This window comes from Methanosarcina siciliae T4/M (assembly GCF_000970085.1).
GTDB lineage: Archaea > Halobacteriota > Methanosarcinia > Methanosarcinales > Methanosarcinaceae > Methanosarcina > Methanosarcina siciliae.
Genome location: NZ_CP009506.1, coordinates 4,554,881 through 4,670,223, shown reverse-complemented (window position 1 = coordinate 4,670,223; position 115,343 = coordinate 4,554,881). Strand labels below are relative to the sequence as shown.

90 protein-coding genes and 4 tRNA genes (1 of these 94 cut by a window edge) are annotated in these 115,343 nt (G+C 44.3%); 38 read left to right on the top strand and 56 right to left on the bottom strand.

What is annotated here, in order from left to right:
- Positions 1 to 181: 181 nt before the first annotated feature.
- From MSSIT_RS19570 to tgtA, 3 genes are all read right to left on the bottom strand, one after another.
- Complete coding sequence (locus tag MSSIT_RS19570) at positions 182 to 1,339, bottom strand: NAD(P)/FAD-dependent oxidoreductase (protein ID WP_048174117.1); 1,158 nt, start codon at positions 1,337 to 1,339, stop codon at positions 182 to 184.
- Between the two features lie 17 nt (positions 1,340 to 1,356).
- Positions 1,357 to 2,298 (bottom strand): UbiA family prenyltransferase, encoded by a 942-nt coding sequence (locus MSSIT_RS19565; RefSeq protein ID WP_048174115.1) that lies wholly within the window; start codon positions 2,296 to 2,298, stop codon positions 1,357 to 1,359.
- Between the two features lie 260 nt (positions 2,299 to 2,558).
- On the bottom strand, positions 2,559 to 4,031 hold the full coding sequence (gene tgtA / locus MSSIT_RS19560; protein WP_048174114.1) for a tRNA guanosine(15) transglycosylase TgtA: 1,473 nt from the start codon (positions 4,029 to 4,031) through the stop codon (positions 2,559 to 2,561).
- A gap of 122 nt (positions 4,032 to 4,153) precedes the next feature.
- On the opposite strand from tgtA, the gene mntA reads away from it, so the two are divergent.
- Together mntA and hepT are read left to right on the top strand one after the other, a co-directional pair.
- The gene (gene mntA / locus MSSIT_RS19555; RefSeq protein WP_231590066.1) at positions 4,154 to 4,609 is read left to right on the top strand and encodes a type VII toxin-antitoxin system MntA family adenylyltransferase antitoxin; all 456 of its coding nucleotides are present in this window, start codon (positions 4,154 to 4,156) and stop codon (positions 4,607 to 4,609) included.
- Complete coding sequence (gene hepT / locus MSSIT_RS19550) at positions 4,610 to 5,149, top strand: type VII toxin-antitoxin system HepT family RNase toxin (RefSeq protein WP_231590065.1); 540 nt, start codon at positions 4,610 to 4,612, stop codon at positions 5,147 to 5,149.
- Positions 5,150 to 5,293: 144 nt separating this feature from the next.
- Here hepT and MSSIT_RS19545 read toward each other — a convergent pair whose 3' ends face one another.
- The gene (locus MSSIT_RS19545; protein ID WP_048174109.1) at positions 5,294 to 5,881 is read right to left on the bottom strand and encodes a pyruvate kinase alpha/beta domain-containing protein; all 588 of its coding nucleotides are present in this window, start codon (positions 5,879 to 5,881) and stop codon (positions 5,294 to 5,296) included.
- Positions 5,882 to 6,310: 429 nt separating this feature from the next.
- Between MSSIT_RS19545 and MSSIT_RS19540 the strand changes: the two genes are divergently transcribed.
- Together MSSIT_RS19540 and MSSIT_RS19535 are read left to right on the top strand one after the other, a co-directional pair.
- Positions 6,311 to 7,069, top strand: a complete 759-nt coding sequence (locus tag MSSIT_RS19540) for a proteasome assembly chaperone family protein (RefSeq protein WP_082089077.1) — start codon at positions 6,311 to 6,313, stop codon at positions 7,067 to 7,069.
- 4 nt (positions 7,070 to 7,073) lie between these two features.
- Positions 7,074 to 7,463, top strand: coding sequence for a DUF473 domain-containing protein (locus MSSIT_RS19535; RefSeq protein ID WP_048174107.1), 390 nt, complete (start codon positions 7,074 to 7,076; stop codon positions 7,461 to 7,463).
- Positions 7,464 to 7,826: 363 nt separating this feature from the next.
- On the opposite strand, the gene thsB is transcribed toward MSSIT_RS19535, so the two are convergent.
- The gene (gene thsB / locus MSSIT_RS19530) at positions 7,827 to 9,455 is read right to left on the bottom strand and encodes a thermosome subunit beta (protein ID WP_048174105.1); all 1,629 of its coding nucleotides are present in this window, start codon (positions 9,453 to 9,455) and stop codon (positions 7,827 to 7,829) included.
- 511 nt (positions 9,456 to 9,966) lie between these two features.
- On the opposite strand from thsB, the gene MSSIT_RS19525 reads away from it, so the two are divergent.
- Genes MSSIT_RS19525 through MSSIT_RS19515 form a run of 3 tightly spaced genes read left to right on the top strand, consistent with a single transcriptional unit; the run spans position 9,967 to position 11,150 of the window.
- Positions 9,967 to 10,434: an IS110 family transposase gene (locus MSSIT_RS19525; RefSeq protein ID WP_048174103.1), complete on the top strand. Its 468-nt coding sequence runs from the start codon at positions 9,967 to 9,969 to the stop codon at positions 10,432 to 10,434.
- A 31-nt stretch (positions 10,435 to 10,465) separates the two neighbouring features.
- Complete coding sequence (locus MSSIT_RS19520) at positions 10,466 to 10,774, top strand: hypothetical protein (protein ID WP_156158913.1); 309 nt, start codon at positions 10,466 to 10,468, stop codon at positions 10,772 to 10,774.
- Entirely contained in the window at positions 10,746 to 11,150 is a 405-nt protein-coding gene (locus MSSIT_RS19515; protein ID WP_156158912.1) for a transposase, read from the top strand. Before MSSIT_RS19520 ends, MSSIT_RS19515 begins: the two co-directional genes overlap by 29 nt.
- A 350-nt stretch (positions 11,151 to 11,500) precedes the next feature.
- Here MSSIT_RS19515 and MSSIT_RS19510 read toward each other — a convergent pair whose 3' ends face one another.
- On the bottom strand, positions 11,501 to 12,082 hold the full coding sequence (locus MSSIT_RS19510) for a hypothetical protein (protein ID WP_048174100.1): 582 nt from the start codon (positions 12,080 to 12,082) through the stop codon (positions 11,501 to 11,503).
- A gap of 287 nt (positions 12,083 to 12,369) precedes the next feature.
- On the opposite strand from MSSIT_RS19510, the gene MSSIT_RS19505 reads away from it, so the two are divergent.
- The gene (locus tag MSSIT_RS19505) at positions 12,370 to 12,669 is read left to right on the top strand and encodes a hypothetical protein (protein WP_156158911.1); all 300 of its coding nucleotides are present in this window, start codon (positions 12,370 to 12,372) and stop codon (positions 12,667 to 12,669) included.
- A 562-nt stretch (positions 12,670 to 13,231) separates the two neighbouring features.
- On the opposite strand, the gene MSSIT_RS19500 is transcribed toward MSSIT_RS19505, so the two are convergent.
- The 11 genes from MSSIT_RS19500 to MSSIT_RS19445 form a co-directional block, all read right to left on the bottom strand.
- On the bottom strand, positions 13,232 to 16,282 hold the full coding sequence (locus tag MSSIT_RS19500) for an FAD-binding and (Fe-S)-binding domain-containing protein (protein WP_048174098.1): 3,051 nt from the start codon (positions 16,280 to 16,282) through the stop codon (positions 13,232 to 13,234).
- Between the two features lie 165 nt (positions 16,283 to 16,447).
- Entirely contained in the window at positions 16,448 to 17,065 is a 618-nt protein-coding gene (locus MSSIT_RS19495) for a 4Fe-4S binding protein (RefSeq protein ID WP_187151821.1), read from the bottom strand.
- Positions 17,066 to 17,070: 5 nt separating this feature from the next.
- A complete protein-coding gene (locus tag MSSIT_RS19490) occupies positions 17,071 to 17,430 on the bottom strand; it encodes a helix-turn-helix domain-containing protein (RefSeq protein ID WP_048174097.1) in 360 nt (119 codons plus the stop codon).
- A 230-nt stretch (positions 17,431 to 17,660) separates the two neighbouring features.
- Entirely contained in the window at positions 17,661 to 17,852 is a 192-nt protein-coding gene (locus MSSIT_RS19480; RefSeq protein ID WP_048174095.1) for a hypothetical protein, read from the bottom strand.
- A 329-nt stretch (positions 17,853 to 18,181) separates the two neighbouring features.
- On the bottom strand, positions 18,182 to 19,405 hold the full coding sequence (locus tag MSSIT_RS19475) for a SufB/SufD family protein (RefSeq protein WP_048174094.1): 1,224 nt from the start codon (positions 19,403 to 19,405) through the stop codon (positions 18,182 to 18,184).
- The gene (locus tag MSSIT_RS19470) at positions 19,387 to 20,130 is read right to left on the bottom strand and encodes an ABC transporter ATP-binding protein (protein ID WP_048174093.1); all 744 of its coding nucleotides are present in this window, start codon (positions 20,128 to 20,130) and stop codon (positions 19,387 to 19,389) included. Before MSSIT_RS19470 ends, MSSIT_RS19475 begins: the two co-directional genes overlap by 19 nt.
- Before the next feature lie 377 nt (positions 20,131 to 20,507).
- Positions 20,508 to 21,170: an MBL fold metallo-hydrolase gene (locus MSSIT_RS19465; protein ID WP_048174092.1), complete on the bottom strand. Its 663-nt coding sequence runs from the start codon at positions 21,168 to 21,170 to the stop codon at positions 20,508 to 20,510.
- Between the two features lie 30 nt (positions 21,171 to 21,200).
- Positions 21,201 to 22,175, bottom strand: coding sequence for a DUF128 domain-containing protein (locus MSSIT_RS19460; RefSeq protein WP_048174091.1), 975 nt, complete (start codon positions 22,173 to 22,175; stop codon positions 21,201 to 21,203).
- 445 nt (positions 22,176 to 22,620) lie between these two features.
- Positions 22,621 to 23,148 carry a DUF5817 domain-containing protein gene (locus MSSIT_RS19455; protein WP_048174090.1) on the bottom strand — a complete coding sequence of 176 codons (528 nt, stop codon included), beginning with the start codon at positions 23,146 to 23,148 and terminating at the stop codon, positions 22,621 to 22,623.
- A gap of 6 nt (positions 23,149 to 23,154) precedes the next feature.
- Positions 23,155 to 23,829: an undecaprenyl diphosphate synthase family protein gene (locus MSSIT_RS19450; protein WP_048174089.1), complete on the bottom strand. Its 675-nt coding sequence runs from the start codon at positions 23,827 to 23,829 to the stop codon at positions 23,155 to 23,157.
- Positions 23,830 to 23,949: 120 nt separating this feature from the next.
- Positions 23,950 to 25,134 carry a redox-regulated ATPase YchF gene (locus MSSIT_RS19445; RefSeq protein ID WP_048174088.1) on the bottom strand — a complete coding sequence of 395 codons (1,185 nt, stop codon included), beginning with the start codon at positions 25,132 to 25,134 and terminating at the stop codon, positions 23,950 to 23,952.
- 172 nt (positions 25,135 to 25,306) lie between these two features.
- Here MSSIT_RS19445 and MSSIT_RS19440 point away from each other — a divergent pair.
- From MSSIT_RS19440 to cdhA, 3 genes are all read left to right on the top strand, one after another.
- Positions 25,307 to 25,378: transfer RNA gene (locus tag MSSIT_RS19440), tRNA-Arg, on the top strand.
- Positions 25,379 to 25,489: 111 nt separating this feature from the next.
- Entirely contained in the window at positions 25,490 to 25,909 is a 420-nt protein-coding gene (locus MSSIT_RS19435) for a cupredoxin domain-containing protein (RefSeq protein ID WP_048174087.1), read from the top strand.
- 432 nt (positions 25,910 to 26,341) lie between these two features.
- Positions 26,342 to 28,762 (top strand): CO dehydrogenase/acetyl-CoA synthase complex subunit alpha, encoded by a 2,421-nt coding sequence (cdhA, locus tag MSSIT_RS19430; RefSeq protein ID WP_048174086.1) that lies wholly within the window; start codon positions 26,342 to 26,344, stop codon positions 28,760 to 28,762.
- A gap of 987 nt (positions 28,763 to 29,749) precedes the next feature.
- Here cdhA and MSSIT_RS23760 read toward each other — a convergent pair.
- From MSSIT_RS23760 to MSSIT_RS19345, 15 genes are all read right to left on the bottom strand, one after another.
- Entirely contained in the window at positions 29,750 to 30,814 is a 1,065-nt protein-coding gene (locus tag MSSIT_RS23760; protein WP_156158910.1) for a hypothetical protein, read from the bottom strand.
- A 1,171-nt stretch (positions 30,815 to 31,985) separates the two neighbouring features.
- Positions 31,986 to 33,158 (bottom strand): hypothetical protein, encoded by a 1,173-nt coding sequence (locus MSSIT_RS19420; RefSeq protein WP_048174084.1) that lies wholly within the window; start codon positions 33,156 to 33,158, stop codon positions 31,986 to 31,988.
- Between the two features lie 457 nt (positions 33,159 to 33,615).
- Positions 33,616 to 34,602, bottom strand: coding sequence for a hypothetical protein (locus MSSIT_RS19415; RefSeq protein WP_148706046.1), 987 nt, complete (start codon positions 34,600 to 34,602; stop codon positions 33,616 to 33,618).
- A gap of 1,572 nt (positions 34,603 to 36,174) precedes the next feature.
- Entirely contained in the window at positions 36,175 to 36,963 is a 789-nt protein-coding gene (locus tag MSSIT_RS19410; RefSeq protein WP_048174082.1) for a helix-turn-helix transcriptional regulator, read from the bottom strand.
- Positions 36,964 to 37,326: 363 nt separating this feature from the next.
- Positions 37,327 to 38,112, bottom strand: coding sequence for a helix-turn-helix transcriptional regulator (locus MSSIT_RS19405; RefSeq protein WP_048174081.1), 786 nt, complete (start codon positions 38,110 to 38,112; stop codon positions 37,327 to 37,329).
- A 140-nt stretch (positions 38,113 to 38,252) separates the two neighbouring features.
- Positions 38,253 to 40,181 carry a hydantoinase/oxoprolinase N-terminal domain-containing protein gene (locus MSSIT_RS19400; RefSeq protein WP_048174080.1) on the bottom strand — a complete coding sequence of 643 codons (1,929 nt, stop codon included), beginning with the start codon at positions 40,179 to 40,181 and terminating at the stop codon, positions 38,253 to 38,255.
- A gap of 156 nt (positions 40,182 to 40,337) precedes the next feature.
- Positions 40,338 to 42,353, bottom strand: coding sequence for a hydantoinase/oxoprolinase family protein (locus MSSIT_RS19395; RefSeq protein ID WP_048174079.1), 2,016 nt, complete (start codon positions 42,351 to 42,353; stop codon positions 40,338 to 40,340).
- Positions 42,354 to 42,859: 506 nt separating this feature from the next.
- Positions 42,860 to 43,828, bottom strand: a complete 969-nt coding sequence (locus MSSIT_RS19390; protein WP_052721731.1) for a cation diffusion facilitator family transporter — start codon at positions 43,826 to 43,828, stop codon at positions 42,860 to 42,862.
- A gap of 387 nt (positions 43,829 to 44,215) precedes the next feature.
- A complete protein-coding gene (locus MSSIT_RS19385) occupies positions 44,216 to 44,797 on the bottom strand; it encodes an acetate uptake transporter (RefSeq protein ID WP_048174078.1) in 582 nt (193 codons plus the stop codon).
- Between the two features lie 52 nt (positions 44,798 to 44,849).
- On the bottom strand, positions 44,850 to 46,235 hold the full coding sequence (gene mtaB / locus MSSIT_RS19380) for a methanol--corrinoid protein co-methyltransferase MtaB (protein ID WP_048174077.1): 1,386 nt from the start codon (positions 46,233 to 46,235) through the stop codon (positions 44,850 to 44,852).
- A gap of 14 nt (positions 46,236 to 46,249) precedes the next feature.
- A complete protein-coding gene (mtaC, locus tag MSSIT_RS19375; protein ID WP_048174076.1) occupies positions 46,250 to 47,026 on the bottom strand; it encodes a methanol--corrinoid protein MtaC in 777 nt (258 codons plus the stop codon).
- A 1,081-nt stretch (positions 47,027 to 48,107) separates the two neighbouring features.
- Complete coding sequence (locus tag MSSIT_RS19365) at positions 48,108 to 49,211, bottom strand: CobW family GTP-binding protein (RefSeq protein WP_048174074.1); 1,104 nt, start codon at positions 49,209 to 49,211, stop codon at positions 48,108 to 48,110.
- Between the two features lie 577 nt (positions 49,212 to 49,788).
- Complete coding sequence (locus tag MSSIT_RS19360) at positions 49,789 to 51,396, bottom strand: TCP-1/cpn60 chaperonin family protein (protein WP_048174073.1); 1,608 nt, start codon at positions 51,394 to 51,396, stop codon at positions 49,789 to 49,791.
- A 324-nt stretch (positions 51,397 to 51,720) separates the two neighbouring features.
- A complete protein-coding gene (locus MSSIT_RS19355) occupies positions 51,721 to 52,092 on the bottom strand; it encodes a hypothetical protein (RefSeq protein ID WP_048174072.1) in 372 nt (123 codons plus the stop codon).
- Between the two features lie 298 nt (positions 52,093 to 52,390).
- Positions 52,391 to 54,286 carry a uroporphyrinogen decarboxylase family protein gene (locus MSSIT_RS19345; RefSeq protein ID WP_048174070.1) on the bottom strand — a complete coding sequence of 632 codons (1,896 nt, stop codon included), beginning with the start codon at positions 54,284 to 54,286 and terminating at the stop codon, positions 52,391 to 52,393.
- Between the two features lie 1,212 nt (positions 54,287 to 55,498).
- On the opposite strand from MSSIT_RS19345, the gene MSSIT_RS19340 reads away from it, so the two are divergent.
- On the top strand, positions 55,499 to 56,197 hold the full coding sequence (locus tag MSSIT_RS19340) for a helix-turn-helix transcriptional regulator (RefSeq protein WP_231590063.1): 699 nt from the start codon (positions 55,499 to 55,501) through the stop codon (positions 56,195 to 56,197).
- A gap of 246 nt (positions 56,198 to 56,443) precedes the next feature.
- On the opposite strand, the gene MSSIT_RS19335 is transcribed toward MSSIT_RS19340, so the two are convergent.
- The 4 genes from MSSIT_RS19335 to mtaA all read right to left on the bottom strand — a co-directional run bounded on the left by MSSIT_RS19335 (position 56,444) and on the right by mtaA (position 61,108).
- Positions 56,444 to 57,610, bottom strand: coding sequence for a GTP-binding protein (locus MSSIT_RS19335; protein WP_048174069.1), 1,167 nt, complete (start codon positions 57,608 to 57,610; stop codon positions 56,444 to 56,446).
- Between the two features lie 540 nt (positions 57,611 to 58,150).
- Entirely contained in the window at positions 58,151 to 59,770 is a 1,620-nt protein-coding gene (locus MSSIT_RS19330; RefSeq protein ID WP_048174068.1) for a methylamine methyltransferase corrinoid protein reductive activase, read from the bottom strand.
- A gap of 34 nt (positions 59,771 to 59,804) precedes the next feature.
- A complete protein-coding gene (locus tag MSSIT_RS23755; RefSeq protein WP_156158909.1) occupies positions 59,805 to 59,987 on the bottom strand; it encodes a hypothetical protein in 183 nt (60 codons plus the stop codon).
- Between the two features lie 101 nt (positions 59,988 to 60,088).
- A complete protein-coding gene (mtaA, locus tag MSSIT_RS19325; protein ID WP_187151965.1) occupies positions 60,089 to 61,108 on the bottom strand; it encodes a methylcobamide:CoM methyltransferase MtaA in 1,020 nt (339 codons plus the stop codon).
- A gap of 576 nt (positions 61,109 to 61,684) precedes the next feature.
- Here mtaA and MSSIT_RS19320 point away from each other — a divergent pair.
- The 4 genes from MSSIT_RS19320 (at position 61,685) to MSSIT_RS23750 (ending at position 68,631) form a co-directional block, all read left to right on the top strand.
- Positions 61,685 to 64,474, top strand: coding sequence for a cation-translocating P-type ATPase (locus MSSIT_RS19320; protein ID WP_048174066.1), 2,790 nt, complete (start codon positions 61,685 to 61,687; stop codon positions 64,472 to 64,474).
- 425 nt (positions 64,475 to 64,899) lie between these two features.
- Positions 64,900 to 67,986: a response regulator gene (locus tag MSSIT_RS19315; RefSeq protein WP_048174065.1), complete on the top strand. Its 3,087-nt coding sequence runs from the start codon at positions 64,900 to 64,902 to the stop codon at positions 67,984 to 67,986.
- Positions 67,958 to 68,323, top strand: coding sequence for a response regulator (locus MSSIT_RS19310; protein ID WP_048174064.1), 366 nt, complete (start codon positions 67,958 to 67,960; stop codon positions 68,321 to 68,323). Before MSSIT_RS19315 ends, MSSIT_RS19310 begins: the two co-directional genes overlap by 29 nt.
- Positions 68,324 to 68,439: 116 nt before the next feature.
- Complete coding sequence (locus tag MSSIT_RS23750; protein ID WP_156158908.1) at positions 68,440 to 68,631, top strand: hypothetical protein; 192 nt, start codon at positions 68,440 to 68,442, stop codon at positions 68,629 to 68,631.
- Positions 68,632 to 68,687: 56 nt separating this feature from the next.
- Here the strand turns inward: MSSIT_RS23750 and MSSIT_RS19305 are convergent, their stop codons facing one another.
- From MSSIT_RS19305 to MSSIT_RS19295, 3 genes are all read right to left on the bottom strand, one after another.
- A complete protein-coding gene (locus MSSIT_RS19305; RefSeq protein ID WP_048174063.1) occupies positions 68,688 to 69,473 on the bottom strand; it encodes a helix-turn-helix transcriptional regulator in 786 nt (261 codons plus the stop codon).
- 138 nt (positions 69,474 to 69,611) lie between these two features.
- Positions 69,612 to 69,749: a hypothetical protein gene (locus tag MSSIT_RS19300; protein ID WP_156157507.1), complete on the bottom strand. Its 138-nt coding sequence runs from the start codon at positions 69,747 to 69,749 to the stop codon at positions 69,612 to 69,614.
- 152 nt (positions 69,750 to 69,901) lie between these two features.
- Positions 69,902 to 70,573 (bottom strand): dihydrofolate reductase family protein, encoded by a 672-nt coding sequence (locus tag MSSIT_RS19295; protein WP_048174061.1) that lies wholly within the window; start codon positions 70,571 to 70,573, stop codon positions 69,902 to 69,904.
- Positions 70,574 to 70,687: 114 nt separating this feature from the next.
- Between MSSIT_RS19295 and MSSIT_RS19290 the strand changes: the two genes are divergently transcribed.
- Positions 70,688 to 71,599 carry an ABC transporter ATP-binding protein gene (locus tag MSSIT_RS19290; RefSeq protein WP_048174060.1) on the top strand — a complete coding sequence of 304 codons (912 nt, stop codon included), beginning with the start codon at positions 70,688 to 70,690 and terminating at the stop codon, positions 71,597 to 71,599.
- Positions 71,592 to 72,845, top strand: a complete 1,254-nt coding sequence (locus MSSIT_RS19285) for an ABC transporter permease (RefSeq protein WP_231590062.1) — start codon at positions 71,592 to 71,594, stop codon at positions 72,843 to 72,845. Before MSSIT_RS19290 ends, MSSIT_RS19285 begins: the two co-directional genes overlap by 8 nt.
- Positions 72,846 to 73,508: 663 nt before the next feature.
- Here MSSIT_RS19285 and MSSIT_RS19280 read toward each other — a convergent pair.
- The 6 genes from MSSIT_RS19280 to MSSIT_RS19255 all read right to left on the bottom strand — a co-directional run bounded on the left by MSSIT_RS19280 (position 73,509) and on the right by MSSIT_RS19255 (position 80,611).
- Complete coding sequence (locus MSSIT_RS19280; RefSeq protein WP_082089075.1) at positions 73,509 to 74,117, bottom strand: cobalamin B12-binding domain-containing protein; 609 nt, start codon at positions 74,115 to 74,117, stop codon at positions 73,509 to 73,511.
- Positions 74,114 to 76,051: a right-handed parallel beta-helix repeat-containing protein gene (locus MSSIT_RS19275; protein ID WP_048174058.1), complete on the bottom strand. Its 1,938-nt coding sequence runs from the start codon at positions 76,049 to 76,051 to the stop codon at positions 74,114 to 74,116. The genes MSSIT_RS19280 and MSSIT_RS19275 overlap by 4 nt, the downstream gene beginning before the upstream one ends.
- Before the next feature lie 384 nt (positions 76,052 to 76,435).
- Positions 76,436 to 77,968, bottom strand: a complete 1,533-nt coding sequence (locus MSSIT_RS19270; RefSeq protein WP_331456198.1) for a PAS domain-containing protein — start codon at positions 77,966 to 77,968, stop codon at positions 76,436 to 76,438.
- Between the two features lie 603 nt (positions 77,969 to 78,571).
- Complete coding sequence (locus MSSIT_RS24395; protein WP_048174056.1) at positions 78,572 to 79,567, bottom strand: PEP-utilizing enzyme; 996 nt, start codon at positions 79,565 to 79,567, stop codon at positions 78,572 to 78,574.
- Between the two features lie 28 nt (positions 79,568 to 79,595).
- The gene (locus MSSIT_RS24390; protein WP_231590568.1) at positions 79,596 to 80,207 is read right to left on the bottom strand and encodes a PEP/pyruvate-binding domain-containing protein; all 612 of its coding nucleotides are present in this window, start codon (positions 80,205 to 80,207) and stop codon (positions 79,596 to 79,598) included.
- Between the two features lie 331 nt (positions 80,208 to 80,538).
- Positions 80,539 to 80,611, bottom strand: a tRNA-Gln gene (locus MSSIT_RS19255).
- 1,710 nt (positions 80,612 to 82,321) lie between these two features.
- Between MSSIT_RS19255 and MSSIT_RS19245 the strand changes: the two genes are divergently transcribed.
- From MSSIT_RS19245 to MSSIT_RS19235, 3 genes are all read left to right on the top strand, one after another.
- On the top strand, positions 82,322 to 82,645 hold the full coding sequence (locus MSSIT_RS19245; protein ID WP_148706030.1) for a hypothetical protein: 324 nt from the start codon (positions 82,322 to 82,324) through the stop codon (positions 82,643 to 82,645).
- Positions 82,646 to 82,772: 127 nt separating this feature from the next.
- A complete protein-coding gene (locus tag MSSIT_RS19240) occupies positions 82,773 to 83,885 on the top strand; it encodes a methylcobamide--CoM methyltransferase (RefSeq protein WP_048174052.1) in 1,113 nt (370 codons plus the stop codon).
- A 499-nt stretch (positions 83,886 to 84,384) separates the two neighbouring features.
- On the top strand, positions 84,385 to 86,163 hold the full coding sequence (locus tag MSSIT_RS19235) for an alkaline phosphatase (RefSeq protein ID WP_048174051.1): 1,779 nt from the start codon (positions 84,385 to 84,387) through the stop codon (positions 86,161 to 86,163).
- 41 nt (positions 86,164 to 86,204) lie between these two features.
- On the opposite strand, the gene MSSIT_RS19230 is transcribed toward MSSIT_RS19235, so the two are convergent.
- Positions 86,205 to 86,396, bottom strand: a complete 192-nt coding sequence (locus MSSIT_RS19230; protein ID WP_048174050.1) for a type II toxin-antitoxin system HicB family antitoxin — start codon at positions 86,394 to 86,396, stop codon at positions 86,205 to 86,207.
- A gap of 292 nt (positions 86,397 to 86,688) precedes the next feature.
- Between MSSIT_RS19230 and MSSIT_RS25135 the strand changes: the two genes are divergently transcribed.
- The 3 genes from MSSIT_RS25135 to MSSIT_RS19220 all read left to right on the top strand — a co-directional run bounded on the left by MSSIT_RS25135 (position 86,689) and on the right by MSSIT_RS19220 (position 89,456).
- Positions 86,689 to 86,868: a hypothetical protein gene (locus MSSIT_RS25135; protein WP_231590056.1), complete on the top strand. Its 180-nt coding sequence runs from the start codon at positions 86,689 to 86,691 to the stop codon at positions 86,866 to 86,868.
- Positions 86,853 to 87,248, top strand: a complete 396-nt coding sequence (locus tag MSSIT_RS25130; RefSeq protein ID WP_231590054.1) for a transporter permease — start codon at positions 86,853 to 86,855, stop codon at positions 87,246 to 87,248. Before MSSIT_RS25135 ends, MSSIT_RS25130 begins: the two co-directional genes overlap by 16 nt.
- Positions 87,249 to 87,353: 105 nt before the next feature.
- Positions 87,354 to 89,456, top strand: coding sequence for a methyltransferase domain-containing protein (locus MSSIT_RS19220; RefSeq protein WP_048174049.1), 2,103 nt, complete (start codon positions 87,354 to 87,356; stop codon positions 89,454 to 89,456).
- A gap of 203 nt (positions 89,457 to 89,659) precedes the next feature.
- Here the strand turns inward: MSSIT_RS19220 and MSSIT_RS19215 are convergent, their stop codons facing one another.
- The 3 genes from MSSIT_RS19215 to ilvE form a co-directional block, all read right to left on the bottom strand.
- Positions 89,660 to 90,754, bottom strand: a complete 1,095-nt coding sequence (locus tag MSSIT_RS19215; protein ID WP_048175111.1) for an OBG GTPase family GTP-binding protein — start codon at positions 90,752 to 90,754, stop codon at positions 89,660 to 89,662.
- Between the two features lie 686 nt (positions 90,755 to 91,440).
- A complete protein-coding gene (locus tag MSSIT_RS19205) occupies positions 91,441 to 93,381 on the bottom strand; it encodes a molybdopterin biosynthesis protein (protein ID WP_048174047.1) in 1,941 nt (646 codons plus the stop codon).
- 328 nt (positions 93,382 to 93,709) lie between these two features.
- A complete protein-coding gene (ilvE, locus tag MSSIT_RS19200) occupies positions 93,710 to 94,588 on the bottom strand; it encodes a branched-chain-amino-acid transaminase (RefSeq protein WP_048174046.1) in 879 nt (292 codons plus the stop codon).
- Between the two features lie 346 nt (positions 94,589 to 94,934).
- Between ilvE and MSSIT_RS19195 the strand changes: the two genes are divergently transcribed.
- Together MSSIT_RS19195 and MSSIT_RS19190 are read left to right on the top strand one after the other, a co-directional pair.
- A tRNA-Arg gene (locus MSSIT_RS19195) sits at positions 94,935 to 95,009 on the top strand.
- 325 nt (positions 95,010 to 95,334) lie between these two features.
- The gene (locus MSSIT_RS19190; RefSeq protein WP_231590049.1) at positions 95,335 to 95,691 is read left to right on the top strand and encodes a class I SAM-dependent methyltransferase; all 357 of its coding nucleotides are present in this window, start codon (positions 95,335 to 95,337) and stop codon (positions 95,689 to 95,691) included.
- Between the two features lie 268 nt (positions 95,692 to 95,959).
- On the opposite strand, the gene MSSIT_RS21465 is transcribed toward MSSIT_RS19190, so the two are convergent.
- From MSSIT_RS21465 to MSSIT_RS19155, 7 genes are all read right to left on the bottom strand, one after another.
- Positions 95,960 to 96,523 (bottom strand): PspC domain-containing protein, encoded by a 564-nt coding sequence (locus MSSIT_RS21465; protein WP_052721729.1) that lies wholly within the window; start codon positions 96,521 to 96,523, stop codon positions 95,960 to 95,962.
- A gap of 94 nt (positions 96,524 to 96,617) precedes the next feature.
- A complete protein-coding gene (locus MSSIT_RS19180; RefSeq protein ID WP_048174045.1) occupies positions 96,618 to 97,874 on the bottom strand; it encodes an SO_0444 family Cu/Zn efflux transporter in 1,257 nt (418 codons plus the stop codon).
- A complete protein-coding gene (locus MSSIT_RS19175; protein ID WP_048174044.1) occupies positions 97,871 to 98,218 on the bottom strand; it encodes an ArsR/SmtB family transcription factor in 348 nt (115 codons plus the stop codon). Before MSSIT_RS19175 ends, MSSIT_RS19180 begins: the two co-directional genes overlap by 4 nt.
- A gap of 112 nt (positions 98,219 to 98,330) precedes the next feature.
- Positions 98,331 to 99,104 carry an energy-coupling factor transporter transmembrane component T family protein gene (locus MSSIT_RS19170; protein WP_048174043.1) on the bottom strand — a complete coding sequence of 258 codons (774 nt, stop codon included), beginning with the start codon at positions 99,102 to 99,104 and terminating at the stop codon, positions 98,331 to 98,333.
- Positions 99,105 to 99,179: 75 nt separating this feature from the next.
- Entirely contained in the window at positions 99,180 to 100,016 is an 837-nt protein-coding gene (locus tag MSSIT_RS19165) for an energy-coupling factor transporter ATPase (protein WP_048174042.1), read from the bottom strand.
- Positions 99,992 to 100,816, bottom strand: a complete 825-nt coding sequence (locus MSSIT_RS19160) for an energy-coupling factor transporter ATPase (RefSeq protein ID WP_048174041.1) — start codon at positions 100,814 to 100,816, stop codon at positions 99,992 to 99,994. The genes MSSIT_RS19165 and MSSIT_RS19160 overlap by 25 nt, the downstream gene beginning before the upstream one ends.
- A gap of 80 nt (positions 100,817 to 100,896) precedes the next feature.
- The gene (locus MSSIT_RS19155) at positions 100,897 to 101,460 is read right to left on the bottom strand and encodes a biotin transporter BioY (protein WP_048174040.1); all 564 of its coding nucleotides are present in this window, start codon (positions 101,458 to 101,460) and stop codon (positions 100,897 to 100,899) included.
- Positions 101,461 to 101,923: 463 nt separating this feature from the next.
- Here MSSIT_RS19155 and MSSIT_RS19150 point away from each other — a divergent pair.
- The 12 genes from MSSIT_RS19150 to aglJ all read left to right on the top strand — a co-directional run.
- Positions 101,924 to 102,001, top strand: a tRNA-Arg gene (locus tag MSSIT_RS19150).
- A gap of 17 nt (positions 102,002 to 102,018) precedes the next feature.
- Positions 102,019 to 102,234, top strand: a complete 216-nt coding sequence (locus tag MSSIT_RS24385; protein WP_197080303.1) for a hypothetical protein — start codon at positions 102,019 to 102,021, stop codon at positions 102,232 to 102,234.
- Positions 102,209 to 102,664, top strand: a complete 456-nt coding sequence (locus MSSIT_RS19140; RefSeq protein WP_082089074.1) for an N-acetyltransferase — start codon at positions 102,209 to 102,211, stop codon at positions 102,662 to 102,664. Before MSSIT_RS24385 ends, MSSIT_RS19140 begins: the two co-directional genes overlap by 26 nt.
- Before the next feature lie 258 nt (positions 102,665 to 102,922).
- Positions 102,923 to 103,588 carry a metal-dependent transcriptional regulator gene (locus tag MSSIT_RS19135; protein ID WP_048174038.1) on the top strand — a complete coding sequence of 222 codons (666 nt, stop codon included), beginning with the start codon at positions 102,923 to 102,925 and terminating at the stop codon, positions 103,586 to 103,588.
- A gap of 44 nt (positions 103,589 to 103,632) precedes the next feature.
- Positions 103,633 to 105,612: a ferrous iron transport protein B gene (gene feoB / locus MSSIT_RS19130; protein WP_048174037.1), complete on the top strand. Its 1,980-nt coding sequence runs from the start codon at positions 103,633 to 103,635 to the stop codon at positions 105,610 to 105,612.
- Positions 105,613 to 106,273: 661 nt separating this feature from the next.
- Positions 106,274 to 106,453 (top strand): hypothetical protein, encoded by a 180-nt coding sequence (locus MSSIT_RS19125; protein WP_231590046.1) that lies wholly within the window; start codon positions 106,274 to 106,276, stop codon positions 106,451 to 106,453.
- Positions 106,454 to 107,256: 803 nt separating this feature from the next.
- Positions 107,257 to 108,216: a hypothetical protein gene (locus MSSIT_RS19120; RefSeq protein WP_048174035.1), complete on the top strand. Its 960-nt coding sequence runs from the start codon at positions 107,257 to 107,259 to the stop codon at positions 108,214 to 108,216.
- A 52-nt stretch (positions 108,217 to 108,268) separates the two neighbouring features.
- Positions 108,269 to 111,796, top strand: coding sequence for a chromosome segregation protein SMC (smc, locus tag MSSIT_RS19115; RefSeq protein ID WP_048174034.1), 3,528 nt, complete (start codon positions 108,269 to 108,271; stop codon positions 111,794 to 111,796).
- A complete protein-coding gene (locus MSSIT_RS19110; protein WP_048174033.1) occupies positions 111,789 to 112,865 on the top strand; it encodes a segregation and condensation protein A in 1,077 nt (358 codons plus the stop codon). The genes smc and MSSIT_RS19110 overlap by 8 nt, the downstream gene beginning before the upstream one ends.
- Positions 112,866 to 112,910: 45 nt before the next feature.
- Positions 112,911 to 114,026 carry an SMC-Scp complex subunit ScpB gene (scpB, locus tag MSSIT_RS19105; protein ID WP_048174032.1) on the top strand — a complete coding sequence of 372 codons (1,116 nt, stop codon included), beginning with the start codon at positions 112,911 to 112,913 and terminating at the stop codon, positions 114,024 to 114,026.
- Positions 114,027 to 114,220: 194 nt separating this feature from the next.
- The gene (locus MSSIT_RS19100) at positions 114,221 to 114,772 is read left to right on the top strand and encodes a TATA-box-binding protein (RefSeq protein WP_011024211.1); all 552 of its coding nucleotides are present in this window, start codon (positions 114,221 to 114,223) and stop codon (positions 114,770 to 114,772) included.
- Positions 114,773 to 114,897: 125 nt separating this feature from the next.
- Positions 114,898 to 115,343, top strand: partial view of an S-layer glycoprotein N-glycosyltransferase AglJ gene (gene aglJ / locus MSSIT_RS19095; protein ID WP_048174031.1) — the start only. It continues 472 nt past the right edge of the window; the window shows 446 of its 918 coding nt (coding positions 1-446); the start codon lies at positions 114,898 to 114,900; its stop codon lies beyond the right edge, outside the window.

The following is a 115,343-nucleotide window of genomic DNA, read 5'->3' as shown; positions in this document are numbered from 1 at the left end:
TTCCCTGCATCTGGTTTTCTGGCGGTATTTTTTCTTTTCTGTAGTTTCGGGTCCATTTGTTCTGACTTTGCTTTATTTCAGTTTTATTTTCCGTTTTGTATTTCTACTTCATTTCCCGCTTTATTTTTTCCTTTTTATTTCCGTTCTATCATTTCCAGTTTGTTCTGTTTTGGTTCCCGGTTTACTTATTCCTCAGGAATGCTCTGTATTTCAGCATGGCTGAAGGCTTCTTTTTTAGCATGAATGTAAAAACCTGCAGAGCTTGTTCAAATGCGCTGCCGTGGATGAAGGAGAGGTCTTCTTTTTCAAATACCTTTGTCATCTCATCGATTTCCCTGTCCGTCATCTTCCTCAGGGTCTCAAGCCCCATGCGGCCAATGTAGTGCTCGACCTTAAATTCACCCTCCCAGATTTTTCTGTATTCCGAAAGGGCACTGCTTGAGACGTCCCCTTTTTTAACAGCATCTGCTGCCACATCTCCACATATCTGGCCTGCCCTCATCGCATACCCTATCCCGGACTGCCCTGCCGCTCCTCCTACTACCATTATCCCGTCAGTTATGTATTCGCCCGGAATGGTGACAATAGGGTCTCCGCCGGAAAGTTTTCTTACAACCTCTATTTCTTCGAGCCCCTTTATCTTTTTGAAACGCTCTACCCACGCATTAAGGTAAGGAGTTGCATCTTTTCCGCACCTGCGAACATATGCTCCAATCGCGGCGTTATCTCCTCCTCTGGGCGCATACGTGGTCTTCCAGCCGGGGGCATGGTTCCCCACATAATACTCAAAAAACTCAGGCTTGCCCAGGCCGGGTGCCCTGATATCCAGTTCGGTTCCCCAGGCGATATCCTCAGGGTGCTTCATCGTCTTCAGACCCAGAAGAGAAGCCATTTTCGAATTTATGCCGTCGGATATGATTACAAGTTTCGATCTGAATCTCCCCGCCGAAGTGCTGACAGCAAATTCCTCTCCTTCTCTCCAGATATCCTTTGCTTCTATTCCTTTCCTGATATCAACTCCGGTTTTCATTACTTTTTCAGCATAAAACCGGTCAAACTTTGTTTTGTCAATAGAATAGCCTGGAGTCTCTACTATTACCTCGCATCCTCCCGGAGAGATGATCTTCATTCCTTTGAGGTAGTGTACAACATAAGAAGGGTCTGCCTTTTCTCCGCACCTGTCAAGCATCCCTTTAAAAAAAGAGTTTGCAGGGTGGGGTGGATTTCCTATCTCTTTCTTTCTTTCCAGCAAAAGGACATCCGCGCCCTTTTCACAGGCGTTTCTGGCAGCCATGAGCCCTGCAGGGGACGCCCCTATTACAATAATGTCCGCATCCATTTTTTCCCAATCCTTTTTTACCAGATAATAGAGGTATAAGATCCAAGATATATGCAGAGCACCACGTCCAGGATCATTGACCCGAACATTATTGCCCTGTAGTTTGAGCCGTTAAGGAAAAGCGCACCTCCCCTCTCAGGCGTCGGGTGTTTGATGAAGTCAAAGCACTGGGCGAGCATCCAGAGCCCTGAGGCAAGAGCCCCTGCAAAAAAGACAGGTCCAAGCCTGGCTGACCAGCCTATTATGACGGAAGCAATAACTCCAACAATCCACCAGAAGGTCACAAACTTTGCGGTAAAGGGGATTCCATAAGTTACGGGCATTGTTGGAGCCCCTTTCAGCCGGTCTCCTTCAACATCTCTGGCAACGCCTCCCAGAGTAAAAGCCCAGTCCGTAACGCACATCATAAGCCCGAAACAGATTGCAGGAAGGGGAAGGATTACTCCGTCGCTGCCCTTCAAAATCCCTGCGGGGTCAAACGCAAGCCAGATTCCTATAGGGACAAGCCCGTAGGAGATCCCCACTGGAAGAAAGCTCAGGAAGGTGCTGCGCTTTGCAAAGATTGAGTAAATGGTGATAGTCGCAGCTGCGATAAAGAGGACTACAAGAGATTCCGGGTTAAGGTACATGGCTGCGGCACCTGCGATAAGCAAAAGCAAAAAAGCGTACATCATCGCCGAATTTTTCGAGACTCTCGAAGAGGGCAATGGACGGTCAGGGATATTGATGGTGTCTATATCGACATCGCAGCAGTCATTGAAAACATATGAACTGGTTATGGCCGCAAAGCCTCCTATTACGGCAATCAGGAAGGGTACAAGTAAGGGCAGCCCTCCGGTTGCCAGGTAGGAAGCAAGGATTGCACTTGCAGCGGGGAGGGTCAGGTCCATGTAGTAGAGTTCGGGTCTCAGCAACCGGAGGTAGGGGCTGAGTCCCCCGATTCTTGCTGTAAGGGACAATAGTTTCACCTGTGATTTTCTGGTTTGTATTGAGGGTTGGTTGTATTATAGAATTATCGGGTTTTTCATTGTTATCAGGGGTTTTTACAGTTAGTCCTATAAACATTGGCATCTCAAAAAAGTTTCCTTTTTCTCTTTTTCAGGAGAATTCTGTCCTTTAAAGGTAATCCGGGAGTTCATGAGGTGCCTGAGAGCCCCCTGAGCCACTATGAACCTGTAAAATGACCCCCGGTGGGCTTCCTGAGGGGGCTGTGAGATGCTTATTCTTTTTTCCAGGTTTCCCGGTATACAAGCTTTGCTCTCTTCCCTATTTCTTTAATTAACGGGTGCTCAAACTCCTTTTCACAGATAAAGGTAAATTCTGCTTTGGGGTTCAGGTCTATCAATTTAAGGGTATTCGAGAGAGCTGTGTTGAGAGCTTCATAATCCGGGAACTTCGGAACCTCGGCATTGAAGGGGTATACCTCTTCCATTTCTACAGGAAAAGCCCCGAAGGGCGCTTTGAATGTCAGAACCCGGTCATAACCCTTTTCTCCCTTAATAGGGGCTGTGCGGATAATTGCCGAACCTTCAAGGCTGAACCTGTCCAGCCGCTTTCCGAAGCGCAGGACTTCCGGTCTGGAGGAGGACTCCGGCCCGCAGTAAAAGTATGTACTCTTGGTTGCAGGGTCAAACTGTTCCAGCCATACAGAGTGAGTGTAGAGCCTTTTCAGCCCGTCAAGAAGTTTCGGATGGGCACGGCAGCGCTGTTCGACAAGCTCAAGCAGTTTTCCGTCCTTTATGGACTGCTTGATCAGCCGGATTTCTGCAAAGGTTGCATAAAGGTTGTGCCTTCCGAGAAGTTCTTCCTTATTTTTGGCTTTTCTCAACTCGTCGGCAGTATATCTGGAACAAACGGGGCAGGAGCAGGGTAGGTAGTTCAGTTTTTCCAGGTGATACGTCCCGTTTGCAGTAATATAACGTCCGTCCTTTGCATAGAGGGCATAAGCTGCCGAGTCAAAAAGGTCGCAGCCAAGAGCGACTGCAAGAGCAAACATCATGGGGTGCCCTGCCCCGAAGAGGTGTACAGGTGAGGTTGGAGAAAGTCCTTTTTTGGATGCGGCAATTACATCCACAAGCTCTGAGTAGCGATAGGATTCCATTAGCGGGACAACCGCTCCCAGGGGATAAACCTCAAAGTCCAGGGCTTTTAAGTGAGATGCCGCCTTTTCCCTGAGTTCGGGATAAGTCGAGCCCTGGACCGGACCTGCCAGGAGCTGTTCGCCCTGGACGAATTTGCGGGCAGCTTCAAGGCGTTCGGCAGTGATTGCAAGTTCTTCTTCGGCTCTCCTGAAGTGGACGTCCGGAGGGGTCGGGATGTCAAGTGGGACTATGATATCGCTCCCTATTTTCTGCTGGAAGCCGAGGATCTCTTCGTTTGTAACTTCCACTGAACCGTATACTGAAAGCTGGAAAGAGCCCGAATCCGTCATAATTGGCCCGTCAAAGCCAAGGAGCCCGTGAAGTCCTTTTTCAAGGGCAACAGTTCGCAGTTCTTCTTTCCGGTAGATAATGTAGGAATTGGTGATAAGAATTTCAGCCCCGAAGCTTTTCATTTCTGTCGGGGAGATAAGCTGGATGTTCGGATTGATAACAGGCATGACTGTGGGGGTCTCAACTATCCCGTGGGGAGTCCTGAGTTTCCCTATCCTGCCGCCTGCATCTTTATCGAGAATTTCAAATATCGCTGACATGCCGGGGGTATAGATGCCTCTCAGATATATTTATCTTTGGGGGCTTGCAGGAGATTAGGATAAGGTAGAAAGAGACACCTTTTCTGCACAAGTTATAAACAGTGGTAAGAATAAAGTCATAGGTGATTGATGATATGTCGCCTGCCATGCCACAATTAAATCTCAAACAGCTTGAACAGGAGCTAAGGGAATTTTTCTCCGGAGTCGAGTATGTTACATTAGCCTATCTTTTCGGCTCAACCGTCCGGGGAGAAGCTAACAGCCTGAGCGACATAGATATTGCTGTGCTTTTTGATTATACTCTTTTACAAAAGGATACTTTTGACCTTCAGCTGGAATTAATAAGTGAACTTACAGGTCTTCTTAAAACTAATAATATAGACCTTGTGCTGCTCAATGATTCACCTCTTCTTTTGACGTATAACATCATACGTAACGGGATCATTTTAAAGGCTGATGAACCTTTAAGGGTAAAGTTTGAGACTAAAATCATGTCCAGGTACCTGGATGAGCGATACCACATTGAAAGGCATGCAAAAGAGAGCTTGAAAAGGATAGCAGAGAGTGGATTTCGATGATTGAAGACATTAACTTCAAGCTGGACCACCCGAATTGCGCCTCGGGAGTACGCGGTCCTTTTTTCTCGCTACGCTTGCTCAAGCGGACTAATTTTGGGGCAGGAAAAGTGTATTTCGATGATTGAAGAAATTAACTTCAAGCTGGAACAACTTGGAGAGTATGTCAGCACTCTCAGAGAATACCAGCCATGTGATATTGAGGACATAAAGAACAACCGTACTTTGAGGGGAGCGGTTGAAAGGTATATGGAGATCTCTCTTGCCTGCATGATTGACATCTGCGAGATGATCATTTCTAGCGAGAAACTGAGGCGTCCGGATACTTACAGGGAAGTTATCCTGATACTTGGGAAGCACGACATCCTCCCACAGGAATTTGCCAAAAAACTAGCACCGGCGGCAGGCTTGCGAAACGTGCTTGTCCATATGTACGCAGATATTGACCTGGAAAAGCTTTACTCCCATCTTCAAAACGACATTGACGATCTGGAACTATTTGCTGAATACGTTGCTAAGTACCTTGTTTCTAAATACGAATAATTATGGTAGTTTCAGCAGAGTTTCACTTCCAGAGTTACGTCATCTGAATCGCGCCTCGGGCGAATCCCATGTATATCTCAGTTGTAATTATAGTTACTATAGTCCCCCCTCTTCCCATTTTTTCCTTCGTTTACTTTTTCTGGATCAGTCTTCTTTTGCCCGCGGCATTGCAATAATTTCCCTGACCTGCAGTGAGAAGAAGTCGTTGCTGTGAGCCGGCCTAAGTACAAGAGCCACATCCGCACCCTGCCTCGTGCCTCCTATGGCTATGATTTCGGTGTTGTCAGAGACAGGGATATGGCCTGAGTCCGCTGCCATGATGGCAACTTCTATGGCTACCTTGAAGCCTTTGCCGAATAGGGAACGCAGGGTATCGGCTATTACTTCAAGCCTTGAATAGCCTCCGAATTTTTTAGTGATAGAGCGTTCGATTCCGGAAAACATGTGGGACTGGGTGGTAATTACTGCACCAAGCTCTTCGAGCTTCTTTTTGTATTCCTCTTCGACTTCCCACTCGCCTTTTTCCTTCTGGCCGTACTGGTGACTTACTCCAATTACTTTTATGTTGCTGGCTTTTACTGCTTCTGCCATTTTGAGGGCGGTTTTTCCGCTGGTACTGGCAACTACGATATGGGCTATTCCAAGTTCTGCAGCTCTTTTTGCTGCAGCTTCGACAACTGCGTCTGTATTCTCTTCTCCTACGCTGTCCAGATAGAGAATTGGTTTTTCCATGAATTAATTCCTCCTGTGTTTGGTTTATTTTCTTTCTACGAACCGCTTTTGTAGACTGTTTTTCCGGTTTCTGTTCTGTCGTTCTTGCATTTCTTTCCTGTTATCTTCCTTTTTTCTATGAAACTTTTTTCCTTCCCCTTTCTTCCCCGGCATCAATGCAGTTTGTATTTAGAAGTCATTGGGCGGAGAAGGCATTTTTATTAGAATAAACGCTCCTGATCTGAATTATTTTTCCTCTGTCATGAGAAAAGATATATATTAAAAGGATTCTCTTTTAATAAAAAAGAGGGCTAGGGCTTTTGGAATCCCGGATTCGTCGATATTTTTTTATCGATGTCTGTGCTGATGGCAATACAGACCCGGGCTGGCGAGAAACTTGTTTATTTAGGATTAGGTCAGATATTATCATAGGGGTTTCATTTCATTGAGGTGGTTTTTCTGTCAACTACTACAGACTATGACAACAACGACGTGAAGATTATTACCAAACCTGTGCAGTCAAAAAACCCTATTTTGATTGAAGGTTTTCCCGGAATCGGACTTGTGGGGAATATAGCAAGTCAGCACATGATAGAAGAGATGGATATGGAGTATATCGGCTCCATTGAGTCCAGGTATTTCCCTTCAATCGCAGTGCTTTATGAAGGGCTCATAAACATGCCTGTAAGGATCTACGAAAACGTGGAGCATAACATCATAATAGTTATCTCTGATATCCCGATCAGCCATTCGGTTTCCTATGATGTGAGCAATGCCCTTGTGGACTGGGCTGAGTCTATCAATGTCAGGGAGATTGCTTCTATCGCAGGAATTGCAATTATGGACGGAGGACACAAGGTCTTTGGGGCAGCTACCACATCGGAAATGCTGGATAAAATCAGGGATAAGGTGGAAATTTTCCAGATGGGAACAATTTCCGGGATTTCAGGGAGCGTAATGGCCGAATGCCTGCTGCGCGGAATTCCTGCGATCAGTCTGCTCGGAGCTACAAAAACCCAGAACCCTGACCCAAGAGCCGCTTCCGCCGTTATCGGAGTCCTTAATGAACTGTACGGACTTTCGGTCAGTACTGACAGGCTTATTGAGCAGGCCGAGCGCATAGAAACCGAGCTCCAGAAGCTTGCTGAAGATGTTCAGGCTACCGAGCGGAAGGGAGAAGTCAAAAAGGAGTTCCCAATGTACGGGTGATCCTATGGAGTACATTGCGTTAACAGGGATTGCCGATTCCGTAATTGAGGTTCTGAAAAAACACGAACTGAGAACTCTTGAGATCCGGAATCCGCAGAACTTTTTCGGAGTACTGGGGCTCAATGCAGGAGATAATGTTCTCCTGACTTCTACGAGCCTTCAGGACCTTGCCGATGGGACTTCGGGAATCATAGCAAAGGTCGTTCAAAAGCAGATTTCTGTCCACTCATTTGTCAGCTCAAATGATTTCTATATTGAAGAGCGAGAGGCTCTTTCAGCCCGCATTCAACTTGAGTGCCGACATATGGCAAGGGTGAGAAGTGTTATTTCTGATGAAATCGGTAAACCAGTACGAGTAGATGCTAGGGATATCTCCTGCTACGAAGCCAGGTAAAGACTTCATTAAATAGTTAAATTCATGTTTCAGACTTCGATCTGAGATATATTTTCCGGAATCTGTAACTCCCTTTAATAAGTATTTGGCTTTAATATGGCTTACTCTTTCTGAAAAACGTTTTTCTTTACTTTTCCCTTATTGATTTCTCAAATAATTTTCCAGAAACCGAAGAGTCTATTCCAGGAACTATCCCCGTTCCTTAAATTATTCTGGAAAAGGATCTCTATTTCTTACCGGGAAAAATCTATTTTTAAAGAGGTTCCAAAAATGGATTCCAAAATAATTTCAGAAATAGATTTCTAAAAGAGAGGTCCGGAAAATTTGGGATTTTCCGGGAGCCTTCAGCTTAGTTTAATCTTTTTACATCATGTCTTCAGGCATTTCGCCGCCTGGCATTCCGCCCGGGCCTTTTGGGCCGCCGGAGGAAGCAATTACATCATCGATCCTGAGGATCATGATTGCGGCTTCGGTAGCTGCGTTGATTGCCTGGGTTTTGATCCTGAGGGGTTCGACAACATTGTTTTCGAACATGTCCTCGATCTTGCCTGTGTAGACGTTGAGTCCTGCCCTCTTGTTGCCCTTTTCATGCTGGGAGCGCATTTCCACAAGCATGTCGATCGGGTCCAGCCCTGCGTTTTCGGCAAGGGTCTGGGGAATTACTTCGAGGGACTCGGCAAACTTCATTACTGCAAGCTGTTCCCTGCCTTTGAGGGTTGCTGCATATTCTTTGAGCCTGAGAGCCAGTTCCACTTCGGGTGAGCCGCCGCCAACTACGATCTTCTGGTCTTCGAGAGCAACGCCGACAACTCTGAGAGCATCTTCAAGGGCTCTCTCAAGGCCGTCAACTACGTGCTCAGTTCCGCCGCGGAGGAGGATAGATGTGGTCTTGCTTTCCTTGCAGCCTGTGACAAAGGTCATTCTGGAACCGGTGACATCCTTTTCTTCCACAAGGCCTGCGTAGCCGATATCTGCCTCCTCGATTTCGTCCAGGTTTGTAATAACCCGTGCACCTGTGGCTCTGGAGAGCTTGTCCATGTCGCTCTTCTTTACCCTGCGCATGGCGAAAATGCCTGCCTTTGTCAGGTAGTACTGGGCAAGGTCGTCAATCCCCTTCTGGCAGAACACCACGTTTGCGCCTGTCCTGATCACCTTGTCTACAATTTCCTTGAGCATGGCTTCTTCCTGGTCAAGGAAAAGCTGCATCTGGTCAGGATTTGTGATCTTTATTTCGGCTTTGGTTTCTGTCTTTTTGAGTTCGATTGGAACACTTAAGAGGAGAACTTTTGCATCCTTCACAAGTTCCGGCATGGCGGTGTGAACGCGTTCCTTGTCGACAATTACACCCTCAACAATCTCGGAATCTTTAATGCTGCCGCCAGGTCTCTTTTCGGTTTTTACGTCCTCGATATCTACAGTGATCTTCCCATCTTCGCTTTTCTCGACAACGGACTTAATCGCCTGGACTGCGAGCCTTGAAAGGTGGGCCTTGTGCGACTCCGCACCCTTTCCGGTGATGGCTGTGCCTGCTATTTTCTCAAGAGTCTCGGTATCTTCCGGAGATGAACTGATGGTAATCGTGTCAAGAATCTTTGCAGCCTGGATTGCTGCAAGCCTGTAACCGCTTGCGATCAAAGTGGGGTGTACGCCGCTTTCCAGCAGTTCTTCTGCCTTTGTCAGGAATTCTCCTGCAAGCACGGCTGCTGTGGTGGTTCCGTCTCCTACCTCGGCGTCCTGGGTCTTGGCGACTTCTACGATCATCTTCGCACCTGGGTGCTCGATGTCCATTTCTTTAAGGATGGTTGCTCCGTCATTGGTGATGACGACGTCTCCCATCGAGTCTACAAGCATCTTGTCCATACCCTTGGGTCCAAGAGTGGTCCTTACTGCCTCAGCTACTGCCTTTGCGGCCATGATGTTGTTGTGCTGAGCATCGGAACCGTGAGTTCTCTTGCTTCCTTCCCGTAATATAAAGATCGGTTGTGCTGCCAAGCTTTAATCTCCTTTCAATGATGTGAACTAGTATGAATTTCTGTTAATTGTATTTCTGAGCACTTACCTTTGTGCGTAATTTCCTATTCTTAATGCAAGCACTTCTATATAAGAATTCCTCTGGAGGTCAGGTCCTGAACTCGGAAAAAAAAGGTCTTCTGGTACTTTTAATACACCCGAGTTTCGCCTCCCGAGTTTCGCTTCGGGAGCACGAGGTTCTTTTCGCTCGCTTGGCTCGCTCAAGAGGACTCGTATAAATGATAATTGCAGCATACTTTTATTGCTGCATTTTCATAAAAACAAACGTAGGCTGGGAGGGTAGTTATTAGGACTTACGGCATTGTCCGGCTATCTTAGACTACCACCCTCACTCCTACGGCTCTCCGGCAATTTAACATGTTACAGCTCTGTGCTCACAGAGTCTGGCGATTTTCCACGAGCTTACGATCTGTAGAGAGCAGAGGGATATTTGGTCTCCAGCCTATAAAATCGTATTGTGGGGGATCAAAAAATGTATTTGAACATCGGTATTGATATCGCTAAGGATGCTCATGAAGCCTGTATTTTGGACGATGAGGGTAAACAGATTGGAAGGTATATCCAAATCAAGAATTTAAAAAGCAGTATCGAGAAATTCATAGAACGTGTGGAATCAGTATCTAATAGATTAAATTCAATTCCTCGGATTGGAATGGAAGCTACGGGAATATACTGGTATGCCATATATTCGGAACTTTCAAAACACTATGAAATTCATGCCTACAATCCTTCTCAGGTAAAGGGGTTTGCAGCGGTCAACATTAGGGGATCAAAAACCGATAAAATCGATGCAAAAACAATTGCTGCGATACTTCAATTTGGGGAGGCGCCAAAAACCTGTTATGGCGATAAAAAAAGAATGGAATTGAAAGAATACTGTGGATTCCATTTCAAGTTGAAATCAAATGTGGCTAATCTAAAGAAGCGGGTTAATACGTAACGTACATCTTATCTTTCCCCGATATGACCAGATGTTTTCCAGCATATTCACTAAAACATCTATAGCCATTCTAAATGAAGTACCAAGACCCTCAGATATGCTTGGAATGGGAGAGGAAAAGCTCTATGAGTTTATGAAAAAAACGAGCAGAAATCATTACAGTCCTGAGAAAACAAGAAAACTCTTAGAAATGGCGAAAGATTCAATTTCTCCTGACTTTATTGAGGAGGCTTTATTATTTGAGGTCAAGTCCTTGCTTAACCTGATTGAATACATGGAAAGCCAGATAAAAGAAGTGGAAACCCAGGATTTTGGCTGCTTGGGAAACGTTGAAGGATAAGCATTACCTTCAGACAATTCCTGGAATTAGTGATTTAATGGCGGCTATGATCTGGGCGGAACTTGGAGACGTGGAGAACTTTCAACATCCAGACCAGATAGTCGCTTTTGCAGGATATGATCCAAAAGTAAAAAAGTCTGGGAACAAGGAAGTTATTTCAGGACCTAACAAAAGAGGATCAAGATTGTTAAGATGGGTTTTGGGGAGAGCTGTTGTGCAAGCAAAGATGCATAATCCGGTGATAAAGCAGTATTTCATGAAGAAAATAAGTGAGGGGAAACACTACAATACTGCACTTTGTGCGGCAGCTAAAAAGATGATAAGGATTATTTGGTCGGTAGAAAAGAATAAAAAACCTTTCCAAGTCCCGACATAAAGTAACCTGGTAGGAGAGGAGAGATGAGGAAAAGGATTGAATAACGGTAGTGGTGGCTATAGATTTTTGTTGATAGATGTAAAAAAGGAAGAACGATTTGTAGGTTTAGAGGAAACAAAACAACCTTATTAGACGTCTTCACGGAAATTTACCGCGCTTACAGCGCGGCTTTTTCATAATGGAGTTATCTTGATTAAAAAATGGAATGTAAAAAATCATTTATAACATGTCTAACAAAAATGTAGTGCTTCGATTCCAAAATAATCTCTTTATTTTGTGGAAAAATCCGTGATCGGTTAATCTATTCAAAAGTCCAGTTTTATAAACTTATTTCAAAGCCGCAGTACTGGTTATTTATCTTTAAATACCTTCATAAAAATTGTATTTTCGGAGATTTTACTCTCGACATTGGCTCCATATGTTTCAAATAAACTTTCAAATGTTGTTAAATTTAATTTTGAATTATTAAGGCCCAGACTGTGAGTTAGTGACAGCAAATAGTAGTCGCCGTTGTCCTTGTAGTCTACTGTATCAAACATATGTGATGTTCCAAAAACAACCGTTAGTCCATCTACAACCTCTTTTAGACTGCATTCGTTAAGAGGCTTCTGGAGAAAAAACTGTATTACACATTCTATGGGTTTATTTTTAGTCACATACTCCTTAAATTGCTCATGATTTACAGTTTCCATTAGTATTTTTAAAGCTCCTTTTTGGACACAACAAACCGAACTTATCGATTCACACGCCATCCAGAATTTTTGTTCGGGAGTTAATTCCGGGTATTGTTTTGAATTGTTTTCCAGATATTCCAATGCAGTCTCCAGGGCTTTTTGTTGGGTTTCAAATTTTTCCGCATGTTTTTTTAATAATTCCCAATGCCTATCTGATATCGTGGTGGCAATGCGATGTTTTTTTCTATTATAGCTCATGATTCAGTTCCTTCTATCTGCTTCGTTAGTTTTTTAATGTACATGCTGAACAGACGATATGCAGATCACCTATTTTTACATGTGTATTCTATTCTAGCTATATTCACAGCAAAAAATTGCTGCGAGATTTGAATAGTTGATGTAAGAAAAAGTTTGTCCAAAAAGTCAACAAGTAAATGTTGTGAAACATTAAACACGCCACTTTCTAATCTAAAAACGTCTATATTCAATCAAATTAGCGTATATGAAATCTATAATTCATACAAGAATAACAGGAGATGTATAACTTGCCAACTTGTAGTGAACTGATTGATCCAACTGGAACATGGAATGTTGTAGTTTTTGAAAAAGATGTCGTAAGCCCAGATTCAGGGGCTAGATGGGAATTTGAAGATAATCAAATTTTCCATGATAGGGATATTTGGCACGGTCATTGGACGTATATTCCCGGGTTTAACAACAAAATTAGAACGTATTCAACTTTCTCGGGGAAAGAGTACAGTACTGATGAAATTGTTTTTTTGACTTCTGATCGGTTTATTGCAGTACATGGTAATAAAATTATTAGGCTAGGTAAGCGTTTATAAATATATAACTCCTGCGGCTGCCTGCAAAGCAGGCAGCATTTAGATTTATTAGTTTAATCTAAAAGGCTATCTTAAAATTAAATAATCCCTGTACCTTAATTGTTCGTTAACATTAAATCAATTCCAAAAACTTCCTTATTCTGACGTTTTATCCTATCCATAATGGAACGTAATTAAGCTTCATATTCCGAATTTCCGAACTAATCGGGATCGAAAATGCCAAATAAGAAAATTATTCCTCGGCACACAGCAAACATGATGGCAGAAGGTAACAGAAACCCGCAAAGTGCGCAAAAAAGTAAAAAACTTGATTATACCCTTTTATTTATATTTTGGGACAAAGAACCTCTCCACAAAAAATAGTCATCGAGCTCATCCCCAACCAATTTTATTTTACATCAAAAAGAGTTTCTGAAATATTTTCATGATCAAGAAGCTCTTTCTTTATTCATAATACGAAATGAAAAGAAGCCAATTCTGGGTTTTAGGATCAGCTCAAAAATTAAGTCGAAGGAACTGACACTTTTCCTTCGACTTTTTCCACAAAATTTTATGCGAAGAATCAGTGAGTTTTTATATACTCGATCATCCGTGGGGTCAGCAGGGGGATGATTTCGGGCAGCATGTTTGGCATCAAGTTGTCCATAGCCTTTGGCATGAGGTCAGGGAGCTGCTCTTTCATGTAGTCCGGCATCGGGACCCTCCTTTCAACAGCTTTGAGCATGTCGGGCATGACTTTTGGCATGACCGTTGGCATGAGCTTCGGCATCATAATTGGCATCATTGGCTTCATCATGGCGTCCATTCCGGGCACATACTTGACCATCTTCATCATTGTCTGAAGCGGGGCAGGCATGGCTGCCATCATTTCGGGCAGGAGTTCTACCATCAGGTCGGTCATGTTTTCGGGTTGCATGAGGTCGATCATCTTCTCAAAGGGCACCCATGACTGCAACGCGAAGTTTGTCGAGTCCGGGATGTCATGGCCAAGGCTTCTGGCTACAAGGGCACCGAGGTCCTGTGATTCTATTTTCATGTTGTTTTTCTCGGCTGCGACACGGAACTGGACAGTACAGCAGGGGCACAGAGCCGCAAGGATGTCTGCGTTTACATCTACAGCTTCCTGAAGCCTCATACCTCCAAGTTTATATGCAACCGGAGGCTCGGCAATCAGGCTCACCACCGAGCCGCAGCAATGCGCCTGTTCCCTGTTGTATTCAAGTTCCCTGAACTGGAGGCCGGGGATGGCTTTCAACAGCTCTCTCGGAGGTTCGTAGACCTTTCCGCCTGCTCTCCCCAGGTGGCATGAGTCATGCCAGGCAACCACTTTATTGAGTGGTTTTTTGAATTTGGGCTTCAGCACATCAAGGCGTTCAACAAGGACTTCGGAATAGTGCTTTGCCTCAAGCCCGTACTCAATTCCGAGTTTTTCCGCCCACTGGGGATAGACCGTATGCCACATGAGCCAGCAGGCAGGGCAGGATGTGATCACTGTTTTTACGCCCCGCTTTTTCATGTTGGCGACGTTCATTCTCATGATCTTTTCAAAGACATCCCACTTTCCTGCAACCAGCATGGGAATCCCGCAGCAGGCTTCCTTATCTCCGAGACCCGTAAACTCGACCTCCGCGTCATCGAGCATGCGCACAGCCCCAACAGCCACGTCTTTTTCCACAAAAGACGCCGTGCAGCCTGCAAAATAGGCGTACTCGGCTTTGTCTTTCATTTTTGCCCTGATGTCGTCAGGAATCCATTTGTCCCTGTCTTTGCTGAGGTTTGCCCAGATATTTCTCTCCTTCAGGAGGCTTGCAGCCATGATCTCAAAGGGCGGGAAGGTCATCTTTTTCTCTTCATCAATCAGCTTTCCGCGCATTGTCATCCAGGCATGTTCGATTGGCATGTCCAGTTCACAGCGGGCGTCGCACATCTGGCAGGTGGTGCAGGCAAGGAAGGTGTTAGCCTGCCTCTGGTCAAGCTTTTCCCGGCCAGCCAGGTATTCTTTGATGAAGAACCATTTCCCCCTGGGCGACTGGGACTCCCAGCCCCTGCCGTAGTACTGGTCGCACTCACTCACACAGTACCCGCACTGGGAACAGGAGTAGGCAAGTTCGGCAACTTCTGCGGGTATTTCCTTTTCATCCTTGAATTTTACTTCTCCTATCCCTGACATATTCCCGACAAGCCTTCCCATGGGTTCGAAAGAAGAGCCGAGGGAGACAGCCGTGTTCAGGAGCCCTTTTCCTTCCAGGGTCTCAGGGTTCATGATCCCGTTAGGGTCAAATTCTTTCTTGAGGGCTTCGATTTCCGAGAGCCGGTCTCCAAAAACGCTCTGTTTTTTCGAGGCAAAGAAGAGCCCTGAAGAATACGCCCTGCCTCCGTTTTCTTCTGCAATTTTCAGGATGCTCAGGGAAAGAGCAAAGGCCGTATTGAAGAGCAAGGAGCGTTCGGAGTGGCGCATGAAGCAGAGGAGCACGACGTATCCGTCGCTGATAACCATCCCTTCGGTGAGCACCGGGAGTTTAATCCGCTTTTTAATCTCTTCAAAAGCAGTGTCCATCTTCTCAAGCGGCACTAGGATCTCGGCAGGGATGAAAGAGGGTCCGAGCCTTTTAACCTTCATGGACTTGAACCATTCCTCAGTTTCGTGTTTTGCAATCTCTTCGGGAAGGATTGTGCCTCCTGCACTCTCGATTGCTTCTGTCAAGCCTGAGACGTCTCTTGAGGCAGGATACATGAAAGTACAGACGTAAGCAACAGGCAGCACAGGTCTGTTTTTGTCCACGATTTCCCCATAATGGATTTTCTGGGGCGATTTGTTCTTCATGTCTGCCCATTCGGGGTTAAGAAAGGAGATGGACCAGAGGGGGATCTTATTTTTCCTTATGGTTTCGATTGCTTTTTTCATGGCCGAAGCGTCGGGGAAACTGGTGGAAACGGCTTTTCTCTCTTCAAGCTTCTGGACTTTCAGGGTAATTTCGGTGATTATGCCTGTGGCTCCCATGGTCCCTATAAGTTTCCTGAGTTCGGGGCCTGAAAATTCCTTTATCTTCCCGTTGGGGAGGACAACCCGGACTTTTTCCATGCTCTCGTGGCCCCAGCCAAACTCATAACTCCCATACCCGGCTCCGCTCTGGGCCAACCAGCCCCCAACTGTAGAGGAAGGAGCGCTTGAGGGGATTGCCCTGACAGAAATCCACTGTTCTTTCAGCTTCCTCTCTAACTTCTCCCAGATAATCCCGCTCTGCACAACCACTTTCTGTTCTTCGGGGTTTACGCTTATGATCTTATTCAGTAATGTGACATCGGCAACTATGCCTCCCTTTGTAGGCATTACCCCGCCGTACCCTGAGGACGCCCCCGCGCGGGGAACAACCGGAATTTTATGCCTGTTTGCAAATTCCAGAAGTTTTACTGCGTCTTCTTCCGTCCGGATTTTTACAACAGCAGCAGGGTCGGTGTTCCCTATTACTTTCTTGACAAGCGGGGGTAAGGCTCCTATGTCGTGGTTATAATAGTGGCGATCACGTTTGTCAAGGTTGACGCGTTCTCCGAAAAGCTCGGAGAGTTCTGTTTTCTGAACTTCTGAAAGTTCCGGTACTTTTTTTACTGTCATATTCTTCTCCTCCTGGATTGGGGCCGATTTGTGGACACTTTACAGTGTGCAGATGATCGTGCTAAGTCAGGTTCTGGAAATCTTTTTAGCTCCTATGTTCTTTATATTCTCTGTTTATTATATATTTCTCAATTATTTCGTATATTTTTCTAAAAAGAACTAAAATTAAAAGTGAAGGGCATCCTTGGGGCAGGCACTCACACAGCGTCCGCATTTGATGCAGTCTGGTTTGGTTTCGGTCTGGCAGACTTTGAGCTGCATGGGACAGACTTTTTCGCATTTCTTGCAGCTGATGCATTTGTCTTTTTCAAGCTTCAGCTGGTATCTTTTTCCTCCTAGCAGGTTCTGGGCGGTTCCCATCGGACAGAAGGAACACCAGGTCCTCGGGCTCAGGTAGCTGCCGAGAAGGACTGCAATTGCAGTTGTCACAAGGCATATGGTGACAAAGATCATCCCTATCTTTTCAAAGGTATTCAGGGTTCCGATGACGCTTGAAATCCTGTAACCCATGATGCCCATCATCAGGAAAAAGATGGGAAGGCGCACCCACAGGCTCCTAAGAATGGCAGGGATCTTTCTTTTCTTTGAAATTTTGCCAACCCAGAAATCAGCCAGGCTTCCTCTCGGGCAGAGGTTTCCGCAGAACCATCTGCCTCTGAAGGGGCTGATAAGGAAGATTGCGGCAAAGACTAGCAGCATGAAATACCCAAGGGCAGGATACCAGAGCCCTCCGATAGAGACTATCAATACGAGGATTCCCAGGTAGGGGGTGATTTTGAGCATCTTAATTAAACTCCGTTTTCCCATTGTTCGAGTTCCTGCCCGAGTCTATCAGCCCAGGAGTTAACAATTTTTAGAATGACATTTTTAATCTGGTTTCTCGAATGAATCTTATAAATGAAGACATAGCCTCCTCCGTCAAGGTTCTGCTGCGACCTCTGGAGAATTCCTTTTTCGTGCAGTTTTTTCACGGAACGCTGGACTGTAGAAATATCAAGGTTCAGAGATCTTGAAAGGGTGTCAGTGTCAACCCATTTTTCTGGTTCATTCAGAAAGTGCTTCATTACATTCAGATCGGCTTTTGTAAGATTGAGAGCGCATTTGATTACATCTTCTATTCTGAATTCTTTGCAGGCGAAATCTATTATTCCAATCCCTCCTCTCTTCTACAGTACTGTAGTATTATATCCGCAGTATATATACACTGGGAAGTACAGCACAATGTAGGTGAAAATCCGCAGTACTATAATTTGTTCATCCTGTTCCCGCTCTTTTTCAGCGGTTTCCTTCCCCTCAGCCGTTTTTCCTTACCTTGGCCGTTTTCCCTTCCCTTAACTCATGTTCCCTGCATAAGCCCGGTTTCTTAAATAAAACAAATTTACCTGATAAAATATAACCTCATCTCTACTCCAGATCTATTGCATGTTTTGAGAACGTTTTTTCTTTCTAGTTTTCCGGTTGTCCAGGATATTTGTAATTTTTCCTGTTTGTAGAAATTTCCTTTATTTTTCCTGAGTTTTTCTCCGATTTGTCCGGGGAAATGCCCACGACCTGGAAACTTGAGATACATATTTATACCCCCTCTCCAATCCTCAAATAAGGTTTAATGAGCTTGCTTGCTTCAGGGTTCTTCCACAAAGAAACCTGATCCTGAACTATTCTCGGCTCATTAAAATCCACATATACTCCACAAAAACCGGCAGGTTTCTCCTTTTTTCCTGCCGGATCCACACACTTTTTTCAATTAAACTATACTTGATCTCCTGATCAGGAAAAATATAAGAGCCGGAAATAACTGTATCTGCAGAAGGAAAAGAGGGGCACTTATGGAAGAAGCCTGAAAAAAGACAGTTTTTCCGGATCTTATTTTTATGCTTCGGGCTTGCCCGGTGCCGGGACTCACATCCCGAGAGCGGTTTGTGTAATCGTTTCTTCTATCTCTTTCTTCAGCTCTTCCGGGATCCCCCTTATCCCAACATCCAGAAAGCCCCTTATGATCATTCCGACAGCTTCGTCTTCGGTAAGTCCTCTTGCCATCAGGTACTCAACCTGGTCTTTAGCAATTTTCCCTACGGCGGCTTCATGGGTGAGCTCGATGTCGTCCACATTTGCCTCGAGGATAGGGATTGCAAGCTGGCTACCTTTGTCGGTAAGGACAAGCCCTTTACATTCCAGGTGCCCTTTTGCGCCCTTTGCATTGCCTACCATTTCTCCTCTTGCAACAAGCCTTCCGCCGATAGTGATCGTTCTCGATATCAGCTCTGCTCGCGTATCCGGGGCATTAAAGACAGCCCTGCTCCCAAGGTCAAGTTCGGAACCCGGGTGGCCAATTGCTATGGTATTGAGCCTTGTTACCGCTCCTTTCCCTTCGAGCCTGACAGTCGGGTAGGTCTGTACCGAGTGCACGGGTTTCAGGCAAATGTAATTACTTACGTAAGTCCCGCCCTCTTCGACTTGTACAACGGTTCTCGGGCGGACCCCTATCTGTTCTGCCCAATTATGGATCATTGTAAAGTTAAGGGTAGCTCCTTTTTTGACGTACATCTCGGATATTCCAAGGTGGAGTCCTTCCTCCACGCCTTTTTTGGTGGTACAGCCCGTGATGATGTCAAGGGTTGCCCCTTCTTCTACGACTATAATATTATGTACTGTCTGAGATGCTTTTTTGCTGCCCAGCATAAGGCAGGTCTGGACAGGCATGGAAGATTTCTTTCCCGGAGGAGCCCGGATAAAATAACCGTCCGCATCTTCAAGGTAGGTTTTTGCCGTGTACTTATCAGCATCCACCTGTACGAGTTTCCAGGAGTAATCTTTAAGCCATTCATACTTTTCAAGGGCTTTATGTGTGGACATTAATTCCACATTTTCGTCCTTCAGTGATGAGTGGGAGACTGCATTATCCAGGACAATAAAACTGCCGGATCTTCCTTCTTCACTTGGAATTATTCCTACCTGAAGCAGGGTTTTTTTACTTTCCTCGTCAAGAGTCTGAAGGTCTTCAATAGGTTTGCTGACCTTGGAGCCTTCTTCAAACTTTTCCAGTTCAAAATCCTCTCCGTAAGCTGCTTTTTTCTCAGCTGCGCTTTCGGCTCTTTTTTTCAGGCTCATTTCATCAGTTTGCATGTTATGCACTCCTGGTACCCTTTGTTTTTTATTTCTTCCAGCATTTTCATGGGATTTCCCGAACACATTACCGTTCCGTTACAGAGAATATACCCTCTGTCTGCCTGCACATAATCCAGAACCTGGCCGGTATGGGTAATTATAAGGGCCGATTTCCCTTTCCTGCACCTCTCTCCGGGGCATTCCAGGCCTTCTTCAAGCAGTTCTTTTATTGTCATCCCGACCTGTTCGATGCTTACGAGGTCTACTCCGGATTCAGGTTCGTCCAGAAGGTAGAGGCTCGGGTTCTGGGCCGATAGCTGCAGAAGTTCGGATCGCTTGATTTCGCCGCCTGAAAAACCCACATTTACATCTCTGTCCAGAAAGCGTTTCATGTCAAGGTTTTTGGCAAGGGCTTCAGGGTCCTTTTTTCCTTTCGATGCTACTTTTACAAGGTCCTTCAGTTTAATTCCTACCATATCAGGCGGGCGCTGCATCATGATGCCCAGCCCGAGGCGGGCTCTTTCGTCAATCGGAAGATGGGTGATATCTTCTCCTTTGAAGAGTATTCTGCCTTTTACAACCCTGTACTCGCTAAAGCCCATGATTGTCCTCATGAGGGCTGACTTTCCGGCTCCATTAGGGCCGAAAAGCACATTTGTATACCCTTTTTTAACTTCGAGGTTCACGTCATAGAGTAATGTTTTTCCGTCAACCTCTACGGTCAGATCTTCTATTTTCAGCATCGATTTTTCTCCCTTAATTTCATTTTAGATGCGGGTTCCCCTCTTCCTTTTCCCGTATCTTAAGAAGTAGCTGTTCAAAGTAAGTTTATTTGAATCATATTTGGCAGAAATAACTCTGAAATCAGACTTTCATGACAGTCCGGTCTACCATGTCTGATTTTCAGTTATCTGCACAAAGTCCTTATTCTTGTTGGAAGCCATTGTATTTCTAACCATCCATCCTTTAAGAGCCTACTCCGCATCTTTTTGAATTTAAGTGTGAAGTAAGGGCTAACAAGAGTACTTAATATATTGACTTTTCATACGGATTACAACGACAGTAATTCTTCAAGTAGAGATGTTTTTTTGAAAAAAAGCTTCTTCCTTTTAATTTGCACTTAATGGAGTTCAAAGAGCATGCCAGCTCGCGTATCCGTATATTTAGACGGAAAAGCATTTCTTATTTTTTCCTTGTGAACAGTGCAGTGTCCGGCTGCTATCAGTTCCATCTCTTTAAGTCGCTCAAAATTCTCGCTATCATGAAGTCCTCCAAGAATCCCTTTAATTTTTCCACAGTAAAGGGCAGCATCCAGAATTGCCTCAATTCCCGGATGAGCGCAGCCTGTAAGCACATAAGATCCGCTTTCCGTGCTCAGGACAAGGGACTGCTCTTTTATTTTATCTCCAAGTTCTCCCGTGCTCCATATCCCTTCAGATATCTCGGTGGTTTCCTTTATCTCTACAAGGTCAGCCCTCTTCCGAATTTCCTTTTTGAGATTCTCTGAAAAAGATGAGGGGACGTACACGGTGAGTCGGGAATTTGCGCAAAGAAGTTCAGGCAGACCCCCTATATGGTCCCAGTGCTGGTGGGAAAGGACAAGCTTACTTATACAGGCGGGGTCGATGCCAATTTTTTCCATATGCTTTAGAAGCAGAGTCCCATCCCATCCGGTGTCGAAAAGAAGGGTTTCTCTGTCGGTTTCAAGAAGTGCCGAAAACCCCCAGCTTCCTGTAAAACCGGGACATGCCTCGTTATCGTACAGTACTGTCAGTCTGAGCATAGACCTGCCTCATGTCCCATAATGTGCGGTTCATATCTCTGACATTGTTTGGTAGTCAAGCATCATAGAAATCGGGTTTGTTTCGATCTCAATCCCTGTTTCCTCGAGAGCACAGACCCCGTTAATTCCTCCGACTACAGCAACCCCGAACTTTCCGGTTTCAACCGGAGCTCCAAGTAAGAACTCATCAATTTCTCCTATGGTAATGCAGCCTGCCAGATCCACTTTTTCTGCCTTTTTTATAATTCCTTTTGCCGTCTCATAAGCGGAAGCATTTATTTGTCGCATATTGGCAAGGATTTTTCCATCTCCTTTTTCAAGGACCTCAAGAACGGATGTAGGAGTCCGATTCATGAAAATCTTTATCGGGTCAATGGAGGTCCCACTGTAGGAAATCAGGTCAAGGAAACGTGATGGTTCCTTGTTTTCTATCTGGAGGATCCCTCCATAGGCGGGTTCTACGGGAATGCCTGCTTTCAGGAGAAGTCCGTCAAAAGTGACACTGCAAACGGTAGCTATTCCTATTTTCCCGGGCGGGAGGTGAATTTCGGATTCCGAGTCCTCTTCGAAGATCCGTACCCTCGGGCTTATCATATACCCCGCGTGAGCAGTATACGAAATCAATTCAATAACAGTTTCGAAATCGTCTTTGTCAAAATAAGAGATATTTACCACAACATCTCCTTTCTCCGTTTCAGGGTCATAAGTGGTTCTGAATGCCATTTCTTCTATCCTGGATATTACAAAACCAAAACGATCCCCAATGAGGGCATCATTCATCTCGCTTTCTCCAAGATCCGTAAGCGTACGCCCGGCATACCCGTGTTTGTTCGTAAACCCTCTCTCATCAAGGATCCTCAGATGGTAGCGGACAGCCCTCTCTCCTATATCATAGCCCCGGTTGTTTAATTCGTCAGCTATTGCCCGGGCACCTATCGGTTTGTCACTTTCGTGAATCACCCTCATAATTTCAATAAGTTTTCGCTCGATTTGCGGGTCCATCATGTCTATAACACCGTTATACCCTGTATCAATTCCGTGAACTTTACGGATAATCGTGATGAAACCATAAAGACCGTATATTAAACATCTGTACAGGTCTCAATAAGTATTTAAGTATTAACTGGTTTCAGTAAAGTTTCAGTAAGCAGTTTCCATGGCTCATTATTGGTTTTTCCACGAGCCCGGGTCCATATAATTATCATTGAATATAATTAGCTATTTCTTGATTGATCAAAAAGGATTAAATCCTTCTTTTAAATAGTCAATTATAGTAAATCTTTTAGTACTTAATATAAGTTTGTCTCGCTCAACTCCGTAATAACTGCTGCTGAAAATCCGAAAAAGAGAATTTTTCCGACAGTAAAGGTCTTTTAACCTCTTTTTATTGACTTTTTTATAGTTTACCTTTCATAAATAATACAAGCTTTAAAGTTCCGGTACTCATAAATTATACAAGTTTTACAATTCCTGGTTCGGGAGAATAGAGCTCCCCTGTTTCCATAAGTTTTTTCATGATTATATCAAATCTCTCCCGACTGACCCCTTTTTCCACAGCTTCCTCACGAAAATCTTCAATTCCTATTTTCCCTCCCGAAGCCTTAAGGATCTCTTTGAGGATTGATCTCTGGTCTTTTCTGGAGGATGTTTTTTCAGAAGAGGTTTCAGTTCCAGACTGGACAGTTTTTTTCCCGGACCTATTTCCCGGACCCGGGTTTTCGGCTTCTTCAGGAGAGGGTTTCAGGAAAAAAGTTCCTTTTCCTTTACCGGAAAGCTCAGCCTGCAGGCGAGTCCTGAATTCCACGGCTTCGGGTAATTCCTCGAAAGAGCCGAATATTCTGAGTTTTCGTGCCTTCAGGAGCGCTCCGCAGTGCTGGCACCTGAGCGTTTTCTTCCCGGTCTCGGTTATCTGGGCATGCTGCCGGCATTTAGGGCAGACTACCACAACATAACGGGACGGTTTATCTCCTAACTCCATCTCCTCTCACTTCCCGTATCTTCTCTGTCTCTTCTGGAAATCTCTTATTACTCTCAAAAGGTCTATTCTTCGTACATCTTTCCAGTTGACGTCCGTAAAATAGAGTTCAGAATATACGGACTGCCAGACAAGGAAATCCGAAAGCTTCTGCCCGCCCGAACGGATCATTATATCGGGTTCGTGCTTGACAAGAAGGTGGGATTCAAGCATTTTTTCGTCAACTTCTCCCGGGATGACACTTCCCTCCTTAACTTCTTCAAGAATAGAAATTACAGCCCGGGTGATTTCTCCTCTTCCTCCGAAACCGAGTGATACATATACAAAAAAATCTTTGCCCTGCCGGCTGCTCTTTACTTCTCCTTCAAGGCCGTGTATTTTGTATCCTGTTTCGGAAGGGAGGCATGTGAAGATTTCTTCAATGCTGGTTCCAAGCGTTGACGCAAGCTCGGTTTTCAGTGGCTGTTCAGCCTTAAGGATATCTACATAAATGCTCACGAGTTCTACCTTGTGCCTTTTGAATATGAGAAGCGCGGACAGAAGTGTTTCCATCCCTTTAGGTTCGAGGAGATCGGTTTCCTTAAGTATGATAGCTACATGCTCCGGGGTCTTTGTAGTTGACCTCGTTATTTGCCAGGCCAGGAACCTCTCATAGAGAGGATGACCAAAAGAAAGCAGGTCCATTGAGTATTCCTTCTAAAAATGCCTTAAATGGCCCGGTACTTCTTATTTACTGGTTTGGTCTTTTTGTTTATCTTATGTTTTTCAGGCTTTCAGGTTCTTTTCAGCTTGTTTTCCAGCAAATCATTTTGCAGTAGATACGATCTTGATTACGTCTCCGTTTTTCAGCTCATGCTTTTCCCCGAGCCTGAGTCTTGTCCTTGCATCTACAGCATACAGGAAACGGTCTCCTATCTCGGTATGGATCTGGTATGCAAGATCGTGGCAGGTAGAACCTCTTTTCATAAGATAGGCGTCCGGAAGTATATTCCCTACTTTGTCGGACCATTTTCCTTCGTCTTCTACGGGATATACTACAATGAGATCCAGAAGTTCAAAGACCGTCCTGTTTATGCATTCCTGAACCCCTGTGGTGCCAAGCCGTTCAATCACTTTATGGATGGCTTCAAGCCCTTTCTTCTGGGCTTTTGTAAGGTCTTCTGTAAGCAGCTCAAAGTTTGGGTCCCCGGGTGCGTACCTGATTATCCCGCTTTTTGCCGCGGATTTCAAAGCCAACTCGGCAGCTGCACTCGTAGGGACTACTATCCTGTCAAGTTCTTTGAGTTTGTCCAGGTTTTCTCTCGGGGCAATATCTGCTTTATTTGCAGCAATAAGCAGGGGTTTGCTGATCTCCCTCATTGCATCGCAGAGCCGGATCATGTCTTCTTCAGTCCATTTAACATGATCCACCCTTGCAAGTCCGGTGTCGATCAAGGCAGCGTTTACGTGAGATTCCTTTATCCCTGCCCCTGCTAGCTGTTCTGAAATCACGATCTCGAGCTTTAACCCTTCGGCCTGGATTTTTCTGGAAAGCTTCATCCAGTTTCTTTCCAGAATTCCATAGAGCCACATGGTAATTTCCCTGTTCAGGAAAGCCACATCATCGAGTGGGTCGTGGTCTCCTATTTCTACAGGGTTCCCTTCGGCGTCTGTCCCGCCTGAGGCATCTACAACATGAACTATTGCCTGGGCTTGTCGGAGCTCGTCCAGGAAAGTGTTTCCGAGTCCCCTCCCTTTGCAGGCGTCCGGCACAAGCCCTGCCACGTCAATGATATCTATCGGAACAAGCCTGACACCGTCCACACACTTCCCGCATGTTTTTTCCTTCTCTTTACAGGGGCACTCAGTCCTGACATATGTGACGCCGTGGTTTGCGTTGATAGTTGTGAAAGGATAATTTGCAATTTCAACATCTGCAAGGGTAGCAGCTTTGAAGAAAGTGGATTTGCCCGCATTGGGCTTTCCTGCAAGGCCTATGGTCATCGACATAAATTATAAAAAAGACCTTGTTGCATTTAATCTTTATTGATATTGAAGCCATGGAAACAGGTTTTTCTCTCCCCATTTTCGGGGAAAAAAGCCCGACGCACTGCAGGTTCGGTCACTTTTTGAGTAACAAAGTTTATATTCTAGAATGTGCTTATGAGTGGTGCTCGCTTGTGTCCCGATAGGGTAGTGGATATCCTTGAGGCCTGCGGAGCCTTAGACCTGAGTTCAAGTCTCAGTCGGGACGTAAATCATTTTTTATTTCTTTTTTGTTCTTTCCCGTTCAAGTCTTAAATCTATCAAAAAGATAATGAATATAAATTATCTTATAAATACAGACTAAAAGATGGTGAGATTCATGAAAGGGAAAATTCTGGTTTTATTTCTAGTGTTTGTGTTTTTGTTTGCCTCCGGCTGTGCCGAGGAGGATGCGGGTTCCGGGACAGAGGACTCCGCTGCTTCAGAAGCCGTAGTAACGGAATCGCAGGAAAACGTACCGACGGAAAATGTTGTTTCGGATGGAAAGGAGCATATTGTCCGCCTTGAGTATTATAATGTAACAAGACCTTCCGAACTGGATGTCCTGGCAGGGGATACGGTCTCCTGGTGGAGTGGCAAAAGGCAGGGAACCTATGTCCTGGTAAGTGAAGACGGCCTTTTCCCTGATCAGGAGATGGCTTACAGTGTACCTTATAGTTATACCTTTAATACCCCGGGAACTTACATTTTTTCTGTAAAAGATGTTCCGGAAATGAATGTTACAATAAGGGTGAGTTGAGAACCTCCGTTCTCCATTTTTTAAAGCTTCTTTTTTTGGGTTTGTAAAAATCTTCTTAACAGGGTTTTTATCCAATATTTTGTAAAAACGGTATTAGACGATCCTTCTTTCTTTGTTAAAAAATAAGGAAAATTTTATAACATAAATATTATATATCTACAAATTTAATATATATTGTGCATAACTTACGCAGGTGAACAGAGTGGTCTCTGGTATTGAACTTTCATCAACCTAAAAATAAATTTAAACCACAGTTCCGGAGTATTCGATTTTGACCTTCAACTGCGTAAGCTCTGATTTAAACGGTTGTAACTTGAAACAGACGGCAAAATCAAAATATATACTGTATAATCATTAAAAATCTGCCGCATATCGGAATTGCAATCGTCCTGGTGAAGTTGACTTTAAGCGCATTTAGGAGGTAAAGCTAAAATGAGCAAATTAACTACCGGGAATTTTTCAATAGAAGATCTTGAATCCGTTCAGATCACTATTAATAACATTGTAGGGGCAGCAAAGGAGGCTGCTGAAGAAAAAGCAAAGGAGCTCGAGAAAGCAGGTCCCACACTTTTCCCGGGACTCGAGTCTTACAGGGATGACTGGAACTTCAAACTGCTTGACCGCTACGAGCCTGTCATTACCCCGATGTGTGACCAGTGCTGCTACTGTACCTACGGCCCCTGTGATCTCTCAGGGAACAAGAGAGGTGCTTGTGGTATTGACATGCTGGGCCACAATGGAAGAGAATTCTTCCTCCGTGTGATTACAGGTACTGCCTGCCACGCTGCCCACGGCCGCCACCTGCTTGACCACCTGATTGAAACCTTCGGAGAAGACTTACCCCTCAACCTCGGGCAGTCAAATGTGCTTACTCCGAATATCACAATCAGCACAGGACTCAGTCCCAAGAACCTCGGTGAAATAAAACCAGCCATGGAGTTCGTAGAAGAACAGCTAACCCAGCTGCTTGCAACCGTCCATGCAGGCCAGGAATCCGCAGAGATCGACTATGATTCTAAAGCTCTCTTCAGTGGTAGCCTGGACCACGTAGGTATGGAAATTTCCGATGTTGTGCAGGTTGCAGCATACGACTTCCCGAAAGCTGATCCAGAGGCTCCTCTGATAGAAATCGGGATGGGGACAATTGACAAGTCCAAGCCTTTCCTGTGTGTGATCGGGCATAATGTAGGCGGTGTCACCTACATGATGGATTACATGGAAGAACATGAACTGACCGACAAGATGGAAATTGCCGGGCTCTGCTGTACCGCAATAGACCTTTCAAGGTACAAGGAAGCTGACAGGAGACCCCCATATGCCAAGGTCATCGGTTCCATGTCCAAGGAACTGAAAGTCATTCGCTCCGGAATGCCTGATGTCATTGTTGTGGACGAACAGTGCGTCCGCGGTGATATTGTACCTGAAGCCCAGAAACTTAAGATTCCGGTCATCGCTTCCAATGCAAAGATCATGTACGGACTTCCGAACAGGACCGATGCCAATGTCGATGATGTCATTGAGGAACTCAAGTCAGGAGCAATTCCGGGTTGTGTGATGCTGGACTACGACAAACTCGGTGAACTCTGTATCAGGCTTACTATGGAAATGGGCCCGATCCGTGATGCAGAAGGCATTACTGCAATTCCCACTGACGAGGAATTCGCAGACTGGGTCGCAAAATGTGCAGACTGCGGAGCCTGCCTGCTGGCCTGTCCGGAAGAACTTGACATCCCGGAAGCCATGGGATTTGCAAAGGAAGGAGACCTATCATATCTTGGGGAACTCCACGATGTCTGTATCGGATGCCGCCGCTGCGAGCAGGTATGTAAGAAAGAGATCCCGATCCTCAACATAATAGAAAAGGTTGCCCAGAAGCAGATTGCAGAAGAGAAAGGCTGGATGAGAGCCGGCAGAGGACAGGTTTCTGATGCTGAAATCCGTGCAGAAGGCCTGAATCTTGTCATGGGTACCACGCCCGGTATTATTGCAATCATCGGATGCCCGAACTATGCAGAAGGCACAAAGGACGTCTACTATATCGCAGAAGAATTCCTGAAGAGGAACTTCATTGTGGTTACCACGGGCTGCGGAGCAATGGACATTGGTATGTTCAAGGACGACGACGGCAAGACCCTTTATGAGAGGTTCCCCGGCGGATTCGAATGCGGTGGACTTGCCAACATCGGGTCCTGCGTTTCAAACGCTCACATCACCGGTGCAGCCGAGAAAGTTGCGTCTATCTTTGCCCAGAGGACTCTTGAAGGCAATCTCGCAGAAATCTCAGACTACATCCTGAACCGTGTAGGTGCCTGCGGACTTGCCTGGGGTGCATTCTCCCAGAAGGCTTCCTCTATCGGTACCGGCTGTAACATCCTGGGTATCCCTGCAGTACTCGGCCCGCACAGTTCCAAGTACAGGAGAGCCCTGATTGCCAAGACCTATGAAGAAGACAAGTGGAAAGTCTACGACGCCAGAAACGGCGAAGAGATGCCAATCCCACCGGCTCCCGAATTCCTCCTGACCACCGCAGAGACCTGGCAGGAAGCAATCCCGATGATGGCAAAAGCCTGCATCCGTCCATCTGACAACAGCATGGGAAGGTCCATTAAACTGACCCACTGGATGGAGCTTCACAAGAAGTACATTGGAGCAGATCCGGATGACTGGTGGAAGTTCGTCAGGAATGAGGCTGACCTACCGCTTGCCAAGCGTGAAGCGCTTCTCAAGGAGCTCGAGGCCAAACACGGATGGGAAATTGACTGGAAGAAGAAGAAGATTATCTCCGGCCCGAAGATCAAATTCGACGTCTCGGCACAGCCCACCAACCTTAAGAGACTTTGCAAGGAGGCCTGAAAAGAAGGTTGACACAAGGGAACTTACGAATTTGATGTCTAAAATCAAGCACAATCGATGCTATTGTTCTAATTTATATTTTAAAACACTTAAGGTTCAATGCTCTATTGACATCTCAACTCAACTGCGTAAGTTCTATGATAAACATATGACAAACATATCTGATTTTCAATACTAACCGTTCTAACTGCTCCTTTTTTTGTGAGGATAAAAAATAAGGAGCAGTTTTATGCTATTATTTTTGTAATAGGTTGAGTAAAAATCAATCAAGAGACTTCTACAGAGCCGCTTTTTTCTTCTGATTTCAGACTTCTGCGTAGTCGGACAGGGTTTGAGAATTAACCGTCATACGAGTGAAAGATATTTGTTAAGCGATTGCATGGAATCCTGACTTGACAGTTATATAAAAACGTAGTATTCAATTTTTATCAAAATTTCAATTTGGCTCTATTATCCTATATTCTGCAGGTTGACATTTGATTTTGAGAATTTTTACTGATTGTGTATTTTATACATCATATAAATGTATAATTGGTTTAAAACTGGTTAACATATAACTCAGATCTCACAGCATATATAAACAATGAACTATTTTTGCAACAATGTTTAGTATCGAGGATAATGTATTTTTCAGCAAAAACGCTATCGTGTGATGTTTATTTCCAAAAAAATACTGCGGAATGTAAAGTGCATAATACATTCTGACTTTAATTTTTTTTAGAGCTATATATAGCCCTTGATGCTAAAAAAGACGTATGAAGGTATTCTCATCATGTCTATATTGGAAGACATCGTTTGGCAGAAAAGGAATAAGTGAAAACTGAATATGGCTTCATTTGATATCAGCATATAATACAAACCAAAGTAAATAGTCTACAATAACCGTATGTATTGTGATGAAATACGGGTTAACTAGTGGCTAAATACTCCAATCTATCAAATGAATCTCTACTGTATGCATTTATACTTCTATAGAGATTTCTGTTTTTAGTTGTTAATTTCTGCTGTGACACCGACAGTTGTTCCGGTAGTATCGTCTTCTGTTGTTCCTGTATCGCTATTATCGCTATTATTACTATTATCTGTACCGTTGTTGTCTGTATCGTTGTTGTCTGTATCGTTGTTGTCTGTATCGTTGTTGTCTGTATCGTTGTTGTCTGTATCGTTGTTGTCTGTATCGTTGTTTTCTATAGTGTTGTTGTCTGTATCGTTGTTGTCTGTATCGTTGTTTTCTATAGTGTTGTTGTCTGTATCGTTGTTGTCTGTATCGTTGTTGTCTGTATCGTTGTTTTCTATAGTGTTGTTGTCTGTATCGTTGTTGTCTGTATCGTTGTTGTCTGTATCGTTGTTTTCTATAGTGTTGTTGTCTGTATCGTTGTTGTCTGTATCGTTGTTTTCTATAGTGTTGTTGTCTGTATCGTTGTTGTCTGTATCGTTGTTGTCTGTATCGTTGTTGTCTGTATCGTTGTTTTCTATAGTGTTGTTGTCTGTATCGTTGTTGTCTGTATCGTTGTTGTCTGTATCGTTGTTCTCTATAGTGTTGTTGTCTGTAGTGTTATTGTCTGTATCGTTGTTGTCTGTATCGTTGTTGTCTGTATCGTTGTTCTCTATAGTGTTGTTGTCTGTATCGTTGTTCTCTATAGTGTTGTTGTCTGTAGTGTTATTGTCTGTATCGTTGTTGTCTGTATCGTTGTTGTCTGTATCGTTGTTCTCTATAGTGTTGTTGTCTGTATTGTTGTTCTCTGTATTGTTGTTATTTTCTGTTGTTCCTGTAGTGTTGTTATCAGTATCGTTGTTCTCTATAGTGTTGTTGTCTGTAGTGTTGTTGTCTGTATCGTTGTTCTCTATAGTGTTGTTCTCTATAGTGTTATTGTCTGTATTGTTGTTCTCTGTATTGTTGTTATTTTTTGTCGTTCCTGTAGCTTTGCTATCTGTATTGTTGTTATTTTCTGTTGTTCCTGTAGCGTTGCTATCTGTAGTATTGTTCTCTTCTGTCGTTCCAGTATTGTCATTATTTCCCGTAGCACCAATTCCATCATTAATGCTATCCATTCTTTCAATTATTATTACAGTCTTCTCAGACAACGTGTTTTGACTATAGTCATTTATCATTTCATCTTCAAATAATCCAAAAGTAATACTATCAATTATTTTTTTGATCAATTTATTTTCAATATCTAAATTTTGGTTACTGAAGGAATCATTTGCCTCATTACTTAGGTCTATTACCTCTGTTTTATTCTCAGATTTTAGGTTTATTACCTCTGTTTTATTCTCAGATTTTAGGTTTATTACCTCTGTTTTATTCTCAGATTTTAGGTTTATTACCTCTGTTTCATTCCCGGGATTTAGATCTATTTCCTCCGTTTCATTCTCAGTTATTTTAAATGAAACCTGCACAGCAATGACATATTTATCATTATTTTGAATAAGTGTGTCTACTTTGTCTTTTAATATGACATCGACAGGGCCTGCTGATTTAAAACTACTGTCTATCTTAGTGATTTGAGTATAGAATAGTCCAAAATAACCTACTTTGCAGTCGTTATTGATAATTTCCCACGGAGAAGAAACACTGTCTATATTATTGCTTGTGGTTTTAACCCATATATTTGGAATATCTACATTTGAAATAGTGTAGTTATCATATGCTTTATTCTGAGGTTCGAGCACCTTTATCTGCATATTGTTGCCTTCATAATCCAGTTGGACTTTAATGGGCACACCATAATTATTGCCTTCATCAGTCTCATTTAAATAAAGCGTCTCTGCGCTAGCAGACCCCACAACAGTTAGCAAAAACACCATTATCCCAATAACAAATAATACTTTCATCAATTCAAACCCCTTTAATAAGTTAAGGTAAATAGTTATTCAGCATGGATAAAAAAACATCATTAACTTCTATTAAATATTTAACGAGTGGTTTTGAGGAGAAGAATCACTTGAAATGTTAACTTTGGGAGTATCCTTCCTTCTTGGAAGGGAGTAATCTCACCTTTCTGACATTCTTTATTCATATCTTTTCTACTGATAGTAATGTTCGTTCTTCTACATTCTGACTAAATATTTATATGCTCAAATTTATGTAATAATTATACTAATTAGGTCTCAAAATTTCCACTTTTTTGTTAAACAAAATCAAAGCTTAAAATTTTTTGGCGTTTTTGCACATAAATTATACTAATTGGATACTTATTTATACAGTTTCAACTAACATTTCTCAATTATTTTTCTTTTTCTTTACCATCACTGCCAACAGAGCAAGAATTAAAAATATTGCAACGGCACCACTTATGAAAAGAGATTGAAAACCACCCGGGACTTTAAATGAAACTTCATTTACAGGAGTTTCTTTTCCGCTATAAACGACTTTACCTTTTATCACGTATTCTCCTGGAGTGGTTGGTTTGAAGTATCCAACCAGAACTGCCTGTTTATACTTATCCACTGTAAGCTCATCGCTTTTAATAGTATCCAGGAGTTCTTCATCTTTGTAGACTTCTCCAGTGAATTTTGCAGATGTTTCGATTTGTCCGGTATTATTGAAATATGCCGTAATTTTCGAAACTTTGTCTACTTCAGGTTCTCCCTCGATGAGAATATCTGTGAGGTTTCCCTGTCTGGAAAATGTACCTGTTGGGTATATTGTAAAAGAAATATTTTCAGATTTTAATGTTTGTCCATCCAGAGAAACTATGACGTTTGAAGTATAATTTCCCGGGGCCTGCCCGTGAGTATTCCACTTGGTAACGATTTTTTCATTAACTCCTGTAGGTTTAATACTGGCACTGTCGTTAACGAGACTGCCTACTTCCTCATCCCCTCTGTAAAAATGGGACTCGATTTTAGGACTTGCTACAACGTTTCCGGTGTTTTTAATTAGAATATTCGTTTTAAGAGGATATTCGACCTCCGTGTCCTCTATATTGATACTTGTTACTTCGCCCTGAAGGATCTGGTCTCCTGTAACATTTATCATAACATAAGAAGATGCACCGACAACCATCTGGCTTTGAGAACCTTCTGATACATCTGTCGACGGAACGGAATTGACATCCAGAACTCCGGAATAATTTCCATTTGAAGCGTCACTTGGCACACGGAATACAATAATAAGAGAAACTTTGTCTTCTCCTGGGATTAAAACATTTGTGATATTCGAACTTAAATTATCTGACTTATAAATGCTAACCCAGTCACTTATATCCCCTTCCGCTGAGAGTGAAAAATTTGTCTGTTCTTGACCTGTATTGAATATAACTAAGCTCTTTTCATATTCGGCTCCTTTAAACCCATTATTTATGTTTATCTCTGAAGGTGAAATACCAATTCCGATAGCAAGTACAGGTTGCACCATTACTGTTAGTATAAGTAGTGTGATTATTTTTTTCATTTAACGCCTCCAAATTTAAGAAAAATTTTTATTCTTTTTATTGATCGGAAGTACTTACGTGATCCATTTAAAAATCATTATCATTAAGATTAAACTATCAAATCGTATGTTTAATCACCATACTTTCTTTGGTTTTATACCCAATATGTAAGTATTTTTTAATCTTCTTGGTGCAGTATGATATATCTAGAAAGTAAAATTCACAAAAGTGAATGATCTATAATAATTTGTACTAGTTTTTTGTGCCCAAAATGTTTATTGAATTATAAAGTCACATGTCAAAAGATAAACATGAATTTTGAATGATCGCAACTTTGAATGTTATTTTCTGTAACAATTTCTTTTCTCTGGTATAGGTTTCACTCTTATATTTCGATGGAGTAACTTAGATTCTTACACAAAGAACCAATAAAAAATAAAGAAGAGACTTAATAGTCTCTCTACCTTTTTTTATGAATTATGATCCATCTGCTGCTATTTTTATTACTACTGTTCCACGATAGGTATCAGCTGCGGTTCCAAGTGGTGGCTTTATATCAAAGCTGATCTGTGTTGGTGTGCAAGGCTGGAGGAAACCTTCCAGTATAACAGGTTGATCAAGACCATATACATGTTCACCAAGGAGTTCTACACTCAGAGCGTCTGCAGAGAGAGTCTGCTGAAGGTTATCTCCTATCATTTCATTCCCCTGTACGGATATCTGGAGGGGGTCATTTCCTTCATTTTTAATGGTAGGCTTTGCTGGAGTTTCCCAGTCCTCGTCACCTGAAACCCATTTCTCCACGTTAACCGTAACGGAGCCGTAATTTATTTCAGAAAAGTCAAGGCCAATAGCTTTCAGTGCCAGGTAATCGAAGTTGGTCCTGTCTTCATAGTACAGTCCATAATTGTCGACAACCTTGAAGTACACCTCATATGAGCCGGCTGGATCGCAGCTTGAAAGAGAGTTCTCAACAGTAAATATTTTCAACTGTCTTTTCGCATCATTCAGCCCATATATATAATCCTCATATTCGTCTGAGGATATCAAACCGGCTTCTAGTGCATCATCAAGGGCTGCAGTATATGCTTCGGGGTTACTGGTTATATCCGTACAGGTGGTTTCTGAAGAAACCAGGGTACCATCCGGATAAAAAAGCTTTTCATATACTCTGACTATGTCGGCAATTCCATTTGGATCAGAGACTATAACATATTTGTCAAAATCTTTATAGCTCTTCTCATCCCCTACCCCAGGAATAGGCATTACTTGAGTTCCATTTGTTAAAAGGTCGTCATCGGCAAGCACGAACATCTTTTCAATGAACGGTGCATCTCCTGTAGTACCTCCAACCTGAGCACTCACATTGACACTTGCATCAGTTTGTGCTTCTTGGCCCACTGCTAAAGATGTTGATACTACCAGAATCAAAAGCATCCCTAGCGCTCTCATTATCTTTTGCATATTACACCTCATTTTACCAAATTATTTATTGAATAACGCACATTAAATAGTGGGGTTTAGTCACTGATCAAATCTGCAGAGAGAGCCCATACTCCATGTTTGATATAAATATGGAGAGATTCGGAAGCTCTTGGTTTTCAGTAACTTTCCCCTCACAACTACACATCATAAGGTGGGTTAATTCAAATGGACACTTGACTAAATTACTCTTTTGTTAATTTTTATTTTACCTATCAATGTTCAATTATACATACTAGCCACTATTTTGATGACATCTAAGTAAATATAGTCATTATCTCTTCCATTTCGTAAGCTAACCGGGAAAATACCACAAAGAAGAATCATTTAAGAGTATTTTTGTTATTATTCGGTTAGTTTCTTGAATTAAATCCTTATAATGATATTCATTAATACGTTTTAAATTATAAAAGGGTGTGCAGAGTTTTTATATTATAAAAGATCTTTATTTTATCTACTCTCCGCTTTATATGAACCACGTTTTACTATTAAAAAACTTCAAATAAATATTTTAATTTACATTTTCTTTGTATTAGCCTAATATATTTTTAGATTATTTCCCATCCCAAATTTTCGTCAAGTTCCATTACATTTAAAAATAGTCTTGAGTATATATTGTAATAAAAAAGCATTCTTGAGGGTAATTTTTATCAATTAATTGTATGTTTTTGTTAATTATTTCATTAGGATATTAAAGAATACGTTTGAAATTTTATAAAAATATGCAGGTTTTTTATATTTCAATTGCTTTTTTATTACTCAAGAGCTCTTGGGAATATGTCACGTTTTTTTATTAAAAAACTTTAAATAAATAATTTAGTTTAGAATACCTTTTTATAATCCTAACATGTTTTTTTATTCTCTTATCATCTTCAATTCAGGACAGTCACTCTTATATTTTGGAATTTATTTAAATAAATACTACATTAAAAAAGCATTTTTGAGACTTATTTCTCATTAATCGGTTAGCTATTTTAATTATAATCTTTATCTTATCATCACAGAATATGTTCGAAATTTTATTAATAAATAGAGTTTTTCGTATTATGATGTCATTTTTGTTGAGTTGTATCTCTCTAAATGATGATAACTATTATTATTTAAAAATTCTAAATAATTACTACGGTTCCGAATACTCTTAGTTTCAAAATTTGTTCTTACAAATAAAGGTAAACCTAAAAAAGTATTAAGACTCATGGAGTCACTCAGAATGAGTGTATCTTAAAATTGAAGTAGATTCCACAATGGGGACTAGGCTTACTCATTTGAGGTGAAAAACGTTAGTATTAAAATGTTGAATGTCTAAAGTGTGTATTTTACCATGGTGTCTAATTATTTGATTTCATACATCGAGCGAATAAGTTTGATGTAATTAATTTGCAGTCTGAAGTTTTGGGATTGAATCGTGAATTCATTGATAGCCAAGTTACTATCATGTTTCAGGTTTACAGGCAGAAATTTCAGGCTCTTTATGGACACATAGGCTCTTTTTGAACCCACGAGAAAAATCAGTCATTATTTTAGCCTGAAGTTTTAATGAGGGGAAAAATTCTCTCAGATCTTTGTAATCGGCCTTGCCATATTTTTATAGTGGTCAAAAAGGTCTTTTCCCCATTTAAGTGCGCTCTCGTCAAAACTCACAAGGTTGTGGTTGTAATAGATCCCGCTATTGCAAAAGAGGGACAGAGCCATAAATTTCTCTGTTACTATGCTTGATGCAATTTTCATATTATTGTTGTTGCAGACATAGAGTTTGGTATATTTTAAGTTCAGGAAGTGTTCAAGCTCTTTTTTGTAGTCGTTGAGCATCCTGTCATAAACATACTCGGTGAATACAAGGGTAATATCCGTACCCTTTGCTGCAAGCTCTATACAGAGGGAAGGATAGATCGGAAGAAAGAAAGAAGATGAGATCATTACCTTCTCGGATTCGGAAAGGTGTTTTACGACTTCTTTAGGGTATTCGAACACGTGGTTTCGGTCAGGATTTACTTCAATATAATCTCCGAGTTTTCCTATCTCATCCAGGAATTCAGGGGGAATTGCGGTCATATCCTGATTTATCCAGTAATCGTGGTTTTTATCGAAGACATTAAACGTTTCAAGGATTGCTTTCATCTTGGGGACAAGAATCTCTCCGATACTGGAAAGTTTGTAGAGCCTGTCGTTTTCTACAATTAGGTCCTGCTTCATCAGGATCTTTATCTGGGTCATTATCGGACTTGAGCGTACATCCAGTGTGTTCTTTATCTCCTCGATGGTCTTGGGTCCGTTCAGAAGTAGCAGAAGGAGGTTTTTCCTTTTTTCTGAAAGAAAGAGAACATCCAGTAATGATGATTCCATCTGATTCCCTCTCTTATGTTTTTATCCTGTTATATCTAACATTGTATATATCTCTATACCAGAAGTGTATGCACTTCTTTTTCCTTTCTTTCTCGCCATTATCACTTTTGATGGAAAAAGTACCTTCAGGTTAGTAACTATAGAACATTCTTAAAATCGCCCTTTTAACGTAACAAACTACCACTATAAGATATATAATTATTTTTCATTATTTTTTCGTTCCTGGGAGCCCCACATCCTAACCTCATTCGGAAACTTTTTCTCTATCTTCCTCTCACATGTTTGGATGCAGACACAGTATCTATATTTTATATAAGTTTATGAATTTATCTGTGCCTTTCCTCTTATAAGGTCATTTTAAAGTCATATCTTATTAACCTGCTTGGAAAGTCTCTTGAAATAATCAAACAATTCCTGGCCCCAGCGCAGGGCAACAGGCTCAAAACTCATAATAAACTGCTGGTCGAACTTTCCATTTTTGTCAAAGAGCCCAAGGAGCATTATTCTATCAGTGACTGTAATTTCAGTTAGCTTTATTCCCTCTTTCGAGATATAAAGGCTCACATTATCCATGCTCATTAGCTCTTTTATCATATTTGAGTGCTCGTTTGAGAGATGGTCCCAGACTGACTGCGTAAAATTAAGAGATAGTTCGGCATCCTTTCTGCCAAGTTCAACGTACAGGGGTAAATAGGCAGGATTAAAATATGAAGCAAAGGTTGAGACCATTTTTACATCGGCCATGCTATCAATAATTTTCTGGGAGGGCTCATAAATATGGTTCAGGTCCGGCTCTATAAGAGTGCAGTCTCCAAGCTCTGAGATTCTTTCGAGCAGGTGGCGGGGGATTGAATTCAGGTCGTGCCCTGTCCAGTAAGAGTTATTTTTTTCCACAACCTCAAGGGCGCTGATTAGGGGCTTTACCTTTTTGATTATGAACTCTCCGAGTACCGTGAGTTTGTACATCCGGTCTTCCTGAACGATAAGGTCGCTGTCTATCAATTTCTTTATCTGGGGGAGAATTGACGTGGCAGTAACATCCAGTTCATCCTTGATTTCATCAATGTTTTTTGAACCGCTATCCAGCAGTATAAGAAGGTTTTTTCTTTTATCGGAGCGGAAAACAAGATCAATAAGTGAAGATTCCATATCTTCCTACTTCCTGCAGTATAATGTGCTGCGATATGCTGCCGATCCTTCTTCCCGGCAGGCTGGTCCATTGGCTGTTCTTTTCAATTTCACCGGCATTTTTTCAAACTACCTGTTTTCTGGGGGCATAACTATAGGATTCAGTCCATTGAAAAACCTGGAGTACAGACTCCCACAAACGTCATCTTTGTCTCCATAGGGGTCTGCTTCCATCCCGGAGGCACGAGATACTCTATGCTGGTATCTATCTTTATCGAACTTTCCGGAAGCCCGAAATCTTTCAGGGAATCCAGAATTAATTCTTCCCCGGCTTTTTGAGAGTATTCAAGGGCAGCCCGGTACTGCTCAAACTTTTTTCTTCCTACCGGAGTAAATACAAGGAAATTCTGGTCCGGGTTTTCCATCGAGTAAGGCCTGATAGTTATCTCAATTCTTTTAATCCCTTTTCCTACAAGAGCTCCGACAGCGTTGCCTACTCTCGCTTGTTCGGGGGCGATAATATCCGCATCAATAAGAGATTTCAGTTCTCCGTAGTAGGCTTTTACAGGTCCGCCCAGCAGAACTATGGGGATATTTACCTTGTACTGGATAGGGACTTCTTCTTCCAGCATCATCTTTATTCCATCTTTTCCCCTACCTTCCATTATGAAGGATATCAGGCTGTAAGCCATATTTCTTGCAACCTGCTGTTTTATTTTCTTACAGAAGGCGTGCACGCCCAGTTGAGTAAAACGGGAAAGTTTTTTGGCTCCTATCAGGGAGGTCTCCACGTCCCATTCCGTGTATTCCCCAAGGACGTGCAGGGCATCTGTGGGCGTAAAGCCTATTGCCTGGATCGACCGCTGGTTGAGCAGGGAATCCAGAACCGCAGGAGAAGGAAAACGCTTCATTTTATTTAATATTTCGTGGATAGAAAGAGGCTCGTCCCCTATAACTTCAAGCAGTTTCTTTTCACTCTCCGTTGGGTTAATGGGTATTACTCCGGTTCTGACAAAAAACTTGGTTGGCTGGACATGCTCGTTGAGCATGGTTCTTAATGGTACGGGATTTTTCTCAAGTTTTTCTTTAAAGTTAGGGTAATTTACCGCAGCAAAACAGAGTGGCATGACCCTTCTCGGACCTATCCTTATGCATTTCTTAAACCACACATGGCTGTCTCCCCCGTTTGCGGAGCTTTCCATTTTTATAGCTTTTACGCGGGTCTGCCAGCCCCCAACAATTGCCCCTTTCTCGCAGAGCTCAGGAAGGCCGTTTTTAATTATGGAGACATCCGTGCTTGTTCCTCCAACATCGATTACCGTACAGGTGTCAAGCCCTGAAAGGTGTGAAGCTCCCATAATACTTGCAGCGGGGCCTGAAAAAATAGTTTCAATCGGGCGCAGTTTCGCACCTTTAATATCTATGACCGAGCCGTCACATTTTAACATCAGAACCTTCGCATCAAGGTTTCTTTCCTTTACTTCATTCATGATGGAATGGATAAACTGGTATGTTATGGGAATTAGCTGGGCATTTAAGACTGCTGTTGCTGCTCTTTCATAGGCTCCGAGGTCCTGGGAGAGCTCATGCCCGCAGACCACAGGATGTCCCGTAAGTTTGAGGATTACATCCTTTATCTTTAACTCATGTTCCGGGTTTCGAGTGCTGAAATAGGAAGAAACGGCAAATGCGGACACTTTCTTTTTGAGACTCACTGCAAACTGTTCTACAGCCGTAAGGTCAAGGGGACAGAGTTCGTCTCCATTGCTGTCGTGCCCCCCTTTCACCTTTATACAGTAGTCGGCTGGCAGCTCCTTTGGAATGATGTAGTCCCCTACAAGGATCAGGCCAACAGGGTATCCGGTCCTTTCAAGGATTGTATTTGTCGAGAGGGTTGTTGAAACCGACACGAGTTTTACTTGCTTGAGATATTCCGGGTTTAACTTATCAATTGCATTTCGTATTCCGGTCATCAGGTTTGGATAGGTGGTAATAGCTTTGCTTGTATCCAGTATCCGGCTGTCCGAATCCCTTAAGATAACTGCATCAGTGTATGTCCCACCTGCGTCAATACCCAGACTATATTGCATTGTCAAAACAGCCCCATTTTTTACTCTATTTTAGGCGATCGATTTCTTTTTCAGCCGTACAAATTCCCTTTTTAGCCGGGTTTGTAAAGTTATGTTTCAAGATATATATTTCTATTTATAGTGTGCAGTAATTCACATCTCTTCCTATTTTTTCCTTTAAACTGTAAGAGAATTCTTCGGTAAGCCTACCCCTACATATACAAGCTTTGTTTCCAGGGGCACGTCAGTCCAGCCCGGAGGTGCCAGGTGCTTTCTACTGACATCTATCCTTATTTCCTCTTTTCCAAGCCCTGCTCCGATCATGTAGTCCATGACAAGCTGTTTCCCAAGTTTTTCTCCATATTCCAGAGCTTCATTGTATTTTTCAAATTTCTTCCTCTCCGACGGAGAAAACACAATGTACTCGTTTTTCTTTTCCTGCTGAATGGCACTTTCTATAACTTCACTTTCCGGAGCTATACCGTATTCCTCATCCTCTTCTGATTTTTCTTCCCTGGATTTGGGGACAAGTCTGGTTTTTATGAGGATCTCTACTCTTTTAATTCCTTTTCCAACAAGAGCACCAACAGCATTTCCAACATCGGCATATTCGGGGACTATGAACTCGGCATTAATTAGTTTTCGCAGGTCTTCTACGTATGCCCTCACGGGGCCCCCGAGAAGGACAACGGGAATTTCTACTCTGAAGCGCGTGAAGTTCTTTCCCAGAAGTACCCTGTCAATTTCATTTCTGGGCATTCCCTCTATCAGGTATGCGATAAGATCTTCGGCAATGTTGCGCGCAACCCTGCGCTTTACTTCAGCACTGAGGTCCTCGGGGCTTAGCTTCAGGGGCCGCCCGAGCATATGTGCTCCTATCCTTGCAGCTTCCGTATCCCACTCGTTATACTCTCCAAGGACGTGCAGGGCGTCGGTGGGTGTAAAACCTATGGCCTGAATCAGTCTTTTCTGTATGAGTGAATCGAGTATTGAAGGGGAAGGGCGTTTTTTCAGTGCAATGAGCAGGTCTCCGAAGGCAACGGGCTCTTTTCCGATATGTTTGTATATCTCCCGTTCTCCTGCTTTCAGCTCGAGAGGCCTGAATCCCGTGCGGACAAAAAATTTCGTTACCTGGATATTTTCACAGAGATACCCTTTTGCTACCCTGTTGTGCTTGAGTTTCTCCCTGAATTCGGGGTAGATAACAGAAGCCCTGCAGAGAGGAATAACCCGGCGAGGCCCTACGTTGATTCTGTCCCCTTTAAGCCAGATGTGGCTGTCTCCTCCGGTTGCCGAAGTCTCCATACGGATAGCTTTTACGCGGGTCTGCCAGCCTCCTACTACTGCCCCTGCACTGCTGAGTTCCGGCAGTCCGTTCTGCATCATGGCTACGTCCGTGCTCGTGCCGCCAACGTCAATCATGGCACATGTGTTAAGCCGGCTGAGGTGAGATGCACCTACAAGGCTTGCAGCAGGCCCTGAAAAGATGGTCTCGATGGGTTTTTCCAGGGCTTCTTCGATTCCAACCACCGACCCGTCACATTTTAACATCAACAAGTTTGCGTTGATCCCACGGCTTTCGAATTCTCTGATTATTGCCTTGATGAACTTATGGGTAATCGGGATTAACTGGGCGTTCAGAAAAGCAGTTATAGCTCTTTCATAGGCTCCGAGGTCCTGGGATAGCTCATGCCCGCATACGACAGGGTGTCCGGTAATGTCCTTTACCGCTTTTTTGACTGCAAGCTCGTGCTCGGGGTTTCGGTTGCTGAAGTAAGAGGAAACTGCAAAAGCCGAAACCTTACTCTTTACTTTGAGGGCGAATTCTTCCACAGAATCAAGATCCAGAACTTTTAGCTCTTCCCCATCGCTGTCGTGCCCGCCTGAGACTGCTATCCAGTAGTCTGTAGGAAGGTTCTCAGGGATCACATAGTCCCCTATCATGATCAGCCCGACCGGAAATCCGGTGCTTTCCAGAATCGTATTTGTGGACAGGGTGGTAGATACGGATACGAGCTTTATATCCTTAAGATAGCCAGGGTCCAGTCTGTCGATTGCGTTTTTCATTCCCGGCAGGGGGTCGGGATAAGTCGTAAGGGCTTTGCTTGACTCAACTACTGCTCCGTCGGAATCCCTTATGATAACGGCATCAGTATAGGTGCCCCCTGCATCTATTCCAAGACTGAAGTGCATTTTCTTACTTACCTCTTTTGTGAATTGGATAGCAGTTTCCTCAGGCTTTCCGGAAAGTTACTCGTTTCTGGGTGATGCGTTTAGTATAATATTCAACCAGTAATCTTCAATCCGATAAGGTTTCAAGCTATGGTTTAAAGTTAGGTTCCGGTACTTGTTAAAGCCTGTTATTATAATTAAAGTCTGAATAGTTGTTAAACATGTAGTAGCTAAATGGATATCTGATTCTGATGAAACCTGAGTAGTTGAATGTGAGTAGTTGAATGTTGGGTAGTTGAATAATATCTTTTTAACTCTGCAAGATCCAGACGAATTTTTTCTTGTCCTGGCAGCAGTTTAATTAAATGGATAAAAGTTCGAAGTAGAAGGGATCAAAATGCTAATTCCAGAATGCGATTTTTCCCGTTTACTCATTTGGATTTATTTTTTTCTCTATCCTATTATTTTTCTATTATTTTATTTTTTTGGGTTTATATTTTTTTGGCTGGTTGTTTCGTCCTTCTCTTTTATACTATTATCTTGTTTCGTCCTTCCTCGAAGACCCTGAGCTTTTTCTGGAAAGGACAACTCCTCTCAGGGGCAGGTTCTGCTTTTACAAGGGTATATATGCCTTCCCCATAGGTTTTTTTGAGTCTCTCCTCCACGAGGTCTGCAATATCTGCAACCTCCTGAATGTTAAGAGAGCTATTTACAGTAATACAGGCATTGATTGCAATCCCGTTTCCTATTCTCCTGGTTTTAAGTTCTCCCGACCCCATTACTCCTTCTGTCCGGTTTATTATCTCCCTGATTTTCCGATTATTTTCTTCATCAAGGGAAGCTTCTATGAGTTCGTTGGCAGTACCGTAGAGGAGCCTTCCTGAAGATCCCAGGATGTAAAGGCTTAAAAGAACCGCAATAAGAGAATCAGTCACAACCCAGTATTTTCCGGGAAGAAACGTACATCCTATCCCGAGAGTAATAAAACAGGAAAGGAATAAACTTCTGAAGTGAGAGTTCCCGATATAAGAACCGATTCCCGATGAAATTTCCTCCGCTTGTTCCCTGGCTCGCTTGCTGAAAAGAGGAGCGATTTCTTTTGATACAAGGGAGAAAGCGGCTGCTGAGAGCGCAAATATTTCAGGAGCTTCTGTCTCTCTTCCCTGAATAAACATAAGCAGTTCTCCTGAGGCCAGACTTGCTGACTGGATGCCTGCAAACAAGAGCATACATGCTCCCGCTCCCTTAAAGAGGGTTATGATTTTTCCATGTCCGTAATTATGGCTCCAATCTTCGGGTTTACCGGCAATAGAAAGGTCAAGAAGTTTTACGAGCTCATTAATTAGCTCTGAAAAAGAACGGACCGCATCCGCAAGAAGTGCCGTACTGTGTCCCAGCAGTCCTGCAAATAATTTAAAAAGAGTCAGTGCAAGACTGAAAAAGAGTCCTGCATACGAGATGTTCCGGGGTTTATTCATATTTTTTTCCGCTTTCATCCGAAACTCACCGTTGATGAATTTTTTGAATCCTCCTTCATAAGCGAGACCGTTCAAAAGGGTCGAAAAGAGTAATAATAAGGTAATTGAAAATGGTAAGATAATAATCGAAAATGTTGGGATTCCTCGAGCGCCTACATTTCCCTTAACGCGGTACATAAATTAGCGGACACTACCATCAATAGATTTCGGAGAGGGTATGTATTTGAAAACACAGATTAAAATTAATCTGTGTTTTCAAGGGTTGAGAATTTTTTAGGGCTTTCTGTCCTGTTTTTGCCCTGCCGTTTTTACGGGTTTTGTAGGTCGTCGAGGTTTGGTGTGTTGTGCTTTCCTCAGGTTCCGTTTTTCTAATACTGAGGGTGTAATGCTGTCATTACTTTATCTTTAGAGTGGAGCAACTGTCTTCCCATGGACTTCATTCATTACCATGGCAAGAGCCGTATACATAGATGCAAGGCCCATAATAAGTCCAACGTATCCAGCCACCACAAGCAGTCCGGCACTTCCGGTTGCGTTTACAACGGCCAGCAGCATAAATAAAATGAATAATGTTACAAATACAAACTGAAGGGCTTTGACTCCTATTTTTATTGTAATGATCAACATGACAAAGGTGTACACACCCCAGATGAAGAGATATGCGGCCATAGCGAGTCCAGATGAGGCTTCAATCCAGCCCATTGCAGGCATTACGATCAGTCCTGCCAGTGAGAACCAGAAAAGCCCGAATGCTGAAAATGCCGTTCCTGCAAAAATATCTCCTTTTTTCCAGGACATGATTCCTGCAAATACCTGGGCAAATCCTCCCAGAAATATTGCCATGGAGACAATCATTGACCCCACAGGGTACACACCAATGTAGCTCAGACTTAACAGAACTGCAGCAAGGCCCAGCCCGGTAAAGCCGAGAGGAGCGGCGTTTGCGGTTTTATCAACTATTACTGTAGAAGCTGCGTTTTCGCTCATGATTATTCCCCTGAAGCCATTTTTCGAAAAATTAAAAAAGGAAGTTTAGGGCTTAGAGCCCGTAGTTTTCGGTCTTGAAAACCGCAACTTCCTGTTTGAATTTGGTCAGGTTGTCACTCATGAACTTGTCAGCATCGTCGGTAAGGGCTTCAAGGTCGGTTTTAACCTTTGCAAGAGCATTGGTTTCGAACCTTGTGAGCTTCAGCTTTCCGGAGTTGATGCCTTCTTCTACAATGTTACAGCACTCGATTGCAGCGGCCTTTGAACGGAGGTAGTTGTTGTCTCCGGTCTTTGCAATTGCTTCTCCTACCTTGTAGGCGTTGTCATAGGCGAGGACATAGCCCTGTGGGTCTCTGTATTTGTCAGAGAGGGCGAGGATGTCCCTGAGGTCCTTTGCTTTGCCGAGTTTCAGAGAAGTGTTCATCATGGCACAGTCGTATGCAAGAGTCTCGGACCAGCACTGAACGGTGGTACCGCCGAATTCACCGTGGTATTCAACGGACTCGTTGGACCAGAGGTCACAGCACTGCATGGTCAGGTTACCCATCAGGTCGGAGTGGGCGCAGGTAGAGGTCTTACCTTCCTGAGCAATCGGGACACCTGAGATGGACTTTATGATCGTGTTTTCGTATCCGCAGTCCTTTCCAGGGCCGGTTGCACCTGCTTCATATGCACAGAGAGACCTTGCTGCAGAGATTGCCCTTGCAACGATTGCGATGGTGTGGGCAAGGTTCTTGTCAAGGAGACCGCCTGCGATGAACATTGCAGTGTTTGCCTGGGCACAGTCTGTGTCACCGGCTGCAACTACGCCGTTCTTCTTTGCGATGTCTGCAATGTCGGACCAGACCATTTCCATATCCATGCTGCCGAGCACACCGATACCGAAGAGGATACCTGCAGTGTCGTTCCTGAGGATGGAGTAGTCGAATACTTCCTTACCACCCATTGACTCAACGGAAAGCAGGTCTGCACCGTTCTGGGCGCACTGTTCGAAGGCTTCCATAAAGGTGGTGTACTTGTCTCCTCTGAGCTGGAGGTAGTCACGGTCTTCACGGATGTCACCGATAGTGTGACGGAGGGCGCACTTTATACCGTATTCATCGTGGTATTCTTCCATGATGGTCTTCTGGGCATGTGCAACAGCGCCTCCCCACTCTGGATTGTTGGACATCTGTTCGACATGTTCGGTTTCGAGTACGATGGAGGGGGCACCGATCTGGACCATTCTTGCCATTGCGTCGGTGGTGATCCTTTCGTATTCCTTTATGAGTTTTTCTTTGGACTTGCCTGCCTGAGGTCTCGGGGCGTAGTTCAGTTCGGGAGTTGTGTATCCGGCACCGATCTCGAGGCCAAGCCCTGCCTTTACCGGGAATTTTGAGTTCCCGAAAAGCATGTCATCTGCTTTAGCGTAAGCCATTGAAGTGTATTTTTTTACCATTTTGCTCCCTCCGATTAGTGCTTGTGGAATTCCTCTCTTAATTTCTCGATGTCGTCTCCGCTTTCAACGATTGCGTCAGCAATCTTCACAGCGTCTGAAGCTTCTTCACCATAAACTCCGAGGTCATACTGAGCAACGAAGTCCTGGTTCACAGCACCGCCACCACATGCAAAGGGCATTTTTATTCCCTTTTCAAGGAGCTTGTCGTTGATCTCCTTGAATGCGTACATGGTGGTTGTCATGAGAGCAGTACCTGTCAGCATCATTGGTTTTTCTTTCTCAACAGTTGCGATGACTTCATCAACAGGGACATCTCTGCCAAGGTCAGTTACTTCATAACCGGCAGCTCTCAGGAGGGCAGCAACAATATTCTTTCCGATGTCGTGGACGTCACCTTCTGCAACATGGCAGACGACCTTGCCCTTAGGCTCGGGTACTTCGGTGGTCTGGGATTTGCAGAATTCAATACCATTCAGCATTGCGTCTGCAGACATCATAACATTGGGGAGGAAAATGATACCTTCGTCGTAGAGCTGGGATACAACACCCATGCCTACCATGAGGGAATCGTTGATAAGGTCAATTGGTTTCTTGCCTGCATCAATTGCAGCTTTGAGGGCATCAACAACGTCGTCTTCTTCTCCTTCATAGATTGCTTTTGCAATTGGATAGATGAGTTCGTCCTTCGGGTAAAGCTCTTCTGCTGCTTCGTCAGGGGTCATTTCCTTTTCGAGGGCGACGTTATAGCGTACTAATATGCCATCGATGTCTTCCAGTGTCAAATCCAACATATTTTAACCTCCATTTTAATAATGAAGCGATCTCAGATTGCTCAGATCTGCGACCGTGCAAGTTGCATCTTCCCTTTCATTCAAATATATTCTTCCTAAATATATCCGAAACAATGTAAACGAATTCGAAAACCTCCAGATCGAATTCTTTTCACTGTGGGGGATATGGATAACCTCTTCTGTGTACTGGTTGCACGAGAGTGCCGAATTACAGGTCCTTTTTTCCTGTTTTTCAGGCTCCTTATAAATGATTACTGATTTCCTGATTACAGGATTCCAGCCTTTCTTTTCAGGCGCCAGTAGACCTTTTTCTTCCCAGTTAACTATTGAAAGGTGTATTCCCTTGCAACTCGGGAATTCACTTGCAGATGACAGTTGGATTTCCTCGCATATACCTTCACCTGTGCTAATTTTTGCGCAGCTATAATTTTATAATTCTCACTTCAATTTTCCCCGCAGATGATTTTATAAAAAAGAAGTGTTTTTTTGTTCCCCTTGTTCTAATCAATGGGGCCAAAATTTATCAGGCAATTATTCTACCCTCTGGGGGATTTTCTTCTTGCGGGTCTTGAAGAATTGGAGGCTTTAATTCGAGCTATGGAGGTTATCAAGTGAATTTGTTCTACCTGGACTCTTCAATAAGGCAAAATCTGATTCATTGGGACTTTCTCCCGGAAGCATGCAAGTAAGTTTAACATGCTCAATATTTATATCCTTTTCCGGAACTTCTATTTCCATTCCAATATATTATGTGAATTTTTAAAGTTAATGACTTTGATTTGTCCTATGTTCCGATCAAATCAAACCATTTGCTTTTTTTCGACCGTTTTTAAAAATGTAAGTGAACTTTTTCCCTGGTGGGTTATTACAGCTCTGTTTTAATTTTTTCGGAGGCAAAACTTCCGGATATTTCAGGTAAACTGTTACATCCCTGAAGCCAGGTTTTTCTGGAAGGCTGAAAGAGCATTTTTTTCTCTCTACGGGAGGGAACTCTTTCGGGCAAGGAGCGAGGACAATTTTAACCTATATATAGTTTTTGTGTGCCCGGCCGCAGCTTTCCCCAACCGGAAACATCCTTCTTTCAGAAGTTTCTCTGCTTAATGGAGCTAATCGGAACCTGGTTGTAGCCGTGATTGCTTTTTTCCACCTTTATATATGAAAGCTGTCTGTCTTTCAGCTGCCCACTTGCCGTTGTGTCCACAGTTCTGATAAGTTCTTCCCTGGGCACGGATGTCACCGCAGAGAGTATCTTTAGCCTTGAGCAGGAATTCTTTTCTTTTTTGAGGATTTCAATCTCGGGTTTTTCATGTGCTGAAGTCACGCTTCCCTTTACAAAATTCTCTTTGTGTGCAAAGGAAACTTTGATATGTCCTGTAAATTCAGGGTTCAGTTGTGTTATCCTATTTCTTATGCTGTCCAGGATTTGCCCCGAAACAGAGACCGCCGTTTCAAGAGGTATCTCCTGTGAAGTAATTTCAAATTCGGTTGAGTATGCCGAAACTCCGGACATTTCAATGGAGTTTCTTGCCTCAATTGAATTCCTTGTTTTTACTGAATTTCTCACTCTGCGGGCAGTTTTATCCTGATTGTTTACCCCGATCAGCCCGAAAAGTTTTTCCAGGGATTCTCCTCCCTGCCTGGCTGAAAAATGAATAATCCTTGCTCTCTGGTTCACTTTTCGTAGGAGCAGGCAGGTCTCCAGAAGTTTTTCCTGCCCTATGAGGTCTACTTTGTTTATGGCCAGGATCTCGGCGTCTTCTATCTGGTTTCGGACAAAATTCTGCAGGTCTTCTACTTTCGGGCTCAGACGGGAGGGGTCTACAAGATTTACGATCGGAGTAAAACTAATCTCCGGAATATTCATGCTTTCGATATTGCTTTTTATCTGTCTTGGGAAGGCTATCCCTGTGGGCTCTATTATAATAGTATCCGGACTATAGGAGAGCATAAGGCTTCTCAGGGTATGCTCCATACTGATCCTCAGGGTACAGCAAATGCATCCGCTTGTAATTTCCCGGGTTTCCACTTCCCCTCCCGAGATAGTGTCCCCGTCGATTCCTACTTCTCCTATTTCATTGACAATGATTGCCGTTCGATGTCCCCGGGCCCCAAGGTACTCGACAAGTTTTCTTATTGTTGTCGTTTTTCCGCTTCCCAGGAAGCCTCCGATTATCATACATTTCATGGATCTGCCCTCTTCTTCACGCCTTCAGGTAATGATTTAATATCAGTAAGAATTGAACGTCACGTAAGGTTAAATCGAATATCAGGTAAGAACCGGACATTATTACCGGAATATCGCTGTACTGTCAGCAGTATTATTATAGTGCCAAATTATTGTGCTAATAGCCTGCCTTATACCTCGATAAGGGCAGGAATATTGCCCCGTTCCTGCCTGGGGTTAGCAGTAGGTGGGGCTTACCTGTCCTATGCTTTGGGTTTTACATTTTTTTTCTTCAAATCCCTCAAATGGCAAAAGGGTTTGAAAAGGGTCCTTTTTCCGGCTTCTGGGCGGCAATCCTCCAGAAAATGGCAAACCGGAGTACATAACCGATTCAGAGTTTTTCGGCCCCTTATTCCCTTCCGGAAAGGCATTTTGAAATGGCAAATCTGTGCCTTTCCGGAAAAGAGTATTGCAGGTCTAACTTCCTTTTGGGTGCGTATGACAACAATGCCCTTGGAGAGGGAGTGGCATTGTCATCAGCGTGATATTTTCTAATTTTACCGTCTCCCTTTTCCGGATTTATGCTTTCATGCCTGTTTTACTTCTTAGGCACTATCTCATCTATCCTGAGTACGTTTCTTGCCGTTTCCGTACCCGCAATTATTGCGAGTTTCTTTACCGTTGCCGAATCGTATACTTCAGGTCCGCTATCCGTTACCTTTCTTGAGAGGTCTATCCTTGCCTCAACCCCTTTTGTATACGAATTTCTCATCTGCGCCATCGCATCGGTTTCGTTCATTCCCATATTTCTGGCAAGTATCACAGGAATTTTTTCGAGGGCCTCGGCATATGCCTGGACCGCCAGTTGTCTCTTCCCGGTCTGCGTTGCCGCAAAGAGCCTGACCATATGCGCAAGCTCAAACTCAATTGCCCCTCCTCCGTTCACTATTTCCCTGTTTTTCCGGAGGAAAGCCGCATTGTTCAGTGCATCATCAACAGCCTCTTCCACCTTGTCAAGCCCGTATTTCACAGGCTCCCTTATCAGAATGGTGGCGATAGCCTTGTCTTTCACGGTAATGAAAACGAAGTTTTCCCCGTTTTTCTTTTCAAGTTTTATACTGTCTGCTTTTCCGAGGTCGCAGGGGTGAATCTCGTCCGGCTGTGCCATCAGGGTCGTACCTGTGGCTTCCGCAAGCTTTTCCAGGTCTTTCATCTTCAGCTTCTTGAAAGCCAGAATATTGCTGTCCCTGAGCAGGGTTTCGATATAGGGATCAATATCTCCTTCGGAAAAGAGGACATTTGCTCCCGAATCAATTATCTTCCGGGAAATTTCCCCGCACATCTGCTTTTTCCTCTCTTCAAAAAGGAGCGCAGTCTGCACGGAATCCATTTTGAGGTTGTGCTGGGGGTTTAAGTATCCGCTTTTTATCTTGAGGTCGTAATTCGTGATCAGGACCGCCGGGTTCTGGTAGCTTTTTGGCATATCTTCTCTTGCCGGGTTTTCGTCCATGATCAGGCCTTCGATTGCAGTGATTTCCGGCCCCCCCTTCTTTTTCAGGATCTTGACGTTCCTGTTAAGGTCTAGCCTTCCTGCCTGTTTTTCGGAAAGGTGGCTTATCACTTTCAGGACAATATCCGTAACAATCTGTGCCTGGTGCCCTTCAATCCCCTTCCCTGTTGCCGAACACATTATGGTCGTGCGGATATCCTCTTCCGATGCCTGCTTTATGCTGTACTGCAGCATTTCATACGTTTTTTGCATGGCAAGTTCATACCCTTCAATAATAATTGTCGGGTGCACTCCTGCCCTGATCAATCTGACTGCGTTTTTAATCAGGTTGCTTGCAAAAATGACTGCCGTTTTTGTGCCGTCTCCGCAGGCTTTGTCCATTGATTCAGCAAGCTTTTTGAGAGAGGTCACGATCGGGTGAAGCACATCCATTTCCTTTAAGATGACTTTCCCGTCGCTCGTAACGAAAATATCTCCCACCGGGTTTACTATTATCTTGTTCATCCCTCTCGGGCCGAGGGATGAGCCCAGTAGCTCGTCAATTTCTATCGCTGCCCTTTCAAGCTGGTCGATCAGCTTCTCTTCCTTTACCGGCTCGTCAATTAGGATCTTATCCCTTATAGTCCGCGCCAGTTTTGCCATTCCGTCCTGGCTTTCAGGGCTCGTGCTTCCCGGTGTTTTCAGTTCGCTTGCCATGTCCTCTCCTCTGCCGCTGCGGTTCCTTTTCGATTTTTTGCTGTTTTTGTTGGATCCTGGTAGGTATCGTTTTTGTTGTTTTTGGTGAGTGTAGTTTGGAGGTTTTGATGTTTTTGGTGAGTGTAGTTTGGAGGTTTTGATGTTTTTGATGGGTGCAGTTTGGAGGTTTTGATGTTTTTGGTGAGTGTAGTTTGGAGGTTTTGATGGGTGCAGTTTGGACGTTTTTCCGTTTTTGATGGGTGCAGTTCGGATGTTTTTCCGTTTTTGACGGGTGCAGTTCGGATGTTTTGTTTTTTATTTCATATGGAAATTCTTGCTGCCGAATTATTTTTTCTTAACTGACTGCTGAGTATCCGATGATTCGGAGAGTCTGCCTGCGCATTCAAGGTATGTATCAGGGTCTTCCATTGTGAGGTCCACTTCGGCAAGCAGGTCGTAATATCCGGAATCTGTGAGCATATCTGTATGTTCTTCGGTAATCAGGTCGTAAGATCTGGAATCCGTATGCATCTCCGTATATTCTATAGATCCCGGGGTTAAGCCCGGTCCGTATCTCACAGTACCCGTTTCAATAACCGAATAGTGGAAGAGGAATCTCTGAGACGAATGGTTCGTTCTCAGTTTATAGGTTATAGGGTGCACAGGACTCGAATAGAACGTTTTTTCCTCAGCTTCGGATACTTTCTGATGTCTCATCCAGTTTCACCTCTTTTATTGAATTATTTGAATAGGCTCTCTGCCATCCTCTGCGGAAGTTTTTGCGTTTTTCGGCCCAAATGTGTGTATTCGTTTTTTATTTCCGTTTTCTCTGTTTTTCTTTCCCAATGCCTTTTTTCTCGTTTTTAGTTCGCTTGCACTTTTTTTGAGGCAGTGGGTGCAGAAACAGCGAGAACCCGATTTTTTATTTTGATAAATAAGGGAGGATGGACCGGAAGTCCATCCGGCATCTGGCAAGCTTGGCTTGCTTTTTTCTTATTTTATGGCTTCAGAAGGTTTACCCGATTATCTTTTTATAGAGTTCCGGACCCTTTTCTGCCACGGTGTAGGTCTGGGCAGTAATGGAGTCACAGGGTGCTCCTGGTGGGACTTCACAGCCTGTTGAAATCATGTACTTGGACTGCATGCCGTTCTCCTTGAGAGTGTTCAGAACGCTCTCCTGGAGGGCAATTGTGTCTGCCTTCATCTTCTGGAGGCCTTCGGGGCTGTTGTCCAGGAAGACAATCGGACTGACTTCTCCACCGAACATGGTTTCCTTGCCGTAGGTGCTGATCAGGTACTTGTGATCCTTGGATCCTTTCCCGGCCTCATCAGGGTAGAAGGTGTAGCTGTAGTACTCGGTGTTCCACTTGTTTATGAGCTCCCAGTGTGGGGCGTCGGCACAGTTGTGGATAACAACAGGCTTATTGTATTTCTTGTAAAGAGGGGCAATCCTGTCCTGCATGACCTGGCCCTCGGACTTCATGTATTCGTCAGCGCTGAGGATGACGTTATTTGTCCAGAGGTTAACTATGCAGAGGTTGTCAGGCTGGGCATCTTCGAACATGCCCTTCATGATTTCTTCTACATAGGCTGTAGTCTTATCAAGGGCCTTGAGGACGACATCAGGGTTTGTCCTGAGGTCGGAAAGTACACGGGTTGCTCCCATTATCTGGGTCAGAGCGACCATCGGGCCTTCGATCAGGGCTGTCATGGGTGCGTCGAGGGCGTGTGCTTTCTCGGTTGCAAGCTTGTTGCCCTGGATCAGGTTGTAGGCACGGGTGCCTTCATTAAGGTCGGGGACTTCAAGTTTCTCGTAGTCTTCAAGGTGGCCGATTGCAGCGGGGGTGTCCTCTTCAGGGTATCTGATGGTTGCACCGAAGTCAGCCGCGTCAACACAGAGGTCGGTCAGGCCGACGAAGGTATCCATATTGAAGTATTTGATACCTGCTTCGACACAGTCCGCATACTTCTCTGCCTTCGTAGAATAATCAATATAGGCGCAGGGAACGAACTTCCTGGATACGCCACAGGCAAGAGGTGCTACAGGGAGCCTGTCGACTTTCTTATCTTTGAAGGCAGCACCGAACCTTTCTGCTTTGGTCATGGTTTCATTGAACTTCGGGACCACGGAGTCGAATTCTGCTATTATTTTCTCTGCAGTTACTCTGCCGATGTCTACCTTTTCCTTGCCGCTTTTCTGTGCGAGAGTTTCCTTGTACTTCATCTTGCTTGTTGCAATTGCAGAGTCGCTCCAGGAATCCGAAGGTAGCTCGCTTACAAGGGAGCTAAGAGTATCGACTGCTGCGCTTGCATCGAGGGCCGTGCCGTCTGCGCCGACACTGTCTGCGAATGCCTGAGATATAGGTGCACCACCGACCATTACAATTAGGGAGTCTCTGATTCCTTCTTCCTGGAGCTGTTCAATAACAGTTTCCATGCCGCCCATTGTTGTGGTCATAAGTGTGCTCATCGAGATGGCTGCAGCTTTCTTTTCCTTTGCAGTTTCTGCGAACTTGTCAAGGGGTACGTCACAGCCAAGGTCGATCATGTTGAAGCCGGCAGCGGTCATCATGGTCTTAACGAGGTTCTTTCCGATGTCATGTACGTCACCCTCGACAGTACCGATAATGACATTCTTGGGGGCTGAAGTTCCGTCCACTTTCATGTATGGTGTGAGGATGTCCATCCCGGCATACATAGCGTCTGCTGCGAGCAGAAGGCTGGGGACAAAGGCCTCTCCTCTTTCGTACATATCACTGATGATCTTCATGCCTCTTGCAAGGCCGTCAACGATTGCTTCGTATGCGTCGAGCTCCTCGTCAAGGGCTTTTTGTGCGAATTCTTCTGCAAGTTCGTCGTCACCATCAACGACAGCATCAGCTAAAACATTCAGAATATCTTCTTTTGCCATAAAAAATCTCCTTTTTTGTTAGAACCCGGACAACCGGTTTTCTGCCTGTTTTTCCGGATCTCTATCTGCTTTTGCTTAGATCCTTAACGGGTTCCACAGCCCGTCAATTCTCTAAATCCACTAATATACTCCTTAATCCACAAAATGACCATTTTCCTAAAAAACGATTTTTTTTCCCGGAAATCAGCATCTTCAGCCGCGGTACAAACTGGGATTTTTTACCTGAATCCAGTACAGGTTTTTCCTTTCAGGCTTAAATGGTCATTATTGACAGATTGACTCTATGATATATAGCTTAACCGATGATGTTTTTTAATTCAGGGGCAATTTTTTTCCTCCCAGAAAAATATAGTTTTCTTTATATTTCGCACTGAATGGATTTTTACTAGACTTCTAGTTTTAGAACCAGGGGGAAATTTGTTGTTTCTTTAGCTTTTGTGTTCCCGACCTTTTTGCAAGTATGAGGTTTTTATTCGGGGGTTGGAAAACTCCCAATCTCTGGAAAAATAGGACCTGCCAAATTTTGATGGGGGATGTAAAAATAAAGGGCATTGAAAATTTGAGGGTATTGATCGAAGAATCGCGGGTTGAAAAGTTACGGTCATCTCTCTGTCCATTGGTCATCTATCAGCCCGTTGATCCGCCCTTTTGATCCCATTGCATTTATGTTATTCAGTGTCAAAACAGGCATTTTGTTTCTCAGTATACGAAAACTGCAAAATATCTCTGACTTTCGTTTTATATCTTTTGATTTCTCGCGTATTATGATAATTTAAATATAATATCAATAGTTTTTATTATACTGATCAGAATCAAAATTTAAATATAATACTTGTAATATAATTAATATGGCTTTGATCTAAAGAAGTTTTTCACTTTTAGATTCTATTTCATGTTAAGAATGTGTCGAGAACCGTTCTTTAATGTAGAGGTACTATCACAAGAGCTGGTTTCAAAACCCTTTATTTCCAGGTCGGTATAGTGAATCCTGGTAAAATACACTGGATTTATCCATTAATGCTCTTGGCTAAATGTTAAAGCTATCCTTCCCGGAGGACGAGGCGGGTTTTTGGGTAAAACTCCGGAAAACGGTAGTTCGTCTTAACATAAAAGATGTATGGTTGGAAGCTGATAAACATGAGTTCCCTTATAGACTTGATTTTCTTCTCTGAAAAAAGAAAGAATCTCCTTATTCAGTTAGCTAATGGGCCGATGTACATTGATGAGATCAAGGATACTCTTAATGTAAAGGCGTGTGCGGTGATGCCACAGATAAAAAAACTGAAGGATATGGATATAATCGTGCAGAAAGGAAGTGCCTACGAACTCTCGGATATCGGAGAGGTTATCGTTGAAAAGATGCTCCCTCTCACTTCTCTTCTGGATGTTTTTGACGGGAATAAGGACTACTGGTCAAAACATGACCGATCCCCGATCCCGAGGCACCTGATACAGAAGATAGACATGCTTGGGAAATGTACTCTGGAAGAGCCTGATCTGGACCATCTCTTTGAATTCCCAAAGCAATTGCGGGAAAGGCTTTCCAGTTCTAAAAACCTTACGTCCTTTTATTCTTATTTCTGCCCCGATTGCCCTGCAATTCAGGCAGAATGTGCAGAGGACGGGGCTGATGTACATCTTATCCTTGATGAAAAGGTCTATAACAGAATGAAAAACGACTTTGAAGACGAATATAATACCTGCTTGAAAAACGGGGTTTCTCTTTACATTTACTCCGGTAAGGTAAGGCCTTCTTCCTTCATGGTTTCGGACAACTTCATGTTATTGAAGCTCTTTGGAAAAGATGGCGAGTTTGACCACAGAAAGATCATGAGTTTCACCCCGAGTGCTCTGGAATGGGGCAGGGAACTTGCCCAGTATTACATTGACCGCTCGGAGAAAATCATCTAAAAAACGTCATCAGTTCTTGGCATCTCTCCAATTGTTCTTGGAAGCCGGATCACGTTGAAATTTTCCGTTTCCGGCAGCCATGCAGAAATTAAAGAAAAAATTAAGGAAAAATTAAGGAAAAAAATATTCGATAAAGAAGGTGCGGGGAAATTTTTAACCTTACAAGGTTTTTCTTTCCCTCTTACTTATTTCTCTTTCTTTTTCTCTTACTTTTTTCTCTTACTATTTTCTCTTACTATTTTTCCTTTACTTTTTTCTGCTTTTAATATCAGTGATTCTCTGTACATGTTCGTGATGCTCATGTCCGTGATGCTCATGTTCGTGATGCTCATGTTCATGATCATGTCCATTTTCTACTTTATGTACATCTATTCCCTTTTTCTCAAAGGTTTCGTGTACCGAACTGTTCACAGCATCTTTCAGAGCTTCCTTCTCAACGTTTGAAACAGCGGAGAGGATTTTGAATGTCGGGGTGGAGCCTTCTTTTGACTTAATTATCTCTTCCTGGGGCTCTTCATAATAGATGGTCACGCTTTGTTTTACGGTTTCCATCCCGTTGTCCAAAAAGAGTTTGATATGTCCTAAAAATTCGGGGTTCAGCTCCAGAACTTTTTCTTTTATCGTATTCATCAATTCAGTAGTGAGCTCCCTTGAAGCCTCCGTGCTCAGATTCCCTCCATCCTTTATTTCAAACTCTGCAGCATAGCTGCCGACCCCGGAAGCTTTGATGGAATCCTCGGTTTCCTGAATTTCAGAAGGTACGGGCTTTTCTTTCTGGGTGGTTACCTGAGTTTTTTCCTGATTTTCCTTGATCTCAGGAAGAACCAGCTGCATGAAATTCTTAAACCTTTCCCCCGTATCCTTTCCTGAAAGCAAAACCACCCTGGCTTTGGGGTTCAGCTGCTGCACCGAAGCTTCAAGGATCGGGATCCGGATAGGTTCTATCAGGTCCACCTTGTTTATCCCCAGAATTTCGGCATCAATAATCTGCCTCATGGCAAATTCTTTTACCTCTTTCATCAGATTCTTGAAGCGGCTGCCGTCGATCAGGGTCACGAGGGGGGCAACTTTTACATCTTCTCCAAGATTCATAAGTTCGACTTCGGTCCTGATAACGTTCGGGAACGCAATTCCTGTGGGTTCGATCATCACGATATCGGGCTTGTATTCTTTTGTCAGAAGGTTCATTGTTGTCCTCAGCCCGACTTTCAGGGTACAGCAGATACATCCGCTTGTAATCTCCTTGGTATCGAACCCGAACCTGTTGATCACGTCCCCGTCAATCCCTACTTCGCCGATCTCATTTACAATAATGGCAACTTTTTTTCCTTTTTCTGCCAGGTACTTACCCATATTGATAATGGTGGTTGTCTTCCCGCTTCCCAGGAAACCTCCAACAACAATGACTTCCACTTTTCTATCCTCCGTTTTCTGCCATTTCTTTACTTACTGGATTTTTTTCTGTTTCATGGACGGAATGCAAACCCAAAGACCTCTGGTCCGGATATAAACGTCAACTTTTCTATCCTCAAAGTATATTGTTTTATCTCTAAATTGGGGTCCATCTAAATATTTTTGTGTCTTTCAATTCCTTTTTTGTGTCTCTCAATCCCTTTTTGTCTCCCAAATTTTTTGCCGATAAATTAGAAGAATTGCAGAATTAACTGCATATCTTAAATGATGAAGAAACTTGAAACAAAAATTAACTATACAATACGTTGAACAGGGTTTTACGGATCAGAAATCTCCGTAATCCGGTCCACCTGAAAAATTTGCCGATAAAAACCATAATCAGTCTGTTCGAGCAAAACTCACTTTTTTATCAAAAATTAGCCCGTGGAGAAATGAAAATGGGCTGCACACTGCAAAGTTGCAATCCTGCTATGCAGCCACAGGATTTCAGCGTTAATAAATTGTGCTTTTCTTTTTTGTTTCTACCTTCTTTTTTCCTGTTCAAAGTCCTGCAACAGTCAGGTTTTCCCATTTGAACCTGTCATCAGGGCAGGCATGCAGGCAGCGCTGGCAGTTTGCTCCGTCACAGAGGTCGGTCCTTATTTTCACAAACCCGTTATCCTCCATTCTGAGAGCTCCGTTCGGGCATACCTTTGCACACTTCTTGCAGCCCTGGCAATCCTCAATGACCATGGTAAGGTAGGTCCCGACTTTTTCGAGCACTTCAAGCCCTTCTTCTCCGAGTTCCGGAATATCCCTTTCGACCTGGCGGTCGATTTTCAGGATAGTTGAAGGTTCGCTGATCATCGGGAGTTTTTTCTTTTTCAGGAACTTCTGGAGCATTTTGAATGCCATACCCTCGTTCCAGTAGGCAAGTTCCAGTAGATAAGCTTCCTTAAAGGCTTCGGAGGTTGCAAACATCACATGTGTGCCCACTATTTCCTTTGCAATTGTCTGCAGCTCCCAGAGCCTTTCTTCGGAAAGCAGGATTTCTCTGGCAACGGTCAGAGAGGTGTTTCCGATCTGGGAGACATAATTGGCATTGTACGGGATCATTCCTACTTGATGGGCTTTTGCAGCATCCATGTAAGTCCCGGCAGCTCCTGACATATGGGCTACTTTGAGGTCTTCCATTTCAATTCCAGCAGCTGAACAGAGTGTGATGTGCCCCGCCCGGAGGGCTCCTATGGCTCTTCCGGCAGCGATAAGGTCTTTTTCGGTGAATTTAATCCCGTTCTGGAGGTGAATTATTTTTTCAGGAGTCTGAATTTTCGGAAGAACTATCAGTTTGTTCCTCATCCCGGCTTCGATAAGAGCAATAACTCCTGTTCCTGTAATTCCTTTTGCAGTGACCTCTCCTTTTTCCACAACCTCTCCGGTCTTCGGGTTTACAAGATCTCCCATGGTTGTTTTCATGTCCCGATCAAGCACATAACAGCGCAGGTTCTCTCCTTCAAATTCGACATCACAGATAGTGTGCGGGGAGGCAATGGATCCGTATTCTATTTCCTGGCCTTCGAGAGCAGGCCCGGCCGCAGCCGATCCGGTGTAAATAACCCCGTTTGATTTCAGGGCCATTTCGGCGTTTGTCCCGTAGTCCGTAGCGATTGCGACTTCATCGCTCTCGACCATGCCTGCCTTAACTATTAGGGCAAGGGCGTCGGCTCCGACCTCGTGTTTAATGGCAGGGGGCACAAACAATTTGCAGTTCTTAAATTCTTCAAACCCCACAATTTCAGCAAGAGGGACTACCCTGGCGTCTCTGTTCTGTTCTTCAATGTGATACTTCTGCTTCTTACGCTCGCCTGCGTATGCCAGGTCTTCGATAGGAATTCCCTGAAAGATAGAAAGCTGGATCGGGTTTCCGCAAATTGAGAACTTCTCCATCTCTTCGGGTTTTGCTCCGAGTTCCGTAAGGATATTTTTGACCGCTGTTGCTGAGAGCCCATGAGCTTTGTCAAGTCCGTAGTGGATCGCAAAGTCAAGGTGGTCCATCACGTTTGCTCCCGGCAGAGGGTTCCGGAGAGTTATCACGGTTTTCTTAATCTCGCCGCTTTCCAGGTCAATTTTCTGAGCTCTGAATCCGCTGGTGCCCAGGTCAATTGCAACTCCTGTTCTCATATCTTAACCTCCTCCAAAAAAGTTTAAGATTTACTCAACTGCACATACTTAGCTTAATTATCCCATCATTTGTTAATTTGAATAAATTCAATAAGTGTCGTAATGTATAAGCTGCACTTATGGGTTTTACTGCATCCCTTGCCCGGATCTCCTGAACCGACAGCCTGTTAGGGGCCTGGTTTCGGATCTCCTCATCCCTGAGGTCCCTCCCTGGCAAAGTTAAGAAAAATATGAACAGGGGCAGAATAATTCCGGAGTCCGGATTGCTTTAGAGCTCCGGGATCTGCCCGTAGAAAAATAAAGGATTTTTATGCTTTTTCAGGCGTAGAATTCGTTTCTTGCTTCGACCATGGCTTTGATGTTCTCGAGAGGGGTCATGGGTGCAATACCACAGCCCGGGGCGAGTACATCGACACCGTCTTCAAGGGCCTGCTTGGATTCGGCTTTGATCTTGTCAATAGGGCCGGGCAGCAGGGTGAAGGGGCTGGAAATGTTTCCTACTAACCTTGCTCTGGTTCCTATGACTTCCTTTGCTTTCTTTACGCTGCCGATCTTTTCTTCAACGCTGAGACCTTCAAAACCGCAGTCTGCCATGTAGCTGAGGATCGGGTTCACGTTTCCGCAGACGTGAAGGACAGTTACGCCGTTAACGCCGGAGGAGAACTTCTGCAGCCTGGACTGGAGGTACTGCTTGAAGGAGTCAGGGCTCATAAGGTCAGGGGATGCGACAGGGTCTGCAATAGCAATAATGTCTGCACCGGCTTCTACCATGGCGTTTGCATAGATGATTGAAGCTTCAGTTGCGAGGTCAAGAGACTGTTCAAAGAGGTCAGGTTTTTTAATGGACCATTTCATGAAGGATTTTACACTTACAAGGTCAGAAGCGACTGTGATAGGACCTTCCATACCGCCAACGATTGGCACGTCAGGGCCGACTTTTTCCCTGATGATCTTGATTGCTTCGAGGACTGCCGGGATTCTGCCCTTCTGCAGGAGATCTGCAGGTACGGCTGCGCCATCGAGGGCTTTGGGGAAGGGGTGACCGGTAACAGAGGGCTGCCTGTTCTTGGTACCCATGTTGATCTCACAGCCCATGGCTTCTACAAGGACAGTAAGGCAATAGGGAACCCTTACGGCTTCAAGTCCGCTGAGTTCGTAGTTGGCGAGTGCCAGCTTTGCCATAAGCTCGGGGTTGGTGTGGGCTTCAGGCCAGGGGGCACCGACTTCGTCCATGAGTTCTACAATTCCGGTCTGGGTCACGGAACAAACAGGTACTTTGTCAACAGATTCGCCTTTCAGGGCGGCTAAAAGTCTTGTTTTAAGTGTGAATTCGCTCATATCGGTCATACCTTTTTTACTTCTATCTTTGTAACTTTTATCTTAGTACATATATTTTTATTGCAATTTTATTGTCTACTTGACAATATTATATAGACCTTTTCAATCCAAAATGTTTCATACTCCAGACTAGAGTATCCGGGGTTCAAAACATATTAAAAAACTGTAATTTACACGGGTAAATGGGATCTGATAGTGCCTTCTGTATCACCTTTTTTGTCTCACATGAGGAGGAATGAGAATGCTGGCCGTAAAAACAATTCTCAGGCCACTCATCTGAACTAGGATACGGATATTTTTTTCGTTATCAAATTATAAAAAATAATTGTCAGGAATTTTTCTTTGTCTTTTTTTTGATACATCCCTTAACAAATTTTCACCATATTGTTCAGGCCCCTGTCTCTTCCAATCCATCTTAGTCTTCTGTTTTCTCTACTCTTCGGTTCCGAAACGGCAGAGATTTCATTAAATCCCGGCATCAGAAAATTGATAATTTCGGATTATTTTTTCTGCATTCTACAGGCTCGTACCGTTAAGTTTCTTATTCTTGTGTTGCATTGAATTAAAGGGGATTCGATGAAAAAGGAGTTGGCTGGAAATAAAAATCAGATATGTTCTCCTCGAGGCGATGAACATTTAATTTCTTACTCTGAATTCCTGCAGAGGCTAGATGTAAATGAAAACGGGCTCAGTGGACAGGAAGCTACCCGCAGACTCGAGGAGTGCGGTCCAAATGTCCTTGAAGAAAGCGGAAAAGAAAGTATATTTAAGAGATACATCCGGCAGTTCCGCAATTTTTTCTCCATCCTGCTGACGGTAGGAGCCCTCCTATCTTTTCTTGGCGAATACCTTGACCCCGGGCAGGGAAATCTATATATAGGAGTTGCGCTTGTCGGGGTCGTTTTCCTTAACGGGACTTTCACGTTTGTACAGGAGTACCAGGCTGCAAAGACAATGGAAAGTTTCCGGCAGCTTCTACCCCCTCATGCAAAAGTTCTCAGGGACGGAAAGGTACGTGACGTTCTGGCTTCAGAGCTTGTGGTGGGGGACGTCATCCTGCTCGAAGAGGGAGATAAGGTCCCTGCAGATGGACGGTTAATTGAGACCAATGCCCTGAAAGTGGACAATTCTGCCCTGACCGGAGAATCCGAGCCGCAGTTGCGCTCTATAGAGTGTACTCATGAAGATATGCTGGAATGCCGGAATATGGTCTTTTCCGGAACTCTTGTACAGAGCGGGAATGGTAAAGCCATTATTTTCGGAACCGGACAGGACACGCAGATCGGAAGCCTGGCAACGCTTACGGAGCAGACCACCTCCGTAGATACTCCTATCCGGAAGGAACTCAACCATTTCATAAAGATTATTTCAGCAATTGCGATTTTCCTTGGAATTACTTTTTTCCTGCTCGCATTTTTTCTCCAGGACATCTTTCTTGCAAGCCTTATCTTTGCTATAGGGATCATTGTTGCCAATGTTCCGGAAGGGCTCTTGCCCACAGTTACGCTTGCTCTAAGCCTTGCTTCCAGAAGAATGGCTACCCGTAATGCCCTTATAAAGCAGCTTGAGTCCGTAGAGACTCTCGGCTCAACTACTGTGATCTGTACGGACAAGACCGGAACCCTGACCCAGAACAGGATGGCAGTAAATTCTCTTATCCTGGGGTTTGAAAGTCTGGAAAAGGAAAAACCTTCCAGTCCTCAGGAAGGCGGTGAGTCGGGCGCAAAAGAACTTACAGGAAATCCCGGCTGGGCTCCGGAAAAGATCCCTCCGATTTTCATAAGGGTTGCAGGGCTCTGTAATAATGCAAAGCTTTACGAAGCTCCTCCCGGATATACCGGGGACCCGACCGAAGGGGCACTTCTAGTTTTTGCGAATGGTTTCGTAGATGTAAAGGCTCTCCAGCGCGAGTATCCGAGACAGGAGGAGTTTCCTTTCGATTCTCTTACCCGCAGGATGGAAGTTGTCTGCCGCACACCCGAAGGCAAACTTGAGGTCTACCTTAAAGGCGCTCCCGAAGTTGTTGTGCAGATGTGCGGGTCGGTTCTGGAGTCCGGAGAACTCCGAAAACTGGATGAAACCGGGCAAAAAGAGCTTCTTGACAGGCACCTGAAGCTGGCAGAAAAGGGAGAAAGGATAATTGCCCTCGCCTTCAGACAGGCAGAATCCCAAAAAGAGTATACAGGAGATTTCATTTTCCTTGGTTTCATCGGAATTATAGACCCTCCGCGTCCTGAAGCCAGAGAAGCTATTGCAAAATGCCATGCAGCAGGGATCAAAGTTGTCATGATCACAGGCGATCACCCGGTTACTGCAGAATCAATAGCTAGAGATGTAGGGCTTGCAGCATTCGGGACTCCTGAGATCATTACCGGAGACGAGCTGAAAGCCCTTTCCCGCACAGAGCTTGCATCGCGGCTCAAAAATCCAAGCATTGTTTTTGCCCGGACCTCCCCTGTACAGAAACTGAAAATTGTACAGCTCTTTCAGGCTGAAGGCGAGATCGTGACCATGACCGGCGATGGGGTGAACGATGCTCCTGCTATAAAAAATGCCGATATGGGGGTAGCCATGGGCAGCGGCACGGATGTGGCCCGCGAGGCTGCCGACATGGTACTTCTGGACGATAATTTTGCTACGATAGTAAACGCCGTCGAAGAAGGCAGAACCGTTTTTGATAACATAAAGAAGTTTATTGCTTACATCCTTACGAGTAACATCCCCGAAATCCTGCCGTTCATAGCCTTTGTTCTCTTTTCAATTCCCCTCCCCATGACTGTTCAGCTTATCCTGGCAATCGATCTCGGGACTGATATCCTGCCTGCCATTGCGCTGGGGGTGGAAAAAGGAGAGGGCGATATCATGAAGAGACCCCCCAGACCACGGGATGAAAAATTATTAACCTCGCAGGTGCTTTTTACGTCCTACGGGGTGAAGGGACCCATAGAAGCTGCTGCAGGTTTCTTCTGTTATTTTGCCGTACTTTTTGGAGGAGGCTGGACTTTCGGCGAACAGCTTGCAAACAGTGATCTCATTTATATGCAAGCAATAACCGCTTTCTTCTCAGCCGTAATTATCTGCCAGATTGCCAATGTATTTGTTTCAAGAACCAGGTTCCAGTCCGTATTTTCAATGGGCCTTTTCAGCAATCGCATGGTTCTCCTGGGAATTGCAAGTGAACTCCTGATTCTTGCCCTCATTATCTGGAACCCGGTTGCTAACCTTATCTTCAATACCGCCCCCATTGACTTCAAGTACATGCTGCTTGCCGTTCCTTTTGCGGTTTTCCTGCTTGGGACCGATGAACTCAGGAAATATCTCCTGAGAAAAAATGTAGGCTGGGTAACAAGATTCTTTAAATGGTGACCTGGCTTGAGGGAAACCGATTAAGAATAAGCAGTGACCCTAATAGTTGGAAAGGTAGCTCGAAGGAGCTGAAATAGAAGGTTAAAGGAAAGGTTAAAGGGAAAACTGAACTAGAAAATTGAACAAGAAAAGCGATCTCGAAAATTTATGTTTTTGAAAGTAAATTCCGTGTGAACGTAATTTTATATGGCAGTTAATATTTTTGGTAAATTATTGTCTTAATTCTTATTTAATATCTTTTTTTCTAAAATTCATTTTTATCCCTCTTTTCAGATAATAGGGCTTTATTCTTCCTTATACATATCCACTCAGATTAAACTTTTATACTATGTGTGTGGAATGTTTATATATTTGTCATCACAATCTTGCCTTCTTCAATTATATTTATACCCCCTATCCAGTTTTAACCCTGCAGAGTTTAAAATATGAATGTAAGTAAAAAAATTTTTGTTATTATCTACATAATTTTTGCCCTTCTTACTTCGGTCGTTATTTTTGCATCACAGAATATCCTTGATTCAAGTTTTTCCAGTCTGGAGGAAAAAGAGGCAATTGAAAATGTGGAAAGTGTACAAAATGTTATTCATTTCCAGATCATACAGCTGGAAGAGACAAACTCTGCCCTGGCTTCAAGGGAAGATATCCGGGCTTTCATTGTAAGTGAGAATCCGGAAGATCTTGGCGGAACTTTACTCTCCGATCTTTTTATTTTGAACGGATGCGACTTTGTTTTTTTCGTCAATAGTTCGGGGACTATGATATACTCTCAGGTATCGGACTCAAAAAATTCCAGTAATGTTTCCAGTGACTTAATTATTCATGAATTCTACCGGAAAATCAATGAGGGGGATCTTCTCTTCAGGGAGAGGCTGAGTCCTTTAAGCGGACTACTCCTGCTGGAAAACGGACCTGTAATCGTTTCCTGCTGTCCCGTGTCTGCAGCACCCGATAACAGTGAAACGATCGGAACAATTGTTCTGGGAAAGAAGCTGGATTCCGGTTTCGTTGAGTCAATCCAGAAAATTACGGGAAATCCGGTTTTATTTTACGGGCCTGATAACGCGCCTCCTGAATTTCATCAAGCTTTTTTAGAAAATGGAAATGAAAATCTCACACACCTTGTAGACGTAGAAGGAGACAGGTTAGCAGGTTATTTTATCCACAGGGACATTAACGGAAACCCGGCCATCATGGTTAGGACGACTGCTGACAGGAATATCTATGAGGAGGGCAGAAAGTCTCTTAAGTATATAGTTTTTTTCCTCCTTTTTTCCGGTCTCATGGTCGGTGCAGGCTGTAAGTTCCTCCTTGACAGGGAGGTTGTATCCAGGCTTGTTGCTATTGATACTTTTGTAGACAAAGTGGGAAAGGACGAAGATTTCTCGGCACACTGTATTATGGAGGGAGATGACGAGCTTTCAAGGTTGACTGAAGGAATTAACCGGATGCTTGACCGTCTGAAGTTAAATTCCGATAAAGTTAAAGCTCAGGAACATGAGAAGAAAGTTATTCTCAACTCTCTCAGCGAACTCGTGATCTTTATGGATCTTGAGTTGAAAATAGTCTGGGCAAACAGGGCTTCTCTTGATTACGCAGGCCTTAAACTCGAAAACATTATTGGACACAGTTATGAGGAACTTTCTCCAATGTCCGATGCGGTTTCCGGGAGAGCTCTTGCACAAAAGGCGCTTGAGTCCGGAAAAGAGAACACAGGAGAGGTAGCCACCCCCGACGGAAAAGTCTGGATGATCCGTATGAATCTGATTAAGGATGAAGAAGGAAAAGTAACCGGCTTCCTGCAAACAGGGCTCGATATTACGGCACACAGGCGTTCCGAAGAGAAACTGCTCCAGGCAAAATTGGAAGCTGAGGCAGCCAGCTGTACAAAGAGCGAATTCCTTGCCAATATGAGCCATGAGCTGCGGACGCCTTTGAATTCCATTATCGGTTTTTCGGACATCCTGATCGAGAGAGTTTTCGGGGGACTGAACGGAAAACAGTTGAAATATGTTAATAACATCTCCGTAAGCGGAAAACACCTTCTGGGGCTTATAAATGATATTCTTGACCTCTCTAAAGTAGAAGCCGGAAAAATGGAACTTCACTACAGTGAATTTACTGTTGACTCGGTTTTCGAAGAGGTGAAGGCCACTCTCTCCCCCCTTTTTCAGGCTAAATCCCTTGAAATAAACTTTGTAGTAGGGCCGGATTTCGGAGACATTCAGGCTGACAGAAGCCGGATTATCCAGATTCTCTATAATCTTGTAAGCAATGCGATCAAGTTTACCCCGGAAGGTGGCAGAGTCTCGGTTTACTGCAAAAAAAGCGGAAGAAGAGCCATTTTTTCCGTAATGGATACGGGAATCGGGATTTCTTCTGAGGATCAGAAAAAACTTTTCCAGCCCTTTACCCAGATCGATTCCTCCTCAGCCAAGCAGTACTGCGGAACCGGGCTTGGGCTTGCTCTGGTGAAGAAAATTGTAAATCTACACCAGGGAGACATCTGGGTTGAGAGTGAACTTGAAAAAGGCAGTACTTTTATGTTCACAATTCCCCTCACAAAGCCTCTTGAGTCCAAAAAAACCGACACAGGGGGCATTGAAGACGTAATGCTTGAGTTTGATATGAGTAAAGTAGCTGCCTTCTCCGTTAAAGGTTGTGAGGAAGCTTTAAAGGAAGAAATTGAGCTTCCGGAAATCTTTCTCCCTGAAAATGGTGAAGCCCAGAATCTTGTGCTTGTAGTCGACGATGACATAAATTCCAATGAACTGACCTCGGTTGTTCTCCGGGAAGCCGGGTATAGTACAGCTTCCCTTTATAATGGAAAAGATGTTTTGGAAGTTGCAAAGAAACTGAAACCTGATGTTATCACGCTGGATGTTTTACTTCCTGATATCAGTGGCTGGAATGTCCTGAAACAGCTGAAAAGCGATCTCGATACAACAAGCATCCCGGTACTTATTATTTCAGTTACAGATAACAACGAACTGGGAGTCGCCCTTGGGGCGACTTATTCCTTTACAAAGCCAGTAAGAAGGGTCGAACTACTGGACTCATTAAGAGAAATTACAGGTAAGTTCAGTTTTGATGAACCAAAGGTTCTTATTATTGACGACGATGAGAACGCAGTGGAATTGCTGAGTTCAATGATTGAATCCGAGGGTTTTGAGATAGTAAAGGCTTACAGTGGGCAGGAAGGTCTGGACAAACTCTTTTCCGGGCAACAGCCGGATATCCTCATCCTCGATCTGCTGATGCCTGAGATAAGTGGATTTGAGGTTATCTCCTACCTGAGGGCCGGGGAACAGACAAAAGATATTCCTTTAATTCTCTGTACTGCAGGAGAGTCTACTGAGAAGAATATCGAGGAGCTTAATGGCGAACTTAAAGGTCACCTTATTTCTATTATGAAAAAGGGCACTTTCGGAAGAAAAGAGTTAATTAATAGGATAAAACAATTAGCTATGCTGAAGAGGCGTGAAGATGAAAGAAATTCTTATTGTCGAAGATAACCCAATGAACATGGAATTGATCCTGGATCTTCTGGAGTTTTACGGGCATCGTGTAACTGAAGCAGAAGACGGGATAAAGGCTCTTGAACGCCTTGCTGAAAAGAAGTTCGATATTATCCTCCTCGATATGCAACTGCCTAAAATGGACGGGCTTGAGGTTCTGGACAGGATTAAAAAGAACCCTGTTACTGCAGATATTCCTGTGATAGCTGTTACAGCCCATGCCATGAAAGGAAGCGAAGAACACTTTATCGAAATGGGATGCGTGGATTATATCTCAAAGCCCATAGACATCCATAGGTTCAGATCTCTGATCGATAAATATCTGGGAGAATAAGAAGAGGACACAGAACTGCGATTTGGAAATACAACTGGATTACAGAGATATTATATGTTTTTAAAAAATTGACAAATTTTCGAAAAATGCATAAAATTACACTGTAGTTAGAAATATTGGAAATTCACGGCTGGAAAGATGTTTACAATCTAAGTAAATTTGAAATCAGGAGAAATGAAAAAATAATAGAAAGTAAACCAGCATTGGAAACTATTGCGGCCGGAAAGACATTTTTCTATTTCGAGTTGAGTATTCCTCATCCCCGTTTTCATCCAGGTTCGATTTCGTCTGACCCGGCTAAAGTCTGATGTTTTATACAGATGCCGCCTCTGTCTTAAACATGTGCCGCACTAAATGTGGAAAATTATATTTTGTCCAGCCGCCTGGACATATCTTTATAATATAAAAAGAGCTCTTCACACCATTTTTGTGCGCTTTCATCGAAGCTCATCAAGCGCTGATGGTCAAATTTCCCTTTTTTATCAAAGAGTACAAGAGAGCAGAAGCGTTCGGTTACGACGTCTTTAAGCGTCACATTTTTGTCGCAGATATACACTTCCGTATTCTTTGATTCCACAAGCATTTTCAGGTCTTCAAAATAATCCTTTTTCATTCTGTCAAAGACAGGCTTTGTCAGGATAAGAGACATTTCCGCTTCTTTTCGTACTATCTCGGCATAGAGTTCAATATGGAGGGGATTGAAGTATGAAAGGAACATTTTTATATGTTTTGACTCAAGGAGGTTCTTTCTAAAGTCCTCGGGGACCTCAAAAAGCCGGTTAAGGTCGGCTTCAAGCATGAAGTAATTTCCGAGTTCGTCAATCCGGTTGAGAAGGTGCTCGGGAATTGCACTGAAGTCATGGTTAATCCAGTAATCGTAGTTTTCCTCAAAGACCCTGACCGTGTCAAGCAGAGGCTCCATCTTCTCGACAACTATTTCCCCCATGTCCGATAGTCTATAGGCACTTTTTTCGTCCTGCACGATCAGACGCCCTTCCTTTAACTTCTTGATCTGGGGCATAATCGAAGTCGAGTTAACGTTAAGGGCCGTTTTTATTTCATCACCTGTCTTGGGCCCTTCTTCCAGAAGGAGCAATAAATCTTTCCTCTTTTCAGATAGAAACGCCAGGTCAATAAGTGATATTTTCATTTCATTCCATCTCCCCTAGAAGCTTCTTCAGTATGCCGGAGAATTTCTCCTTTATTTTTCCGGAAGCAACCTTATTGGCAAAAGTCCTTTTTTCTCCCAGGAGAAAACCGTGAGGGGACTTAATGCAACACTCATGCGCTACTTTTCAGTTGATACCTTATATTTTTTTCCAAAAATCCCTCCTTTTCTTAAAGTTAAACTCCTTTTTTCTTTCGGTCTTCCTTTCCACCTGTCTATTTTTCCTCTCTGTTTCCCTTTTTTCTCTCCGGTTTCCACTTTTGTCCCGGCTTCAAAAGGAAGGGCATAGGCATCTCCCACTCTGAATTTTGCCTTATCCGAAACTCCCTGCCTTCTGGCTCTGCAATTACCTTCTCTGAAACATATTAGCAGATCCGTGAAGACCTATCTTTTGTCTCCTCTGTTGGGGTTTAAACCTTTAAAACCCTGTACACCAGATGTACGTACTTCTTTTCCACAATTTCATTCCTTGCGAGTTCGAGTTGAATCCTGGCATTCTCGATGCCTCTGAAAAGGTTTGTCCCGTTTTTCCCCACAATTTCCGGAGTCAGGACAAGGCTGATTTCTTCAACAAGTCCCTGTTCGAGCAGAATGCTGTTGAGGATCCCTCCGCTGTCAGAGACTACAAGTTTGAACCCGTACATTTCGTTTGCAATTTCAAGGGCTTGCCTGACATCCACGCGTTCGGCTCCCGTCAGGATAAAGTCATAGTTCCTTTCCTTGAGGTAGTTGAGGTAAGGCTCAGGAGTCTTTTCCGAGACAAGGACAATCACATCTTTACAATACTCAGAACGCCGGAAAACGTGCATCATTCCTTCAAGAATTCCTCGGGAATCCGCGATCATCCAGTATGCGCGAGTATCTTCAGGCTGAATTTCAGGTTTTTTGAAGTCTGCTTCCTCTTCCGGAGGGATCTTCTCGCAAAAAAATTGCGTTCCCACCTTTGCAGTGTTTGAGCCGACTATCATGGCATCGGGCTCGTAACTGCCCAGGATACCGTAATGAACATCAAGGTTTGCCGTAAACCCGGTAGTAGAACCGTCAAGACTTATGGTGTTGTGTATAATCAGTCTGGGTAGCATTTTGTCACCTGTTCCCCCAAATTAAATTAGGCTACTTACTCAAATTAGAGTCTCTTATTAACTTAAACCCAACATTCAATAAAGTTATTCTATATTGGAAGATATTTAATCTGGATGCATGCTCTGGAATTTGAAGGCGTATCAAAGTCTTTCGCAGAAAAAAATGTTGTAAGAGATATCTCTTTTTCAGTCGAGCAGGGGGAGATTTTCGGACTGCTTGGCCCGAACGGGGCTGGAAAAACCACCCTTATAAGGCTGCTTCTTGATATTATAAAGCCGGATTCTGGAAAAATCCGGGTTTTCGGAGGTTCTCTCAGTGCTGCTGCAAAGGACAGGATAGGTTACCTACCTGAAGAAAGGGGACTGTACAGGAAAACAAAGCTTCTGGATATGCTTATCTACCTCGCCCGGCTTAAAAATGTCTCCCAAAAAGAGGCTCAGGCGAATGCAGAAGCTCTTCTGAAGTCCCTGGACCTGTACGAATACAGGGGGAAAAAGGTGGAAGAGCTTTCAAAGGGGATGCAGCAAAAAATTCAGTTCCTTTCTGCTGTCATCCACGAACCTGAACTTATCATCCTTGACGAACCTTTTTCAGGGCTCGACCCCGTGAGCACGAAGGCCGTTAAAGACAAAATTCTCGAGTACAGAAAAGAAGGAAAGACCGTAATCCTCTCCACACACATGATGGAACAGGCGCAGAAGCTCTGTGACAGGATCCTTATGCTAAATAAAGGCGAGAGGGTGCTTTACGGCACCGTTGCAGGAATCCGAAAAGAACACGGAAAAAACTCTCTGCTTGTGGAGTTTGCCGAAAAAGGGAGTTTGAGCAGTCTTCACGATATTCCGGGCATCAGAAAAATTACCTGGCGTGAAGGGGCAGTTGAGATCTTACCTGAAGAAAGCACAAATGCACAGGCAATTCTGCAGGAACTTGTACGGAGAGCCGAAATCCTGCGTTTTGAGCAGGCACTTCCTTCCCTGAACGAAATTTTTATTGAGACTGTGGAGAGTGTTTCTGGTGAGTAAATTTTCCGGAAAAACTTTTATCGTTGCCAGGCACGAGTTCCTGAAAACCATAAGGCGTAAAGAGTTTCTCTTCATGACCTTTGCTTTTCCTCTTCTCCTTGCCGGGATAGCTATTATTCCCTCTCTGATTGCCAGTACCACCTCTGCAGAAGACCAGAGGGTAGGCTACATCGACATGACCGGTTCCTTCGATTTCCCGGAATCCTCAACTCGTGAAGGTTTCTCTGTTGGGCCACTGGGAGCAAAAGCCTTAACCATAGAGTTTGTAGAGTACGAAGACAGCTCTGGAGCCAGGGGAGCCCTGCAGTCAGGGCAGATTTCTTCTTACATTATAGTCCCTGCAGATTTCCTTGATACCGGTGTGATCGAACTTTATGCTTCCGAAAAGGAAATGTCAGTCCAGGGAGCTGAAATCTCGGCTGAACTTTCGAATATAGCGATCAATTCTCTTCTGGAAGACCAGGTGAATGAGACCGTGCTCCATAGGGTCAAAGACCCGATTAACCTGAAACTCTATAATGTAGGGGATAACGGTGAGTCTTCCGAACAGGGCCTGGCTGAGATACTGACCAGCTTCGGGCTGCCTTTCATTATGGCATTTCTCCTCTTTTTCAGCATTTTTTCGGCATCAGGATATCTCCTCCGCGGAGTTGCCGAAGAAAAGGAAAACAGGATTATGGAGGTCCTTCTTTCTTCAGTAACTCCTTCCGAACTTCTTACCGGCAAGGTCGTGGGGCTCGGGGCAGTCGGCCTCCTGCAGATTGTTGTGTGGCTCTCAGTAATCTTTCTGGGCGGTGGCTATGCCCTGCCTGTGGATATCGAGCCGATGCTCCTTTTTATTGCCCTTATCTATTTCCTGCTCGGCTTTCTCTTCTTTGCCAGTATGATGGCAGGAATCGGGGCAGTAACCGGTTCCCTTCAGGAGAGCCAGCAGGTAGCAGGAATCTTCACTTTTGTAGCCGTATTTCCCCTCATATTCATGCAGTTGATCCTTACAAACCCTGACAGTCCGGTCGCGGTTTTTCTTTCCCTCTTTCCTTTCACTTCTCCTGCGTCCATGCTTGCCAGGATGGGGACTTCGGAAGTGCCTATCTATCAGATACTCCTCAGCTTTTTCATCCTCTTTGTCTCAATTCATGGGGTTCTCTTACTTTCCACCCGGCTTTTCAGAACCTATCTGCTCATGTACGGGAAAAGACCCGGGATTAAGGAAATCTGGAAGAATATCCGGGAAGCCGGCAGGTGAAGGATAGTTAAAAAACGGTTCTATGACGTGTTAATTTTGGACAAACCGGGACCCCCGTTTAAGATAAAAGAGGTCTACTCGTTTAATAAAAAGCATTCATTCTCTGGTAATATGGGAACTGGTTTAATATATTTAAATTCCATCGTCATGATTTTATAATATTAATTTTATAGTATTAATTGGTTCATGAGGGGATAAGCTATAAGATGGAGCAAATTCAGGACAGTCTGAAAACTGATCCCGAAATCTACTTCATTAATGTGTAAGCTGCAAGATGAAGCAAATTCAGGACGGCTTGAAAACCGATCCAGAAACCTTACTTCATTGACGTGTAAGCTGCAAAAGTGGGGTAAATTCAGGACAGTCTGAAAACTGATCCCGAAACCTACTTCATTGATGCGCAAGCTGCAAGATGAAGCAAATTCAGGACGGCTTGAAAACCGATCCAGAAACCTACTTCATTGATGCGGGCCAAACCTTGTGAACCACCTGACTACCTTTCTACTCTACAATATCGTCCAAGCTACTGTTTTTTCATCTTTTACCGCTTTTTCTCAGCTTTTCGTTCCTGCTGTGTATTTCTGTCATTTCAGAGGCTGACTTCCTGCGTAATAGCTGCATTCTCAAATTTTTCTTTTACCTCTGTTGATGGGTGTAACAAATTTATCCGTGGCAGCTGCCGCAACCGGTACTTTCATTAGCCGAAATATGGGTTTCGGGAATACTGCCGTTTAAAAGAGCCGATTTTGCCTTGAAAACAGCATCTTCCGGACCTTCAGCATAGATATCGGCCCCTATCCGGTCAGCCCAGGCCTGTGTGACCAGCGATCCTCCCACACCTGTTATTACCTTATTCCGGATTCCTACGGCTTTAAGCTGTTCCTCAATCTGTATTTGCTGGATCATGGTGGTGCTCATGGAAGCGGAACTGAATACAAAATCGGCTTCCTTTTCTTTCGCGGTCGTGGCAAAAGTTTCAGCTGAAATTCCAGAACCAAGGTTAATTACTTCAAACTCTTCTTCCTCAAACGCAGCCGCAATACTGTCCTTTCCATAAGTGTGAGAATCTCCTGCAACTGTGGCTATTATGACAGTCCCTACACTTTCCCCACTTTCACTACTCACGCTTTCATTTTCCAAACTTTCTTTTTCCTGCCTCCATGAATCCCCGGCTGATACCGGAAAAATTAATTGAGAAACAATCATGCTCAGGACTAGCAGAACCAGTAAATTCAAAATATTTGCACGCATATTGTTCTCTCCTTTCTTCATTCACTCTTTCTCCAGGCTGATTTGCTCTTACCACAGTTTTTTCCGTCTTCAGTTTCGGTTTTTTCTTCAGGTTCCTTGAATATGAGGGGGAGATAGTCATATGCCGTTTCCGTTATGTTGTACGGAAGATCCGCAATCAGATCTCCATCTTCATCTGAGGCTGTTTCTGAAAAACCGTTCCCTTCCGGGGAAGCCCAGAAATTCCCCCCCAGGTAAGGCCCGCCTGCAATATTCACAGCAGGGGTTTTTGAGGTGTTCCAGGTGTTAGTTCCGTAGTCTTCGGCGTTCTGAGTGTTATTCAGGTAGTTGTTGTATATGGTATTGTAGTCCGAAACAGTCCCATCTGTCCAGTTCAGGTTAAGCGAGATGCCTATATCATTTCCTGAAATTCTATTTCCTGAGATTGTATTGTTACAGCAGCCTTCCGTGTATAATCCATAGGAGCTGGCTGTGATTGTGTTGTTGTTCAAAATATTTTCTTTACAGGCTCCGTAGAGATAGATTCCTTCATAGGCTTCCGAAAGGATATTCCCTTCAAGAATATTATTGCAACTTGTATCTCCGAGGTCTATGCAGCACCAGCTGTTTGAAGTAATTATATTTTCTTTCAGGAGATTGTCCGTACTCGTATCACAGAGCCAGATCCCTGCCATATTGTCCGAAGCGTTGTTTTCTTCCACAAGGCAGTTCCTGCAGCTGCTTAAGATGAAGGCGTCTCCTTCATTAGAATTAACAGCATTGCCCCTGAGAGCTGTCAGAGCACAGTTTCCGAGGTAAATTCCATGTTCACAATTTGAGATGCGGTTTCCTTCAATCAGTGAGTTTTGAGTGTTGTACAGGTGAATCCCGAAACTGCTGTTCTCAAGGGCCAGGTCTTTAAGTGTGATATTTTCACAATTAATACAGTAGACAACACCTGCGTCTGAATCGGAACCAAGGGTCCGGTCCGAGACCCCTACGAGATAGTATATCGGTTTTCCGTCGACGGTATTGCTTGTGTCAATGGTATTGTTCATTTCACCCGGGTAATGATAGGTGTAAGCCCCGAAATTCCTGCTGTTGCAGGACATTTTATTTTTTTGAAGTGTATTGGAGTTTGAGTCGAGATAGATTCCCCACTGGTTTGAATTTGCTTTGTTTCCTTTCAGGGTACTTCCATTCGAGCTTCCGAGATATATCCCGTACATCTCGTTTGAGTTTGCGGTGTTCTTTTCAAGCAGGCTTCCTCCCGAGCCTACGAGATATATCCCGTAAAAGTTGTTTGATGTTTTCGAAGAAAGCACACGGCAGCCGGAAGAATTTTCCATGTAAATTCCAACCGCTCCTCCGGATGCACGGTTCTTTTGAAGGGTATTATTTTCGGATGCATTCAGGTAAAAACCATAATGTCGGTTACAGGTCGCCCTGTTATTTTTTATTAAATTCCGTTCCGAATGTTCAAGCCAGATTCCGTCATCACTGTCAGATAGGCGGTTGTTTTCCAGAGAGTTCGTGTGCGAATCTCTAAGCATTATGCTTCTCCAGTTTCCCGAAAAATAGTTGTTGCAAATATTGTTTCCCGAAACCCCTTCAAGGTATATTCCGTATGAGGAATTTGCTCCTTTCAAAGAAAATCCGCCGATATTTACGGAATCGGAGGTTACGTGTAACACAGGGAGTTCGGGGTCCGGAGCAGTGATTACGGTTTTTTTAGGATTCGAGCTTTCGGAAACGATCTCCAGAGATTTATTTACAAGTACATTTTCGCTGTATTTCCCCTCTCCTACAAGGATCAGGTCTCCATCGGAAGCGGCATTTACGGCTTCCTGAAGGCTCCCGTATGATTCTGTCCCTCCTCCTACCTTTACATGAAAAGTAGCTGCGGAGGCGGAACCTGATAGAAAGATAAGCAGTGTGAAAACAGTGGTTAAGATGAGTATTCTCTTCTCGTCCAATAGTTATCATCTTCCTCTTGTAAGTAAACCCCAGGTTCGGTCTTTGCTCATGAGGTCTAAAAGAGGCTGGAGAAGGCTTTTTTTGGTAAACCCTGAAGTTTGGGCAAACTCCAAAAGCTGCCCTAATGGGCAAATATTTAGAATCTGTCGGGTAACCAGTTCAGAAGGTCCTGCGTCCAGTTTGCCCAAAACCGAGCCTTAAATGGGGTTTCGATCTGTTGCAATAAAAAGAGTTTTAATTCTGCTATTTAGCCCCGATTATCTGGGTAATAATTGTTTCCTTTTACTGCTAATTGGGACTTACAGAGTAAGAGCCTGGGACTTACAGAGTAAGAGCCGAAACTCTGTAATCCATTTCCTCTGCAGTCCATTTTCGTGAAATTTTTATGACAGATCTGCCTGGATACAGACAGGAGCGATATGGGATACCACCTGGAGGGCAATGCTCTCAAGGAAGTTGCGGATACTCCAGGGGATCTTATCAAGGGTATGGGAGGCAAAATTCAAGCTGCCTATGATTTCGTTGCTATATTTTAGAGGGATTACCGCAACGGCTGTAATTCCTTCTTCCTTTACCGTCTGGGCCATGTTTTCGGAGTAAAAATCCATCGAGTAGATAGGTTTTTCAGCCCAGACCTGTTTTGCTTCGTTTGAGTCTGCTTTGTATTTTGAGACCTTTTCTTTGAATTCTGGAGAAATTCCCCGGGTTTCAACAAGATTTATCTGGTCCAGAAGTTCGTCTTTAATGTATATACCCCCGGAATCTATCCCGTTTATCTGCAGGCAGGCATCAAGTACCAGGTTAAGAATGGCATGGAGGTTCCAGGTAGTATTAAGGTTCGTTGACAGTTCCCGCTGGATTTCGAGCATTTTCTGGGCTTCTTTTCGCTCGGTAATATCCACAACAAGGCCCTGGAGATGAGTTGCTCTGCCTTCTTCGTCCCTCTGAATAAAGGTTTTTTCATCCACCCAGAGCAGTTTCCCATCTCCTGTGTAGATCCTGTACTCAATACCGAAAGAATCCTGCTTTTCTGCGATGTTGTGTTTGAGGGTTTCAAAAACTTCTCCGATGTCATCCCTGTGAATGATGCTCACGTAAGGGATTTTTCCTGACGTGAAATCTTCTACGGTGTAGCCGAACTGGGTCACGTTTTCAGAAACATATTCGGCAGGCATGTTCTCTTTGTTTTCCCACAGAAAAGCTACTGCTTGGCTGTTGTTGATTATGGTCCTCAGCAGCCTCTGCATTTCAAACGATTTCCTGAGTGCTTCTTCGTTCTCTTTCCTTTCGGTTACATCGAGGACAAGCCCCTGTAAGTAGGTTACTTCCCCGTCTTCGCTTCGCTGGATAAATGTCCTTTCGTTGACCCAGCGCAGGTCTCCGGCTTTTGTGAATATCCTGTACTCCGCATTGAAGTCAACTTCACCTCTACGGATGCGTTTTTCAAGTGTTTCTTCAACTTTTTTCATGTCATCGGGGTGGATGATATCTCCGTAAAGGACCCTGCCCGAAATAAAGTCCTCAACCGTGTACCCGAAATGGACAACGTTTTCGGAAACAAACTCCGACGGCCACTTCTCCTCGTTTCTCCACAGGAAAACCACTGCAGGACTATTGTTTACAACGGTCCTGACTATTTCCTGCATCTTAAGGACTGATAACAGGTCCACGATTCCTATCGCTGCAACAACCTTCCCGTCATTTGAGACTATAGGGCAAACAACCACGTTCCTGCCGAGGTATGTACCACCCTTAGGGACACCATGCACAGTCTTTCCGGTCTTGAGCACCTCTTCGAGTACAGGTCCCGTATATTCCCTGTCAATTATTACCCCTTTTTCCAGGCGAAGCCCCTTTTTATTGAGACTGCGGATGGTGGTCGGAAGCCCTACAAGGGAATGTACTGCAATTGCAATTGCCTCAAGTTCCTCAGGTCCTGCATCTTCAGATATTACAGAAGTAATTCTTTAACCCCCAGAAAGATTCTGACATTTCCTAAAATTAAAACGGCGGAAAGCGTTTCAGCAAGAAGTAATTCGGAACTGAATTCCTTTTCCTGCTTTATTTTTCCTTATTCTATACCTTTTTTAATGGTTATATAATTACTCTTAATTTATATTACTTTTTATTTATATAACCGGGATTCTCCTGAACCTGCTTTCAATCTTATTGTTCTCTTGGATAGTCCCGAATAACTATTGGAGTATCGAGGGCTCTGAAATTATATATTCAATAAATTATTTTTTCCAAGTTTTACTGTTTCCCACCAACCAGGTGGTTTTGTGGTAGTAATGAAGGCTTTGTCTTTTACGAATGAATTGCATGGAATTATTTCTTATAGCTGAAGTTTTTGGATGTTTTAGTCCAGTACCTGTTCACTAATTTCAGGTGCCCTTTGATAAAGTGAAAGTACTTTGTTGTAATCTCCCACTTGTTGATAGAATCCTGCGAGATTGTTTAGCGTTGTTGTTATTGATTTTCGTTCAGCCGTGCAGGTCTTAAGTAGATTTTTCAAGGTTTTAAATGAATTCAATAATTCCCTGAGTACCGTCGACACGTATTCGCTGTCCCTCCTCTATTTTTCGGGTAGCTCCTTCGACTCCCACTAAGGCGGGTATGCCGTATTCGCGGGCCACCACTGCACCATGGGTCATCAGGCCGCCAACTTCCGTAACCAGGGTGTTCGCCTCCTGCATTATGGCCTGTTTTCTCAAACGATTTATCAATCTAGTCGCCATCAATTCTGCTTCTTTTTTTCCGGCCTCGAAATCCCGGCGGTGTTGTCCTGGTTGAGCTGATCTTACGTAGCTCAGGACCATGAGCAGGAACTGAGTTGGTTCTTCTCGCCAGCGCAACCTGGTTCTATCAATCTCCCCAGTTCCTCGTATGCCGTATTTTTGCAGGAACTCCTGGAAAAGGGGCAACATTTCTCTCCCTCCTGCTACCCCTGGGAGATTGATGAGAAAGCCAGCGTCATCGGCGTGTTCCAGGTATTCGACGACTTCCGGGTGGCCCCGGAGAGCATCGGCTAAATCCCCCAATTGCAACCCCATCTCGGTAGCTACATTTCCGGGAGGGAACTTGCTTATACCGGGTAACTCGTCGCTGTCTCCCAGCCATTTTTGTGACAGGCTTCCAATCATTTTATAGATGGCAACCCCTGCGGGTAGATAAGGAGCTATACGGTGAATTATTTCGGGAAACAGGCTGGACAACATATCCTGGATAAGCACCACGCGATCCAAATAGGATGTCTCTTCAAGCCTGCTTCTGTTTACCTGGACCTGCTCACGGATAAAACCATTTAATTGATCAATTGCCTGATGGTTATCCCTGTACAGGATATTTCCCATAATGACGAAAACTATGGGCATGGCCTTCCGGATCAGAGACAAATCCGGGTGCCGATCGGGCTTCATAGCATCCTGAAACTCTTCCCGCGTGACGAAGTCCTGCACTGCATGACCAATTAATTCATCTACGGCTGGAAGTATAGAAGGCAGCCGTTTCCTCACCTGCGGATAGTGCAGTAAAGGCGTAATATCAAGATACAGTCTGGAACCTGCTTCTACGAATTATTTTATCCGATTTTATCTGGTAGAGATCAGCTGAGACCAAACCGGATGCAAGGGCTTCTCCCAGATCAAAGCTGGCGTCAATAGAAACAATCTTGCGGTTGCCTGTTACCGGATCGGCGGTGAACATAATCCCCGAAACATCAGGAAAGATCATGCGCTGAACTACCACAGCCAGTTTTACTTGGTCATGGGGAAAACCGTTCTGGCTCCGATAGATAATAGCCCGGTCGGAAAATAGAGAAGCCCAGCACTTTTTGAAACTGTATAGTAAATTTGCTTTCCCTTGAACATTGACAAAAGTATCCTGCTGGCCGGCAAAAGAAGCTCCCGGAAGGTCTTCAGCGGTGGCGCTTGAACGCACTGCGTAGGCATAGTGGCTGCCGCTTATCTGCCAGGCCTGGAGAATTTCATCCTGAATGGGAGTGGGCATCTCCAGGCTCTTTAGGCGGGAACGCAGGCGTTTGCCAATTGTTTGAAGTTCTATTCGGGATTCCCCGGTAATAAGCATCAAAGAATGCAGCAGGTTCTGATATTCCTGGCTCGTATTTACGAAATCGTCAAAGGCATCCGTAGTAATACAGAAACTGGGGGAACCTCTATTTCCGGGATCTGGTACAATTCACCGAGATTAGCGCCCTTACCTCCTACTCTTTTTCCACTTGTCTTATCAATTTCACTAAAGTAGAGCACGTAGTGACGATTCATATTCGTACCACTTTCAAAAGGATTTTTACACTAGTCGAACACCCAGCAGCTTGTGAGGAGATGAAAACTTCCCTAAAAACCGTTGTTAACTACTGATTTATATTTGTCTACCTTTAGAATATAAAATGAACTTGAAATCAGAGGGGTTCAGGAAGAAAATTTTGAAAAATAGTTATCGATTAAAAGCGCCAAAAATAATTTAGTAGTCCTGAGCGGATTCGAACCGCTGTCCCGGGCTCCAAAGGCCCGAAGGATTGACCACTACCCTACAGGACTGCACGTGAAAGCTTTTACTTATAGCTTAATTCATGTACTTAATTTTTGTGCCATCTCCGGACTTTTTTCCGGGGTTTATAGTTCTACTTTCAATTATTTAAAATGTAGTTTGTTGGCATTGAAAAATTTTGCTTGCCTCTATTTTTTGTTTGAGAAGAATTTTTCGTATAATTAATTTAAAGTATGTTACATTCTTAGTTATAAGTGGAGCTGGAAGACATAGGGATGACCGAATAGTGAAGTATCAGGCGGATTGTTAAAGAATTTAAAGAATTGCCCGGAGTTGCCTGCTCCTGCTCTGACAGTATGTTTGATGGGAATCTATTTTCAGAGCTGCTGTGTTGGGGGATGCAGTAAGGGACAAGTGTGGCACCGGGTTTCTTCTTATGTTCAATATTTATTTTGAGTTATTTCGAATATGTTTATTTTCCATTTTCGTATTCTATTTTTGGTCTCTTTCTCCCTGTTTTTGCATACTTTCAATCCGTTTTTGCTATATTGTCAATACTCGTTTGCTTTTCTATGGACACTTTTGCTGAGTATTTCCGGTTGAAAATTAGAGTTAGAGCATAGTTTATTCTGGCTTTGAAACTTTTTATAACACAAAATACTTTGTAACAGAACAATTTTTGATATAATTAATTTAAAATAATTTCCGCAATTAGTATATACTGGAGTTTGGAAGTAAGATGGGATAATCTACCGATATAATCTGCCACCTGGAGAAATGCCTGGAGCTGCTGGTCCTGCTCTGAACGGATGTTGGGGGACATATCCTCAGGGTTCTGTGTTGAGGGGACAGTAAACGGATGCAGCGTCTCCGGGCTTCTCTGAAACTATTTTTCCTCCTTCTTTTTCCTCTGTTCTCTACTTCATTTTTTTCATCCTTTTTTTATACTCTTTATTTCTCTGTTTTCCTATTCTTTGCCGCAGTCTACTGATTCTGGAGGGTGAAGCACAGAGTCTGGCAGCTGAATTTTCCTCCTTAAATCTTTATTTTACTTTGAATATTTCAAAGCTAAATTAATTTTTGTTTAAAAACAAAATTTTGGATAATTAATTTAAAATAGCCAATGGTATAATGTTATATTCGTGGAGTTGGGAAGTGAGTAGGGTATAGTATAAACAGAAATGCTTGGGGGCCATTGATCCTGCTCTGGATCAATATGCTTGGGGGAGCATATCTTCAGGGCTTGCTGTGTTGGGGGACTCGGCAAAAAAGGATACTAATGCCTCCGGGCTTCTTCTCACAATGTTTTCACGGCATTTTTTTCTCTCGGGAATCTTTTCCTGCCACTTTAAATGTCGTCAGAAACGGGCGTTTGATCGGAAGGTCGATGTTCTCTTTTTCGATATGAAGCTCAACTGCTTTTTTCAGGTTTGAAACCGCTTCTTCAATCGTTTTTCCCTAGCTTGATATTTCCAGTTCCAGGCATGAAGATACGTACTGCTCATTCTCTTTTTTTACCATTGCAGAAAATGTAAACATTTTTGTCATTTTTTGTAATACCCCAGATTTTTGTCTCATTTTAGTCCAATACTTATCAGTTATTACTTTTTAACTCGAAAGTTTACAGGATTCCCAGGTAGGAATGTATTTCCTTCATTCTGACTCTCTTTCAGTCTTCATTTATTTCGTCAATTGATTCTTAACCCTGCATGATTCTAATGGGATCTGAAGGAAATAATATAAGGTAAATATTTTGGTATGTGGCTGGACTTAAAATATGGTTAAGTAGACGTATTTTCTCATTTCTTATGTATTTTTTTATATTTTTTGAAGATGCTGTCTTAAAATACTTCTGGTTCCGATTTCAGGCTCAAAATCTAAAATTCCGAGTATGGTCTGAGAATTTCTCTGGAGACAACGGAGACGGAAAACTCGATGAAAACGAGTATTTGCTGGATATGACCGATCCTTCAAACCCTGTACTGAGAATCGGGGATGCAGAACTGCCAGTGAGCAAGAACATTCTCATTAAGGATGGAGTTTCTCATGGGACTGTCGTATCAATGAAGTATCCAAACGGGTGAAAAAGCCGTATTGAAATCTCAGGAACCCTGAAAAAACGGAATTTTTTTCTTTTTCCTGAAATCTGGGTGGTATTTATAAAACTACTTTTATAGTGATATCTGGAAGCTTAAAAAAAGGAGATCTCTTATGGAAGCGGAAATGACCTCAAAGGAGCGTTTTATTAACGCACTCGAAGGAAAAGATGTTGATAGGGTTCCATATGGATACCTGTGGTTCGGGGCCGGGCATGCGGTACTGGAGCGGATGGACACAAGCCTCAGGGATGCCTACGGTTCTGCAGAGGGAATTGCAAGGGCGCAGATCCTTTCCCGGGAGATATACCACCACGACAACGTGATGTCTCCCTGGGGCTGCCTTCTGGTGGAAGCCGAGGCACTCGGGACGAAGGTTACCATAAAGGAAAATGCTTATCCTGCAGTAGAGAAATATGCCCTCAAATCCGCAGCCGAGCATGAACTGATAAACCCTGATAACATCGAAAAGTCCGGGAGAGTGAAGACCATTGCCGGATCGGTCGAGATTCTCAAAAAGGAAATCGGGGCTGAAGCCTTTATCATTGGGGCAACTATGTCTCCCCTGATGCTCGCATCTCAGGTCATGGGAGGAAGCAGGCTCTGTATTGACATGTTGAAGGACAGGGATGTTTTTCATTCCCTGCTGGAAAAACTCACGGAAAGCTGCATCCTTTTTTCCGATTCCCTGCTTGAAGCCGGAGCAGACGGTATTTTTGTCGAAAACGGGGAGAGCACAGGTGATCTTTTCAGTCCCCAGATGGCTGAAGAATTCATGTTGCCGTATACGAAGGAACTTTACGACCACATCAAGGCCGAAGGAGGATACGTAATTTCTCACAACTGCGCATCCCATGCCTTTTATGACCTTGAAATGAAACTTGAACCCCATGCCCTTAACTTTGCCTTCGGGGACGTCAGGCTGCTCGGTAAGAAGTATGGGGTCGAATGCAAAAATCTCCATAACCACAACAACATCGGGTGCGGGCCGAGGCACTGCTTCAAGGAGTTTAAGGAATTCTCCGATGCCGGCATCTGCCTTATGGGAAACATTATCCCGGATGCCCCTCTCACCGGTTCAAGGGCTGAGATCGAGCACGAAGTAAAAAGCTGCCTCTCCGCAGCCCCGGAAAAGGGTTTTATCCTTGCTACAGGCTGTGAAATCCCTCTGAACACGCCGCTTGAAAAGATGGAAATGCTCTGGGATGCGGTAAAAGCCGGGATTTGAAGCCTTTTTTCAGGCTTTTGTTTTCAGAATTTTTCCGAAAAATAAGCCTTAGCGGCACAAAAGTTAAGTTATTCCGTAGTACGCAATTATTAATAACAGGATTAATTCAGCAACACGTTTGTCCAGTACTACACGGTTGTTTAGTACTAAACGGTTATCCGGTGTTGCGCAGTTTTTAAAAAGCTCCGGGAAAGTTCTTCTCGGAATTTTTCATTCTATTTTTTCCCCGTTTTCAATGACTTATCTACTTTTTTCACTTATTAATTCTAATGATAGATGAGGGGAGGGATATAGACGGGTATTTTGCCAGATTCCAGGTACTGCAAAATAGGGTTATATAGCTGTACTTTTCCAGCATTGTCTATCGTCCAATATATATTTTATATGTGAAAAATTCAAATACAGCTGGCTTCCTCCTCAAATATGAGATCTAAATTCTGAGTATGGTCTGACATGCAAGCCTGCTCTTTAAAATCTGCTCTCAGTTCGAGGAATTTTCATGGAAAGCAAGGAAACAAATATTTTGCTAACTTTTTCCATCATAGGGCTTCTGCTGCTTGGAAATGTTGGTTCTGCAGTAGCTGTGAAAGGCAATTTGAATAACAACGCCGATTTCAAAGATTCCGTTAACTGTAAACCTGTTGCAGGGTCGGAAGCCAAAATAAAAAACGTGATTGTCATGGTCCCTGACGGGTGTTCTCAGAGTGTAGAGACTCTTGCCCGGTGGTATAGCGGAGAACCCCTGCAGCTTGATGAAATGCTGGCAGGAGCGGTATCCACTTACAGCGCCGACTCGGTAATTACGGACTCTTCTTCTGCCGCAACGGCATTTGCTACCGGGTTCAAGACAACTAATGGTTTCGTAAGTGTAGGTCCCGAAGGAGACACCCTTCTGGGCATTGTGGCAGACCCGGCAGAGGAGTATAGCCCCCTTGCAACAGTCCTTGAGGGCTCAAAACTCGAAGGCAAAGCTACCGGGCTTGTTGCAACCTCCAGAGTGACTCATGCAACACCTGCAGCTTTTGCATCCCACGTTGATAACAGGAACAATGAAAGCGAAATTATGGAACAGATGGTGTACGAAGATATCGATGTGGTCTTCGGCGGCGGTTCGCAGTACCTCCTCCCAAAAGCCGATGGAGGCAAGAGGACCGACGGGGAAAACCTTACCGAAGTCCTTCTCGACAGAGGCTATCAGTACGTTGATAACGAAACCGAAATGCTCTCCCTGAGTTCCGGGAAGGTCTGGGGGCTCTTTGCCAACAGCCACATGCAGCCGGACATCGACCGCGCTGAGTTTGCTCCTGAGGAACCTTCTCTTTCCAATATGACTGAAAAAGCCATCGAACTCCTCTCTGATGATAAAGACGGCTTTTTCCTGATGGTGGAAGGCAGCCAGGTAGACTGGGCAGGGCATGCCAACGATCCGATTTACGAGGTAACCGATTTCCTGGCCTTTGACGAAGCTGTCAAAGTCGCGATCGACTTCGCCGAAGCGGACGGGCACACCCTTGTCATAATATTCCCTGACCACAATACCGGCGGGATGACCATAGGGAGTTCTTATGACTCGGAATATGATGATACCAGCGTAGAAGACGTAGTAAACCCTCTTGAAGGCATGAATATCACTGCGGCGGGAGTGGCTAAAAAAATAGGAGATAACATCACATCCGACAACATCAAATCCCAGTTGAAAACCTGGTGGGGTATTGACGCCACAGATGAAGACGCAGATGAAATCCTTGCCCTCAAAAACAACGGGACATCTCTTGACTACGCAATCAGCGAGGTCATTAGCCGGAATTACACCGTAATCGGCTGGACAACCCACGGTCACTGCGGAGAAGACGTCCCCCTCTGGGCTTATGGTCCTGATCACCCTGCAGGGTACATGGATAATACTGAAATTGCGGAATATATTGCCGACAAGTTTAGATTCGACCTGACTGAGACAAACGAGCAGCTCTTTGTCGAAGTCGGAGAGATATTTTCTGAAGATAACGGGGACGGAGTCCTTGAAGCCGGTGAATACCTGCTCGACACAACCGATCCTGAAAACCCTGTGCTCAAGATCGGAGATGCCGAACTTCCGGTAAACAAGAATATTCTTGTCAAGGACGGTGTAACCCATGAGCTCGAGGGAATAGTTGTCTACGCTCCAGCAACTGATAAGGTCTATATTCCCACTGAAGCGCTTTCGCTGATAAATGAGACAAAAATTAATGGAAAATTAAAATATGACAGTAATGGAAAGTCAAAATATGACAGCAGGTAAGAGTATAAGAAGCTGTCTGATAATATGAAATCCCACAAAAGTCAGTAATAGACAATTTTCGAAAATCCCTGGGGAAGTTCTTCTCCCAGGATTTTTTCAACCTCTTTTTTCAGGTTTTCAACGGCTTCTTCTACAGTTTCTCCCCTACAGATTACATCTGCTTCGGGGCAGATTGAAACATAAGAATTCTCTTCCTCCCGGATGGTTGCAGAGAACGGAAACCATATCGTCATATTCTGAAATATTGTTCAGTCCGTTTTAAGCGTTTCGTATCTCGCTAGCTGCCTGTTAGGAATGTACTCTCCCTTACTCCCATGAACTACTTTTTCATGAGCCTGCATGTGCGAGCGCAGGTAATTAATACTTGCAAATATATTACATTTGAAGTTTATGTTAATAGAATTTCGAAACTTATGTCGATCAGCTTTCGGGATTTATGGCAGCAGAGTCTTTGATATCCTCTTTTGTGTCTTCACCCGACCGTAAGTCCTGCTTGTGGAATTTTTGCCTTTCCGGGATCTCAGTTTGAGCTGGATTGCCCTGCTCTCGCCTGCTCCCATACTACTCAGCAAAAAGCGGGCTGAAGTTGTAAAGGACATCGACTGGACGACTCTGGCCTTCTTTGTTTCGATGTTCGTGCTTATGGAAAGTGTCTGGCTTTCCGTAACCTGTCAGGAACTACTCGGGGGATGTTTCCGCAGTTAGGTTCGGTTCCTATGGTCCTGGCTCTCAGCATCGAACTCAATCCTTTTATTTATAATGTTTTCTTTGTTGCGCTCTATCTCCCTGCAATGGGAACAGGGGTCTCTCAGGGACAGCTGATGGCGCTTGCCGCTGGAAGTACAATTGCGGGGAATCTTCTAATCTTGGGCGCTGCAAACAATGTTATAATTCTTCAGAATGCTGAGAAAGAAAATGAAACATTTTTTTATCAAATTCGCCATAATTGTACCTTTAATTTCATTTTTAGATCTTATTACTTACTTTATATTTCTTTAAACTTTAAAAGCAATAATATTTCTCTAAATAACGATAAAAAACCTATTATATCTCTAAATATCCTTTTAAATCCTACTAATCCTTAAATAAATCAAATTAGATAACTTTCTCAGTATATAAAGGGTATTTGACCCTCCGACAACCTTGATATACTGAAAGCACATACACTTTTTTCTGGAAGATCTCAGATCATGACCCAGAATACTACCGATTCGAATCCCAGGCGCAAACGCGCTAAAGGTACCGCACAGACGAAAACCCTCGGGCCCGTTGACGACCTTGAACCACATGTCCGGTCCGACTGGTGGCAGACTCTTTTTAACTCCCTTTATCTCAAGACCGATGCTGATCTTCTGGATGATATGGAAGTTACTAAGGGAGAGGCAGATCTTCTTGTCTCCATTCTCGGACTAGACCCTGAAGACATGGTTCTTGACCTTTGCTGCGGCCAGGGCAGGCATGTCCTGGAACTGGCAAGGAGGGGGTTTTCAAACGTTGAAGGCTATGACAGGTCCCAGTACCTTATCCGGAAAGCCCGAACAAAGGCTCAGAAGGAAAACCTGCAGGTCAGGTTCAGGGAAGGGGATGCTCGAAAACTGCCTTACCCTTCTGATACTTTCTCTGTGGTAACCATCCTTGGAAACAGCTTCGGATATTTTGATTCCGCCCTGCATGACCGAAAAGTGCTTGAAGAGGTTTTCAGAGTACTGAAGCCCGGAGGCAGGGTCTTTATTGATGCCGTAGATGGGGACCATATGAAAAAGAATTTCCAGCCAAGATCATGGGAATGGCTGGACAGGAAGTACTTCGTATGCAGGGAAAGAGCCCTTTCCTCTGATGGTGACCGCCTGATCTGCAGGGAGGTCATATGTCGCAATGACCGGGGAATAATCACGGACCGGTTTTACGCCGAGAGGCTGTACAACAGGGAAAACCTTTTTGAGCTGCTGACTGCATCAGGTTTTAGCAGCCCGACTTTTCATACAACCTTCAGTCCCGTATCAGCAGGGACCCAGGACGCAGGAATGATGGGACAGAGAATCCTGCTTTCGGCAACGGTTGAGAAAGCCTGGCCCTCTCTTCCTAATGCTGAGAACAAAAAGCCCCTTAACGTTGTTGTGGTGCTCGGAGACCCGAGAAAGGAAGATAGGGTCAAGCCTGCCTGCGTATTTGACGATGACGATTTCGAAACCGTTAACCGGATGAAAAAAGCCCTTTCAGAGATTCCTTGCATGAAATTTACTTTCCTGGACAGGCATGAAACCCTGCTCGAAGATCTCAAAAAGAGGGCAGGAAAAACTGACCTTGTACTCAACCTCTGCGATGAAGGTTTTAACAACGACCCCACAAAAGAGCTCCATGTTCCTGCTTTGCTAGAGCAGTTAAATATCCCTTATACGGGTGCGGGGCCCCAGTGTCTTGCTTTCTGTTATGATAAGTCTCTTGTAAGAGGAGTCGCCCGTGAAATGCGGATTCCTGTGGCAAAAGGAGTTCTCGTTACCGGGGATTCTGATGTTTCGAGGCTTTCCTTCTCTTTTCCCCTGCTGGTAAAACCCAACTCAGGAGACTCAAGTTACGGGATCACGCAGAAAAGCATTGTCCACAGCAGGGAGGAAATCTTCTATATGATGAAGGAAACAAGGGAAAAAATAGGTGCAAACAAGCCTTTCCTGCTCGAGGAGTTCCTTCCGGGGAAAGACATCAGCGTCGGCATCATCGGAAACCCGCCCTCCTGTACCGTGCTGCCTATCACGGAAGAAGACTACTCCGCAGTCCCTGAAGACCTCCCGAAACTCTGCGGCTATGAAGCCAAATGGCTCCCTGATTCCCCGTACTGGAAGATCAAAACCGTGCCTGCGGGCCTACCTGAAAAAACCGAAAAGGAAATTGTGAGGTGCTGTCTTGCTCTCTTCACAAGGCTGGGCTGCCGCGATTATGCCCGCTTTGACTGGCGGCTTGACGCCGAAGGCAGGCCAAAACTGCTTGAAGTAAACCCGAACCCCGGCTGGTGCTGGGACGGGCACCTTGCAAAAATGGCAGCTTATGTCAATATCTCTTATTCCGGTACGCTCGCAGCGATTCTTGAGGCTGCAAAGAAAAGGTATGGTATCGGAGCGGGTGCAGTAAAGGTTGAGCTCCAAAGAAAAGTCCCCGTACGATCCCCAAGGAAAAGTCCGGACGAATATGCTGCGGAATTCGAGGAGGAAGTCGAAGCTAAAGGTTCTATTGAATCCGAGAACGACAGAAAGAGAAATGTTTTTTCCGGCAATTCGCAGACAATACAGGCTCTTTAAGAGCACATAAATTCAAAAAGATCGGCAAAATCACAGAATTGGCAAAATTACAGAATTAGCAAAATCAAAAATATCTGCTATAAAGTCAGATCAGCTAAAGAGTAACTAAAAAACTCGAAGCGAAAAAAGGATACGAACGGTCGTTTCTTTTTTCTTTCGCTTTCCTTTTTCTTCCGGTGAGTACTTTACTTCCGGACGGTTTCTTATTTCTGGATGATTATCGTAAGGACGTCTTCATCTTCCATGACATGTTCAAGCCCTACTCTCTGCCCGGGGTGTTTTGCAGACTGGCCCCATATCTGAGCATAACGGAACTTCCTGCGGAAATCACGGTGCAGGCGGTCGCAGATCTGGCCTATATTCGTCCCGCTCATTACTATAAGAGGCTCTTCCATATCTGCAGGCTGCCCCTGAGGTTTCAGATAAACCCGGATAAAGCCCAGGCAATCGTAGATTGCGTCCTTGAGGTTCTCGATATTAATGCCTTCATGAGCCGAAATAAAAATCGATTTCGGATACAATTTCCGGCATTCTTCTATCAGTTGTGGGTAGGCAAGGTCTACTTTGTTGACCACTGTCAGGGAGCAGACATAACTCCTGTTGCCCAGGACTACATCAATAAGCTGGTCCACAGTGATATTTTCCCTTATCAGGACGTGGGCATTGTGGATTTTGTATTCGTCCAGAACGGCTTTGATAGTTTCTTCATCGAGGTCAAGGTCGATGGTCGAGTTTATCTCGATGCCTCCCCTGTCCTTTCTCTTGATATTAACGTCAGGGGGCACTTCATCCACCCGAATTCCCGCCTGATAAAGTTCATCCATGAGCACTTCATAGTGCTTGGGCTGGAAAACATCGAGCAAAAAGATAACCATATCGGAGTTTCTTATAACCGAAATTACTTCTTTCCCGCGGCCGCGCCCCGACGATGCACCCTTTACAAGTCCGGGAACGTCGAGGAACTGGATGGTTGCGCCTTTATGTTCAAGCACGCCGGGAACGACGGTAAGGGTGGTGAATTCGTATGCTCCGACCTCGGATTTTGCTCCCGTAACCTTATTCAGAAGGGTGGATTTTCCTACCGATGGGAAGCCCACCAGAGTTACGGTACCATCTCCCGATTTTCTGACCGAGTAACCTTCTCCCCCGCCTTTTGCGGAGGCTTTCTTCTCAATTTCGTCCCTCATACGGGCTATCTTGGCTTTCAGCCTACCTATGTGGTGAGAAGTTGCCTTATTGTACTGGGTCTTTCGGATTTCGTCTTCTACTTCCTGTATTTGCTCCTGTATGCTGCTCATCTGGAACCTGCCGATTTCGGGACTGAAGAAATGATCTTTTGTATGTGAAAAATAAACCGCACCCAAACGGTCTCTACAAACCTTTTTTGATCCAAAACAGATCCGTTATCTGGATATTTTATCCTGAATAGTTGGATGAAATATATATAACTATGGAATGGTTTTATTTACTGGTTCGGGAATCGGAAATATATTCCTGTAGAGATATTCCTTGCCATTTATATCTCTCTATAATTATAATAATATTTAAAGGTTGTTGAAAAAGAGTTCCTGATGAGCATCGCAAGCAGGGCTTAAGTGATCGAATTAAGAATAAATAATGGCTCTGAATAATGGCTCTGAATAATCGCTCCCATGCAAACCACGGAATCAAGAAGCTATGATAGGAACTAATGATGGGCAAAGTCCGCGCATAGCAGTGAATGCACTTCGACTGTTTCCATTTATACAGTCTGCTTTATGTTATCACTTTACTTTCACGGCTTGCCGGTGTAACTGAAAACCAGTGTCCGCTTCGAAGTAGGATACGTCGGTTTCTGCCCTCGGTCATTTTCTTTGAAGTTCTGGCCGCCTCCCGGAATTATGATACCTGTGGAATGCAGGGGAGAACATGGGAGTATGTTCCCAAAAAAGAAAGAAATGAACCGGAAAGCCCGTTAAATTTTTAAATTTGACGGATAGTTCCCTCAATAGGAAATAATCTCGCCGGTTCTCTCATATACCTGCAGCCCTGACGGAAGTTTTGAGGCAAATTCTGGGGAGTTCAGGGTTTGCAAGAATTTTTGCACTTCAGGGATGTCAAGAACCTCTTTTCTGATCAGGAAGTCGTATTCTTCTTCTGCAAATTTCACGAATTTCAGGCCGTTTCTTTCCGCAGAGGTCCTTAACCCCACCCCGGCATCAGCCTTTCCTGAAAGCACAGCTTCGCAGACTGCAATTTCGGATTTCGCTCCGGAATCGTAGCCAGGGATTGAGTCCGTAAACTCCTTTTTGCTTATCCCCTTTTTCTCTGCCAATTGCTCGATTTTCAGCTCAAGCAGAGCTCTTGTGCCCGAACCCCTGTTCCGATTGACCAGCTTTTTGCCGGGCAGGTCTTCGAGTCCGGAAACCGGGCTGTTCTGCTGTACAAGAAGCCCTATTTCCCGCCTGTATCCTTTGACAAGTATGACTTCCGAAATCCCCATATTCTCTATTTTCAGGACATTGTACCGGATTTCCTCTTGCAGGCCCTCTTCCCGACTTTCAGGGTTCTTTGAGGGCATGTTCACGCCTGCGATATCTGCCGTGCCTGCGGCAATTGCACTGAAACCCCCGCTTGAACCTGTATAAAGGGTTCTGAACCGAAGCCTGCTAAGGTTTTCCAGAACATCAATCCCAGGGCAGAACCCGCCTGCTATGAGCAGGTCTGGTTTTTCAACCTCTCCAAAAAGGGTCACTTCCACGGGGGTTCCGGCTTCCATATACTCGGTCTCCGGCGGAATTTCTATAAAGCCATCAGCTTTGGAAAGAGATGTTATGGCTCCTGAACCCCGGTCTGCAGGATAAACCCGTCCCCGGACAAGTCCTACGGGAAGGAGCTGTTGTCTTCCTTCGGATCGGAGGGTCCTGCCCAGAATTCCTGCTTCCTTTTTTTGGATTCCCGCTTCTGCTCCGAGAGATTTTCTGAGAAGGGGCGCTACAAATTCATTGAAGATCATTAAGGCAGATGTAGGGTTCCCGGGAAGCCCGATAATCGGGACTCCTTTTATTATGCCTATAACGATGGGTTTTCCAGGTTTTATGTTAACCCCGTGGGCAAGAGTCTCTCCAACTTCGTCTATTATCCGGTACATAATATCTCCTGCTCCTGATGACGTACTTCCCGAAGTCAGGATCAGGGCACAGTCCGAAACTGCAGTTTCGAGTACCTTTCTCGTTACAATCTCATCGTCCTTCAAAACTCCGTAATGTAGGGGGAAAGATCCGCACTCCCTAACTCCTGCATACAGGGTGTAAGAATTTGCGTCGTATACCTTTCCCGAAGCCAGCTTCTCTCCAGGATTAACGAGTTCGTTTCCCGTTGAAATTATCCCGACAGGCAACCTGAGTACGGGGACTTCTTTTTTTCCTATGGAAGCCAGGACCCCGATTTCTCTTGTTCCAAGCTTTCTCCCTCTCCGAAGCACTCTTTCTCCTTTCCGAATATCAGAGCCTGTTTTCATGATATTTTCTCCCCCGTTTACAGGTGTGGAGATGAGTACAGTCCCGTTTTCTTCCAAAGTGTACTCGACCATAACCACAGCATCAGCCCCTTCAGGGATCGGGGCACCTGTCGCAATTTCTACAGTTTCCCCGGCCGAGACCTTGAAGCTGGCATCCGAGCCTGCAGGGATATTTCCAAGCAGTTTCAGTTTTACAGGCTCTTTTTCACTACAGGCATACGTATCTTCCGCCCTGACCGCATAGCCGTCCATTGTTGCTCTCGGGAATGGGGGGACGTTAATTTCGGTTACTATCTCTTCTGCAAGGATTTTTCCGTAAACGTTTTCAAGGGCGGAGTTTTCTTTCTCAGGCCGGACCTGAAGGTTGTTTATTATTCTCCGCGCTTCTTCCACAGGGATAAGTTCCCGAAATTCTTTGCGTTTCATGAGAGTCAAACCTACAATCTTATCGGGTTTCAGATGGATTTTTCACCTTAATAGCATTTTCCGGTGCACATCAATCTGTTCTAGCATCCGCAATCACTCTTACAGCCGGAATTTTTACCGGGGCGTGCAGGAGAAAAGCATACAAAAATGCACCTTGTTGAATGAAAAGTCTGCTCCGGAATTGCTACAAAAATAGGGCCTGCAATCAAAAAAGATAGCTATGGCAGGCGGCTATGGAAAGATTCCGATCAAAAAAAGATTTTGGCGGGAAAATCCCGCAGTTTTCGTTTTTTATCCCGGGTCTCGCTCTTTTCTTGAGCGGACGCTTTTACTTGTAAATAGGTGTTCCGCTGTTCTGGGTTATTTTCGCAAAGGCTTCAACCATTTTCATTGTAAGGGGTCCGGGTTTGCCTGTACCTATAATTCTTCCGTCAAGTCTGGTCACGGGGGCTGATTCGGCTGCAGTTCCTGTGACAAAGATCTCATCGGCTGTGTAAAGGTCAAACAGGCCGAGGTTTGATTCGATAACCTTGTATCCCATCTCGTCCAGAAGTTCGATGGCTGTGGCCCTTGTGATGCCTTTCAGGTTGCTTATTGTGTAGGGAGTCAGGACCTTGTCGTTCTTGACGACGAAAATGTTGTCTCCTGAGCCCTCACAGACAAACCCGTTCTGGTCAAGGAAGACAGCTTCGTCTCCTCCCTTCTCGTTGGCTTCGATCTTTGCGAGGATGTTGTTGAGATAGTTCAGGGACTTGATGTTAGGGGAAAGGGCATCCGGGGCATTTCTCCGGACACAGACGCTAACTCCGGTAAGCCCTACTTCGTAAAGGTCGCCGTACATGGCTCCCCAGCCCTGGGCAATAACGATGACACTTGGCTTCCCGCACTTACGGGGGTCAAGCCCGAGATCGCCGATTCCTCTTGAGACGATGGGGCGGATGTAAGCATCTTTGAGGTTGTTTTTCCTGAGGGTCTCAAGGATTATTTCGGCCATTTCCTCTCTTGTGATGGGTATGTTCATTGCGATTGCTTTTGCCGAGTCATAAAGCCTGTCAACGTGCTCCTCTAACTTGAAGACACGTCCGTTGTATGCCCTTATGCCTTCGAACACACCGTCTCCGTAAAGGAAGCCGTGGTCATAGACCGAAACTTTGGCTTCGTCTTTGGGGACAAATTTCCCGTTTAAATAAATCAGTAACTCACTCATTTGCAAATCATCCTTTTAATTTTGATTGCCTGTTGAAGACTTAATTGGGATTTCCGATTCAGTACAATCTTTAATCCACAAGCGAATAGCCCATTTAACTTTTTCACTCTTCGCAGTATGTAAGCTCTATACAGAGCATTTAAATATGCTCCTAACTCAGGAGAGTTTCCACACTGATATTTTTTAAAAAACGCTCCAAGTAAAGCGGGTTGGTACTGAATATATATTACAATTCCGCTTCCACATAAATATTTTAAGATTTTATACCGCCCCAAGTAATACGTTCATACAAAAGGCTTTTATCTTAGAAGACGCATTTCGTATTCCGCAATAGAATAAGCAACCAGGGCTCGTGGCTTAGCCAGGATATAGCGCTGGGCTTCTAACCCAGACGTCGGGGGTTCAAATCCCTTCGAGCCCGTTTTATTCTCTTTGCTTACTTTTTACTAATCTTCGGTAAATAAATCTTGACGTTCTTCCTGATGTTCTTATGCTTTCTATTGAAATTTCCACAACCTTAAATTCCATTCTTTTGTTCCTGATTCTACAATTCCTCTTGTTCATAATTCACAGGAAAAGCCTTCATTACAGCTAATTTCATGATTTTTTTGGTTATATTCTGAAATTCGGAAGCAGGGTTATATTCTGAAATTCGGATAGCAGGTAAAGTTATTATAATAATGACGCTAAATAATTAAGGCGCATCCAGCAACCCGGCCGTTTTCAAATTTTCACCCCCACCATATATGGGATCTTTTTTAGATAGTGATTTTAGAAGAAAACGGCATCCCCCTGATAAATTGATATCTCTAAGTGGGATAAAAGAAGGAATGCATGTTCTGGAGGTTGGATGCGGAAGCGGAGCGTTTACAACTTTCGTTGCAAGGACTGTTGGAATTAAAGGAGAAGTATATGCTCTTGATATTCAGCCAGGAATGTTAATGCAGTTAAAGGAGAAATTATCAAGACCAGAAAACAGAGATATCAGGAACATCAAGCTTATAGAAGGAGATGCGCATAATCTGCCCTTTGATGATAACTCATTCGATCTGGTATATGCAATAACAGTTATTCAGGAAATTCCTGATAAAATAAGGTTTTAAAGGAGATAAAAAGAGTTCTGAAACCTGGTGGAATTCTTGCAGTAACTGAATTTTTACCTGACCCTGATTACCCTTTAGAATATACTACTATCAGGTTAGGCGAAGAAGCTGGCCTTATCCTGAATAAAGTTGAAGGAAACCTCTGGCATTATACTGTCAGATTTCAGACAAAGAAAAAATAATCTGCCGGAACTGAATATCTATAAATTCCCGGCATAATGTAGTTTCTCAAAATGCTGTTTTCCATTCTTTTGTCTGAGTCTTTTCCTTAGCTGCTCTTCCGGGTTTCTGGCACCATCTGAACGCTCTCCTCCGAGGGCATGATTATTGCCAGGATAATATATAGGACAATTCCGATTCCGTTTGCAAGGGCAAGGAGCACAAAGAGGAGCCTTACAAATGTCGGGTCAATCCCGAAGTACTTCCCAAGCCCACTGCAGACTCCAAAGAGCATGCGGTCGCTCTTACTTTTTGTCAGGCGCTTTTTCATTGTATAAACCGTGTGTTCTTCCTCGCCGGCCTCTTTTCCTGTTTCTTCTTTTGTTCTTTCCCCGGTCTCTTTTCCGACTTCTTTCTCTTCCGTTGTTTTCTCAGGTTTTTCCCATGATTTCTCCGTATAGCCGGTTTCAAGTTCTTCCGGAGCTTTGAAATCGCTTTCTTTCGGTTCTATTCTTCCCTGGGGGGCAGGCTCTATGCCGACTTCTTTTTCTTCCATTGTTTTCTCAGGTTTTTCCCATGATTTCTCCGTATAGCCGGTTTCAAGTTCCCCAGGGGTCTTGAATTCACTCTTTTTCGGTTCCTTTTTTTCCTCAAACTCGGGATTTTCCTGCATAATGATATATTCTATTTCTGAGGATTTATATTATTCTGGTACTTATCCTGCATTTTTTATTATTTTCTCTTCGATTTCTTTTCTTTATCTTCTTTTAATGGCATTCCGTACAGCCGCACTCTTGCCCCCTGCGGAAGCTTCCGTATAGCATTAGAGGAAGCAGGAGGGCTGCAAAACCGATCTTGATGCCTTCAGGAAGCAATTCTCCTGCACTTCCAAGGGTTGAAGTTGCACTGACTCCCAGATTAAGGTAAAGCCAGTCAAGCAGGATTCCTGCTCCAAGGGCGCACAGTGAGATCACTCCGAGGTAGAGGGCTGCCGATCGTTTTCCTAGGAACCTGACGACCATGGTTATAGTTGCCGCATTTGTTGCAGGGCCCGCTAGGAGGAAAACAAAAGCCGTGCCAGGACTCATTCCTTTGGCTATGAGACTTGCGGCAAGAGGAGTCGAAGCTGTAGCGCAGATATAAAGCGGAATGCCTACTACAAGCATGACCAGCATTGACCCGAGCCCTCCTCCCAGGTATTCCTGAATTAGGGTTTCTGGAACAGCATAGGAAATTATCCCTGCAAGCAGGATTCCAATCAGCATCCACTTCGCGATGTCTCCGGGAAGCTCTATGTAGGCATATTTCAGCCCTCCAAGAACCTGCTTTTTTACGGACCTTTTGCTTCTCTCTTCAGCTCCTGTTTCCTTTTTTTCTTGGCCGCCGTGTCCGCAGCTGCATGAAGAGGTTTTGCATGAAGAGGTTTTATTTCCAGGAGCCTGTGTTGCCGGGGGGGAGGTGAGAGATAGGGTTTCCTTCACATATTCTGCCGATACCCCCACAAGGGTCGAAACTGCAATGATTTCTGTTTTTTTCCCTGCATTTTCCTGCTTTTTGATTTCTTTTTTCTCGGGTTCTTCCCCTATCAGCAGGTTGTCGGCAAGCCCTGCAAGAAGGGCGGTTGCAAGGGTTGCAAGCGGGCGGAAAATAGTCATCAGGGGGTCAAGGAGAGCATAAGTGATTGCAATGGAGTCCACTCCGGTCTGAGGGGTCGAAATCAGGAAAGACAGGGTTGCGCCTCTGTTTGCTCCCCTTTTCCTTATCGACATGGCTGCAGGGATCACACCGCAGGAACAGAGAGGAAGGGGGAGTCCTGCAAGGGAGGCGTTGATAACGGAGCGGACTTTTCCTGCCGAGTTCCCGAGGTAATCCACAATTTTCTGGTCAGGCACGACTACATTGAGTACCCCTGCAGCGCCGAAGCCGAAAATGAGGTAAGGGGCAGCTTCTACAAAGATTTCCCAGGAGGCCATGAGAATTCCAGACAAAAGGGTTGGGATGAAGCTGAGAAATTCGAGATTCATGCTTTTTCCTCCACATGTTCAAGGCACATCTCGATGAGGGTGCGCACATGTTCGTCTGCAATGTAGTAAATCGTGAATTTTCCCTCCCTTCTGACTCTCACAAGGTCAAGCTGCCTGAGGGTCCGAAGCCCGTGCGAAACTGCAGACTGCGTGACGTCAAGCGCCTGTTCGAGTTCGCAGACACACATCTCTTTTTGCCTCAGCAAAAAAAGGATTTTCAGGCGGGTATCCGATTGAAGCGCCTGAAATACTGCAGACATCCGGGTAATATATTCGGAATCAGGGACCCCCATCAGCAGGTCTCCGATCTTTTCCGGGTCAACACGATCGCACTTTTCTTGCATGAATATATGAACAGTTGTTCATGTATTAATCTCTTCCTAAGAACTGCTCCGGCCTTCATCAGTGAAATCGGGAGGATAAAGTCTGCAAGAAAAAGTTGGCGTGAAAATTTTTTCAAAATCTCAGGATAAAGGCTGCAAAGAATACCATGGCTAAAATGGTTCCCCAATCTCTTTTCTGCATTGAAAGCTCATGCATTGAAGTCCTGCGAGTTCCCTGGTATCCTCTGCTTTCCATTGCCAGGGCCAGTTCTTCAGCATCTCTTGCCACGCCCCTTATCAGGGGTATGACAAGGGCAGGGATTGCGTGAAAAGGATTTTTCCCGAAATTCATGCCCCTTGAAGCCTGGGCAGCTTTTGTCCGCTCAACCCTCTCAAAGAGCAGGGGGAGAAAGGCTATTGAGAGGTTCATCATTGTCGCAAGCTCAAAGGAGCTTACTCCCAGCCAGTGGAGAGGCAGAGGGCGCAGTATTCTCTCTATCCCGCAGGTAATTGCCGAGGGATCAGTGGTGGCTGTCATAAGGGCGGCAAAAAGCAGGAGGAGTAGAAACCTTGCAGAAAGCCTGACCCCTTCCCGGAGCCCCTCTATACTCGGGTGCAGGACCCAGAAAGAAGCCAGCACTTTTCCTTCGGTGAAGAATAGCTGCGCAAGAAATATAAATGTGATAAATAGTAGCATAGGCCTGACTGCCCGGAAAAATACTATAGATGGCAGCCCGGAGCATGATGTAAGGGCAAGAAAGAACGCAAAGAGCACTCCAATCCCGAAAAAACTTTCAGTCCTGAATGTGAGAACGCCAAGCAGCATCACAGCTGCAAGTTTCGTCCTGGGGTCGAGCTTATGCAGAAAGGAAGTCCCGGGAACGTAACTGAAAACAGGTTCTTGCATGCTTTTTCTCGTTTTCCCTATTTTTTTATATTTTTTCGGGAAATTTTTTGTCTATTTTTGAGTATATTTTCCAGATTATCTTTCAGTTTTTTCTTTTTCGAGCATCGATTTTACTTTCAGGATCTCTTCAAGCGCTTCTTCAACCGTGAATATGGCCGGGTTTACAGGCAAGCCCCTTGCTTTAAGTTCCCGCATCATGGACGTTACAGGGGGAAAGGGCACATTCTTGGCCTCAAGGTACTCTTCTCTGCTGCCCTGAAAAATGATCCTGCCTTCCCGGATAAGCACTATCTTTTCCAGAAGGGGGAAAAAACCTTTAAGATTGTGGGTCACGGTTATAACTGCAGTTCCCTGCTCTTTTATATTTTTAAGGGTCTCAAGAATTTCTTTTTTCCCGGCAGGGTCCAGCCCCGTTATAGGTTCGTCCAGCACAAGGTAGTCCGGCCTGAGGGCAAGGGCTCCTGCAAGGGCTACCCGCTGCATCTCTCCCCCGCTCAGACTGAACGGGTCTCGAAGCAGCATTGAGCTATCGAAGGAAACTGACTCGAGGGCTTCAAAGATCCTTTCTTCGGTTTCTTTTTTCGAGTATCCGAAGTTCCGGGGCCCGAATGCTATCTCCTCATTCACTGTCCTGCAAAAGAGCTGGTCTGCAGCCTGCTGAAAAAGCATACCCACCTTTCTTTTAACCTCTTTTGAAGAGGGAGAAAGCCCGTCAACAATTACTTTTCCCGAATCCGGGTGTAAGAGCCCGTTGAACAGTTTTATGAGCGTGGATTTTCCTGCCCCTTTCTCACCCAGGATCCCCACGAATTCCCCTTTTTCGATGCGCAGGTTCACATCTTTTAAGGCTGCGGTTTCAAGCGGGGTATTTTTCGAGTAGAAAAAACTCACGTTTTCAAGAATAATCGGCATATCTCCTCCGCAAAGCCGGAAGGGGAAGAGGTCTTTTCCCAGGGGACCGCAACTCCGTGTTTTTTCAGGTGCTCCGCAAGTTCTATCAGGGAAGGGGGAGTAAGCCCGAGGTCCCGGAGAGAATGTTCCGAGAGTACGTTTTCGGGTTTTCCTTCAAGCACTATTCTTCCTTTTTCCATTACGAAAATTCGGTCTGCGGCTTGAAGCTCTTCAAGGTTATGTGTGATATATACTATGGTTTTTCCTTTTTCATGCAGCCTTTTTACACGTTCGAGGACAGTTTTCCCGGAATCAGGGTCAAGCATGGAGGTTACTTCATCAAAAACAAGACACTCAGGCTCCATGGTAAGGATTCCGGCAAGAGCCACGCACTGTCCCTGCCCTCCGCTAAGGGTCTTTGGGGAACGGTACCTGTATTTTCCAAGCCCTGTTTCGGTAAGGGCTCTATCCACCCTCTTCCGGATTTCAACCGGGGGAAGGCAGAGGTTTTCAGGCCCGAAAGCGAGGTCTTCTTCTACGGTCCTGCCGACAAACTGGGTCTCAGGGTTCTGGAATACGATTCCGACAAGTTTCCTGATCCCCTGTAGCTTTGAAAAGTCTCCGGTATCCATGCCCTTTACCAGAACTTTTCCTTTTTGGGGTCCCAGGAGCCCGTTGAGGTGGAGGGCAAGCGTGGATTTGCCGCTTCCGTTTTTGCCTGTTATCCCTATATATTCCCCTTTCTTAATTTCCATATTTATGTTTCGGAGGGCAGGGGTTCCATCAGGGTAATTGTAACTTACATTTTCGAGCCTTATCATGCTGAATCGAATTCTATTTTTTTCTTTTTAAATTTCCGTGGAAATTTTATAATCTGGGGATTTAAAGTTTTATAACTGATTTAGATTTTATGGTTTGAAGCGATGTATGTGGCAACTGCAGTTTTTACCACTTCTCCCGGCAGGAAGGGGAGGGTTCCGAGGGTAAGGGCTGCCCAGGGTCCTATTTCGGCTACCAGCATCAATTGGATAACCCCGAGGGTATATATGACCAGGACTCCTGCACTCATATTAAGGCCGTTAACTGCAAACCCCGATTTTCCGGCACTTTCCGCCTTTTCGGAAAGTTTGCCTATAAGGTAGGCAGCCAGTATGAATCCGAAAATGTACCCACCGGTAGGTCCTAGAAGAACCCCTACTCCGGAACTGCCTCCTGCAAAGACGGGAAGCCCGGCAACGCCGAGAAGGGTATATACTATCATGCTCAGGCTTCCCCATTTGCTCTTCAGCAGGCTTCCTGCAAGCAGAACAAAGAACACCTGCAGGGTGACAGTAACAGGCGAAAAGGGTATGGGAATCTGCATATAGGCTCCCGCGGCAGTCAGGGCCGCAAAGAGGGAGGCAAAGACCATTTTTCGGAGTTCGGGAGTATGGACGGGATAAGAATGATCATGTCTAATGTGCATATTTTTTTCCTTTTTTGTTGTTTTTGTCTTTTTACCTGGCTCTCTGTCAGCTTCTCAGATCTTATTGTTTATCCGTATTGTTTATTCGAATTCTTCTGCCTGAGAAAACGTCAGGTAATTTTTTTAACGGGGATGAATGGGAATTAAGCAAATTCGATGGTTTTGAGGGTATATTCAGATCATCTTGTTGTTCGGGGCATCTTATGTATTGTTAACTTCCTTTTCAATTAATTTCTGAGGGCGACGTAACTCCTTATACTCATAAACCTATTGTTAACCAGCTCTTTTATCATGGTTTACATTCGATTTAAAACTTTCCCGAGGCATCCGTTTATATCTGCACTCTCTGGCTTTCTGTCTTCGGAGCGATAATTAAATATATATCTTATGCCGGTATTATGGATACTTCACCTGAAATGCAGTTTTAGCATACTGTTGCACTGTGTTTTCGAAATTACATTGTGGGCGCGTGGCCTAGCCCGGATATGGCGGCAGCCTCCTAAGCTGTAAATCGGGGGTTCAAATCCCTTCGCGCCCGCCAATTTCTATCTCTTTTACATGGCATCTTTTTACCCAAATTTTATTTTACAGGTTTCACTTTTTGAATACTTACCTTCTGGACAGGTTGCAGGTATGGATAATTTCTTATCCAGAAGTACAGTATTGCCTAGTTGGAATGAGGCAAATGCTTATAATTCCGCAGAATTTCTATTGCAAAACATAATTGCCGCTTCAGAGGAAACAGGAATTGATCAGAAAAGCCAGGATAAGTGATGTTGTTGAGATGAAACAGATCATCAACACCTACTCTAAGGAAGAGCTCATGCTTGCTCGTTCTCTGAGTGAGATATACGAGAACATAAGGGACTATTATGTCTGTGAGATAGCAGGTGAGATTGTCGGATGCTGTGCCCTGCATGTGGTCTGGGAAGACCTTGCCGAAATCCTTGCTCTCGCAGTTAGGCCAGATTGTTCAAGGAAAGGAGTTGGTTCTAAGCTTGTTTCATCCTGTCTTGAGGACGCTAAAGAACTCGGCATGAAAGAAGTCTTTGCTCTTACTTACGTGCCCGGTTTTTTTGAAACCATGGAATTCAATATCGTGGATAAAAACAGCCTTCCCCGGAAAATCTGGTCCGGATGTATCAGATGTCCCAAATTCCCTGACTGTAATGAGATTGCAGTCCTCAGGTCTATCGACGCCTGAGCCTTTCAGAACCTTCAGGAGTCTCCGGGCTTCAGTACTCCTGAATTCCAGGCTCTTATTACAAGGCTCATGAATCTGTTATTTTATCTTTTTCATGCCGACATTCGGGGGAGAAAATCCCTGTTTTAAGCTTTTTTCAACTTGATTTTATTTAAGCAGGTAAAAACCAAAAGTTATTTATCCATCGATCATTCTTTTTAGGTTGTCCTAATTATCATTCCTGAAAAGTTTTGGGCATGTGTTGTCGGGATGGTGTTAATGCATACGGATCGAATCGAAGAGTACTTAGAAACTATTCTTTACCTCATTACGAAAAATCATGGTCCTGCAAAGACCAAACAAATTGCAGAAGAACTGAACGTGTCTTCACCCAGTGTGACGGAAATGATCAAAAAGTTGCATTCTATGGGGTTCGTTGAGTATAAGCCCTATCAAGGGGTTGAATTGACTGAAAAAGGGGCTGAAGAAGCTATTCGAATTAAGAGGAAACACCAGGTGCTTGAGACTTTTCTGGCTGAAGTCCTCGATTTTGACAGAAAGGAAGCTCACAGGGAGGCCTGTGAGCTTGAACATGCTGTTTCAGACTCGGTGCTTGAGAGACTTTACGATTTTCTGGGTAATCCGGAGTACTGCCCTGACGGGCACCCGATAAATATCGATAAATGCAACCTGCAGCGCGAAGAAAAATTCATCCCTCTCGACGAAATGAAAGAGGGAAGTTCGGGCACGGTTGCAAGGGTAACCCTTCCGAGGGAAACAAAAGAACGTTTAACCTCGCTTGGTATCCTCACCGGAGAGGATATAGAAGTCCGGCGCAAGCAAAAACAGGGCTGCATCTCTGTCATGGCTGTCGGGTCTGAGATTGCTCTTGGAAGGGATATTGCAAAGAAAATTTTCATCACTCCAAAAGGCAAAATTGCGTAAATTCGGGAAAATGACGGTACTTTACGGGAAAAACTAACGGAGGCATGATAGGGATTTCCAGCTCATGCTGTACCCCTGGCAATAAAGGTCAAAAAGATTCTCCTTATGATGTGACGCTGGCCTTCATAGGTAATCCGAGTGTTGGAAAAAGTGTTTTTTTCAGCAGGCTTACAGGTGTCGGGGTTGAGGTGTCCAATTACCCCGGCACTACGGTAGCGCTTACAAGGGGAAGTGTAAAAGCCAGGGAAAAAACTGTTGAAGTAGTCGACCTGCCGGGAATTTATTCTCTCGGGGTGGCAAACGAAGACGAAAAGGTAACAAAAAGATTTCTTATTGAAGACCAGCCGGATGTCATAGTCAACGTCCTTGATGCAAGCAGGCTTGAGAGAAACCTCTATCTGACCTTGCAGCTTCTGGAACTCGATATCCCTATGGTTATCGCCTTAAACCAGGTGGATCTGGCCGCTGAGCTCGGGATTCTTATTGATACGGACAGACTTTCAGAACTCCTTGGCCTGCCTGTAGTCCCCACCGTTGCAACGTGGGGGGTAGGGCTTGACGAGGTAATACTCCAGGCGCTCGAAGAGAAAGAAAAAGTCCAGGCGCACCACAGGGTAAAGTACAGCCAGTGGATCCTCCAGGCTCTATCCAGTCTTGACCATGCTTTTCCGGATACTTCCCAGACTGTTAAAATTGCAGCTCTACTGAACGATGCCGAGTTTGTGGAACTCTGCTGTATGCCTCCTGAAGCCAATGCCATTCTCTCTTCTGCCCGGCGCTTGCGACAGAACCTTGAGATCGATCATGGAATTTCGGTCCCGGATACCGTTGCAAGAGACCTGTACGGAGAATCAGGGTATATAGTGGATAGTGTGGTCTCGTCGTTTGAGCCGAAAAAAAGGTTTCGGGACAGGGTAGATAAAGTTCTTACCTCACCTAACTTCGGGATTTTGGTGCTCATAGCTGCCCTGCTTTTTACTTTTCTTCTCGTCTTCAAGATAGGTGGCTTCCTTGAGGCCTGGATTGTGGACGACCTTTTCGAGCCTCATATAATCCAGCCCGTCGAGGAAATGACTCTTGGCATGTCCCCTCTTTTCAGAAACCTGATCCTCTATTCTCTGAGGGGGGTGGAAGCCGGATTTGCAATTGCAATCCCGTATATTGCAGTTTTCTATGCCATTTTGTCCATATTCGAGGACTCGGGCTACCTGACAAGGGCAGCTTTTCTTCTGGACAACCTGACCCATAAGCTAGGGCTTCACGGGCGAGCCGTTATCCCCCTGGTCCTGGGGTTTGGCTGTAACGTCCCTGCGATTATGGCAGTGCATGCCCTCGGCACCCGGAGAGAAAAGAGGATCGCTTCGCTTCTCATCTCTCTTATCCCCTGCTCTGCAAGGACCGTTATTATTCTGGGGCTTGTGGGGACATTTGTTGGGTTCTGGCCTGCGGTCTCAATCTATGTGATGGAGGTCTTCATCATTGCAGCAATGGGCTGGATTCTCGGAAGAACCCTTCCGGGCCAGAGAAGCGGCTTTATTATGGAAATGACCCCCCTCCGAAAACCCGAACTGAAATCCACTCTCAGGAAGACCTGGATGAAAAGCCGGGAATTTTTATACATCGCTTTTCCACTGCTGCTGGTCGGGAGTGCAGCCCTGGGAATTGCCGACGCCCTTGGGTTTCTTTCTATCTTCCAGGACTTTGTGGAACCAATATCTGTCGGCCTGTTAGGTCTTCCGGCTTTTGCCGCAACAGCTCTGGTCTTCGGGATTCTCCGAAAGGAAATGGCTCTCCAGATCCTGGCAGTACTTGCAGGTACAGCTAACTTCGCAGCCGTAATGACTCCCCTTCAGATGTACCAGTTTGCAGTAATCACAACCATCTATGTCCCCTGCGTGGCAACTATTGCAGTACTTAAACACGAACTTGGAACGAAGGATACTACTGCAATTGTTCTCTTTACAATAATCCTTGCTCTTGTGGTCGGGGTCTTGATCCGGGTTTTCGGGCCTCTCTTCCTGTAATTCCCGAGCTTCGCTTCCCGAGTTTCGCTTCGGGAGCACGAGGTCCTTTTCACTCGCTTCGCTCGCTCAAGAGGACTAATCTACGGGCAAGTAATACTTCTTACTTCGTTCAAGAGGGCTGGAATTAAATTACAGATAATCCGAAAATCGCTTCCGTGACTCAGAAATTATTTTTTCTGGCTGGAAGGCGGCCTCAGCCTTTTGCGGCGCAGGGAAAGAGAACTGAAATAATCTTTACTGAATTCCTGATTGTGTTTCTCAATTGATCGGGGATTGACATTCTGTCTCTATATTCTTCCCATATGCTACATATTCATATGCTACATATTTCAGGTCATTAAGGAAGAGGGATACGCTTGTGTTTTTTTAAAATGGATAAAAATGAGTATTTAAGGAGAAAATTAATCTATTTATTTGTTTAGTAACTGGATTAAAAAGCAGATAACTTCTTTTGTTGTTCTACCGGGCTTTTTCCTGAAAAATCGAGTTCTGTAAGCCGGGCACAATATTTATATATTAATACACTAATTTACTACTCTTTCCCTTATTTTCCCATTCCCGTAAATTATTAATACTACATGCATCCTGTTTATTCCCGATGACTCGGATTACCGATCACTTACACAAAAACGTGTTTAGTGTTATTATGGATATCTTCGAAATGGATCATTTCCGAGAGCCAGAGGTTGAAGAGGTTCAACTTTTCCTTGAAAGCACTGGAACCCACGGTTCCATTGTTGACGAGACCGCTCTGGAGGTGGATTGCAGTACATCCCCCAAAATTCAGTCAAGGCAGAGTGTACTACTCAATTTCGATGAGTCTCTCCCGTCCATTAAGTAACACTTTCCCCTAAAATATTCCCAACCCTCATTTGAAATCCAACTGTTTAACTCTTTTCCCTTGGAGTTAACTTTTGGGTTTCATTATCTATTTTCTAAAAGGTCCCGATTGAATCGCTGTTTTGTATATGTAATACTTTATTCTCTATACTTCCGGGTTTCTGGACTTCTCTCTTCTTTTTAGTTTCTCTTTTGCGTTCTTTTATCCGGCTTTCAGGGGGCTTCCTCCCGGAAGGGCAATTTTTCCATAGTTCCCTTATTTAAACTTTTTTATACCGATCATTACAAAACATATTTATTCTATATTTCGGTCCCTGTACGCTTCAGGATCGCTCTTCTCTTCAGGGGCTTGTTAGATGCCGGATTTCAGTCTTGTCTGTCTGGGGGTGAGGCATTTTAACATCCGTGCAATTTTTTATGGAGTGAACTGTGATAAACGATCCCGGCTTTTTCAAAGTATTTTTTCCTCTTCCTCACCTGTTTTCAGGCTTTTCTACCCTCGAAATCTTCTTCCTTTGGAAATTTCATATTTTATTCAATTTCTTCTGTTATGTTAAATGGTTTCTGAGGCTGTTTTCAGAAAAGTTAATAAAGTAATCTTATTATAATATAATCTAAAGTTATTCCGAGTCGGCTGAATACTATCGATTACCATATATATATAAAGTAAGATTACATGTACTCTATACACATTATTTAAATTTGTCAAATCAAATCAAAGTATATTATACTGATGTTTCATGGTAGCAAAATTTCAGACATAAGGATAGACGGGACCCAAATTTATTGTTAGAGGTATTTTTCATGAGAACTGGACAGAGGGACTTGCACAACACACCTAAAAGGCGACTGTCAATAACTTATGAGGAGCTCGAGACTCTCAAAAAATCAATCAAAATTTCGGTTCTCAATGAACTGCATGCCGAAATGGAAAACAGTTCTGAGCTGGACTCTTTTAAGGACCAGATCCTTTCCGAAATCAGAGCCGAACTGACGGAACTCCACGATTCTTCAACACTCAGAGCTTCAATCCTCAATGAACTGCGAGCCGAATTAAATTCCGGAAAGGAAAATGACTCTGTAATGGCAGAACGGCGGCTGAAGGAAATGGCAGGAATTCAGGATGGCCTTGTCAGGGAGCTGCTCGACCAGAAAGTGCTTATAAAAAAGCTGGAAACAGAAGTTGAAAAGCTCTCGGCAGCTCTGGGAAACATGCAAAATACCGTATCTCCATCTCCTCCTCCTGTTTCTCTTCCGGTTCTCGAAGATCCCCTTGACCTTCCTCCCCTCTCCAGAAAGCCAAAGAGCAGGTTTGAGTTCAGGAAAGAAAAACCTGCCGGGCGTGAAATGATTGGTTTCAGGGAAGGTCCTGCCTCCCTGCCGGGTACAAATGCAAAAGTCCAGCTGAAAATCAAGGAAGTTGAGCCAAAAGAACTCGATGAACAGGAAATTGTTGAAACAAAGTGTGAATATATTATTGCCGAGAACGGGGATAGAAAACGGTTTAGAGGCAATCCGAGGCAGTCAACTCCTGTACCCCAGGCCGGAAAGGCGTCCCCTTCAAGCCTGCGATCTTCTCTGAGACCCCAATCTCCTTTGAAGGCAGATCCTGTAAAAGCCCGGCCTGCTGAAGATTATAAATGCGAGTACATAATCGCCGAAAAGGTCCCGAAAAAACAGACAATCGATGAATCCGTGGACGTCAGGGATAATGAAGATGCTGAGCTTATAACCTGCAGCCGGAAAGATCTCCGAAAACAATGAGGCTGAAAAAAACGAATACTTCTTCAAAAACGCAAAACCTCAGAGGCATTCCGTGTACATAAAAGAAATTGAGTTCGTTAATTTCAAGTCCTTCGGAAAAAAAGTAAAGATTTCCTTTTACAATGACTTTACCACTATTTCCGGTCCAAACGGGAGTGGGAAGTCGAACATCATAGACGGGATTCTCTTTGCACTCGGGCTTACAAGCTCCAGGACCCTCCGGGCTGAAAAACTTACGGATCTTATTTACAATGGTGATGAGACAAAAAAGCCCGATTTTGCCCAGGTTACGATCCGTTTTGACAATACTGACCGCAAGCTGCCGTTAGAGATTGATGAGGTTGTGGTCTCAAGAAAGGTCAAGCGGACAAAAAATGCGTATTACAGCTACTTTTACTTTAACGGAAAAGCCGTGAGCCTGGGAGAAATCCATTCCCAGATTGCAAAGGCGGGAGTAACGCCTGAAGGTTACAATGTGGTGATGCAGGGAGATGTCACACAGATCATCTCCATGAGCTCTGTGGAAAGGCGAAAGATTATTGATGAGATTGCCGGAGTTGCGGAGTTTGATGAGCGCAAGCAAAAGGCTCTCGGCGAGCTGGAGGTCGTCCGGCAGCAGGTCGAACGCGTGGACATCATTCTTGAAGAGGTGCGTGCCCAGCTTGGAAAACTCTCCGGGGAACGAGACCAGGCCCTGAAATATCAGGCTCTGAAAACTGAAAAAATCAAATTTGAAGGTTATGTCCTGCTCTCCAAGCTCAAGGATGCCAGAACCGAACTGGAAAATGTGGACAAAGAACTTGCAGGCAAAGAAGAGCACCTTGAAAAAGTTCAGGTTTTGCTGGATGAGAGGGTAAAGGAATTAGAAGCCCTTGAACAGGCCCTTGAACAAATTTCCCTTGAAATCCGGAAAAAAGGGGAAGATGAGCAGCTGCAGATCAAAAGGGAAATCGAAGAGACCAAAGGGGAAATTTCCCGCTGTGTGGATAGCATCGAACTTTCGGAATCCGAACTTGAGGATGCTGACGCAAAGCGCAGAAAAGCTTTTGTTGACATCGACGCCACAAAAGGCAAGGTGAAGGAGCTCGAAGAGAAAATCGAAGCTGAAAATGTGAGAAAAGAGAGCATTTCATCCGAGCTATCCGAGAGAAAAACCGAGCGTATGCTGCTTCAGAGCAGGATTGCGGATGTGGATGCCAGGTTTGCGGCAACAAGAGACGAGCTCATGGCTGCTCGCAAGAAACTTGAGGACGTTAAAAACGAGAAAAACGAGCTTATCCGCAATGAGGACCGGCTCCTTGATACTCTCCGAAGAAAATCCTCGGAACTGAGGGATATTGAAAACCAGATCAAGGATGCCGAAGCTGCAGTTACTGCCTCTGACAGTGATACGCTTTCTGTCCAGTATGAGATCGAGAAACTTACGGGAAACCTGGAATCCCTTATAAAAGACCGGGACGACATCGAGAGCAGCCATTTCAGGATAAAGGAAGACATCAGGAAACTTGAGGGAAGGCTGCACAGCCTCCAGCAGGAATATGCAATTGCCGAGGCAAGGGTCCGGGCTTCGGAACATGGAGGCGGGTATTCAAGGGCTGTGGAAATGGTAATAGGGGCTTCCCGGCAGAATGAACTTTTCGGAATTCACGGGACGATTGCCCAGCTCGGAAAAGTTGACCGCAGGTATGCGTCAGCTCTTGAGGTTGCAGCAGGGAACAGGATGCAAGCAGTTGTTGTGGATAACGACGGAGATGCTGCTGAAGCAATCGAGTTTCTTAAGAGGAGAAAGGGCGGAAGGGCTACTTTCCTGCCGCTTAACAAAATGAGGGATTCAAGGCGGCTTGGAAGCCTCAATTATGAAAATGGTGTAATAGGATATGCAATCGATCTAATTGAATTTGACCCCGAGTTCGAACCCGCTTTCTGGTATGTTTTTCAGGATACCCTTGTTATGGAAGACCTTGCCAGTGCCCGCCGCCTGATGGGAAAGGCGAGAATGGTCACTCTTGAAGGGGAGCTTCTTGAAAAGAGCGGGGCAATGGTTGGGGGTTCTCTCTCTTCAAAATCCGGGATCTCTTTTGCAGCCGCAGAAAAAGATAAACTTCTTGAACTTGCAGAAGAGATTAAATCTCTTGACGCAAGCCGGAATGCAGCGATCAGTAAACAGGACAGCATTGAAAGCCACGTTTTTGAGCTGAGCAGGAAAATCCGCGACTGTGAAGCCAGTATTTCCAGAAAAGAACTCGAGCTTCAGGAAATTGCCGGCAGGGAAGCAAAACTTGCCGACCTCCTAGAGTCCAAACAGGCAGATTTGAGGGCAATTGAAGAGGCAAGGACGGAACTCAGGGCTGAAATGGACAGGGTAATTGCGGAAAAGGCTGAAAAAGAGGCAGAGGCTTCCGAACTTGAGGCTCAGGTTGTCGAACTTGAGGCAAAGCTGGCTGATTCCCCTCTCCCCGAGATCAACAAAAAAGCCGAGTTTGTGGAAGAGGAAATCCGGAGGCTTGATGGCAGGATCAGGGATACCGAAGCCAGCCTGAATGCCCTGCAGCTTGAAAAAGAGTATGCTGAGCAGAAGATTACCGAGGCAAAGGAGCTTATCAGGGAACTTGATGAAAAGAAAGCTTCAAGGCGGGAAAAAATGGGTTCTCTTAAGGCAAAGATTTCGGAACTTGAAGCACTGCTTGAAGAGAAACAGAAACGGGAACTTCAGCTTTCCGATGAACTTATAGGGCTCCAGAAGGAAAGGGAAAGTGTTCAGGTTGAATACACTGCAGTAAAGCGTAGGGTCAGTACAGCTTCAACTACTCTGGAAAAGGCAAAGCAACATGTCCTTACACTTACAGCTACTAAAAGTGCCCTTGTTGACCAGGAAAAGCAACTGCTTGAAGAGATCGAGAGGAGGGGCATAGAAGAAAGCTCAGAGGTCCCTAGTTACGAAACCGTTTACATGAGGATCCAGGCAATCGAAGAAGCTATGCGCAGGCTTGAACCCGTAAACATGCGGGCAATCGATGAGTATAATGAGGTTGAACTCCGGCTTTCCGACCTGCAGGGTAAACGCGACACGCTCTTTTCCGAAAGGGAACAGCTCCTTGAACGCATCGACCAGTACGAGCAGCTCAAACGGGACGCCTTTATGGAAGCTTATACGAGTATAAATTCCAATTTCAAGGCCATTTTCTACGAGCTTTCCGACGGCATGGGTGAACTCCTGCTGGAAAATCCCGACGATCCCTTTGCAGGAGGAATGACCCTCAGAGCCCAGCCAAAAGAAAAGACCCTCCAGCGCATAGAAGCTATGTCCGGAGGAGAAAAGAGTCTTACGGCACTTGCTTTCATCTTTGCAATCCAGCAATACCGCCCTGCTCCTTTCTACGCCTTTGACGAAATCGACATGTTCCTTGACGGCTGGAATGTGGAAAGGGTTTCAAGGAGGGTTAAAACTTCAGGCTCAAAAGTCCAGTTCATCGTTGTTTCCTTAAGAAAACCCATGATCCAGGCTGCAAGCCGGACGATCGGGGTTACAATGCAGGAGAATAATATCACGAGCATTACCGGAGTGAAGCTTAATGGCTGAACTTATAGATAATTCGGCACTCAACATTTCCGGCCTTCCTTCCCCACGCGAATCCGGGGAAAAGGACTCTCTTTTTTCAGATCCAGATTTTTTCGGGCTTCCAACAACTCTTTCTTACCTTGGCGTTGACTGGGCTCTGCTTGACCTTTCGGAGTTTGATACCTACGAGCCTCTTGGCATCCTGGTCGAACTTGCAAAAGACAGAAAGGTCGATCCCTGGGATATCGACATTGTGCAGCTAACCGACAGTTTTCTGCAGAGGGTAGAAGAGCTACAGAAAATGGATCTGAGGATTTCTTCCCGGACTCTCCTTTATTCCGCTATCCTCCTCCGCATGAAGTCTTCAGTAATCCTTGAGGTGGAAGAAGAGGAAGCTGAGGATTTTGACCCCGGCTTTTTCGATGACGAATATCTTCCCGAGCCTGATGAGTTCCCAATCCCGAAGCTGCCTGTCCGCCGCCATTCCACAAGGCCTGTCACTCTGAATGAACTTATTCTGGAGCTCAAAAAAGCTGAAAGGACACTCTCAAGAAAAAATGAAAAAAAAGCCCGGCTGGCTGCAGAAGAACCTGATGTCCCTGACGCTCCCCTGGCTACCGGAGACGTGCTCGGGATTGCCCATGATGAGGCTATAAGCTCGAGGCTTGCCCTTATCTGGGCAAGGCTTGTTGAACTCTTTATGAAGCAGTCTGTTGTGGAATTTTCCTCACTTCTTCAACTCAGTGAAGACCGGGTCATGGACTACCTTTCGCTTCTATTTCTTGCTTCGAGCAGAAAGATCTGGCTCTTCCAGAATGAAATGTTCGGGGAGCTGTACATTTACCCCGGAGAAGAATCAGGTTTTTCCACCGAAGGCAACCCGCCTCTCTTTCATCAGATGAAACAGGGCTTAATAGAAGATGTTTCCGCGCCTGAACTTTCCAGAGGGGAAAAGTTTGCAGGCAGTAAAGCTCAGGTTGAGTGCATGGACGGAGGGCCTGAGGATGCCGGGTATCCTGATATTCTTTCCTTTGAACCGGAACATATAGATATAAATTCCCCTGTAAACTCTCCTGAAGAAACACGTTAACTCAACCGAATTATAATCTTATCCTCTTTTCTGGTCGTGAAACTTATGAGTGAGCTTGAAATTATCGAAGCGGCTCTTTTTGCTGCAGGCAGGGCAGTAAGCCTTGAAAAACTTATGAAAATTACCGGAATGCCAAAAAAGAATGTCTCTCTGGTAGTTCGGGAACTGATGGAGGCTTACTCTTCCCGGGGCTCAGGCATCGAAATCCTGGACCTTGGTGAACGTTACGTCATGCAGGTAAAGCCCGAGTACTCCGAACTCATGCGGGAGGTTGCCCCAAAGGAACTTTCAGCCCCCAAACTCCGGACCCTTTCCATGGTTGCCTATCATCAGCCTCTGCTCCAGTCCAACCTTATCGAAATGAGGGGGAGTGGAGCTTATGACCATATAAAAGACCTGATTGAGAGAGGTTTTGTTGATTCCGTACCCTGCGGGAGGAGCAGGCAGCTTTCCACAACCCCACTGTTTGCAGATTATTTCGGTCTCAAAAGAAACGACCCTAATGCCATAAAAGAGAAAATAATTGAGCTCTTAAAGGCACAGGGAGGACAAAGTGAGATTGACCTCTGGATTGGGAAAAAAATCATTGCAGTGACTCCAATGTACGAATCCCTTATGGAGATGTGCGGGATTAAGGACTATTTTGTTGCAAATGCCTACTGCCCGTCCAAAGAGGAAATTTCCCGCCTGCTTGAGGCGGATGTGCTTGTGGTAACCGCAGGTTACCTTGATGCCGTGAAACAGCACTGTGACGGGGAAATCCTTGAGGTGCGGTCAACGACCTTTGATGACCTTATCGAAGCCGTTTCTCTTCTCGCCGAGGAACTTCCCGATGAAGTAAACCCGAAAACCGTGGAAAAAACCCTACAAAAGATCAGGGAGACCCGGGAAAAGTATGTGTCTTCGGCTTTACTCGTAGAAAAGAAGGTAAAGCCTGCAACCGAGATGGTTTCAAAGATTGTAAACGACCTCAATCTAAGGATTTCTACGGACGGCGTCCTTGCTGCTCCGGATTACGGGACTTCAGGTAAGGGGGTGACCATAGGTAAAGGAGCAAAAATTCTGGTTCCCACCCATCGCACTGTAGAGGGAGACCTTCTCGAAAGAGTCTGCAAAAAATATGATTCCATTCTTGAAGGCTTGAAAAACTTTGAAGAATAAAGTGTCTTAAAGCCGAGGCGGAAGCCCCATTCTATCTTAATTTTTTTGAATTTACTGGCGCCCATAATTTAAGTTTTTCTGTTGTATTTATATTCTTTATATATAGTATTTATATAGTATGCAAGGCATTTAACTATAGCTTTATATACTGGTTAGAGGATATTACTCTTGCTTTATATACTGAGGGTTGACGAATGAGCGAATCTAGCATTAAAATTGAAAACGTGGTCGCATCCACCAAACTCGCTGAAGAGTTTGATTTAACTGTGATTGAATCCGAGTTCGAAGGCGCCGAGTACAACAAGCAGAAGTTCCCGGGGCTCGTCTACAGAGTTTCGGACCCCAAAGCTGCTTTCCTGGTCTTTACTTCCGGAAAGGTTGTCTGCACGGGAGCAAAAAACGTTGCTGACGTACATACAGTTATCGGCAACATGGCAAAAAAGCTGAACAGCATCGGGATCAAGACAATGGAAAACCCGCAGATTACTGTCCAGAATATAGTTGCCTCAGCAGACCTGCACACCATCCTTAACCTCAACGCAATTGCAATCGGGCTTGGGCTTGAAAATATCGAATACGAACCCGAGCAGTTCCCGGGGCTTGTGTACAGGATCGATGAGCCCAAGGTAGTTGTCCTTATTTTCAGTTCCGGAAAACTGGTAGTTACAGGCGGAAAATCCCCTGAAGACTGTGAAAGGGGTGTAGAAGTAGTCCGTCAGCAGCTCGATAATATGGGACTTTTATAAGAACCCTCAATCTTTCTATTCATTATCTCAATTGTTATCTGTCTTGTGGAAAACACGGATAGTACCCGAATAAAAACGGATTCTGCGATATGCGTAGAGGTTCAAACAAAGGATATGTGTGAAACGTGAACAACGCAGATGTTTGTATTCTTATTCCCACACTTAACGAAGCAGCAACGATAGGGAATCTTATTAAAGATTTTAAAAAAGAAGGGTTTTCCAACATTTTCGTAATCGATGGAAACAGCAGGGACGGGACAGCGCAGATTGCAGAGGCAGAAGGCGCAAAGGTTGTCCTGCAGACCGGAAGAGGTAAAGGGCAGGCAATGATCCAGGCTTTTGAGCTTATCGGGAGCCCCTATGTAATAATGCTCGACGGTGACGGGACATATCTTGCCAGAGAAGCCTCCTCTCTCCTTGGGCCTATCCTGGAAGGTAGAGCCGACCATGTTATAGGCAACCGGTTGGAAAAGTATTCTCCCGGGGCTTTTACAAGGCTTAACCTTGTGGGCAACCGCCTTATAAATATGCTTTTTGACATCGCTTATAATGTACAGTTAAGGGACATTCT

What these genes read in the sequence shown, in the direction of transcription:
- MSSIT_RS19470 (WP_048174093.1), bottom strand. Translation starts at nt 20,130, where the DNA reads ATGCTGAAAATAGAAGATCTGACCGTAGAGGTTGACGGAAAAACATTA.
- MSSIT_RS19520 (WP_156158913.1), top strand. Translation starts at nt 10,466, where the DNA reads ATGTTTTCCAGCATATTCACTAAAACATCTATAGCCATTCTAAATGAA.
- MSSIT_RS19415 (WP_148706046.1), bottom strand. Translation starts at nt 34,602, where the DNA reads ATGCAAAAGATAATGAGAGCGCTAGGGATGCTTTTGATTCTGGTAGTA.
- MSSIT_RS21465 (WP_052721729.1), bottom strand. Translation starts at nt 96,523, where the DNA reads ATGCAGGAAAATCCCGAGTTTGAGGAAAAAAAGGAACCGAAAAAGAGT.
- MSSIT_RS19190 (WP_231590049.1), top strand. Translation starts at nt 95,335, where the DNA reads ATGGGATCTTTTTTAGATAGTGATTTTAGAAGAAAACGGCATCCCCCT.
- MSSIT_RS19410 (WP_048174082.1), bottom strand. Translation starts at nt 36,963, where the DNA reads ATGGAATCATCATTACTGGATGTTCTCTTTCTTTCAGAAAAAAGGAAA.
- cdhA (WP_048174086.1), top strand. Translation starts at nt 26,342, where the DNA reads ATGAGCAAATTAACTACCGGGAATTTTTCAATAGAAGATCTTGAATCC.
- MSSIT_RS25130 (WP_231590054.1), top strand. Translation starts at nt 86,853, where the DNA reads ATGTTTCCGCAGTTAGGTTCGGTTCCTATGGTCCTGGCTCTCAGCATC.
- MSSIT_RS19110 (WP_048174033.1), top strand. Translation starts at nt 111,789, where the DNA reads ATGGCTGAACTTATAGATAATTCGGCACTCAACATTTCCGGCCTTCCT.
- MSSIT_RS19165 (WP_048174042.1), bottom strand. Translation starts at nt 100,016, where the DNA reads ATGCCGATTATTCTTGAAAACGTGAGTTTTTTCTACTCGAAAAATACC.
- MSSIT_RS19155 (WP_048174040.1), bottom strand. Translation starts at nt 101,460, where the DNA reads ATGCACATTAGACATGATCATTCTTATCCCGTCCATACTCCCGAACTC.
- MSSIT_RS19405 (WP_048174081.1), bottom strand. Translation starts at nt 38,112, where the DNA reads ATGGAATCTTCACTTATTGATCTTGTTTTCCGCTCCGATAAAAGAAAA.
- MSSIT_RS19455 (WP_048174090.1), bottom strand. Translation starts at nt 23,148, where the DNA reads ATGGAGTTAGGAGATAAACCGTCCCGTTATGTTGTGGTAGTCTGCCCT.
- MSSIT_RS19180 (WP_048174045.1), bottom strand. Translation starts at nt 97,874, where the DNA reads ATGAATCTCGAATTTCTCAGCTTCATCCCAACCCTTTTGTCTGGAATT.
- MSSIT_RS19495 (WP_187151821.1), bottom strand. Translation starts at nt 17,065, where the DNA reads ATGCTCAAAATCACCCCCTACCTGGGAATCCTCGTATTGATAGTCTCT.
- MSSIT_RS19460 (WP_048174091.1), bottom strand. Translation starts at nt 22,175, where the DNA reads ATGATGGACCCGCAAATCGAGCGAAAACTTATTGAAATTATGAGGGTG.
- mtaB (WP_048174077.1), bottom strand. Translation starts at nt 46,235, where the DNA reads ATGGTAAAAAAATACACTTCAATGGCTTACGCTAAAGCAGATGACATG.
- MSSIT_RS19365 (WP_048174074.1), bottom strand. Translation starts at nt 49,211, where the DNA reads ATGAAATGTATGATAATCGGAGGCTTCCTGGGAAGCGGAAAAACGACA.
- MSSIT_RS19235 (WP_048174051.1), top strand. Translation starts at nt 84,385, where the DNA reads ATGGAAAGCAAGGAAACAAATATTTTGCTAACTTTTTCCATCATAGGG.
- MSSIT_RS19280 (WP_082089075.1), bottom strand. Translation starts at nt 74,117, where the DNA reads ATGAAGAAAGGAGAGAACAATATGCGTGCAAATATTTTGAATTTACTG.
- MSSIT_RS19360 (WP_048174073.1), bottom strand. Translation starts at nt 51,396, where the DNA reads ATGGCAAGCGAACTGAAAACACCGGGAAGCACGAGCCCTGAAAGCCAG.
- MSSIT_RS19230 (WP_048174050.1), bottom strand. Translation starts at nt 86,396, where the DNA reads ATGACGATATGGTTTCCGTTCTCTGCAACCATCCGGGAGGAAGAGAAT.
- MSSIT_RS19240 (WP_048174052.1), top strand. Translation starts at nt 82,773, where the DNA reads ATGGAAGCGGAAATGACCTCAAAGGAGCGTTTTATTAACGCACTCGAA.
- MSSIT_RS19450 (WP_048174089.1), bottom strand. Translation starts at nt 23,829, where the DNA reads ATGGACCTGCTTTCTTTTGGTCATCCTCTCTATGAGAGGTTCCTGGCC.
- MSSIT_RS19205 (WP_048174047.1), bottom strand. Translation starts at nt 93,381, where the DNA reads ATGAAACGCAAAGAATTTCGGGAACTTATCCCTGTGGAAGAAGCGCGG.
- MSSIT_RS19340 (WP_231590063.1), top strand. Translation starts at nt 55,499, where the DNA reads ATGTACATTGATGAGATCAAGGATACTCTTAATGTAAAGGCGTGTGCG.
- ilvE (WP_048174046.1), bottom strand. Translation starts at nt 94,588, where the DNA reads ATGAGTGAGTTACTGATTTATTTAAACGGGAAATTTGTCCCCAAAGAC.
- MSSIT_RS19175 (WP_048174044.1), bottom strand. Translation starts at nt 98,218, where the DNA reads ATGCAAGAAAAGTGCGATCGTGTTGACCCGGAAAAGATCGGAGACCTG.
- MSSIT_RS19215 (WP_048175111.1), bottom strand. Translation starts at nt 90,754, where the DNA reads ATGAGCAGCATACAGGAGCAAATACAGGAAGTAGAAGACGAAATCCGA.
- MSSIT_RS19435 (WP_048174087.1), top strand. Translation starts at nt 25,490, where the DNA reads ATGAAAGGGAAAATTCTGGTTTTATTTCTAGTGTTTGTGTTTTTGTTT.
- MSSIT_RS19100 (WP_011024211.1), top strand. Translation starts at nt 114,221, where the DNA reads ATGAGCGAATCTAGCATTAAAATTGAAAACGTGGTCGCATCCACCAAA.
- mtaA (WP_187151965.1), bottom strand. Translation starts at nt 61,108, where the DNA reads ATGAGCGAATTCACACTTAAAACAAGACTTTTAGCCGCCCTGAAAGGC.
- MSSIT_RS19135 (WP_048174038.1), top strand. Translation starts at nt 102,923, where the DNA reads ATGCATACGGATCGAATCGAAGAGTACTTAGAAACTATTCTTTACCTC.
- feoB (WP_048174037.1), top strand. Translation starts at nt 103,633, where the DNA reads ATGATAGGGATTTCCAGCTCATGCTGTACCCCTGGCAATAAAGGTCAA.
- MSSIT_RS19535 (WP_048174107.1), top strand. Translation starts at nt 7,074, where the DNA reads ATGGAGTACATTGCGTTAACAGGGATTGCCGATTCCGTAATTGAGGTT.
- MSSIT_RS19500 (WP_048174098.1), bottom strand. Translation starts at nt 16,282, where the DNA reads ATGACAGTAAAAAAAGTACCGGAACTTTCAGAAGTTCAGAAAACAGAA.
- MSSIT_RS19355 (WP_048174072.1), bottom strand. Translation starts at nt 52,092, where the DNA reads ATGAGACATCAGAAAGTATCCGAAGCTGAGGAAAAAACGTTCTATTCG.
- MSSIT_RS23760 (WP_156158910.1), bottom strand. Translation starts at nt 30,814, where the DNA reads ATGGATAGCATTAATGATGGAATTGGTGCTACGGGAAATAATGACAAT.
- MSSIT_RS19220 (WP_048174049.1), top strand. Translation starts at nt 87,354, where the DNA reads ATGACCCAGAATACTACCGATTCGAATCCCAGGCGCAAACGCGCTAAA.
- MSSIT_RS19160 (WP_048174041.1), bottom strand. Translation starts at nt 100,816, where the DNA reads ATGATAAGGCTCGAAAATGTAAGTTACAATTACCCTGATGGAACCCCT.
- MSSIT_RS19390 (WP_052721731.1), bottom strand. Translation starts at nt 43,828, where the DNA reads ATGAAAGCGGAAAAAAATATGAATAAACCCCGGAACATCTCGTATGCA.
- MSSIT_RS19385 (WP_048174078.1), bottom strand. Translation starts at nt 44,797, where the DNA reads ATGAGCGAAAACGCAGCTTCTACAGTAATAGTTGATAAAACCGCAAAC.
- MSSIT_RS24385 (WP_197080303.1), top strand. Translation starts at nt 102,019, where the DNA reads ATGGCATCTTTTTACCCAAATTTTATTTTACAGGTTTCACTTTTTGAA.
- MSSIT_RS19400 (WP_048174080.1), bottom strand. Translation starts at nt 40,181, where the DNA reads ATGCAATATAGTCTGGGTATTGACGCAGGTGGGACATACACTGATGCA.
- MSSIT_RS19465 (WP_048174092.1), bottom strand. Translation starts at nt 21,170, where the DNA reads ATGCTCAGACTGACAGTACTGTACGATAACGAGGCATGTCCCGGTTTT.
- MSSIT_RS19420 (WP_048174084.1), bottom strand. Translation starts at nt 33,158, where the DNA reads ATGAAAAAAATAATCACACTACTTATACTAACAGTAATGGTGCAACCT.
- MSSIT_RS19295 (WP_048174061.1), bottom strand. Translation starts at nt 70,573, where the DNA reads ATGCTACCCAGACTGATTATACACAACACCATAAGTCTTGACGGTTCT.
- MSSIT_RS19480 (WP_048174095.1), bottom strand. Translation starts at nt 17,852, where the DNA reads ATGTATCTCAAGTTTCCAGGTCGTGGGCATTTCCCCGGACAAATCGGA.
- tgtA (WP_048174114.1), bottom strand. Translation starts at nt 4,031, where the DNA reads ATGTCAGCGATATTTGAAATTCTCGATAAAGATGCAGGCGGCAGGATA.
- scpB (WP_048174032.1), top strand. Translation starts at nt 112,911, where the DNA reads ATGAGTGAGCTTGAAATTATCGAAGCGGCTCTTTTTGCTGCAGGCAGG.
- MSSIT_RS19305 (WP_048174063.1), bottom strand. Translation starts at nt 69,473, where the DNA reads ATGAAAATATCACTTATTGACCTGGCGTTTCTATCTGAAAAGAGGAAA.
- MSSIT_RS19345 (WP_048174070.1), bottom strand. Translation starts at nt 54,286, where the DNA reads ATGGCAAAAGAAGATATTCTGAATGTTTTAGCTGATGCTGTCGTTGAT.
- MSSIT_RS19125 (WP_231590046.1), top strand. Translation starts at nt 106,274, where the DNA reads ATGGATCATTTCCGAGAGCCAGAGGTTGAAGAGGTTCAACTTTTCCTT.
- MSSIT_RS19310 (WP_048174064.1), top strand. Translation starts at nt 67,958, where the DNA reads ATGAAAGAAATTCTTATTGTCGAAGATAACCCAATGAACATGGAATTG.
- MSSIT_RS19525 (WP_048174103.1), top strand. Translation starts at nt 9,967, where the DNA reads ATGTATTTGAACATCGGTATTGATATCGCTAAGGATGCTCATGAAGCC.
- MSSIT_RS19330 (WP_048174068.1), bottom strand. Translation starts at nt 59,770, where the DNA reads ATGAGAACAGGAGTTGCAATTGACCTGGGCACCAGCGGATTCAGAGCT.
- MSSIT_RS19395 (WP_048174079.1), bottom strand. Translation starts at nt 42,353, where the DNA reads ATGCACTTCAGTCTTGGAATAGATGCAGGGGGCACCTATACTGATGCC.
- MSSIT_RS19510 (WP_048174100.1), bottom strand. Translation starts at nt 12,082, where the DNA reads ATGAGCTATAATAGAAAAAAACATCGCATTGCCACCACGATATCAGAT.
- MSSIT_RS19545 (WP_048174109.1), bottom strand. Translation starts at nt 5,881, where the DNA reads ATGGAAAAACCAATTCTCTATCTGGACAGCGTAGGAGAAGAGAATACA.
- MSSIT_RS19570 (WP_048174117.1), bottom strand. Translation starts at nt 1,339, where the DNA reads ATGGATGCGGACATTATTGTAATAGGGGCGTCCCCTGCAGGGCTCATG.
- MSSIT_RS19120 (WP_048174035.1), top strand. Translation starts at nt 107,257, where the DNA reads ATGAGAACTGGACAGAGGGACTTGCACAACACACCTAAAAGGCGACTG.
- MSSIT_RS19290 (WP_048174060.1), top strand. Translation starts at nt 70,688, where the DNA reads ATGCATGCTCTGGAATTTGAAGGCGTATCAAAGTCTTTCGCAGAAAAA.
- MSSIT_RS19315 (WP_048174065.1), top strand. Translation starts at nt 64,900, where the DNA reads ATGAATGTAAGTAAAAAAATTTTTGTTATTATCTACATAATTTTTGCC.
- mtaC (WP_048174076.1), bottom strand. Translation starts at nt 47,026, where the DNA reads ATGTTGGATTTGACACTGGAAGACATCGATGGCATATTAGTACGCTAT.
- MSSIT_RS19320 (WP_048174066.1), top strand. Translation starts at nt 61,685, where the DNA reads ATGAAAAAGGAGTTGGCTGGAAATAAAAATCAGATATGTTCTCCTCGA.
- MSSIT_RS19475 (WP_048174094.1), bottom strand. Translation starts at nt 19,405, where the DNA reads ATGCAAACTGATGAAATGAGCCTGAAAAAAAGAGCCGAAAGCGCAGCT.
- MSSIT_RS19170 (WP_048174043.1), bottom strand. Translation starts at nt 99,104, where the DNA reads ATGCAAGAACCTGTTTTCAGTTACGTTCCCGGGACTTCCTTTCTGCAT.
- MSSIT_RS19445 (WP_048174088.1), bottom strand. Translation starts at nt 25,134, where the DNA reads ATGTCGATGACCATAGGCCTTGCAGGAAAGCCCAATGCGGGCAAATCC.